Source organism: Pseudomonas sp. LBUM1657, from assembly GCF_059716075.1.
The window spans coordinates 1838217-1952772 of sequence record NZ_CP166799.1 but is presented as its reverse complement, the minus strand read 5'-3'; the positions used below and the strand labels follow the sequence as shown (position 1 = coordinate 1952772).

General features: G+C 58.9%; 107 protein-coding genes and 1 tRNA gene (1 of these 108 running past the window's edge). 57 read left to right on the top strand and 51 right to left on the bottom strand.

The window, feature by feature from the left end:
* The 8 genes from ACA055_RS08955 to cobA all read left to right on the top strand — a co-directional run.
* Positions 1–810 carry the 3' portion of a CmpA/NrtA family ABC transporter substrate-binding protein gene (locus tag ACA055_RS08955; RefSeq protein WP_497683296.1) on the top strand. It extends 402 nt beyond the left edge of the window, so the window shows 810 of its 1212 coding nt (coding positions 403–1212); its start codon lies beyond the left edge, outside the window; its stop codon occupies positions 808–810.
* A 15-nt stretch (positions 811–825) separates the two neighbouring features.
* Positions 826–1401, top strand: coding sequence for an ANTAR domain-containing response regulator (locus ACA055_RS08950; RefSeq protein ID WP_128870630.1), 576 nt, complete (start codon positions 826–828; stop codon positions 1399–1401).
* 340 nt (positions 1402–1741) lie between these two features.
* Positions 1742–2953, top strand: coding sequence for a nitrate/nitrite transporter (locus ACA055_RS08945; protein ID WP_497683295.1), 1212 nt, complete (start codon positions 1742–1744; stop codon positions 2951–2953).
* A 7-nt stretch (positions 2954–2960) separates the two neighbouring features.
* On the top strand, positions 2961–4631 hold the full coding sequence (locus tag ACA055_RS08940) for a bifunctional protein-serine/threonine kinase/phosphatase (RefSeq protein WP_497683294.1): 1671 nt from the start codon (positions 2961–2963) through the stop codon (positions 4629–4631).
* Positions 4632–5061: 430 nt separating this feature from the next.
* Positions 5062–7515: a nitrite reductase large subunit NirB gene (gene nirB, locus ACA055_RS08935; protein ID WP_497683293.1), complete on the top strand. Its 2454-nt coding sequence runs from the start codon at positions 5062–5064 to the stop codon at positions 7513–7515.
* On the top strand, positions 7512–7829 hold the full coding sequence (gene nirD, locus ACA055_RS08930) for a nitrite reductase small subunit NirD (RefSeq protein WP_497683292.1): 318 nt from the start codon (positions 7512–7514) through the stop codon (positions 7827–7829). The genes nirB and nirD overlap by 4 nt, the downstream gene beginning before the upstream one ends.
* Positions 7829–10546: a nitrate reductase gene (locus ACA055_RS08925; protein WP_497683291.1), complete on the top strand. Its 2718-nt coding sequence runs from the start codon at positions 7829–7831 to the stop codon at positions 10544–10546. Before nirD ends, ACA055_RS08925 begins: the two co-directional genes overlap by 1 nt.
* An 11-nt stretch (positions 10547–10557) precedes the next feature.
* The gene (gene cobA / locus ACA055_RS08920) at positions 10558–11322 is read left to right on the top strand and encodes a uroporphyrinogen-III C-methyltransferase (RefSeq protein WP_497683290.1); all 765 of its coding nucleotides are present in this window, start codon (positions 10558–10560) and stop codon (positions 11320–11322) included.
* Between the two features lie 86 nt (positions 11323–11408).
* Here the strand turns inward: cobA and ACA055_RS08915 are convergent, their stop codons facing one another.
* The 8 genes from ACA055_RS08915 to ppsA all read right to left on the bottom strand — a co-directional run bounded on the left by ACA055_RS08915 (position 11409) and on the right by ppsA (position 19483).
* Complete coding sequence (locus ACA055_RS08915) at positions 11409–12443, bottom strand: OmpA family protein (RefSeq protein WP_497683289.1); 1035 nt, start codon at positions 12441–12443, stop codon at positions 11409–11411.
* Between the two features lie 107 nt (positions 12444–12550).
* Complete coding sequence (gene sigX / locus ACA055_RS08910; protein ID WP_064678884.1) at positions 12551–13141, bottom strand: RNA polymerase sigma factor SigX; 591 nt, start codon at positions 13139–13141, stop codon at positions 12551–12553.
* Between the two features lie 87 nt (positions 13142–13228).
* The gene (locus ACA055_RS08905; protein WP_008027407.1) at positions 13229–14053 is read right to left on the bottom strand and encodes a mechanosensitive ion channel family protein; all 825 of its coding nucleotides are present in this window, start codon (positions 14051–14053) and stop codon (positions 13229–13231) included.
* A gap of 2 nt (positions 14054–14055) precedes the next feature.
* Positions 14056–14304 (bottom strand): CrfX protein, encoded by a 249-nt coding sequence (locus tag ACA055_RS08900; RefSeq protein WP_266016042.1) that lies wholly within the window; start codon positions 14302–14304, stop codon positions 14056–14058.
* 63 nt (positions 14305–14367) lie between these two features.
* A complete protein-coding gene (gene cmaX / locus ACA055_RS08895; protein WP_497683288.1) occupies positions 14368–15363 on the bottom strand; it encodes a divalent cation transporter CmaX in 996 nt (331 codons plus the stop codon).
* 29 nt (positions 15364–15392) lie between these two features.
* The gene (gene rraA, locus ACA055_RS08890; RefSeq protein ID WP_497683287.1) at positions 15393–15884 is read right to left on the bottom strand and encodes a ribonuclease E activity regulator RraA; all 492 of its coding nucleotides are present in this window, start codon (positions 15882–15884) and stop codon (positions 15393–15395) included.
* A 137-nt stretch (positions 15885–16021) separates the two neighbouring features.
* Positions 16022–17011 carry an alpha/beta fold hydrolase gene (locus ACA055_RS08885; protein ID WP_497683286.1) on the bottom strand — a complete coding sequence of 330 codons (990 nt, stop codon included), beginning with the start codon at positions 17009–17011 and terminating at the stop codon, positions 16022–16024.
* Between the two features lie 96 nt (positions 17012–17107).
* The gene (gene ppsA / locus ACA055_RS08880) at positions 17108–19483 is read right to left on the bottom strand and encodes a phosphoenolpyruvate synthase (RefSeq protein ID WP_497683285.1); all 2376 of its coding nucleotides are present in this window, start codon (positions 19481–19483) and stop codon (positions 17108–17110) included.
* Positions 19484–19657: 174 nt separating this feature from the next.
* Here ppsA and ppsR point away from each other — a divergent pair, with 174 nt between their 5' ends.
* On the top strand, positions 19658–20476 hold the full coding sequence (ppsR, locus tag ACA055_RS08875) for a posphoenolpyruvate synthetase regulatory kinase/phosphorylase PpsR (RefSeq protein WP_497683284.1): 819 nt from the start codon (positions 19658–19660) through the stop codon (positions 20474–20476).
* 118 nt (positions 20477–20594) lie between these two features.
* Here the strand turns inward: ppsR and prpD are convergent, their stop codons facing one another.
* From prpD to ACA055_RS08845, 6 genes are all read right to left on the bottom strand, one after another.
* Entirely contained in the window at positions 20595–22079 is a 1485-nt protein-coding gene (gene prpD, locus ACA055_RS08870; protein ID WP_497683283.1) for a 2-methylcitrate dehydratase, read from the bottom strand.
* 218 nt (positions 22080–22297) lie between these two features.
* Positions 22298–23488: a 2-methylaconitate cis-trans isomerase PrpF gene (gene prpF, locus ACA055_RS08865; protein ID WP_497683282.1), complete on the bottom strand. Its 1191-nt coding sequence runs from the start codon at positions 23486–23488 to the stop codon at positions 22298–22300.
* Positions 23489–23542: 54 nt separating this feature from the next.
* Positions 23543–26137, bottom strand: a complete 2595-nt coding sequence (acnD, locus tag ACA055_RS08860; RefSeq protein WP_497683281.1) for a Fe/S-dependent 2-methylisocitrate dehydratase AcnD — start codon at positions 26135–26137, stop codon at positions 23543–23545.
* Positions 26138–26341: 204 nt separating this feature from the next.
* The gene (gene prpC / locus ACA055_RS08855) at positions 26342–27469 is read right to left on the bottom strand and encodes a bifunctional 2-methylcitrate synthase/citrate synthase (protein ID WP_497683280.1); all 1128 of its coding nucleotides are present in this window, start codon (positions 27467–27469) and stop codon (positions 26342–26344) included.
* 139 nt (positions 27470–27608) lie between these two features.
* Entirely contained in the window at positions 27609–28499 is an 891-nt protein-coding gene (prpB, locus tag ACA055_RS08850; protein WP_497683279.1) for a methylisocitrate lyase, read from the bottom strand.
* Entirely contained in the window at positions 28496–29218 is a 723-nt protein-coding gene (locus tag ACA055_RS08845; protein ID WP_497683278.1) for a GntR family transcriptional regulator, read from the bottom strand. The genes prpB and ACA055_RS08845 overlap by 4 nt, the downstream gene beginning before the upstream one ends.
* Before the next feature lie 299 nt (positions 29219–29517).
* Between ACA055_RS08845 and rloA the strand changes: the two genes are divergently transcribed.
* From rloA to pabB, 4 genes are all read left to right on the top strand, one after another.
* Positions 29518–30054 carry a retropepsin-like aspartic peptidase RloA gene (gene rloA, locus ACA055_RS08840; RefSeq protein WP_497683277.1) on the top strand — a complete coding sequence of 179 codons (537 nt, stop codon included), beginning with the start codon at positions 29518–29520 and terminating at the stop codon, positions 30052–30054.
* Between the two features lie 5 nt (positions 30055–30059).
* Entirely contained in the window at positions 30060–31595 is a 1536-nt protein-coding gene (rloB, locus tag ACA055_RS08835; protein WP_497683276.1) for an osmotic stress tolerance membrane protein RloB, read from the top strand.
* Positions 31595–32581, top strand: coding sequence for an alpha-L-glutamate ligase-like protein (locus tag ACA055_RS08830; protein ID WP_497683275.1), 987 nt, complete (start codon positions 31595–31597; stop codon positions 32579–32581). The genes rloB and ACA055_RS08830 overlap by 1 nt, the downstream gene beginning before the upstream one ends.
* A gap of 224 nt (positions 32582–32805) precedes the next feature.
* Positions 32806–34143, top strand: a complete 1338-nt coding sequence (gene pabB / locus ACA055_RS08825) for an aminodeoxychorismate synthase component I (protein ID WP_497683274.1) — start codon at positions 32806–32808, stop codon at positions 34141–34143.
* Between the two features lie 85 nt (positions 34144–34228).
* Here pabB and thrH read toward each other — a convergent pair whose 3' ends face one another.
* Positions 34229–34846, bottom strand: coding sequence for a bifunctional phosphoserine phosphatase/homoserine phosphotransferase ThrH (thrH, locus tag ACA055_RS08820; RefSeq protein WP_497683273.1), 618 nt, complete (start codon positions 34844–34846; stop codon positions 34229–34231).
* A 173-nt stretch (positions 34847–35019) separates the two neighbouring features.
* Between thrH and ACA055_RS08815 the strand changes: the two genes are divergently transcribed.
* The 3 genes from ACA055_RS08815 to ACA055_RS08805 all read left to right on the top strand — a co-directional run bounded on the left by ACA055_RS08815 (position 35020) and on the right by ACA055_RS08805 (position 38664).
* Positions 35020–35760: a phosphoadenylyl-sulfate reductase gene (locus ACA055_RS08815; RefSeq protein WP_497683272.1), complete on the top strand. Its 741-nt coding sequence runs from the start codon at positions 35020–35022 to the stop codon at positions 35758–35760.
* 575 nt (positions 35761–36335) lie between these two features.
* A complete protein-coding gene (locus ACA055_RS08810; RefSeq protein WP_497683271.1) occupies positions 36336–37877 on the top strand; it encodes an NCS1 family nucleobase:cation symporter-1 in 1542 nt (513 codons plus the stop codon).
* A gap of 58 nt (positions 37878–37935) precedes the next feature.
* The gene (locus ACA055_RS08805) at positions 37936–38664 is read left to right on the top strand and encodes an aspartate/glutamate racemase family protein (protein WP_497683270.1); all 729 of its coding nucleotides are present in this window, start codon (positions 37936–37938) and stop codon (positions 38662–38664) included.
* A 134-nt stretch (positions 38665–38798) separates the two neighbouring features.
* Here the strand turns inward: ACA055_RS08805 and ACA055_RS08800 are convergent, their stop codons facing one another.
* Positions 38799–39722 carry a LysR family transcriptional regulator gene (locus ACA055_RS08800; protein WP_497683269.1) on the bottom strand — a complete coding sequence of 308 codons (924 nt, stop codon included), beginning with the start codon at positions 39720–39722 and terminating at the stop codon, positions 38799–38801.
* Positions 39723–39847: 125 nt separating this feature from the next.
* Between ACA055_RS08800 and ACA055_RS08795 the strand changes: the two genes are divergently transcribed.
* Entirely contained in the window at positions 39848–40594 is a 747-nt protein-coding gene (locus ACA055_RS08795; RefSeq protein WP_497683268.1) for a 3-oxoacyl-ACP reductase family protein, read from the top strand.
* Between the two features lie 122 nt (positions 40595–40716).
* Here the strand turns inward: ACA055_RS08795 and ACA055_RS08790 are convergent, their stop codons facing one another.
* The gene (locus ACA055_RS08790; RefSeq protein ID WP_497683267.1) at positions 40717–41412 is read right to left on the bottom strand and encodes an HAD-IA family hydrolase; all 696 of its coding nucleotides are present in this window, start codon (positions 41410–41412) and stop codon (positions 40717–40719) included.
* 236 nt (positions 41413–41648) lie between these two features.
* Here ACA055_RS08790 and ACA055_RS08785 point away from each other — a divergent pair, with 236 nt between their 5' ends.
* From ACA055_RS08785 to ACA055_RS08775, 3 genes are all read left to right on the top strand, one after another.
* Positions 41649–46514: an RHS repeat-associated core domain-containing protein gene (locus ACA055_RS08785; protein WP_497683266.1), complete on the top strand. Its 4866-nt coding sequence runs from the start codon at positions 41649–41651 to the stop codon at positions 46512–46514.
* Positions 46515–46516: 2 nt separating this feature from the next.
* Positions 46517–46909 carry a hypothetical protein gene (locus ACA055_RS08780; protein ID WP_497683265.1) on the top strand — a complete coding sequence of 131 codons (393 nt, stop codon included), beginning with the start codon at positions 46517–46519 and terminating at the stop codon, positions 46907–46909.
* A gap of 131 nt (positions 46910–47040) precedes the next feature.
* A complete protein-coding gene (locus tag ACA055_RS08775) occupies positions 47041–47439 on the top strand; it encodes a UCP019853 family protein (RefSeq protein ID WP_497684376.1) in 399 nt (132 codons plus the stop codon).
* Between the two features lie 578 nt (positions 47440–48017).
* Here ACA055_RS08775 and ACA055_RS08770 read toward each other — a convergent pair.
* The 9 genes from ACA055_RS08770 to ACA055_RS08730 all read right to left on the bottom strand — a co-directional run bounded on the left by ACA055_RS08770 (position 48018) and on the right by ACA055_RS08730 (position 53371).
* Positions 48018–48230 carry a hypothetical protein gene (locus ACA055_RS08770; RefSeq protein ID WP_497683264.1) on the bottom strand — a complete coding sequence of 71 codons (213 nt, stop codon included), beginning with the start codon at positions 48228–48230 and terminating at the stop codon, positions 48018–48020.
* A 96-nt stretch (positions 48231–48326) separates the two neighbouring features.
* On the bottom strand, positions 48327–48509 hold the full coding sequence (locus ACA055_RS08765; RefSeq protein WP_497683263.1) for a hypothetical protein: 183 nt from the start codon (positions 48507–48509) through the stop codon (positions 48327–48329).
* A gap of 126 nt (positions 48510–48635) precedes the next feature.
* Complete coding sequence (locus ACA055_RS08760; RefSeq protein ID WP_497683262.1) at positions 48636–49070, bottom strand: glycine zipper domain-containing protein; 435 nt, start codon at positions 49068–49070, stop codon at positions 48636–48638.
* 194 nt (positions 49071–49264) lie between these two features.
* Positions 49265–49636 carry a bacteriocin gene (locus ACA055_RS08755; protein ID WP_497683261.1) on the bottom strand — a complete coding sequence of 124 codons (372 nt, stop codon included), beginning with the start codon at positions 49634–49636 and terminating at the stop codon, positions 49265–49267.
* A gap of 313 nt (positions 49637–49949) precedes the next feature.
* Complete coding sequence (locus tag ACA055_RS08750) at positions 49950–50138, bottom strand: hypothetical protein (RefSeq protein WP_497683260.1); 189 nt, start codon at positions 50136–50138, stop codon at positions 49950–49952.
* A 146-nt stretch (positions 50139–50284) separates the two neighbouring features.
* Entirely contained in the window at positions 50285–50605 is a 321-nt protein-coding gene (locus tag ACA055_RS08745) for a YbjQ family protein (RefSeq protein ID WP_497683259.1), read from the bottom strand.
* Positions 50606–50640: 35 nt separating this feature from the next.
* Positions 50641–51978: a serine hydrolase domain-containing protein gene (locus ACA055_RS08740; protein ID WP_497683258.1), complete on the bottom strand. Its 1338-nt coding sequence runs from the start codon at positions 51976–51978 to the stop codon at positions 50641–50643.
* Between the two features lie 172 nt (positions 51979–52150).
* The gene (locus tag ACA055_RS08735; protein ID WP_497683257.1) at positions 52151–53053 is read right to left on the bottom strand and encodes a universal stress protein; all 903 of its coding nucleotides are present in this window, start codon (positions 53051–53053) and stop codon (positions 52151–52153) included.
* Positions 53054–53281: 228 nt separating this feature from the next.
* A tRNA-Ser gene (locus ACA055_RS08730) sits at positions 53282–53371 on the bottom strand.
* 308 nt (positions 53372–53679) lie between these two features.
* On the opposite strand from ACA055_RS08730, the gene ACA055_RS08725 reads away from it, so the two are divergent.
* The 3 genes from ACA055_RS08725 (at position 53680) to ACA055_RS08715 (ending at position 56424) form a co-directional block, all read left to right on the top strand.
* Positions 53680–54369, top strand: coding sequence for a crotonase/enoyl-CoA hydratase family protein (locus ACA055_RS08725; RefSeq protein WP_497683256.1), 690 nt, complete (start codon positions 53680–53682; stop codon positions 54367–54369).
* Positions 54370–54583: 214 nt separating this feature from the next.
* Positions 54584–55306, top strand: coding sequence for a lysophospholipid acyltransferase family protein (locus tag ACA055_RS08720; RefSeq protein ID WP_497683255.1), 723 nt, complete (start codon positions 54584–54586; stop codon positions 55304–55306).
* Between the two features lie 146 nt (positions 55307–55452).
* On the top strand, positions 55453–56424 hold the full coding sequence (locus tag ACA055_RS08715; protein ID WP_497683254.1) for a magnesium and cobalt transport protein CorA: 972 nt from the start codon (positions 55453–55455) through the stop codon (positions 56422–56424).
* A 146-nt stretch (positions 56425–56570) separates the two neighbouring features.
* Here the strand turns inward: ACA055_RS08715 and ACA055_RS08710 are convergent, their stop codons facing one another.
* From ACA055_RS08710 to ACA055_RS08700, 3 genes are all read right to left on the bottom strand, one after another.
* Positions 56571–57299: an amidotransferase gene (locus ACA055_RS08710; protein ID WP_497683253.1), complete on the bottom strand. Its 729-nt coding sequence runs from the start codon at positions 57297–57299 to the stop codon at positions 56571–56573.
* Positions 57300–57395: 96 nt separating this feature from the next.
* The gene (locus tag ACA055_RS08705) at positions 57396–59540 is read right to left on the bottom strand and encodes a 3-hydroxyacyl-CoA dehydrogenase NAD-binding domain-containing protein (protein WP_497683252.1); all 2145 of its coding nucleotides are present in this window, start codon (positions 59538–59540) and stop codon (positions 57396–57398) included.
* A 24-nt stretch (positions 59541–59564) separates the two neighbouring features.
* Positions 59565–60770 carry an acetyl-CoA C-acetyltransferase gene (locus ACA055_RS08700; RefSeq protein ID WP_497683251.1) on the bottom strand — a complete coding sequence of 402 codons (1206 nt, stop codon included), beginning with the start codon at positions 60768–60770 and terminating at the stop codon, positions 59565–59567.
* A gap of 602 nt (positions 60771–61372) precedes the next feature.
* Between ACA055_RS08700 and ACA055_RS08695 the strand changes: the two genes are divergently transcribed.
* Complete coding sequence (locus ACA055_RS08695) at positions 61373–62194, top strand: c-type cytochrome (RefSeq protein WP_497684375.1); 822 nt, start codon at positions 61373–61375, stop codon at positions 62192–62194.
* 112 nt (positions 62195–62306) lie between these two features.
* Here the strand turns inward: ACA055_RS08695 and ACA055_RS08690 are convergent, their stop codons facing one another.
* The 10 genes from ACA055_RS08690 to ACA055_RS08645 form a co-directional block, all read right to left on the bottom strand.
* On the bottom strand, positions 62307–63116 hold the full coding sequence (locus ACA055_RS08690) for a transglutaminase family protein (protein WP_497683250.1): 810 nt from the start codon (positions 63114–63116) through the stop codon (positions 62307–62309).
* Positions 63113–64063 (bottom strand): alpha-E domain-containing protein, encoded by a 951-nt coding sequence (locus ACA055_RS08685; RefSeq protein ID WP_033055742.1) that lies wholly within the window; start codon positions 64061–64063, stop codon positions 63113–63115. Before ACA055_RS08685 ends, ACA055_RS08690 begins: the two co-directional genes overlap by 4 nt.
* Positions 64064–64075: 12 nt before the next feature.
* Entirely contained in the window at positions 64076–65485 is a 1410-nt protein-coding gene (locus ACA055_RS08680; RefSeq protein ID WP_497683249.1) for a circularly permuted type 2 ATP-grasp protein, read from the bottom strand.
* Positions 65486–65883: 398 nt separating this feature from the next.
* Positions 65884–66225 carry a ribonuclease E inhibitor RraB gene (locus tag ACA055_RS08675; protein WP_497683248.1) on the bottom strand — a complete coding sequence of 114 codons (342 nt, stop codon included), beginning with the start codon at positions 66223–66225 and terminating at the stop codon, positions 65884–65886.
* A 214-nt stretch (positions 66226–66439) separates the two neighbouring features.
* Positions 66440–66673 carry a hypothetical protein gene (locus ACA055_RS08670; protein WP_497683247.1) on the bottom strand — a complete coding sequence of 78 codons (234 nt, stop codon included), beginning with the start codon at positions 66671–66673 and terminating at the stop codon, positions 66440–66442.
* Positions 66674–66880: 207 nt separating this feature from the next.
* Positions 66881–67756, bottom strand: coding sequence for a polyamine aminopropyltransferase (speE, locus tag ACA055_RS08665; RefSeq protein WP_497683246.1), 876 nt, complete (start codon positions 67754–67756; stop codon positions 66881–66883).
* A 260-nt stretch (positions 67757–68016) separates the two neighbouring features.
* A complete protein-coding gene (locus tag ACA055_RS08660; RefSeq protein ID WP_497683245.1) occupies positions 68017–68208 on the bottom strand; it encodes a PLDc N-terminal domain-containing protein in 192 nt (63 codons plus the stop codon).
* Positions 68209–68290: 82 nt separating this feature from the next.
* The gene (locus ACA055_RS08655) at positions 68291–68821 is read right to left on the bottom strand and encodes a hypothetical protein (RefSeq protein ID WP_497683244.1); all 531 of its coding nucleotides are present in this window, start codon (positions 68819–68821) and stop codon (positions 68291–68293) included.
* Between the two features lie 183 nt (positions 68822–69004).
* Positions 69005–69523 carry an ankyrin repeat domain-containing protein gene (locus ACA055_RS08650; RefSeq protein WP_017339632.1) on the bottom strand — a complete coding sequence of 173 codons (519 nt, stop codon included), beginning with the start codon at positions 69521–69523 and terminating at the stop codon, positions 69005–69007.
* A gap of 96 nt (positions 69524–69619) precedes the next feature.
* On the bottom strand, positions 69620–71458 hold the full coding sequence (locus ACA055_RS08645; RefSeq protein WP_497683243.1) for a long-chain-acyl-CoA synthetase: 1839 nt from the start codon (positions 71456–71458) through the stop codon (positions 69620–69622).
* Between the two features lie 341 nt (positions 71459–71799).
* On the opposite strand from ACA055_RS08645, the gene ACA055_RS08640 reads away from it, so the two are divergent.
* Positions 71800–72078, top strand: coding sequence for a DUF3509 domain-containing protein (locus ACA055_RS08640; protein WP_497683242.1), 279 nt, complete (start codon positions 71800–71802; stop codon positions 72076–72078).
* Between the two features lie 166 nt (positions 72079–72244).
* Here the strand turns inward: ACA055_RS08640 and mtnC are convergent, their stop codons facing one another.
* The 5 genes from mtnC to aroC form a co-directional block, all read right to left on the bottom strand.
* Positions 72245–72928 (bottom strand): acireductone synthase, encoded by a 684-nt coding sequence (gene mtnC, locus ACA055_RS08635; protein WP_497683241.1) that lies wholly within the window; start codon positions 72926–72928, stop codon positions 72245–72247.
* Positions 72929–72932: 4 nt separating this feature from the next.
* Complete coding sequence (locus ACA055_RS08630) at positions 72933–73478, bottom strand: 1,2-dihydroxy-3-keto-5-methylthiopentene dioxygenase (RefSeq protein WP_497683240.1); 546 nt, start codon at positions 73476–73478, stop codon at positions 72933–72935.
* A gap of 92 nt (positions 73479–73570) precedes the next feature.
* On the bottom strand, positions 73571–74197 hold the full coding sequence (locus ACA055_RS08625; protein ID WP_497683239.1) for a methylthioribulose 1-phosphate dehydratase: 627 nt from the start codon (positions 74195–74197) through the stop codon (positions 73571–73573).
* Positions 74194–75339 (bottom strand): MFS transporter, encoded by a 1146-nt coding sequence (locus tag ACA055_RS08620; RefSeq protein WP_497683238.1) that lies wholly within the window; start codon positions 75337–75339, stop codon positions 74194–74196. The genes ACA055_RS08625 and ACA055_RS08620 overlap by 4 nt, the downstream gene beginning before the upstream one ends.
* A 34-nt stretch (positions 75340–75373) precedes the next feature.
* Positions 75374–76465, bottom strand: coding sequence for a chorismate synthase (aroC, locus tag ACA055_RS08615; RefSeq protein ID WP_497683237.1), 1092 nt, complete (start codon positions 76463–76465; stop codon positions 75374–75376).
* A gap of 83 nt (positions 76466–76548) precedes the next feature.
* Here aroC and ACA055_RS08610 point away from each other — a divergent pair, with 83 nt between their 5' ends.
* Both ACA055_RS08610 and ACA055_RS08605 read left to right on the top strand, forming a co-directional pair.
* Positions 76549–77547 (top strand): alpha/beta hydrolase, encoded by a 999-nt coding sequence (locus ACA055_RS08610; protein WP_497683236.1) that lies wholly within the window; start codon positions 76549–76551, stop codon positions 77545–77547.
* A gap of 76 nt (positions 77548–77623) precedes the next feature.
* The gene (locus ACA055_RS08605; RefSeq protein WP_497683235.1) at positions 77624–78415 is read left to right on the top strand and encodes a hypothetical protein; all 792 of its coding nucleotides are present in this window, start codon (positions 77624–77626) and stop codon (positions 78413–78415) included.
* Positions 78416–78544: 129 nt separating this feature from the next.
* Here ACA055_RS08605 and prmB read toward each other — a convergent pair whose 3' ends face one another.
* Positions 78545–79453, bottom strand: a complete 909-nt coding sequence (gene prmB, locus ACA055_RS08600; protein WP_497683234.1) for a 50S ribosomal protein L3 N(5)-glutamine methyltransferase — start codon at positions 79451–79453, stop codon at positions 78545–78547.
* A 239-nt stretch (positions 79454–79692) separates the two neighbouring features.
* Here prmB and ACA055_RS08595 point away from each other — a divergent pair, with 239 nt between their 5' ends.
* The 5 genes from ACA055_RS08595 to ACA055_RS08575 all read left to right on the top strand — a co-directional run bounded on the left by ACA055_RS08595 (position 79693) and on the right by ACA055_RS08575 (position 82475).
* Entirely contained in the window at positions 79693–80283 is a 591-nt protein-coding gene (locus ACA055_RS08595) for a cysteine hydrolase family protein (RefSeq protein WP_497683233.1), read from the top strand.
* A 131-nt stretch (positions 80284–80414) separates the two neighbouring features.
* A complete protein-coding gene (locus tag ACA055_RS08590) occupies positions 80415–80735 on the top strand; it encodes a hypothetical protein (protein WP_497683232.1) in 321 nt (106 codons plus the stop codon).
* An 87-nt stretch (positions 80736–80822) separates the two neighbouring features.
* Complete coding sequence (locus tag ACA055_RS08585) at positions 80823–81380, top strand: Smr/MutS family protein (RefSeq protein ID WP_008146127.1); 558 nt, start codon at positions 80823–80825, stop codon at positions 81378–81380.
* A gap of 77 nt (positions 81381–81457) precedes the next feature.
* On the top strand, positions 81458–82003 hold the full coding sequence (gene folE, locus ACA055_RS08580; RefSeq protein ID WP_128871843.1) for a GTP cyclohydrolase I FolE: 546 nt from the start codon (positions 81458–81460) through the stop codon (positions 82001–82003).
* A gap of 100 nt (positions 82004–82103) precedes the next feature.
* Entirely contained in the window at positions 82104–82475 is a 372-nt protein-coding gene (locus ACA055_RS08575) for a glutathione S-transferase N-terminal domain-containing protein (protein ID WP_497683231.1), read from the top strand.
* A 105-nt stretch (positions 82476–82580) separates the two neighbouring features.
* On the opposite strand, the gene ACA055_RS08570 is transcribed toward ACA055_RS08575, so the two are convergent.
* A complete protein-coding gene (locus ACA055_RS08570) occupies positions 82581–83747 on the bottom strand; it encodes an aminotransferase-like domain-containing protein (protein ID WP_497683230.1) in 1167 nt (388 codons plus the stop codon).
* Positions 83748–83828: 81 nt separating this feature from the next.
* Between ACA055_RS08570 and ACA055_RS08565 the strand changes: the two genes are divergently transcribed.
* The 3 genes from ACA055_RS08565 to ACA055_RS08555 all read left to right on the top strand — a co-directional run bounded on the left by ACA055_RS08565 (position 83829) and on the right by ACA055_RS08555 (position 86671).
* Positions 83829–84275: a MarR family winged helix-turn-helix transcriptional regulator gene (locus tag ACA055_RS08565; RefSeq protein WP_497683229.1), complete on the top strand. Its 447-nt coding sequence runs from the start codon at positions 83829–83831 to the stop codon at positions 84273–84275.
* A 347-nt stretch (positions 84276–84622) separates the two neighbouring features.
* Positions 84623–85972, top strand: a complete 1350-nt coding sequence (locus ACA055_RS08560) for an NCS2 family permease (protein ID WP_497683228.1) — start codon at positions 84623–84625, stop codon at positions 85970–85972.
* Between the two features lie 72 nt (positions 85973–86044).
* Positions 86045–86671: a LysE family translocator gene (locus ACA055_RS08555; RefSeq protein ID WP_497683227.1), complete on the top strand. Its 627-nt coding sequence runs from the start codon at positions 86045–86047 to the stop codon at positions 86669–86671.
* Positions 86672–86846: 175 nt separating this feature from the next.
* On the opposite strand, the gene uraH is transcribed toward ACA055_RS08555, so the two are convergent.
* Positions 86847–87200 (bottom strand): hydroxyisourate hydrolase, encoded by a 354-nt coding sequence (gene uraH, locus ACA055_RS08550; RefSeq protein ID WP_497683226.1) that lies wholly within the window; start codon positions 87198–87200, stop codon positions 86847–86849.
* A gap of 422 nt (positions 87201–87622) precedes the next feature.
* Between uraH and puuE the strand changes: the two genes are divergently transcribed.
* The 9 genes from puuE (at position 87623) to ACA055_RS08505 (ending at position 95755) form a co-directional block, all read left to right on the top strand.
* Positions 87623–88549, top strand: coding sequence for an allantoinase PuuE (gene puuE / locus ACA055_RS08545; protein ID WP_059404690.1), 927 nt, complete (start codon positions 87623–87625; stop codon positions 88547–88549).
* The gene (uraD, locus tag ACA055_RS08540; RefSeq protein ID WP_497683225.1) at positions 88546–89061 is read left to right on the top strand and encodes a 2-oxo-4-hydroxy-4-carboxy-5-ureidoimidazoline decarboxylase; all 516 of its coding nucleotides are present in this window, start codon (positions 88546–88548) and stop codon (positions 89059–89061) included. Before puuE ends, uraD begins: the two co-directional genes overlap by 4 nt.
* 97 nt (positions 89062–89158) lie before the next feature.
* Positions 89159–90154, top strand: coding sequence for an allantoicase (gene alc, locus ACA055_RS08535; protein ID WP_497683224.1), 996 nt, complete (start codon positions 89159–89161; stop codon positions 90152–90154).
* A 120-nt stretch (positions 90155–90274) separates the two neighbouring features.
* Positions 90275–90778, top strand: a complete 504-nt coding sequence (locus tag ACA055_RS08530) for an ureidoglycolate lyase (RefSeq protein WP_497684374.1) — start codon at positions 90275–90277, stop codon at positions 90776–90778.
* Between the two features lie 50 nt (positions 90779–90828).
* Positions 90829–92124: a urate hydroxylase PuuD gene (locus ACA055_RS08525; RefSeq protein ID WP_497683223.1), complete on the top strand. Its 1296-nt coding sequence runs from the start codon at positions 90829–90831 to the stop codon at positions 92122–92124.
* 165 nt (positions 92125–92289) lie between these two features.
* Positions 92290–93648: a nucleobase:cation symporter-2 family protein gene (locus tag ACA055_RS08520; RefSeq protein ID WP_497683222.1), complete on the top strand. Its 1359-nt coding sequence runs from the start codon at positions 92290–92292 to the stop codon at positions 93646–93648.
* Between the two features lie 160 nt (positions 93649–93808).
* Entirely contained in the window at positions 93809–94594 is a 786-nt protein-coding gene (locus tag ACA055_RS08515) for an outer membrane protein OmpK (RefSeq protein ID WP_497683221.1), read from the top strand.
* A gap of 1 nt (position 94595) precedes the next feature.
* On the top strand, positions 94596–94973 hold the full coding sequence (locus ACA055_RS08510; RefSeq protein WP_497683220.1) for a hypothetical protein: 378 nt from the start codon (positions 94596–94598) through the stop codon (positions 94971–94973).
* A complete protein-coding gene (locus tag ACA055_RS08505; protein ID WP_497683219.1) occupies positions 94970–95755 on the top strand; it encodes an outer membrane protein OmpK in 786 nt (261 codons plus the stop codon). Before ACA055_RS08510 ends, ACA055_RS08505 begins: the two co-directional genes overlap by 4 nt.
* Positions 95756–95895: 140 nt before the next feature.
* Here ACA055_RS08505 and ACA055_RS08500 read toward each other — a convergent pair whose 3' ends face one another.
* Positions 95896–97068, bottom strand: a complete 1173-nt coding sequence (locus tag ACA055_RS08500; RefSeq protein WP_497683218.1) for a patatin-like phospholipase family protein — start codon at positions 97066–97068, stop codon at positions 95896–95898.
* Between the two features lie 35 nt (positions 97069–97103).
* Positions 97104–98036 carry a lipid A biosynthesis lauroyl acyltransferase gene (locus ACA055_RS08495; protein ID WP_497683217.1) on the bottom strand — a complete coding sequence of 311 codons (933 nt, stop codon included), beginning with the start codon at positions 98034–98036 and terminating at the stop codon, positions 97104–97106.
* A gap of 118 nt (positions 98037–98154) precedes the next feature.
* Between ACA055_RS08495 and minC the strand changes: the two genes are divergently transcribed.
* The 8 genes from minC (at position 98155) to ACA055_RS08455 (ending at position 105873) form a co-directional block, all read left to right on the top strand.
* Positions 98155–98892 carry a septum site-determining protein MinC gene (gene minC, locus ACA055_RS08490; RefSeq protein ID WP_497683216.1) on the top strand — a complete coding sequence of 246 codons (738 nt, stop codon included), beginning with the start codon at positions 98155–98157 and terminating at the stop codon, positions 98890–98892.
* Between the two features lie 201 nt (positions 98893–99093).
* Entirely contained in the window at positions 99094–99906 is an 813-nt protein-coding gene (minD, locus tag ACA055_RS08485) for a septum site-determining protein MinD (RefSeq protein WP_150800258.1), read from the top strand.
* Positions 99906–100160: a cell division topological specificity factor MinE gene (gene minE, locus ACA055_RS08480; RefSeq protein ID WP_007898843.1), complete on the top strand. Its 255-nt coding sequence runs from the start codon at positions 99906–99908 to the stop codon at positions 100158–100160. Before minD ends, minE begins: the two co-directional genes overlap by 1 nt.
* Positions 100161–100249: 89 nt before the next feature.
* Positions 100250–100885, top strand: a complete 636-nt coding sequence (locus ACA055_RS08475) for an RluA family pseudouridine synthase (protein WP_497683215.1) — start codon at positions 100250–100252, stop codon at positions 100883–100885.
* A 120-nt stretch (positions 100886–101005) separates the two neighbouring features.
* Positions 101006–101881: a protein kinase family protein gene (locus ACA055_RS08470; RefSeq protein WP_497683214.1), complete on the top strand. Its 876-nt coding sequence runs from the start codon at positions 101006–101008 to the stop codon at positions 101879–101881.
* A gap of 95 nt (positions 101882–101976) precedes the next feature.
* Complete coding sequence (locus tag ACA055_RS08465; RefSeq protein ID WP_497683213.1) at positions 101977–103266, top strand: M18 family aminopeptidase; 1290 nt, start codon at positions 101977–101979, stop codon at positions 103264–103266.
* 195 nt (positions 103267–103461) lie between these two features.
* Complete coding sequence (locus tag ACA055_RS08460; RefSeq protein WP_178113610.1) at positions 103462–103638, top strand: hypothetical protein; 177 nt, start codon at positions 103462–103464, stop codon at positions 103636–103638.
* A 78-nt stretch (positions 103639–103716) separates the two neighbouring features.
* Entirely contained in the window at positions 103717–105873 is a 2157-nt protein-coding gene (locus ACA055_RS08455; RefSeq protein ID WP_497683212.1) for a mechanosensitive ion channel family protein, read from the top strand.
* 1195 nt (positions 105874–107068) lie between these two features.
* On the opposite strand, the gene ACA055_RS08450 is transcribed toward ACA055_RS08455, so the two are convergent.
* Together ACA055_RS08450 and ACA055_RS08445 are read right to left on the bottom strand one after the other, a co-directional pair.
* Positions 107069–108597 (bottom strand): IS3 family transposase gene (locus tag ACA055_RS08450; RefSeq protein ID WP_497681942.1). Its coding sequence is split into 2 segments (ribosomal slippage): positions 107069–108156 and positions 108156–108597, totalling 1530 coding nucleotides; the frame shifts between segments, so codons are not numbered across the junction.
* A 215-nt stretch (positions 108598–108812) separates the two neighbouring features.
* Complete coding sequence (locus ACA055_RS08445; protein WP_497683211.1) at positions 108813–109526, bottom strand: UTRA domain-containing protein; 714 nt, start codon at positions 109524–109526, stop codon at positions 108813–108815.
* Positions 109527–109875: 349 nt separating this feature from the next.
* Here ACA055_RS08445 and ACA055_RS08440 point away from each other — a divergent pair, with 349 nt between their 5' ends.
* The 5 genes from ACA055_RS08440 to ACA055_RS08420 all read left to right on the top strand — a co-directional run bounded on the left by ACA055_RS08440 (position 109876) and on the right by ACA055_RS08420 (position 114536).
* Positions 109876–110940: an ABC transporter substrate-binding protein gene (locus ACA055_RS08440; RefSeq protein ID WP_497683210.1), complete on the top strand. Its 1065-nt coding sequence runs from the start codon at positions 109876–109878 to the stop codon at positions 110938–110940.
* Positions 110941–111114: 174 nt separating this feature from the next.
* The gene (locus ACA055_RS08435) at positions 111115–111921 is read left to right on the top strand and encodes an alkaline phosphatase family protein (protein ID WP_497683209.1); all 807 of its coding nucleotides are present in this window, start codon (positions 111115–111117) and stop codon (positions 111919–111921) included.
* Between the two features lie 5 nt (positions 111922–111926).
* On the top strand, positions 111927–112763 hold the full coding sequence (locus ACA055_RS08430; RefSeq protein ID WP_497684373.1) for an ABC transporter permease: 837 nt from the start codon (positions 111927–111929) through the stop codon (positions 112761–112763).
* Entirely contained in the window at positions 112750–113550 is an 801-nt protein-coding gene (locus ACA055_RS08425; RefSeq protein WP_497683208.1) for an ABC transporter permease, read from the top strand. Before ACA055_RS08430 ends, ACA055_RS08425 begins: the two co-directional genes overlap by 14 nt.
* Positions 113547–114536 (top strand): ABC transporter ATP-binding protein, encoded by a 990-nt coding sequence (locus tag ACA055_RS08420; protein WP_497683207.1) that lies wholly within the window; start codon positions 113547–113549, stop codon positions 114534–114536. The genes ACA055_RS08425 and ACA055_RS08420 overlap by 4 nt, the downstream gene beginning before the upstream one ends.
* Positions 114537–114556 lie beyond the last annotated feature (20 nt).

Genomic DNA, 114556 nt, shown 5'->3' with positions numbered 1-114556 from the left:
CGCCCAAAACTCACCTTTGCCCAGACATTTCCTACCGGCACCCACGCGATGTGGCTGTATTACTGGCTCGCCAGTCAGGGGATTCATCCGCTGCAGGATGTCACCAGTGTGGTGGTGCCACCGCCGCAAATGGTCGCGCACCTGCAAGCAGGGCGTATCGACGGTTTCTGCGTCGGTGAACCCTGGTCGGCGAGCGCGGTGAAACAGAACCTCGGCTTCACCCTGGCAACCACCCAGACCATCTGGCCCGATCACCCGGAGAAAGTCCTCGGTTGCACCCGTGCCTTCGTCGAGCAATACCCCAACACCGCCCGGGCGTTAGTGATGGCGATTCTGGAGGCCAGCCGCTTCATCGAAGAGAGCACCGAGAATCGCCGCAGTACCGCGCAATTGCTGAGCGCACCGCAATACTTGGATACACCACTCGATTGCATCGAGCCGCGACTGCTCGGCGACTATGCCGACGGCCTCGGCAATCGCTGGCAAGACCCGCACGCGCTGCGCTTCCATAGCGATGGCGAGGTCAATCTGCCCTATCTGTCCGATGGCATGTGGTTCATGACCCAGTTCCGTCGCTGGGGCTTGTTGCGCGACGACCCGGACTACCTCGCGGTGGCCCGTCAGGTCCAGCAACTAGACTTATACCGTGAGGCCGCCACCGCGGTCGGTGTCGGCGTCCGGGATCAGGAAATGCGCAGCAGCCAGTTGATCGACGGCAAGGTCTGGGACGGCTCGGACCCAGCCGGCTATGCCCGCAGTTTCAAGCTGCACGTCATGAGCGACAGCTCGCCCCTTCTCGCCAGCCGCTGACAGGAGAATGCGAATATGTTGCGTATCCTGCTGATCAACGACACCGCGAAGAAAGTCGGACGCCTGAAAGCCGCCCTGACGGAAGCCGGGTTCGAAGTAATTGACGAATCCGGCCTGACCATCGACCTGCCGGCGCGCGTCGAAACGGTGCGTCCGGACGTAATTCTGATCGATACCGAGTCACCGAGCCGCGATGTCATGGAGCAAGTGGTGCTGGTATCCCGCGACCAACCGCGGCCGATCGTGATGTTTACCGACGAACACGACCCCGACGTGATGCGCCAGGCAATCAAGTCCGGGGTCAGTGCCTACATCGTCGAAGGCATTCACGCACAACGCTTGCAACCGATTCTTGACGTGGCCATGGCGCGCTTCGAAAGCGACCAGGCCCTGCGCGCACAACTGCATGCCCGAGACCAGCAACTGGCCGAGCGCAAGCGCATCGAGCTGGCCAAAGGGCTGCTGATGAAAATGAAGGACTGCAATGAGGAACAGGCCTACACCCTCATGCGCCGCCAAGCCATGAGCCGCCAACAGAAGCTGATCCAGGTGGCGGAGCAGATCATTGCCATGAGTGAGTTGCTTGGCTGAGGTCTGCGGTGAATGTTCTATCGTCTTCGCGAGCAAGCCCGCTCCCACTTTTGATCTGTGTACGACGCCTTTCCCTTGTGGAAAGCGGGCTTGCTCGCGAATAGCCGGAACTCGGTATCGACTGTTGGCACAGATCTCGCTAAGTAATCGGTACAGGTAACCAACGGCGGTTGCCCCACCTACGACAAAGACGTCGCTCACCTCATTTGCCCATGGCGAATCGGGTGGCGGCGTTTTTTAGTTTTGGCCCCACAGCCCGGGGCCGGTGGTGCGGCCGTTGCGGCGCCCCACCTGCAAGCTCATGACTCCTTCTCGAGACGACTAACAGCTGAGGTGCGCGATGAATTCAAGCTTCTGGAAATCCGGCCATACCCCGACACTGTTCGCGGCCTTCCTCTATTTCGACCTGAGCTTCATGGTCTGGTACCTGCTCGGCCCCTTGGCGGTGCAGATCGCCACCGACCTGCAACTGACCACCCAACAACGCGGGCTGGTGGTGGCCACGCCGATTCTGGCCGGGGCTATTCTGCGTTTTGTGATGGGCTTGCTGGCCGATCGCCTGTCGCCCAAGACCGCCGGGCTGATCGGCCAGGTGATCGTTATCTGCGCCTTGTTCGTCGCCTGGAAACACGGCATCCACAGCTACGAACAAGCGCTGTTGCTGGGCCTGTTCCTCGGCATGGCCGGCGCCTCCTTCGCCGTTGCCCTGCCGCTGGCGTCGCAATGGTATCCGCCAGAGCACCAAGGCAAGGCCATGGGCATCGCCGGTGCCGGCAACTCGGGCACCGTGCTCGCCGCACTGATCGCTCCGGTGCTGGCTGCGGCGGTTGGTTGGAGCAACGTGTTCGGCTTCGCCCTGATCCCGCTGATCCTGACCATCATCGTCTTCGCCTGGCTGGCCAAGAACGCCCCCGAGCGGCCAAAAGCCAAGTCGGTGTCCGATTACTTCAAAGCCTTGGGCGACCGCGATAGCTGGTGGTTCATGTTTTTCTACAGCGTGACCTTCGGCGGCTTCATCGGCCTGGCCAGCGCCCTGCCCGGCTATTTCAATGACCAATATGGCTTGAGCCCGGTGACCGCCGGCTACTACACCGCGGCCTGCGTGTTCGGTGGCAGCCTGATGCGCCCACTGGGCGGCGCGCTGGCCGACCGTTTCGGCGGTATCCGCACCCTGCTCGCGATGTACACCGTGGCCGCGATCTGTATTGCCGCGGTCGGCTTCAATCTGCCGAGTTCCTACGCGGCATTGGCACTTTTCGTGTGCACCATGCTCGGTTTGGGTGCAGGCAACGGCGCAGTTTTCCAGTTGGTACCGCAGCGTTTTCGCCGGGAGATCGGCGTAATGACCGGCTTGATCGGCATGGCCGGTGGCATCGGTGGTTTCGCCCTCGCGGCAGGCATGGGCGCGATCAAGCAAAGCACTGGCAGCTATCAGTTGGCGCTGTGGTTGTTCGCCAGTCTTGGCGTACTGGCCTGGTTTGGTCTGCACGGGGTGAAACGTCGCTGGAGAACCACTTGGGGCTCGGCCGCTGTCACCGCTGCGCGGGTGTGAGGGCTAAATGAGCCTGCAACTGAGTTTTGCCGAAGCGAGCGCCATCGGCCCTCGCGAGGAGAATCAGGACGCCCTGCGCCTGGTGACTCCGGCTCCGGCGCTGGCGGCGAGCAAGGGTTACCTGTTCGCCATCGCCGACGGCGTCAGCCAGTGCGCCGATGGCGGTCTCGCCGCCCGTTCGACGTTGCAGGCATTGGCGCTGGACTATTACGCCACGCCGGAAACCTGGGGCGTCGCCCAGGCACTGGATCGTCTGCTGCTGGCACAAAATCGCTGGCTGCAGGCCAATGGCGGTGGGCAACCGCTGCTGACCACTGTCAGCGCTTTGGTCCTGCGCGGTAGGCGATTTACCCTGGCCCATGTCGGTGATTGCCGGGTGTATCGCTGGCACGCCGATCAGTTGCAGCGGGTGAGTGAGGATCACGTCTGGGACCAGCCGGGCATGCAGCATGTGCTCAAACGGGCATTGGGGCTCGATCAGCACCTGGTACTGGATTTTCTCGATGGCGAACTGCGCCTCGATGAGAGCTTCGTGCTCCTCAGCGATGGCATCTGGGCCGTGCTGGGCGACACCACCATTGCGGCGATTCTGCGCGATCAAACGGATCTGGACAGCGCTGCGCAGACACTGGTGAATGCCGCGCATCTGGCCGGCAGCCAAGACAACGCCAGCGCTCTGTTGGTGCGGGTCGATGCCCTCGGTGAAACAAGCATCGGCGATGCGCTGATTCATTTACAGCAATGGCCGCTGCCGCCTGCGCTGAAACCGGGGCAGACATTTGAGGGCTGGGAAGTCGAGGGAATACTCGGCCAGAGCCAGCAATCGTTGCTCTATCGAGTCCGCGACGGGCAACAACAACCCTGGTTGCTGAAAACCTTACCCAGTCGTTTGCACGACGATCACCAGGCTGGGCAAGCACTGCTGTCAGAAGAATGGTTTCTCAAGCGTGTGGCCGGGCGGCATTTTCCTGAAGTCCATGCCGCCAGCCAGCGTCAGCATTTGTACTACGTGATGCGCGAATATTCGGGATCGACCCTGGCGGATTTATTTGCCCGGGTCGGCACGCTGCCATTAGCCCAATGGCTCGACCTGGCCGAACGCCTGTTGCGGGCAGTCGGCATATTGCATCGAAGGCAAATTCTCCACCGCGATATCAAACCGGAGAACCTGCTGCTGGGGGACGACGGCGAATTGCGATTGCTGGACTTTGGCCTCGCCTATTGCCCCGGTTTGTCTGAAGACCAGCCCTCGGCGCTGCCGGGAACGCCCAGCTACATCGCCCCGGAGGCCTTTCGCGGCGACACGCCGACACCGCGACAGGATCTGTATGCGGTCGGCGTGACCTTGTATTTCCTGCTTACCGGGCATTATCCCTACGGTGAAATCGAAGCGTTCCAGCGGCCACGGTTTGGCGTGCCGGTCAGTGCCAGTCGCTACCGGCCCGACCTGCCGGAATGGATCGCACAAAGCCTGGAGCGCGCCGTGGCGGTGGACCCGGGTCAGCGGTTTGAAACAGCGGAAGAATGGTTGCTGCTGCTGGAACAGGGAGAACGGCGCAGCTTGAGCGTTCGTCCGCGGCCATTGCTGGAGCGTGAGCCGCTGAAGGTCTGGCGGACCTTGGCACTGGTGTCGTTGGTGGTGAATCTGGTGCTGCTGTTTCTGGTATTCCATGGCTGAAAACCAGTCGCGCCCTTCGCGAGCAAGCCCGCTCCCACCGGGATTTTATGAATGCCACTGATCCAATGTGGGAGCGGGCTTGCTCGCGAAGGCGGACTGCCAGCCACCGCGGTTTCGCTGTCCTGCGCTCCATTACTGGGCAACACGCTTTGATTCGGTGCAATAACTCACACTCCTCGCTTTGACACTTCAACCAAACCCAACAAATCCGGGGCCTTCAAGCACTTGGCACAACCACTGCATTACCCTTTTCACCATACATAAAGCCCAGCCTTCAACGACGAACGCTGCGCTTCCCGAGAGAACGGGACAAGGACAAAGGCGTCCTCGCTAGGTAACTAGCGGGACGCCTTTTTTTGTTTGCGCAAAATTTTGTCGAGCACGACCTGAAAGCCCTGATGAGGCGGGTCCGAGCTCCCCGGAGAACCTGATGAAAAAACTCAAACTGGTGATGATCGGCAACGGCATGGCCGGGGTTCGCACCCTGGAAGAACTGCTCAAGCTGAGCAACGAACTGTACGACATCACGGTCTTCGGCGCCGAACCCCATACCAACTACAACCGCATCCTGCTGTCGCCCGTGCTGGCCGGCGAGCAAACCTTCGAAGAGATCGTGCTCAACGATCTGGACTGGTACCTGGACAACAACATCAAGCTCCTCCTCAATCGCAAAGTGGTGGAGATCGATCGGGTCAAACGTCGGGTCATCGCCGAAGACGGCAGCGAGGCTGAATACGATCGCCTGCTGATCGCCACCGGTTCGACCCCGTTCATTCTGCCAATCCCCGGCAACACCTTGCAGGGCGTGATTGGCTACCGCGACATCGCCGACACCCAGGCCATGATCGACACCGCAAAAACCCACAAGCACGCCGTTGTGATCGGCGGCGGCCTGCTCGGCCTTGAAGCCGCCAACGGTCTGATGTTGCGGGGCATGCACGTCACCGTGGTGCACATCGGCGAATGGCTGCTGGAGCGGCAACTGGACAAGACCAGCGGCGAGCTGTTGCAAACCGCTCTTGAGGCCCGCGGCCTGCACTTTCGCCTCCGCGAGCAGACCCAGGCCCTGCACGATGCCGGCAATGGCCGGGTCGGCTCGGTAGAGTTCAAGAACGGCGACATCATCCCCGCCGATCTGGTGGTAATGGCCGCCGGCATTCGACCTAACACCGAACTGGCGGAAAAGTCCGGCATCCCTTGCAGCCGCGGGATTCTGGTCAACGATACGATGCAAACCTACGATCCTCGGGTCTACGCCATCGGCGAATGCGCCTCCCACCGTGGCATCGCCTACGGTCTGGTAGCCCCGCTGTTCGAACAGGCCAAGGTCTGCGCCAATCATCTCGCGCAGCTGGGCTTCGCTACCTACAAGGGCTCGGTGACGTCGACCAAATTGAAAGTCACCGGCATCGACCTGTTCTCCGCCGGCGACTTCATGGGCGGCGAAGGCACCGAAACCATCACCCTCTCCGACCCGATCGGCGGGGTCTACAAAAAACTGGTGATCAAGGATGACGTGCTGGTCGGGGCGTGTCTGTACGGTGATACGGCAGATGGCGGTTGGTATTTCCGGCAGATCCGTGAGAACCATGCCATTGACGAGATCCGCGATCACCTGATGTTCGGAGAAAATGCTCTTGGCGATGTAGGACACCAAGGCCAGGACAAAGCCATGAACATGGCCGACACCGCCGAAGTCTGCGGCTGCAACGGCGTGTGCAAAGGCACCATCGTCAAGGCAATTCAGGAACACGGTCTGTTCAGCGTCGATGACGTGAAAAAACACACCAAGGCGGCCAGCTCCTGCGGTTCCTGCGCAGGCCTGGTGGAACAGATCCTGATCAACACCGTGGGCGGCGCGGCGGACGTCAAACCGAAAAGCGAAAAAGCCATCTGCGGTTGCAGCGACCTTAATCACGGGCAAATCCGCCAGGCCATCCGCGAACAGCATTTGCTGACCATCGCCGGCACCATGAGCTACCTGAACTGGCGCAGCCCGAACGGCTGCGCCACGTGCCGCCCGGCGCTCAATTACTACCTGATTTCCACCTGGCCCGGTGAAGCAAAGGATGACCCGCAATCACGCCTGATCAACGAGCGAGCCCACGCCAACATTCAGAAAGACGGCACTTACTCTGTAGTCCCCCGGATGTGGGGCGGTGTGACCAATCCCTCGGAACTGCGGCGCATCGCCGATGTGGCCGACAAGTACAACGTGCCAATGGTCAAGGTCACCGGTGGCCAGCGTATCGATTTGCTGGGGATCAAGAAGCAGGATCTTCCTGGAGTCTGGAAGGACCTCGACATGCCGTCAGGCCACGCCTACGGCAAATCCATCCGTACCGTGAAGACCTGCGTCGGCAGCGAGTTCTGCCGCTTCGGCACCCAGAACTCCACACAACTGGGGATCGAGCTGGAACACGACCTGTTCAACATGTGGTCGCCGCACAAAGTGAAACTGGCCGTCTCCGGTTGCCCACGCAACTGTTCGGAAGCGGGCATCAAGGACGTCGGAATTATCGGTGTGGATTCAGGCTGGGAGATGTACATCGGTGGCAACGGCGGGATCAAAACCGAAGTCGCGGAGTTCTTCGTCAAACTGAAAACCGCTGAGGAAGTACGCGAATACAACGGCGCTTTCCTGCAGCTCTATCGCGAAGAAGCCTTCTACCTCGAACGCACCGTGCACTACCTGCAACGGGTCGGCATGGATCACATCAAGAAAGCCGTGCTGGAAGACCCGGAGCGCCGCAAAGCGCTGAACGATCGCCTGCAATTCTCCCTGTCGTTCGAACAGGACCCGTGGAAGGAACGCCTGGCACAGCCCCTGCTGAAGAAAGAATTCGACGTCATTGCTGTGAAAAACCTGGAGGTGCAGGCATGAACTGGCTGGATATCTGCGCACTGGAAGAAATCAATGCTCTCGGCTCCCGGATCATCGCCGGGCCAAAAGGTGACATCGCGATTTTTCGTACAGGCGATGACGAAGTTTTCGCCCTCGACGATCGCTGCCCGCACAAGGGCGGACCGCTGTCCCAAGGCCTGATCTACGGCAAACGGGTTGCCTGCCCGCTGCATAACTGGCAAATCGATCTGGAAACCGGTGAGGCCCAGGCTCCGGACATCGGTTGCGCTCACCACCATTCAGCACGGGTCGAAAATGGCCGGGTGCTGCTGGCCCTGCGGGAAGCAAGCTGATGAACCGCCAGATAACCGCTTCCACCTGCTGCTACTGCGGGGTCGGCTGCGGCGTGCTGATCGAGCATGACGGCGAGCGCATCCTCGGCGTCAGCGGCGATCCGGCGCACCCGGCGAACCTCGGCAAACTGTGCAGCAAGGGCTCAACCCTGCATCTGACCGGCGACCTGACGGCGCGGGCGTTGTACCCCGAGTTGCGCCTCGGTAAAGGCCTGGCTCGCGGCCGCACCGATTGGGACACCGCCCTCGATCACGCCGCCAGCATTTTTGCCGAGACCATCGCCGAACACGGCCCGGACAGCGTGGCGTTCTACATTTCCGGGCAATTGCTGACCGAGGATTACTACGCCTTCAACAAGCTGGCGCGAGCGCTGGTGGGCACCAACAACATCGACAGCAATTCGCGGCTATGCATGTCTTCGGCGGTGGTCGGCTACAAGCGCAGCCTGGGCGCCGATGCGCCACCCTGCAGCTACGAAGACCTCGAGTTGAGTGACTGCGTGATGATCGTCGGCAGCAACATGGCCTACGCCCACCCGGTACTGTTTCGTCGCCTGGAAGAAGCCAAATCCCGCCGTCCGCAGATGAAAGTCATCGTCATTGACCCGCGTCGTACCGACACCTGCGATTTGGCTGACCTGCACCTGGCGATTCTTCCGGGCACCGATGTCGCCTTGTTCCATGGGATTTTGCACCTGCTGCTGTGGGAAGACTGGGTCGACCGCGATTTCATCAAGGCCCATACCCAAGGCTTGGCCGAGCTGAAAGACCTGGTGCGCGATTACACCCCGCAGATGGTTTCGCAACTGTGCGGGATCAGCGTCGAGCAACTGCAGCAATGCGCCGAATGGGTCGGCACGGCACCGAGCTTCCTGTCGCTGTGGTGCATGGGGCTGAATCAGTCCACCGCCGGCAGCGCAAAAAACAGTGCACTGATCAACCTGCACCTGGCCACCGGGCAAATCGGTCGTCCAGGCGCAGGACCTTTCTCGCTGACCGGTCAGCCGAATGCCATGGGCGGGCGGGAAACCGGCAGCCTGTCGAATCTGCTGCCAGGCCACCGCGAAGCCGCCAACGCTGAACACCGTGCTGAAGTAGCGGCCTACTGGGGTGTCGATCATTTGCCGGAGCACACCGGGCTCACCGCTATCGAGTTGTTTGAGCAGGTTCGTAGCGGAAAAATCAAAGCCTTGTGGATCGCCTGCACTAATCCTGCGCAATCAATGCCGGATCAGTCCGCCGTGCGCGAAGCCCTTCAAGCCTGTCCCTTCGTGGTGTTGCAGGAAGCCTTCCGCACCACCGAAACCGCCGCGTTCGCCGACCTGCTGCTGCCCGCCGCCAGTTGGGGCGAAAAGGACGGCATGGTGACCAACTCCGAACGGCGTATTTCCCACGTTCGTCAAGCGGTCATCGCCCCCGGCGAAGCCCGTTCGGACTGGGCAATCACTGTGGATTTCGCACAACGCCTGGAAAAACATCTGCGGCCTGAGCACGCCAGCCTGTTTGCGTTTGAGACCCCGGCGCAGATTTTTGATGAGTACAAACAACTGACTCGCGGGCGTGATCTGGATTTGTCAGGCATCAGCCACGAATTGATCGACCGCCTCGGCCCACAGCAATGGCCCTTCCCGACAGGTGCCAGTAAAGGTACGGCCCGACTCTACCTGGACGGTATTTTCCCAACGACCAGCGGCCGCGCGCAGTTTGTGTCCGACCCGTATCGCGCCGCCAAGGAGCAACGTGATGCGCGCTTCCCGCTGACGCTGATCACCGGGCGCCTGCGCGATCAATGGCACGGCATGAGCCGCACCGGCACCGCCGCGCAACTGTTCGGCCACGTCAGCGAAGCCGTGTTGAGCCTCCACCCGGACGAATTGCGCCGAAATCGGCTGCAGCCGGGTGACCTGGTGAACCTGAAAAGCCGTCGCGGTGCAGTGATTGTCGCCGTCGGCAGCGACGACAGCGTGCGCCCGGGCCAGGCCTTTCTGCCCATGCATTGGGGTGACCGCTTTCTCAAAGGCGGTGTAAATGCCGTCACCCAACCAGCTTTCGACCCGCTGTCAAAACAACCGGAACTCAAGCACAGCGGCGTTCGCCTGGAACCTGTGCAACTGCCGTGGCAACTATTCGCCCTGATCGAGGGCGATGTTCAACAGCATTTTGAGACGCTACGACCACTCTGTGAGGCGTTTTCCTACGTCAGCCTCAGCTTGACCGGTCGCGAACGCCCCGCGCTGCTGATACGCGCTGCCAGCGCCGCCGCGCCCGACCCGCAACTGCTGCGTGACATCGATCAGTGTTTGAACCTCAACAACGGCCCGGTACTGGCCTACGACGACCCTCGGCGTTCCATCGGCAAGCGGGTGCGCATTGAGAACGGGCGGATCACCGCGATTCGACTGGCCGGCGAAACCCTCGCCCAGCACTGGCTGCAAAGTTTGTGGCTTGAAGGCCGCGCCGACGAACAACTGCGGCGCTGGCTGCTCGCGCCGCTCAGTGCGCCACCGGGCAACGTCAACACGCCAGCCGTCGGCAACAAGATTCTGTGCAACTGCAAGAACGTCAGCCAAAGCGCGGTCTGCGCCGGCATCAGCCGAGGTTTGGACTTGCAGGGTTTGAAACAAGAATTGGGCTGCGGTACGCAATGCGGCTCCTGCGTCCCGGAAATCAAGCGTTTGCTGGCCGCCACTGCGCAGCCGATCGCCGTTATCTCGTGAGGAAAAACACTATGAGCGCAAAAGTCTGGCTGGTGGGTGCGGGTCCTGGCGATCCGGAATTGCTGACGCTCAAGGCTGTTCGGGCGTTGAGGGAAGCGGATGTGGTGCTGATCGATGATCTGGTGAACACCGAGGTGCTGGAGCATTGCCCCGACGCAAGGATCATTGCCGTGGGCAAGCGCGGTGGTTGCCGCTCCACGCCTCAAGCGTTCATTCATCGCCTGATGCTGCGTTACGCCCGCCACGGTAAATGCGTTGTGCGCCTCAAGGGTGGCGATCCATGCATTTTTGGCCGAGGTGGTGAAGAGGCACAGTGGCTGCGCGAACGCGGGGTTGAAGTCGAGCTGGTCAACGGCATCACGGCCGGGCTCGCTGGCGCGACGCAATGCGATATTCCGCTGACCCTGCGGGGCGTGGCACGCGGCGTGACGCTGGTGACCGCCCACACACAGGATGGCAGCAGTCTGAACTGGCAGGCCCTGGCTCAAGGTGGCACGACGCTGGTGATCTACATGGGGGTGGCGAAGCTGAGCGAGATTCGCGAGCAACTGTTGGCCGGAGGGATGGCCGCCGATACGCCGGTGGCGATGATTGAAAACGCATCCCTGCCCCACCAACGGGAATGTCGGAGTGATCTGACAGCGATGGAAGAAGCGGCCCACAGCTTCGAGCTGAAAAGCCCGGCGATCCTGGTGATCGGCGCTGTAGCGGCCCGTGCAGCATCTTCGCTTTGGGAGCGTGAAGTGCCCGCGATGACAGCCGATCAATCAGCCTGAATCTATAAGATCCAACTCCTCTTCACCAAATCGCAGACAAAAAAAAGCCCGGCCTAAGCCGGGCTTTTCTCGGAGCTGCGGGCTAATTACTTAGCTTGAGCTTCAACCTGCGCTTCTACGCGACGGTTTACAGCGCGACCAGCGTCAGTTTTGTTGTCAGCAACTGGGCGGGATTCGCCGTAGCCAACAGACTGAACGCGGGAAGATTCAACACCGTACTGGTTGGTCAGAACTTGCTTAACGGCGTTTGCACGACGCTCGGACAGTTTCTGGTTGTAAGCGTCAGGACCGACGGAGTCAGTGTGACCTTCAACAGTAGTGCTGGTGGATGGGTACTGCTTCATGAAGTCAGCGAGGTTCTTGATGTCGCCGTAGCTGTTAGGCTTGACTACCGACTTGTCGAAGTCGAACTTCACGTCCAGCTCAACACGAACAACTTCAGCAACTGCTGGGCAGCCGTCAGCGTCAACAGTTACGTTAGCTGGGGTGTCCGGGCACTTGTCAACGTTGTCGCAAACGCCATCGTTGTCGCTGTCGGAGCAGACTTCAGCTGGTGCTGGAACTGGAGCAGCAGCAGGCTTGGAGCCGCCACCGAAGTTCACACCGATACCGACGCTTGGAGCCCACTCGGTGTCGCCCTGGTCGATGTTGTATTGAGCTTCAACGCCAGCACGGGCGTAGAAGTTCTCGGTGAAGTACAGTTTTGCACCGCCGCCAACGTTGGCGAAGGTGGAACCGTTACGACCGCTTTTGCCGTTCTGACCGATGCTCTGATCGGAGAAACCAGCCGAAACGTACGGACGCAGCATGTCGCCCGGGTTGTTGAAGTGGTACAGAGCGTCCAGAGCGGTGTTGGAGCCCTTGATGTTACGGCCGTCGTCGGCACGTGCGTTGTGCACTTCGTCGTAGGCCAGACGCAGTTCAACGTCGTCGGTCAGGAAGTAACCAATCGAACCACCGAACAGGTTGCCGTTGTTCTTGAAGTTACGAGCGCTGTCGAATTGTTCTTTCTTGGCGAAGCCTTCGATTTCAACTGCGCCTTGGCCTTGTGCCAGAGCGCCGAACGAAGTGGCGGCAATCAAAGAACCAATGGCCAAGCCCAAGGTGTTTTTCAGTTTCATCCGTTAAATCCCCATCTGGTGATTGTGAAGCAGTCCCGCAAACCGGGGGACAACTCGGCGGCAAGTCTAACAGAACTTGCCTACACGTAAGAGATATTTGCGCCGAACTAAGTTTCAGCAACGCCTGCAAATTTCTCACGCAATTTGTCTAGAGCACGTTTGTAACGCATTTTTGTCGCACTCAAACCCATGTGCATGATGTCTGCGATCTCCTGAAACTCCAGTTCTGCGACAAATCGTAGCACCAGAATTTCACGGTCAATCGGGTTCACATACACCAGCCAGCGATCAAGTCCGCCCTTCTCTTCAGGTTTCGGCGCCTTTTCTTCAGACGCTTCCTCAAGAGGGTCCAGACTCAAAGCGTCCATCAAGCGACGCTTTCGCCGTTCTTTCCGATACTGCGTGATGCATTCGTTGTACGTGATGCTATATAGCCATGTCTTGAACTTCGATTTCCCCTCGAAGTTCTTCAAGCCATACAACACCTTCAACATCACTTCCTGACAGACATCGTCTGCGTCTCGATCGTTCCCGAGATATCGTGCACAGACGTTAAATAATGTTCGTTGGTAACGCCGCATCAGTTCTTCATAGGCGCGCGTTACGTGAAACAGCTCGGTATGCGAGCGCGCGACCAACTCCTCATCAGAGAGCTCGCGGGGGTCGTAGCGCGTGGAGAGCGATTGAGCTTTATTCAAAACAAGTCGGGCCGACAGTCAGGTCAATGTCCGCCGCAACCCTCTCAGGGCAATTTGCGGCGGCATACATTAGCAGGGTTTGCCGGGTTAGCGGCTACTCACATGCTGCTCCAGGAGGATCCGATTGGAGAGAGAGACTAGCTCACCCTCATCGGTCAGCAATGTGGTTTTAACCGTGCCGATCTCTTCGATCTGACCTTCGACCTCGCCAACACGCACTTGTTGCCCAACCTGATACAACTCTCTCACATAGATTCCCGCAAGAATCTGACCGGCAATTTCCCGGCTTCCCAACCCCATGGCCAGCGCTACCGCCAGACCAACGGTAATCAAAACGATCACAATCACATGGTTCAGCAGGTCAGTTTTGACCTCCAACTGGCTGATCGCGACCGAAATACTGATGATAATCACCAGGCCCTGGGCAATTCGCCCCAGACCGGCGGCGTAATCCAGCCCTACGCCTTCTGCCGCACCACGCACCAGCCCATTGGCCAATTGCGCCAGTAGCACACCCACCAGCAGCACCAGCGCGGCGCCGAATACTTTCGGCAAATACAGCGCAAGCATGTCCAGCGTAGCTGAAACTCGCTCAAGTCCAAGGGATTCTGCGGCAGAAACCAGAAAAATCAGCAGAACGAACCAATAGACAATCTTGCCGATCAAGGTCGAGATCGGTACTTGAAGGCCGGCCCGGGACAGCAATTTAGTCAGACCGGTGCCGCCCATCAGGCGATCGAGACCTAGCTTGGCGAGCAACTTGGACAGCAAAGTATCCAAAAGTTTCGCAACGACGAAACCCAGCAGCAGCACAACCAGCGCGCCGAACAGGTTCGGGATGAAGTTTGCAACCTTGGTCCATAACGCAGTCATTGCAGTGACGAGGCTCTGAGTCCAGAGATCAAGTTCCATATTCAATCAGCCTTATCAGCAGTGCGAACGTTAGGTTTACGGTGACGGGAGACCGGCGAGACATGGGCCGATCCGTTATTCAGGGCGATCATCAGCGCGGGCAGCCAGCGGCCCAGCAGGCTGAAAAGGTCGCCGGCGCCGACCTGGCGGTTGGCGGTTTTCAGTACACGGCCAAGGCACGCATCGTCGTCCCGGGTGGACGGTGATGCCTTGAGCATGTCACGCAAAGACTGTTCAAACGGATCGTGCATACGCACCTCTCGTGATGTCTGTGAAAGACGCGGTCAAATTTGGTCGGGTCACATGGCTCACCCTCAGACCCAGCGCAAACGTCGGAATAACCACCACTGCCCCAGTGCCACCGAGATCATCATCAGGCAGGCAACCAGGAAGCCATAGGGGCTTTCCGAGAACGGAATTCCACCGACGTTGATACCCAAAAGACCGGTCAGAAAACTCATCGGCAAAAAGATCCCGGTGATGATCCCGAAGCGGTACATCGTGCGGTTCATGCGCACGCTCAAACGCCGGTCTTCGGCCTCGAGGACCAGCCCCACCCGCTCCCGGGTCAATTCCAGCTCCTCGAGATAACGGGTCAGGCTGTTGTTCAATTCGTTCCAGTAATCGCCATCGTCCTCGACGAACCAGGGCAATTTGATCCGCGTCAGCTGACCGAAAATATCCCGCTGCGGAGCGAGAAACCGCTTCAACGCAGCAGCGCGGCGACGGATCTGCAAAACAGCGCCATGCTCGGGCGTATACCGTTCGTCGGCATCCAGCTTTTCTTCTTCCTCATCGACCACTTCCGAGAGGCAGCTGACCAGATCCTGCACCTTGTTGGTGAGGTACTGAGCCAAATAAAGGATGAGTTCGGAGGCGGTTTTCGGCCCCTTGCCTGCCTCCAGTTGCACCAGCAGCTCGTCGGTGGCACGCAACGGACGCAAACGCAGGGAGATGATCCGCTGGGCCGAGGCGAAGATCCGCACCGACACCATGTCTTCCGGCTCTGCACCTGGATTCAGATTGACGCCACGCAAAAATAGCAGCAGTTCGCTGTCAGGAAGCTGTAAAAGACGCGGCCGGGTATTCTCTTCGAGCAGGAGGTCACAGCTGAATTCGCTCAGACCGCTGGATTTACGCAGCCAGGTCCGGGTTTGGGGGTGACTTCGATCCCAGTGCAGCCACAGGCTTTCATGGGCCTGCAGCTGCAAGTCATCGAGTTCAGTCCGGGCTATCGAACGCGCACCGCCTTTACCGTCCAGCACCAGGGCATGCACCAGCCCCCACTGCGCGTTTTCTTCCTCGAACATCCTCACCCCTTTGGTTTTGGCTCAACGCTTTATTCAGGCATTTCCAGCGGGCTTGGCGAGATGATCACGCCGTTGTTATCCGCATATATGTAATGGCCTGGATGGAAGGTCACGCCCGCAAAGGTCACCGCAACGTTGAGATCGCCGATACCGCGCTTGTCGGTTTTCATCGGATGGCTGGCCAGTGCCTGAACCCCCAGGTCGGTTTGCGCGATGACGTCGACGTCGCGGATGCAACCGTAGATCACCAGCCCCTCCCAGCCGTTTTTCGCCGCTTTCTCGGCTAGCAGGTCGCCCAGCAGCGCGCGACGCAGGGAACCGCCACCGTCAACCACCAGCACCTTGCCCTCACCGTTGAGCTCGACTTGTTCCTTGACCAGCGAGTTGTCTTCGAAGCACTTGATGGTCACGATTTCGCCGCCAAAGGAATCATGGCCGCCGAAATTGCTGAACATCGGTTCCAGCACCTGCACCAGCTCCGGATAGGCGTCGCACAGGTCAGGCGTGAGGTAATGTTTCATCGAGTAACTCCTGTAAAGAGGAAGGCAGCACGAACATCACTGATGACTCAGTCATCGAAAATGACCAGAACAGCTCAATGCGTCATATCTTAGCCGCAAGCCGATCAGAGCGAAATGCCCTTGATAGAGCATCGGGCTCAGATCGCCGCGGACAGATCCGGCTTTTCACCCAGCAACGGCGTCTGTTGATCCGTCAGCCAGCGAGCGACCAACGGCCAGACTTCGACCTGGGCCGCTTTGCTGACGAGCATTTCCACGTGACCGAAATTGTCGCCAAAGCCCTGCTCGCGACCCAGGTTAAGGAATTGCTTGTGCTCGGAACCCACCTGATCGAACAGTTTGCGACAGGCCCACGTCGGATCCTGGTGGTCACCTGCGGCGCTCACGGCCAATACCGGTAGCTGAACGTCGGCCAATCCGGCCCACCAATCCTTGTCGGCATCACCAAAGCGTCCGAACAGGCCGTACCAGCGCATGCTTTCCAGTGCCAGGCCGATCGGCTCGTCCTCCGGGCCGCGCTTGAGCCGAGAACCGGACAGCTGGGCAAAACGCTTGAGAATGAAGCGCCCGCTCCACTCCACCGGCGGAATCTTCAACGGCCAATAAGTACGGCTGACTTGCGTGCCGAAAAACGCCGCGGAAGCGACAACCGGCTCGCCGATGTACTCGCCACCCAGCGCTGCCGCCAGCGTAATACCGCCCAGCGAGTGACCGATCCAGTGCGGAATCTGGCCGCTTTGCTCACGCACGAACGCGCCAATGGCCGGGAGATCGTAACGAGCGTAGTCGGAGACGCGGTTCTTGCGATAGTTCTGGTTGCGCTGGGAAAGGCCATGGCCACGCATTTCCGGAATCCACACATCGAATCCGAGGCGAGTCAGATAGGCGCCCAGTCCCAGGCCTTTAGGGGAAAACCAGAACCGTCGATTGGAAAAGCTGCCATGCAACAGGATGACCGGCACGCCACGCACGGACGGCTCGTCCGCCATGCCAAGGCGCGTCACAGCCAGTTCGACGGTGCCGTCAGGGCTGTTGCCGGGTTTCAAACGATAGACGTCTTCGCTCAGATCACCGCGCCGCTCGGCGCTGATCAGGGCGACAGGAAATAGGTTGCTGCTGCTTTGCATAATGCTCTTGCACAAAAAAGGGCGGCTTCCAGAGGAGCCCGCCCTACTTGAATCTCTAAAAGGGTCGATCAGTGATCGACCCTTTCACTCACACCATCAAGCCGGAGCTTGACCTTCAGCCAGGAAGAACCAGGTTTCCAGAACGGAATCGGGGTTCAACGATACGCTTTCGATGCCCTGCTCCATCAGCCACTTGGCCAGGTCCGGGTGGTCCGAAGGGCCCTGACCGCAGATGCCGATGTACTTGCCCGCCTTGTTGCACGCCGCGATAGCGTTGGCCAGCAGCTTCTTGACCGCTGGATTACGCTCGTCGAACAGGTGCGCGATGATCCCGGAGTCACGGTCCAGGCCCAGCGTCAGCTGAGTCAGGTCGTTGGAGCCGATGGAGAAACCGTCGAAGAACTCGAGGAATTCTTCAGCGAGGATCGCGTTGGATGGCAGTTCGCACATCATGATGATGCGCAGGCCGTTTTCGCCGCGCTTCAGACCGTTCTCTGCCAACAGGTCGATAACCTGGCTGGCTTCGCCCAGGGTGCGGACGAACGGCACCATGATTTCGACGTTGGTCAGGCCCATCTCGTTGCGCACGCGCTTGAGGGCACGGCATTCGAGTTCGAAGCAGTCACGGAACGATTCGCTGATGTAACGCGAGGCGCCACGGAAGCCCAGCATCGGGTTTTCTTCTTCCGGCTCGTAGAGCTTGCCGCCGATCAGGTTCGCGTATTCGTTGGACTTGAAGTCCGACAGACGCACGATGACCTTTTTCGGTGTGAACGCAGCGGCCAGGGTACTGATGCCTTCAACCAGCTTCTCAACATAGAAACCGACCGGATCGTCGTAGCCGGCAATGCGCTTGTCGACGCTATCCTTGATGTCCTGTGGCAGCCCGGCGTAGTTCAGCAGCGCCTTGGGGTGAACACCGATCATGCGGTTGATGATGAATTCCAGGCGGGCCAGGCCCACACCGGCGTTCGGCAGTTGCGCGAAGTCGAATGCGCGGTCCGGGTTGCCGACGTTCATCATGATCTTGAACGGCAGATCAGGCATGGCATCCACGGAGTTTTTCTTGATGTCGAAGCCCAGCTCGCCTTCGAAGATGTAGCCGGTGTCGCCTTCAGCGCAGGAAACGGTCACGCCCTGGCCGTCTTTCAACAGCTGGGTGGCGTTGCCGCAACCGACCACAGCCGGAATGCCCAGCTCGCGAGCGATGATCGCCGCGTGGCAGGTACGACCGCCACGGTTGGTGACGATGGCGCTGGCGCGCTTCATGACTGGCTCCCAGTCCGGGTCGGTCATGTCGGAAACCAGCACGTCGCCTGGCTGGACCTTGTCCATCTCGGACACGTCCTTGATGATCCGCACCTTGCCGGCGCCGATGCGCTGGCCGATGGCGCGACCTTCAACCAGCACGGTGCCGGTTTCTTTCAACAGGTAGCGTTCCATGACGTTGGCCTGGGTGCGGCTCTTCACGGTTTCAGGACGGGCCTGAACGATGTAGAGCTTGCCGTCGTCACCGTCTTTGGCCCATTCGATGTCCATCGGGCACTTGTAGTGCTTCTCGATGATCATCGCTTGCTTGGCCAGTTCGCTGACTTCGGCGTCGCTCAGACAGAAACGTGCGCGATCAGCCTTGTCCACGTCGATGGTCTTGACCGACTTGCCGGCCGTGGCCACTTCGCCGTAGATCATCTTGATGGCCTTGCTGCCCAGGTTGCGACGCAGGATGGCCGGACGACCGGCTGCCAGCGTGCCTTTGTGGACGTAGAACTCATCCGGGTTCACCGCGCCTTGTACGACGGTTTCACCCAGGCCGTAGGCGCCGGTGATGAACACCACGTCACGGAAGCCCGATTCGGTATCGAGGGTGAACATCACGCCGGCGGTGCCGGTTTCGGAGCGGACCATGCGCTGCACGCCGGCCGATAGGGCCACCAGCTTGTGGTCAAAGCCCTGGTGGACGCGGTACGAAATGGCACGGTCGTTGAAAAGGGAGGCGAACACCTCTTTGGCGGCGCGAATGACGTTTTCGACACCACGGATGTTCAGGAAGGTTTCCTGCTGACCGGCGAAGGAAGCGTCCGGCAGGTCTTCGGCGGTAGCGGAAGAGCGCACGGCCACGGCCATGTCAGGGTTGCCGGCCGACAGCGTGGCGAACGCGGTGCGGATCTCGGCGTTGAGCTTCTCGGGGAATTCGGCTTCCATGATCCATTGACGGATCTGGGCGCCGGTCCTGGCCAGGGCGTTGACATCGTCGACGTCCAGGGCGTCGAGTGCGGCGTGGATCTGATCGTTCAGGCCGCTCAGTTCCAGAAAATCACGATAAGCCTGAGCTGTCGTGGCGAAGCCACCGGGCACCGATACACCGGCACCTGCAAGGTTACTGATCATCTCGCCCAGGGATGCGTTCTTGCCCCCCACATGCTCCACATCATGAACGCCGAGCTTATCGAGGGAAACTACGTACTCTACCAAGGTGATCTCTCCACTAACTGTGTTGGAAAAGCTCAGAAGCCGGCTGCTCGACAGAGCGTTTGCCAGCTGTATGGCCTGGACCTGGAAAATAAGTGAGAATGCGGGCCACTGGCGGCCGGCAAATCGCGCCTATCATATCCAAGAATGATCATTAGCTTAAGGCCCAAGGTGCAAATGAAACGATCTGCTTTCTTTATTTCCGACGGCACCGGCATTACTGCCGAGACCCTCGGCCAAAGCCTCCTGGCGCAGTTCGAAAACATTACCTTCAGCAAATTCACGCGGCCATACATCGACAACGTGGATAAAGCGCGGGCCATGGTACAACAAATCAACAAAGCCGCCGAAACCGACGGCTTTCGGCCGATTATCTTCGACACCATCGTCAATCAGGACATTCGTGAGATCCTCGCAACGTCCAATGGTTTCATGATCGACATTTTCTCGACCTTCCTGGCGCCCCTTGAACAGGAACTGACCGAGCATTCTTCCTACACCGTCGGCAAATCCCACTCCATCGGTGGCAACTCCAATTATATGGAGCGGATCGAGGCGGTGAACTTCGCCCTCGACAACGACGACGGCGCCCGCACGCACTACTACGACAAGGCCGACCTGATCCTGGTAGGCGTGTCGCGCTGCGGCAAGACCCCGACCTGCCTGTACATGGCCATGCAATTCGGCATCCGCGCGGCCAACTACCCGCTGACCGAAGACGACATGGAGCGCCTGCAACTGCCGACCGCCCTGCGCGCCCACCAACACAAGCTGTTCGGCCTGACCATCGACCCGGACCGCCTCACCGCGATCCGCAACGAACGCAAGCCCAACAGTCGCTATTCGAGTTACGCGCAGTGCGAATTCGAAGTGCGCGAGGTGGAAAACCTGTTTCGCCGCGAGAACATTCCGAATATCAATTCCACGCATTTTTCGGTGGAAGAGATTTCGGCGAAGATTCTGGTGGAGAAAGGGGTGGAGCGGCGGTTCAAGTAGATTTGCGGAGACTTTCTGGCCGCCTTCGCGAGCAAGCCCGCTCCCACATTGGATCTATGTCACGCCGAAGATCCAGTATGGGAGCGGGCTTGCTCGCGAAGAACGATAACGCGGTCTCCTAAATCACAAACAAATCCACAAACCGGTTCACCGGTGTCGCTTCAAGCGCTGCCTGATCGGTGCACAACGCAAAAATCTCAGCGTTTCGCTGCGCCGTGAATCGCGTCGCCAGGTTCGCCTTGAACTTGTCCTCCAGCAACGGAATGCCGTCGGTGCGGCGACGACGATGGCCGATCGGGTACTCGACTTCCACGATTTCGGTGCTGGAACCGTCCTTGAAGAACACCTGAATCGCATTGGCAATGGAACGCTTGTCGGCCTCCAGGTACTCGCGGGTGTAGCGCGGATTTTCCACGATGACCATTTTGTCTCGCAGCACATCGATGATCGGATGTGCCTTGTGGAAATCGTCTTCGTAGTGCTCGGCGACCAAGTTGCCAAAGGCCAGTGGCACAGCGGTCATGTACTGGATGCAGTGATCACGGTCGGCCGCGTTGGCCAACGGGCCGACCTTGGAAATGATGCGGATCGCCGACTCGTGGGTGGTGATGACGATTTTGTCGATCTCGTGCAGGCGATTCCTGACTTGCGGGTGCAGGGTCACCGCCGCTTCGCAGGCGGTTTGTGCGTGGAACTCTGCGGGAAAACTGATCTTGAACAGCACGTTCTCCATCACATAGCTGCCGTACGGCCGGGTGAAGCTGAAGGCACGTTTGTCTTCAGGCTTGAGCGCCAGGTCGTTGTTGGTGTGGCTGAACAGCACGTCGTAGAAACCCCATTGATTGGCGCTCAGTACGCCGGGGATGCCCATTTCGCCGCGCATCGCAATGTCCGCCAGCCGCACGCCACGGCTGGATGCATCGCCTGCCGCCCAGGATTTGCGCGACCCGGCATTCGGCGCATGCCGATACGTGCGCAGCGCCTGGCCGTCGGCAAAGGCGTGGGACAACGCTGACAGCAACTGCTCGCGATTGGCGCCCATCAGCTTGGCGGTAACGGCGGTCGAGGCGACTTTCACCAGGATCACGTGATCGAGGCCTACTCGGTTGAAGGAGTTTTCCAGCGCGATGATGCCCTGAATCTCGTGAGCCATGATCATGGCTTCGAGCACCGCGCGAACGGTCAGCGGCGCATCGCCATTGGCCAGGCGCTTTTGCGACAGGTGATCGGCCACCGCGAGAATGCCGCCCAGGTTATCCGACGGATGCCCCCATTCGGCCGCGAGCCAGGTGTCGTTGTAATCGAGCCAGCGGACTATGCAGCCAATGTCCCAGGCGGCCTTGACCGGGTCGAGCCGGAAACTGGTGCCGGGCACCCGCGCTCCGAACGGGACGACGGTGCCTTCGACGATAGGCCCGAGGTGTTTGGTGCATTCGGGAAAACGCAGGGCCAGGAGGCCGCAACCCAATGTATCCATCAGGCAGTTGCGGGCGGTGTCCAACGCTTCTTTGGACTCGATATTGAAGCTCAAGACGTAGTCAGCGATCTCCTGCAGGACCGCGTCGTAGTCAGGGCGGTTGTTCAGGTCGACGTTGGCGCTCATGTTCGATTCACTCGGTCAGTGGTTCGTTGATGGGACCTCGGTTCAGGGGCAATCTCAGTCAGTTACAACATTCTTATTTTGGTAATGGAGATCAAATGTGGGAGCGGGCTTGCTCGCGAAAGCGGTGTATCAGTCGACATCCATGTTGAATGTCAGTCCGTCTTCGCGAGCAAGTCGAATCGTCACACCGCCGCTCCCACATTGGTTCGGTGTCAGGGTCAGAAAGAATCACCCGGCACACGGACATAACCTTCCATCAACACCCGCGCACTGCGGCTCATGATGGCTTTGTTCACTTTCCATTCACCGTTCACGAGGCTGGCTTCTGCCCCCACGCGCAAGGTGCCGGACGGATGGCCGAAGCGCACGGCGTTGCGTTCGATGCCGCCCGCCGCGAGGTTCACCAACGTGCCGGAAATCGCCGCGGCCGTGCCAATAGCCACCGCAGCGGTGCCCATCATTGCGTGGTGCAACTTGCCCATGGAGAGCGCGCGCACCAGCAGGTCGACGTCGCCAGCCGCAATCGCCTTTCCGCTGGAAGCCACGTAATCCGCAGGTTTTGCAACGAACGCCACCTTCGGCGTGTGCTGACGCTTGGCCGCTTCGTCGAGGTTCGAAATCAGCCCCATGCGCAACGCGCCGTAGGCCCGAATCGTTTCGAACATCAGCAAGGCTTTCGGGTCGCCGTTGATCGCGCCCTGCAATTCGGTGCCGGTGTAACCGATGTCTTCGGCATTAACGAAGATCGTCGGGATGCCCGCGTTGATCATGGTCGCCTTGAAGGTTCCGACGCCGGGTACTTCCAGGTCATCCACCAGGTTGCCGGTAGGGAACATCGAACCGCCACCGCCCTCTTCTTCCGCCGCCGGGTCCATAAATTCGACCTGCACTTCGGCGGCCGGAAAGGTCACGCCGTCGAGTTCGAAGTCGCCGGTTTCCTGCACCTCACCATTGGTGATTGGTACGTGGGCGATGATGGTCTTGCCGATGTTGGCCTGCCACACGCGAACCACGGCCACGCCGTTTTGCGGAATGCGGCTGGCATCCACCAGACCGTTGCTGATGGCGAACGAACCGACCGCTGCCGACAGGTTGCCGCAGTTGCCGCTCCAGTCGACGTAAGGCTTGTCGATGGAGACTTGACCGAACAGGTAATCAACGTCGTGATCGGCCTTGATGCTTTTCGACAGGATCACGGTTTTGCTGGTGCTGGAGGTCGCGCCGCCCATGCCGTCGATTTGCTTGTCGTAGGGATCGGGACTGCCGATCACACGCAGCAATAACGCATCGCGCGCCTGACCTGGAATTTGTGCCGCTTCGGGCAGGTCCTTGAGGCTGAAGAACACGCCTTTGCTGGTGCCGCCACGCATGTAGGTGGCGGCGATCTTGATTTGCGGTACGTGGGCCATGGTGTTCCTTTTAGGATCGAGCGGGACCGCATGGCCCCGCACGAGCTCATCGTGTTAAACGGCAACCGCCGATTCGAGGAAGTCCTGCGCGAAGCGTTGCAACACGCCGCCGGCCTCATAGATCGACACTTCTTCGGCGGTGTCGAGGCGGCAGGTCACCGGCACTTCGACGCGTTCGCCATTCTTGCGGTTAATCACCAGCGTCAGCTCTGCACGCGGGGTGCGTTCACCGATCACGTCGTAGGTTTCGCTGCCGTCGATGCCCAACGTCTTGCGGTCGGTGCCCGGCTTGAACTCCAGCGGCAACACGCCCATGCCCACCAGGTTGGTGCGGTGGATACGTTCGAAGCCCTCGGCCGCAATCGCTTCCACACCGGCCAGACGCACGCCCTTCGCCGCCCAGTCGCGGGACGAGCCCTGACCGTAGTCGGCGCCGGCGATGATGATCAGCGGCTGCTTGCGCTCCATGTAGGTTTCGATGGCTTCCCACATGCGCATGACCTGGCCTTCCGGCTCGACGCGGGCCAAGGAACCCTGCTTGACCTTGCCGTTTTCCTGGACCATTTCGTTGAACAGTTTCGGGTTGGCGAAGGTGGCGCGTTGCGCAGTCAGGTGATCACCACGGTGTGTTGCGTAAGAGTTGAAGTCCTCTTCCGGCAGGCCCATTTTCGCCAGGTATTCGCCGGCGGCGCTGTCGAGCATGATGGCGTTCGAAGGCGACAGGTGATCGGTGGTGATGTTGTCCGGCAGCACCGCCAATGGGCGCATGCCCTTGAGCGGACGCGCGCCGGCCAATGCGCCTTCCCAGTACGGCGGACGGCGGATGTAGGTGCTCATCTCGCGCCAGTCGTACAGCGGCGTGACTTTCGGACCGGTGTCTTCGTGGATGGCGAACATCGGGATGTAGACCTGACGGAACTGCTCAGGTTTAACCGAAGCCTTGACCACCGCGTCGATCTCTTCGTCGCTCGGCCAGATGTCTTTCAGGCGAATTTCCTTGCCCTCTGCGTCCAGGCCCAGCACATCTTTTTCGATGTCGAAACGGATGGTCCCGGCGATGGCGTAAGCGACCACCAGCGGCGGAGACGCGAGGAATGCGTTCTTGGCGTACGGGTGAATCCGCCCGTCGAAGTTGCGGTTGCCGGACAGCACAGCGGTGGCGTACAGATCGCGGTCGATGATCTCTTGCTGGATCACCGGGTCCAGCGCGCCGGACATGCCGTTGCAGGTCGTGCAAGCGAAGGCGACGATGCCGAAGCCCAACTGCTCCAGTTCACTGGTCAGCCCGGCTTCATCCAGGTACAGCGCGACGGTTTTCGAACCCGGCGCCAGGGACGATTTGACCCACGGCTTGCGAGTCAGCCCGAGCTTGTTGGCATTGCGCGCCAGCAGCCCAGCGGCGATGACGTTGCGCGGGTTGCTGGTGTTGGTGCAGCTGGTGATGGCGGCGATGATCACCGCGCCGTCCGGCATCTGGCCGGGCACTTCGGTCCACTGGCCGGAGATGCCTTGGGCAGCGAGGTCCGTGGTGGCGACACGAGCGTGCGGGTTGCTCGGGCCGGCCATGTTGCGCACCACCGAGGACAAGTCGAAGGTCAATCCGCGCTCGTATTGCGCGCCCTTCAGGCTGTCGGCCCACAGGCCTGTGGTCTTGGCGTAGTTCTCGACCAGTTGCACCTGCTCGTCTTCACGGCCGGTCAGTTTCAGGTAGTCGATGGTTTGCTGGTCGATGTAGAACATCGCCGCGGTGGCGCCGTATTCCGGGGCCATGTTGGAAATGGTCGCGCGGTCGCCGAGGGTCAGCGCGGAAGCGCCTTCACCGAAGAACTCCAGCCACGCACCGACGACTTTTTGCTGACGCAGGAACTCGGTCAGCGCCAGCACCATGTCGGTGGCGGTGATGCCCGGTTGCAGCTTGCCGGTCAGTTCGACGCCGACACTTTCCGGCAGACGCATCCACGACGCGCGGCCGAGCATCACGCTTTCCGCTTCCAGACCACCGACACCGATGGCGATCACGCCCAGCGCATCGACGTGTGGGGTGTGGCTGTCGGTGCCGACGCAGGTGTCGGGGAACGCCACGCCGTCACGCACCTGGATCACCGGAGACATTTTCTCCAGGTTGATCTGGTGCATGATCCCGTTGCCCGGCGGGATCACGTCGACGTTCTTGAAGGCTTTTTTGGTCCAGTTGATGAAGTGGAAGCGGTCTTCGTTGCGACGGTCTTCGATGGCGCGGTTCTTTTCGAACGCCTCCGGATCGAAACCACCGCGCTCGACGGCCAGGGAGTGGTCGACGATCAGTTGCGTCGGCACCACCGGGTTCACTTGCGCCGGGTCGCCACCTTGCAGGGCGATGGCGTCACGCAGGCCGGCGAGGTCGACCAGGGCAGTCTGGCCAAGAATGTCGTGGCACACCACGCGGGCCGGGAACCACGGGAAATCGAGGTCGCGTTTGCGCTCGATGAATTGCTTCAGGGATTCGGTGAGCGTGGCCGGGTCGCAGCGACGCACCAGGTTTTCCGCCAGCACGCGTGAGGTGTACGGCAGAGTGTCGTAGGCGCCAGGCTGGATGGCCTCGACCGCCGCACGGACGTCGAAGTAATCCAGATGGCTGCCGGGCAGCGGTTTGCGGAATTCAGTGTTCATCGTCAGGACTCGGTCACGGTAGTTTCAAAGGGTGGGGCAAGACACCGGGCTCGAAGTCAACACAACCCCTGTGGGAGCGGGCTTTCCCGCGATTGCGGTGGGTCAGGCGACATTTATGTCGAATGTGACTCCGTCATCGCGGGCAAGCCCGCTCCCACAGGGATTTGCGATATGTTCAAATCCCTGCGTCGGCGCTCCCACCATTCAGCGTTGTTCGATTGGCACGAACTTGCGCTGTTCGACGCCGACGTACTCGGCGCTCGGGCGGATGATGCGGTTGTTGGCACGTTGTTCGAACACATGCGCCGCCCAGCCGGTCAGGCGCGAGCAGACGAAAATCGGTGTGAACAACTTGGTCGGGATGCCCATGAAGTGGTACGTCGACGCATGGTAGAAGTCGGCGTTCGGGAACAGTTTTTTCTGTTCCCACATGGTCTTGTCGATGGCTTCGGAAACCGGGAACAACACTGTGTCGCCCACTTCGTCGGCGAGTTTTTTCGACCAGCCCTTGATCACCTCGTTACGCGGATCATTGTCCTTATAGATCGCGTGACCGAAGCCCATGATCTTGTCCTTGCGTTCGAGCATGCCGAGGGTGCCTTTGATCGCCTCTTCCGGCGAGCTGAAGCGCTCGATCATTTCCATCGCCGCTTCGTTGGCCCCACCGTGCAACGGACCGCGCAGGGAACCGATGGCCGCCGTCACGCAGGAATACATGTCCGACAGGGTCGAGGCACACACCCGGGCGGTGAAGGTCGATGCGTTGAACTCGTGTTCCGCGTAGAGGATCAGCGAAACGTTCATCACCTTGACGTGCAAGTCGCTCGGCTTCTTGTCATGCAGCAGGTGCAGGAAGTGGCCGCCGATGGAAGGCTCGTCACTTACGCAGCTGATGCGCTTGCCGTCGTGGCTGAAGCGATACCAGTAGCACATGATCGCCGGGAACGCGGCCAGCAGACGGTCGGTTTTGTCGTGCTGCTCGGAGAAGTCTTTCTCTGGTTCGATGTTGCCCAGGAACGAGCAACCGGTGCGCATCACATCCATCGGATGGGCGTCGGCGGGGATGCGTTCCAGCACTTCCTTGAGCGCTTGCGGCAGGTCGCGCAGCTTGCCCAGTTTGCTGATGTAGTCATCCAGTTGAGCCTTGGTCGGCAGTTCGCCGTAAAGCAGCAGGTACGCCACTTCTTCGAATTGCGCGTCAGCCGCCAGTTCGCGAACGTCGTAGCCGCGATAGGTCAGGCCTGCACCCGACTGGCCCACGGTGGACAGTGCGGTTTGCCCGGCAACCTGGCCACGGAGCCCGGCGCCACTGAGTACTTTTGCTTCGGCCATTGCTGTCTCCAGTTTTTCTTGAATTTGTTAGGGAAACTTGTACGAGCGAAGGTTGCTCGCGAAAGCGGTGTCTCAGACGACATTGATTTTGAATGTCAGTGCGTCTTCGCGAGCAAGCTTCGCTCTTACAGGGCTTTCATTATTTCTTCGCAGCAAACAGCGCATCGAGCTTCTGCTCGAAGGTGTGGTAGTCGATGCGATCGTAAAGCTCCATGCGGGTCTGCATGGTGTCGATGACGTTCTGTTGCGTGCCATCGCGGCGGATTGCGGTGTAGACGTTTTCCGCGGCTTTGTTCATCGCGCGGAAGGCCGACAGCGGGTACAGCACCAGCGACACGTCGGCGCCGGCGAGCTGTTCGGTGGTGTACAGCGGCGTCGCGCCAAATTCGGTGATGTTGGCCAGGATCGGCGCTTTCACGCGGCTGGCGAACAGCTTGTACATGTCCAGCTCGGTGATGGCTTCCGGGAAGATCATGTCGGCACCGGCTTCGATGCACGCCTCGGCACGTTCCAGCGCCGACTCCAAACCTTCCACCGCCAGCGCGTCGGTACGGGCCATGATCACGAAGCTGTCATCGGTGCGGGCATCGACGGCAGCCTTGATGCGGTCGACCATTTCCTGCAGGGACACGATCTCTTTATTAGGACGGTGACCGCAGCGCTTGGCGCCGACCTGGTCTTCGATGTGAATCGCCGCCGCGCCGAACTTGATCATCGACTTGACGGTGCGCGCGACGTTGAACGCCGAGGAACCGAAGCCGGTGTCCACGTCCACCAGCAGCGGCAGGTCGCAGACGTCGGTGATGCGGCGCACGTCGGTTAGCACATCATCCAGGCCGGTGATGCCCAGGTCCGGCACGCCGAGGGAGCCGGCAGCCACCCCGCCACCGGACAGGTAAATAGCCTTGAAACCGGCGCGCTTGGCCAGCAGCGCGTGGTTGGCGTTGATCGCGCCGACCACTTGCAGCGGATGTTCGCTGGCGACCGCATCGCGGAAACGCTGGCCTGGAGTGCTCTTGTTCAAACTCATGACTCACCTCGTTCAGTGGCTGTCGGGTTAGCGCCGTCCTGGTAGTGACGGGCGATATTGCGTTTGGAGGCGCCGATGTGACGGCGCATCAACAACTCGGCCAGCTCACCGTCACGGTCGGCGATGGCATCGAGAATTCGGTGGTGCTCGGCAAAGGCCTGGCGTGGGCGATTGGGGGTGGTGGAAAACTGGATGCGGTACATGCGCACCAGTTGATAGAGCTCGCCGCAGAGCATCTGGGTCAGGGTGCGGTTACCGCTGCCCTGGATAATCCGGTAGTGGAAGTCGAAATCGCCTTCCTGCTGGTAGTAGCCGACGCCGGCCTGAAACGCCGCATCGCGCTCGTGGGTTTCGAGGACCCGGCGCAGCTCGTCGATTTCTTCGACGGTCATGCGCTCAGCCGCCAGACGGCAGGCCATGCCTTCGAGGGACTCGCGAATCTCGTACAGTTCCAGCAGCTCGGCGTGGCTCAGCGACACCACCCGCGCGCCGACGTGCGGCACGCGAACCAGCAGGCGCTGGCCTTCCAGACGGTGGATCGCCTCACGCAGCGGCCCGCGGCTGATGCCGTAGGTTCGTGCCAGTTCAGGCTCGGAGATCTTGCTGCCCGGGGCGATTTCGCCCTTGACGATGGCCGCCTGAATGCGCCGGAAGACATTCTCGGAAAGCGTCTCCGAATCGTCTTGCACCATGACTGGGGGATCGAGTTGATCCAGCATATTGTCGACACCTTGAAAGCTAATGCCGCAAAAACTAACGAAAACAGGCCTAACAGTCAAAGGATAAATAGGTATTGTCGACAATCGTCTAATAACCGACTGCACCATAACGAAGCAGCCCTTCTGTTTATAGCTGCCTGCCAGCGCTGGCGCCATAAAACCACCGTGCTAGAATGCCGGCCGCATTTGTTTGTGACATCTGCATGGCTTGTCATAAATAGTTGATAGGCATACGAGGGAGCTTGCGCAGCAATGCCAGGGTCTTGAATCGAAGTACGGACCGCTGCACACCAGGATTTATGAGACTCAAGCCCTTCCCGACATTCCTTTATCTTCTTTGCCTGCCAGGTGTAGCCGCGGCGGGGGGAAAGACCGTGTACGGTCTCAATGAGTACGCGTCCCTGGATGGCATTGACCTTGAAGTCGCCGCCAAACTCGACACCGGGGCAAAAACCGCTTCCCTGAGTGCCCGCGACATCAAACGTTTCAAACGCAATGGCGAGTCCTGGGTACGTTTCTACCTGGCCATCGACGCCGCGCATTCGCACCCGATCGAACGGCCTCTGGCCCGGGTCAGCAAGATCAAGCGCCGGGCCGGCGACTACGATCCGGAAGAAGGCAAGAAGTACACCGCCCGTCCGGTGATCGAGCTGGATATCTGCATGGGTTCGGCTTTACGCACCATCGAAGTGAACCTAACCGACCGAAGTGCCTTCCAATACCCGCTCCTGATTGGCTCCGAAGCGCTCAAACGCTTCGATGCGCTGGTCGACCCCAGTCTTAAATACGCTGCTGGCAAACCCGCCTGCGCCACCGACGCACATACCGCAGAGTAATTCCAATGCGCTCTCTTACCCTCCATCTGAAACTGCTGATCGCCATCCTGGTGGTCCTGGGCATTTCAGTTACGGCCTATCAGATCTTCGTGCTCGGCATTCCCGTGACCGAAGACGCCACCGACGACTTGTGGAACATCGACGCCAAGGTCGAGTTCGTCGCCAGCGCCAAGGACCCGGTGAAGATCCAGATGTTCGTGCCGCCGCTGAGCCGCGACTACGTCAGCCTCAACGAGAGTTTCATCTCCAATAACTACGGCGTGGCCGTGAACCGGGTCGACGGCAACCGCAAGGTCACCTGGTCGGCGCGTCGGGCCAAGGGCAACCAGACCCTTTATTACCGCCTGGTGCTGACCAAGCGCTACACCGGTGAAAAATCCAAGATCAAAGGCCCGACCTTCCGCGACAGCATTGCCGTCGAAGGTCCGGAAAAGGTCGCCGCCGAAGCCCTGCTCGCGCCAATCCGCCAGCATTCGGCCGACGTCGAAACCTTCATCGGCGAAGCCATCAAGCGTGTCAACAATCTCAACGACGACAACGTGAAACTGCTGCTGGGTGGCGATCCGTCCACCGGGCAAAAAGCCCGGATCGTCGAACTGGTGCTGTCCATCGCCCACGTACCCGTGGAAAAGGTCCACACCATTCGTCTGGTGGCCGACCAACCACAAGTGCCGGAACTGTGGCTGCGCAGCTTCAATGGCACCGACTGGCTGTACTTCAACCCGGAAACCGGTGAACAGGGCCTGCCGACCGACCGCCTGCTGTGGTGGACCGGCGATGAAAACCTGATCACCGTCGATGGCGGCAAGAAAGCTACCGTTACCTTCAGCATGAACAACAGCGAAATGAACGCCATTCGCCTGGCCAAGCTGACCGACGAAAACACCGACGCCAACTTCCTCGAATACTCGTTGTACGGTTTGCCGCTACAAACCCAACAGACCTTCATGATCATGGTGATGATCCCGATCGGCGTGCTGGTGATCCTGATCCTGCGCAACCTGGTCGGCTTGCAGACCCTCGGCACCTTTACCCCGGTGCTGATCGCCCTGGCCTTCCGGGAGACGCAGCTGGGCTTCGGCATCATTCTGTTTACCGTGATCACGGCGCTGGGGCTGTCGCTACGTTCCTACCTTGAACACCTGAAGCTGCAAATGCTGCCGAGGCTGTCGGTGGTACTGACTTTCGTGGTGGTGTTGATCGCAGCCATCAGCCTGTTCAGCCATAAGCTCGGCCTGGAACGCGGGTTGTCGGTCGCGCTGTTCCCGATGGTGATCCTGACCATGACCATCGAACGCCTGTCGATCACCTGGGAAGAACGCGGTTCCGGCCATGCCATGAAAGTGGCGATCGGGACGCTGTTCGCCGCCGCGCTGGCGCACTTGATCATGAGCGTGCCGGAGCTGGTCTACTTCGTGTTCACCTTCCCGGCGATCCTGTTGATCCTGGTGGGCTTCATGCTGGCAATGGGTCGTTATCGCGGCTACCGCCTGACCGAACTGGTGCGTTTCAAGGCTTTCCTCAAGAAGGCTGACGCCTGATGTTCGGTTTCTGGAAGACCTGGAAGGCCCTGGAAGCCCGGGGCATCATGGGGATCAATCGGCGTAACGCGGACTACGTACTCAAGTACAACAAGCGCAGTCTGTACCCGATCGTCGATGACAAGATCATCACCAAGGAACGCGCCATCGCCGCCGGCATTCATGTGCCGGAACTGTATGGCGTGATCTCCACCGAGAAGGAAATCGACAACCTCGACGACATCATCGGCGGGCGCAATGACTTCGTGATTAAACCGGCCCAGGGCGCCGGTGGTGACGGCATCCTGGTGATCGCCGACCGCTTCGAGGGACGCTATCGCACGGTGTCCGGCAAGATCATCAGCCATGAGGAAATCGAACATCAGATTTCCAGCATCCTGACCGGTCTGTATTCGTTGGGCGGCCACCGTGATCGGGCGCTGATCGAATACCGCGTGACCCCGGACCAGATCTTCAAGAGCATCAGCTACGAAGGCGTGCCGGACATTCGCATCATCGTGCTGATGGGCTATCCGGTCATGGCCATGCTGCGCTTGCCAACCCGTCAGTCTGGCGGCAAGGCCAACCTGCACCAAGGCGCCATCGGCGTCGGCGTGGACCTGGCGACCGGCCTGACCCTGCGCGGTACCTGGCTGAACAACATCATCACCAAGCACCCGGACACCACCAACGCAGTGGATGGAGTGCAACTGCCCTACTGGGACGGTTTCATGAAACTCGCCGCCGGCTGCTACGAGCTGTGCGGGTTGGGTTACATCGGTGTCGACATGGTGCTGGACCAGGAGAAAGGGCCGCTGATTCTCGAACTCAATGCCCGGCCTGGCCTGAACATTCAGATTGCCAACGATTGCGGCCTGACGCTGCGTACCCATGCGGTCGAGGCGCGGCTGGAATCGTTGAAGGCTCGCGGGATTACCGAAACGGTTGAAGAGCGGGTGGAATTTGTTCAGGAGATGTTTGGGCATATTCCGGCGGTTGAGGGCTGATCCTGAACCGAGGCGCGGCCTTCGCGAGCAAGCCCGCTCCCACACTGGACCTGTGTCGCACCGAAGATCCAATGTGGGAGCGGGCTTGCTCGCGAAGACTGACTCCCAGTCACTACAGCGCTCAACCCAGCCGCCAACCTGCCAATCCCCGACATCCCTCTAGGAGCAATTCCCCGAGGGGACTACAATCGCTCCCCCGCCTCGATGGCTGATCTGCCCCGCCCATGTTGACCTGTTCCGTACACCCACTCCCCTATCGCGCCAACCCCGCCGAGTACTTCGCGGCGATTCGTCATGCTCCCGGTGCCGTGCTGCTCGACAGTGGCCGGCCAACCGCCGATCGCGGACGTTATGACTTGCTCAGTGCCTGGCCGCTGGAGCAACTGGCGGTACTGCCTGACGAAAGTGGCAGCGATTTCCTGCAACGCCTGCGCGATAACCTGGCCCGACTGGGTGAAGCCGCGCTGCCCCATGACCTGCCCTTCGCGGGCGGCCTGATCGGCTACCTGAGCTACGATTTCGGCCGGCACCTGGAAAACCTGCCGAGTCAGGCGCGAGACGACCTGCAATTGCCCGACGCACGCTTCGGCCTGTACGACTGGGCGCTGATCAGCGACCACCAACTGTCCACCACACAATTGGTGTTCCATCCGACGCTGATCGACAGCGAGCGTCAGCGCCTGATCCAGCTGTTCAGCCAGCCTGCGCCTGAACCGGTCGAGCCTTTCAAACTGAAGGCGCCGATGAGCGCCGACCTGAACGCTGATGAATATCGCCAGGCGCTAGAGCGCATTCAGCAGTACATCCAGGCCGGCGACTGCTATCAAGTCAACTTCGCCCAGCGTTTCCGTGCCCAATGTCAGGGTGATCCATGGGCGGCGTACTGCGCACTGCGGGCAGCATGCCCGACGCCGTTTTCCGGTTTCCAGAGCCTGCCCGAGGGCGGCGCGGTGCTGAGCCTGTCGCCTGAGCGTTTCGTCAAAGTCAGCGAGCGCCACGTGGAAACCCGCCCGATCAAAGGCACCCGTCCTCGGGGGCTGACCGCAGCGGAAGATGCGGCAAACGCCGCCGAACTGCTGGCCAGTCCCAAGGACCGCGCGGAAAACCTGATGATCGTCGACCTGCTGCGCAACGACCTCGGCCGCACCTGCCGCATCGGTTCGGTGCGGGTGCCGGAGTTGTTCAGCCTGGAAAGCTATCCGAACGTGCATCACCTGGTGAGCAGCGTCACCGGGGAATTGGCGGACGACCGAGACGCGCTGGACCTGATCGCCGGCAGCTTCCCCGGTGGTTCGATTACCGGAGCGCCGAAGATTCGCGCGATGCAGATCATCGACGAGCTGGAACCGACCCGGCGCGGATTGTATTGCGGTTCGTTGCTGTATCTGGACGTGCGCGGCGAGATGGACAGCTCCATCGCGATTCGCAGTTTGCTGGTCAAGGATGGGCAGGTGTGTTGCTGGGGCGGCGGCGGAATCGTCGCGGACTCCGAGTGGCAGGCCGAGTATCAGGAGTCGATCACCAAAGTGAAGGTGTTGCTCGATACCTTGCAAAACCTCTAAAAACTTCGCGAGCAAGCCCGCTCCCACAGGTATCGCGATGAACCTGTGGGAGCGGGCTTGCCCGCGAAGGCGTCCAACCAGACGACTACAAACTTAACGCCCGATTCGAAGCCTTGATGAACTCTTGCTTCAGCTCTTCAAAGCTGTGCACCGCCGGGAACTGTGGAAACTCACGAATCACGTTGTCCGGCGCATGGAACAGAATCCCGGCATCCGCCTCGCCCAACATCGTGGTGTCGTTGTAGGAGTCACCCGCCGCAATCACGCGATAGTAGAGGCTCTTGAAGGCCAATACCGACTGACGCTTGGGATCTTTCTGACGCAACTGATAGCTCGTCACCCGACCGGCATCGTCGGTCACCAGACGATGGCAGAGCAAGGTCGGAAAGCCCAGCTGACGCATCAGCGGCTGGGAGAACTCGTAGAAGGTGTCCGACAGAATCACCACTTGGAAGCGCTCGCGCAGCCAGTTGACGAACTCGACGGCACCGTCCAGCGGCTTGAGGGTCGCGATGACTTCCTGGATGTCGGCGAGCTTCAGGCCGTGCTCGTCGAGGATCCGAAGGCGCTGCTTCATCAGCACGTCGTAGTCGGGAATATCCCGAGTGGTGGCCTTGAGGGAGTCGATCCCGGTTTTTTCGGCGAAGGCGATCCAGATTTCCGGGACCAATACACCTTCAAGATCCAGACAGGCAATTTCCACAAGACACTCCCATTTGTATTGTTTATTGAGTCGAGCGAATAAAAGGACTGCCGAACTCTAGCGACTCGGCCCCGGCTGCGCAACGCAGAGCGCGCGCCAGTCGCCGCAGGATTTTGTTACCATCAGCCCCATATAGAGCGCCCAGCGCCACCGACCTGTAGGAAGCCGCCCTGATGAGCCCATCGTTCGATGTCGTGGAACTCGCCACGACCTATGCCAACAAATCCGCCCAGGACATCCTGAAACTCGCGTTCGCCGAGTTCGGCGATGAGCTGTGGATATCTTTTAGCGGCGCCGAAGACGTGGTGCTGGTGGACATGGCCTGGAAGCTGAACAAGAACGTCAAAGTGTTCAGCCTCGACACCGGCCGCTTGCACCCCGAGACCTACCGCTTCATCGATCAAGTGCGCGAGCACTACAAGATCGACATCGAACTGGTGTCGCCGGACTACACCAAGCTCGAACCTTTCGTGAAGGAAAAAGGCTTGTTCAGTTTCTACAAGGACGGCCATGGCGAATGCTGCGGCATCCGCAAGATCGAGCCATTGCGTCGCAAGCTCTCGGGAGTCAAAGCCTGGGCTACCGGCCAGCGCCGGGACCAGAGCCCAGGCACCCGCAGCGCCGTGGCGGTGCTGGAAATCGATACGGCGTTTTCCACCCCGGAACGCACCCTGTACAAATTCAACCCGCTGGCGCAGATGACCAGCGAAGAAATCTGGGGCTACATCCGCATGCTCGAGCTGCCCTACAACAGCCTGCATGAGCGTGGCTTCATCAGCATCGGCTGCGAACCCTGCACCCGCCCGGTGCTGCCGAACCAGCACGAGCGTGAAGGTCGCTGGTGGTGGGAAGAAGCGACGCAGAAAGAATGCGGGTTGCATGCGGGGAATATCATCAGCAAATCCAAGGCATAACCCTAAGCCTTGTGACACTCCTTGTGGGAGCGGGCTTGCTCGCGAAAGCGGCGTGCCAGTCGCCATCAATGTTGAATGTCAGTGCGCCTTCGCGAGCAAGCCCGCTCCCACAGGTCCTATGTTCTAGCTGAAAAAATGTGTACACACGAATGTCACCATCGGTGCCATTTGTGTGTGCACTTCTCGTTTCTGCGCCCCAAAAAGTTACATCTTCCTTTGCTGACGCCTTCAGTCGTCTTTTCCCACAACCTCCGCCGAAAAATAAATACCTGTTCAATCGGTCAATTTATATTGCCTTTTTTTCAGTCACTTATTAGCAATCGATAACAAAACGAAATTAGCGTCGAAATTTATAGACCGCTGGGTGGCATGGATCTGGCTTAAGTGCATACATGTTTTGTATACAATCACAAACAGAACATACACACACTTTAGATCCGCAAGCCTGAAGCGCCCTATCCCGTACAGGCTGCAGATGCCCCGTAACCAATGATGGTTGATGCCCGCGACGAAGATTTGTCGAGCCAACGCTCATGCACAGTCATCGCGATGCCAAGCTTCAGGAGCCTGCCGGAATGCGTACTAGTCTCTCCAATAACAACATCGCGCTGGATCTGCCCTCCTTACACCCCACCTCCACCACCCACGATCAAACGTTTCAGGAATCCGTGGTGCTCAGCCCCCGCCTGCACAACAAGGACCTGGCGCCAACCAAGGCTGAAGGTCGACGCTGGGGTCGCTACAGCATTTTTGCCCTGTGGACCAATGACGTTCACAACATCGCCAACTACTCCTTCGCCATCGGCCTCTATGCACTGGGTCTGGGCGGTTGGCAGATTCTGCTGTCGCTGGGGATCGGCGCGGCGCTGGTCTATGGCTTCATGAACCTCTCCGGCTACATGGGCCAGAAGACCGGGGTGCCGTTTCCGGTTATCAGCCGGATCAGTTTCGGGATTCACGGGGCGCAGATTCCTGCATTGATCCGCGCCGTTATCGCCATCGCCTGGTTCGGAATCCAGACGTACCTGGCGTCGGTGGTCTTACGCGTGTTGTTGACGGCGGTGCATCCCGGATTCGCCGACTACGACCACGACTCGATCCTCGGTTTGTCGAGCCTTGGCTGGGTGTGTTTCGTGGCGATCTGGTTCGTGCAGCTGGCGATCCTCGCCTATGGCATGGAGATGGTACGGCGCTACGAGGCGTTTGCCGGGCCGGTGATTCTGCTGACCGTCGCCGCCCTCGCCGCGTGGATGTACACCCAGGCCAACGCGACCATCGCCTGGTCGATCCGTGAACCACTGACCGGCGCTGAGATGTGGCGCAACATCTTTGCCGGTGGCGCATTGTGGCTGTCGATCTACGGCACACTGATTCTGAATTTCTGCGACTTCGCTCGCTCATCGCCGTGCCGCAAGACCATCAAGGTCGGAAATTTCTGGGGTCTGCCGGTCAACATTCTGGTGTTCGCCAGCATCACCGTCCTGCTCTGCGGCGCGCAATTTCAGATCAATGGCCGGATCATTGAAAGCCCGACAGAAATCATCGCCTCCATTCCCAATACCTTCTTCCTGGTGCTCGGCTGCCTTGCCTTCCTGATCGTCACCGTGGCGGTCAACATCATGGCCAACTTCGTCGCCCCGGCCTTCGTGCTCAGCAACCTGGCGCCGAAATACCTGACGTTCCGCAGTGCCGGGCTGATCAGCGCGACCATCGCCGTGTTGATCCTGCCGTGGAACCTCTACAACAGCCCGTTGGTGATCGTGTATTTCCTGTCCGGCCTCGGCGCCCTGCTCGGGCCGTTGTACGGCGTGATCATGGTCGACTATTGGCTGGTACGAAAAGCCCAGATCAACGTGCCGCAGTTGTACAGCGAAGATCCCAACGGCGCTTATTACTACAGCAGAGGGGTCAATTTACGCGCCGTGGCGGCGTTTATTCCTGCAGCCTTGATCGCCATCGTCCTGGCACTGGTACCGGGTTTCGACAGCGTATCGCCGTTCTCCTGGCTGATCGGTGCCGGGATTGCCGGGATGCTCTACCTGATCATCGCCAAACGGCAGCCCCATTACGCCGATGTCAGCGGTGAATCCATCGCGGTCGACAACGTCAGTCATTAACTCCCTGGCGGCCCCGCACAGTCGGGCCGCAGAACCACCCCGCTATTAAGGACTTTCCATGCGAATTCTCGTGGTCAACGTCAACACCACCGAATCCATCACCCAGGCCATCGCCTGCCAGGCTCAGGCTGTGGCCGCGCCCGGGACCGAAATCGTCGGCCTGACGCCCTATTTCGGTGCCGACTCGATTGAGGGCAATTTCGAAAGCTATCTGGCCGCCATTGCGGTGATGGACCGGGTAATGGCCTACGACCAACCCTTCGATGCCGTGATCCAGGCCGGTTACGGTGAGCACGGTCGTGAAGGTTTGCAGGAGTTGCTCAACGTGCCGGTGGTGGACATCACCGATGCCGGCGCCAGCACCGCGATGTTCCTGGGTCACGCCTACTCGGTGGTCACCACCCTGGACCGCACCGTGCCGCTGATCGAGGATCGCCTCAAACTGTCCGGGCTCTGGGACCGTTGCGCATCGGTGCGGGCCAGTGGCCTGGCCGTGCTGGAACTGGAATCCGATCCCGAGCGCGCCCTTGAGGCCATCGTGCGACAGGCGGAACTGGCGGTATTCGAAGACAAGGCCGAAGTGATTTGCCTGGGCTGCGGCGGCATGGCCGGGCTGGATGAGCAGATTCGCCAGCGTACCGGCGTGCCGGTGGTGGATGGCGTGACGGCGGCAGTGACCATTGCCGAGTCGTTGGTGCGGTTGGGGTTGTCGACGTCGAAGGTGCGCACCTATGCGACGCCGCGGCCGAAGAAAATTATCGGCTGGCCCGGGCGTTTCGGGCAGTAGACCGCGTTATCGTTCTTCGCGAGCAAGCCCGCTCCCACATTGGATCTCCATTGAATACAAATTTTGTATTCACAACAGATCTAGTGTGGGAGCGGGCTTGCTCGCGAATAGGTCAACCCGGTTTCGAACCTGGCTCAAAGAGCACTGAACCGCTGCCCCAACCCCTGCTCCGCAAACTGCTCAATGATGAAATCAACAAACGCCCGGGTCTTGCCCGGTAGCAGTTTGTGTTCGGCGTAATAGATAGAAATATTGCCATCATCGACATACCAGTCCGGTAGCACCCGCTGCAAAGTCCCGGCCTCCAGATAACCCACAGCGAACGGCATGCTCACCAGTGCAATGCCCAGCCCCTGGACTGCGGTGGCACAAGCAGCCTCGGAGTCGCTCATGGTCATCCGCACCTTGAGCATCAACGGGCTGTGTTGCTGAGAACGGCCGGTCAACTGCCAGGAACGCACGCGCCCCGTCTGCGGCGACCGAATCAGGATGCCATCGTGATGCTTGAGATCATCGGGCTCGACAATCGCCTGATGCGCCGCCAGGTAGTCGGCTGACGCCACCAATACCCGATGCGCCGATGTCAGCTTGCGTGCCACCACGCCCTGGGGCAGCTCGAATCCTCCACCGATCGCTGCATCGAAACCCTGAGCGATCAGATCGACTTGGCGGTTATCGAAATGCCAGTCCGGATTGATGGCCGGGAAGCGTCGCAAAAACTCGCCGAGCAACGGTACAACGTATAAACGTCCGAACACCGTGCCCATGCTGACTTTCAGCGTGCCCGCCGGGCGCCCTTCCGAGCTGGCGAGATTGGCCACGGCATTCTGGATCGTGAGCAAACTGGCACTGACTTCGCCGAGAAACACCTGGCCAGCCTCGGTCAATGTGAGGCTGCGAGTGCTGCGCTGAAACAGCCGCACACCCAGCCGCGCCTCAAGTTTGGCGACACTCTTGCCGACTGCCGCCGGGGTCAGGCTCAAGCGCCGCGCGGCTTCGGCGAAACTGCCAACCTCGGCACTACGCACGAAGCATTCGATACTGCTGAAGGTTTCCATAAACGCCACTATAAACTTTTGGTTTACTCAGACTATCGCAATTACCGTCTACACAACGTGTAATCCGGAATCGATACTAGGCTCCATCAACCGGGACATCTCGCCTCGGGACTTTGGAGATCGACATGACTACTCAGAACCTCAGCGGCAAAGTGGCGCTGATCCAGGGCGGCTCCCGCGGTATCGGCGCGGCCATCGTCAAACGCCTGGCCGCTGAAGGCGCGGCAGTCGCCTTCACCTACGTCAGCTCCACGGCCAAGGCCGAAGAATTGCAAAACAGCATCACCGGTAACGGCGGCAAAGCCCTGGCCATCAAGGCCGACAGCGCCGACGCCGAGGCCATTCGCAATGCCGTGAGCGCGACCGTTAAAGCTTTCGGCCGCCTGGATATCCTGGTCAACAACGCCGGCGTATTGGCTGTTGCACCGCTGGAAGAATTCAAACTCGAAGACTTCGACCAGACCCTCGCGATCAACGTGCGCAGCGTGTTCATTGCTACCCAGGCAGCCGCTAAACACATGACCGAAGGCGGTCGCATCATCAACATCGGCAGCACCAACGCCGATCGCATGCCCTTCGCCGGTGGCGGCCCGTACGCGATGAGCAAATCGGCGCTGGTCGGCCTGACTAAAGGCCTGGCCCGTGATTTGGGCCCACGGGGCATCACCATCAACAACGTGCAACCGGGCCCGGTCGACACCGACATGAACCCGGCCAGCGGTGACTTCGCCGAAAGCCTGATCCCGCTGATGGCCGTTGGCCGTTACGGCGAAGCGGAAGAAATCGCCAGCTTCGTCGCCTACCTTGTCGGCCCGGAAGCCGGTTACATCACAGGGGCCAGCCTGACTATCGATGGTGGTTTTGGCGCCTGATACGCGTTAGTTAAACGCAATCCCATGTGTGCGGGCTTGCTCGCGAAAGCGGTGTGTCAGGCAATACTAATGTCGACTGACACACCGCCTTCGCGAGCAAGCCCGCTCCCACATTTTTTGTGTCAGGCCCAATCGAGCGCTGGCAAGCCGCAGGCGCTGGGCTTGAACGCCTTCAGCGTACGAAGAATGCCATCGGCGTGTGCGTACTTTTCGTCAGCCATCGCCGCATCCGGGATCGCAATCGCCGTCATCCCCGCCGCTTTCGCCGCCGTGACACCGAATGGCGAATCCTCGAACACCAGGCAATCCTCGGGCGCCACACCCAGGCGTCGTGCCGCCGTGAGAAAGATATCCGGCGCGGGTTTGGCCGCACCCACTTCCGGGTCATCGGCGGTGACGATGAAGTCGAACAGCGCAAACCAGTCACGGTGCAAGGTGGTTTTCTGGCCGAACGACTGCCGCGAGGAACTGGTGCCAACGGCGATCGGAATGTTGTGGGCTTTCAGATGCCGAACCAGTTCTTGTGCGCCAGGCATCGCCAACGCTGTCGGAAAACGCTCGCGCATCAGCGGTTCGCGGATCACCAGAAACTCTTCAGCGGTAATCGGCAGGTCCAGCGCCTCGACCACATATCGCGCCAGATCACCCGCGCCACGGCCGATGATGTTTTGTTTGACGCTCCAGTCGAAGGTCCGACCATAACGTTGGGCGATAATGGACGTGACTTCGGTGTAAATACCTTCGGTATCCAGCAGCAAGCCGTCCATATCAAAAATGACGGCCTTGATTGGGCCAAATTCGTTCAGCGGTGCATTCATCGCATCTGATCCGTTTTTAATGACATCCCAGGCGGCTGGGGAACGGCCGGATCTGCGATCGATTAAAGGTTTCAGCAGCATAACGAGCGCGGCTGGCATAGAGCAACGTCCGATGCCCGGCGCCGACCATGAATTAGCGATTCGCCCTACACCAAACACCACCTTTCCCGACTTCTTTCCTCGCTGATCCCCCGCAAAGTCTTGCGCTCAAAATTGATCCGCGCGAGGGACTGTGAATGTTCGACCCTGACAAGGTCCTGGCCTTGAACAATGCCATCGGCCTGCTGGTGGTTGCCGCCATGAACCCCGAGCAGCCGAACATTGAAGCGCTGCTCGGTGATTTCCGTTTGTGCCTCAACGACTACGAGGCCTGGGCCGAAAACTTCTGGACCGGCCCGGCGCTGGATGTCGAGCAGGTATTCAAGGTCGGCAATGACGTCCGCCTCAGCGCACCGAAGGGTTCCACCGCCCCCGTCAGTTCGACACTTGGCATGTGCCCCGCCAGCGGGCCGCTGACCCTTGTGCATATGTTCGAAGCCGCGCGCTTCGTCCCGATTGGCGACACGCCCGTGATGCTTGAGCCGGTTATCTCCGAGCTCAATGGTGAGTTGACGTTTGGCGAGCCGGTCCACGAAACCATCGGCCCCAGCGGCATTCTCGAAATCCCCGACTGCTGGCGCGGCCATCGTTACCGCATCACCTTCTTTCCTGATGTTTCCGCGAATCACGTCAAAGCACTTTACGCCTCCTATCAGGACATCATCGGCGAGCTGGAAGGCTGGTTGCGCAACGAATGGACGAGCGAATTCCAACCGCTGTGGGCGGAGTTTTCCGAGGCACCTTTCACGGAACGCTACGGCATGCTGCAACGGGCGGACTGGCGTGGTTTCGAGCATTCCCTGCATGGCTTGTGGGATGACGTGAAGCAGGTCTATGAGTTGCTCGCCGACTTGCAGGCCAACAGTGAAAAGCTCCTTGAGTACCTGAGCGAGGGTGAGCTGGCGACATTGCTGAACGCCTCGACCGAGGCCATCGCCAATGTGTTGCTGATGTTGAGCGATGAGCCACTGATGTTCATTCACCTGGCGGCGTTCACCAGTTGGCTGAGGATGTTGCCGCCGCAACACATCGCCGAAGTCGTGGCGCAGGTTCGTACAGAAATACTGATCGGTTTCCTGCTGGCCTGCCTCACCGGTCCTACAGGACTGACGCTCGGCATGAGCACCAAGGTGCTGGGCAAGATCAAGTCTGAGCGCGCCCGCCGATGGCTGGAGACTGCGAGTCTGCGACTGGCCGAGCTGCCAACCCGGTCTGACCTGTCGGCCCACGCGGGCGTTCTCAAACCCTTGATGGTCAATGCCCGCAATACACCGCTCAAGCCTGCGCCTGCGGTTCCGATGCAGATAACCGCTGCGGACTCATCGATTGTGTCGGTGGCAAATCCGGTCGCCATCGTTCGTAACAAGTCCGACGCCAGGACCCGCCTGAGCAGGCAGGAGCATCGGGATGATGTGCCGGATCAGGCGAAAAACCCCAATGGCGACAGCGCCGATTGCGGGCCGCTGACCTGTACCAATGGCTGCCCGGTATCGATGGTTACCGGCGAAGAGTTGCTGACCCTGACCGACGGTTCACTGGACGGGATTTTACCGTTCGAGTTCACCCGACTCTATCGCACCAGCGCCGCCGAGATCGATTGCGGACTGGGGTTCGGCTGGAGTCATTCCCTCGCTCATCGGCTGGATATCGATGGAATGCAGGTCGTCTGGACTGACCACGAAAACCGTCGTACGACCTTCCCCCTACCGAGTATTGAGCGTCCGACGATTCACAACAGTCTGTCGCGAGCGGCGATTTATCTGGGGGACGAGCCAGAGGAGTTGATCCTCGCACTGGCGGGTGAAACAACACGTTTCTACCACTTTCGCACCGGACGACTGACGGCGATCAGCGATGCCCACGGCAATCGGCTGACGGTGCAGCGGGACATTTCCGAAAGGATCAAGCGACTCGACAACGGCGCCGGGCGCTCCTTGCTATTGCGTTACGAGCGCCGACACATGGTTGCCGTCGAGTACCAGATTTTTCATCCGGCTGACACGCTGGAAGACGCCTGGCGTACCGAGCAAACACTGGTCACCTACCGCTACGACGCCTGCCACCGCTTGATCGAGGCGACCAATGCCGCCGGCGAAAGCGAACGTTACGACTACGACAACCAGCACGTGATCCTGCAGCGGCAACTGGCCGGCGGGGCCAGTTTCTTTTGGGAGTGGGAAAGGTCCGGCAAGGCGGCCCGATGCATCCGTCATTGGGCGTCGTTTGCGCAGATGGATACGCGTTATGTCTGGGACGACAACGGCGGTGTACTGGTTAAAAACGCTGACGGAAGTGAAGAGGTCTACGAACACGACGATCAAGCGCGAATGGTGCGCCGGGTCGAGCCCAATGGGGCCGAACACCTTAAGGCATACGACGACAAGGGTCGGTTGATTGCCGAGCAGGGTCCGCTAGGAGCAATCACACAGTACAGCTATGACGAGGTCGGACGGCTGATCGCCCTGATTCCACCTGAAGGCGAGTCCACGTCCTACGAGTACCGCAACGGTTTCCTGCATGCGCGCTATCGCGGCAAAGCGGTGTGGAAGTATCAACGAAACGCTCAGGGTGAAGTGACCGAGGCTACGGACCCGGAGGGGCACGTCACCCATTATTACTACGACGCCAAAGGACGGTTGTTGTCGATCCGTTACCCGGATACCAGTCGACATGTCTTCATCTGGAATGACTTGGGTCAATTGGTCGAAGAGGCCTTGCCGGACGGTGGTCAACGGCGGTTTTCCTACGATGTGCTAGGGCGGCAAATTACCCGTCAGGACGAACATGGTGCGGTCACTCATTACCAATGGGACGCCGTTGGACGACTGCTTCAGACAACATTTCCTACTGGCGTCAGGAGGACCTTCAGCTACAACGCCTACGGCAAAATCACCGCCGAACGCGATGAACTGGGCCGCGTCACGCACTACGAGTACGCCGACGACCTGCACCTGGTCAGCCGCCGCATCAATCCCGACGGCACCCAACTACGTTATCGCTACGACAACGCGCAACTGTTACTCACGGAAATCGAAAATGAGTCCGGCGAAAAATATCGACTGGACTACACGCCCAATGGATTGATCCGACAGGAAACCGGTTTCGACGGTCGACGAACGGCGTATGCCTACGATCTCAACGGACACTTGGCGGAGAAAACCGAGTTCGGCGATGACGGTTCGCAATGGGTGACCGGTTATCAACGGGATTCGGTTGGACGGTTGCTGGTCAAGACATTGCCCGATGGCATCAAGGTCGAATACCGCAACGACAGCCTTGGTCGTCTGATCAGCGTCGATGATGGTCATGATCACCCGCTGGAGTTCGAGTACGACCAGCAGGATCGCCTGATCACCGAGCATCAGGGCTGGGGCACCTTGCGTTATGGCTACGACGCCTGCGGCCAGCTCAACCACCTGCGTCTTCCGGACGGCAGCAAACTTGATTACCACCACGCCAAGGGCGGTGCGCTGACGGCCATCGACCTCAACGGCGCGCGGCTTACGACTCATCAGTTCGCCTTCAGTCGCGAACAACACCGCCAACAAGGCTTACTACTCAGCGAATATGCCTACGACGATCAGGGCCGTCTGAGGGCCCATGCTGTCAGCCAACTCCGACAATCGCTGTATCGCCGCGACTATGCCTACAGCGCCAATGGCAACCTCGACTACATTGCCGACACGCGGCACGGCCAACGCAGCTACCAATACGATCCGCTCGGCCGCCTGATTCGCGTCCGCCACGCTCGCGATCACCAACCGGAAAGCTTTGCCCATGATCCGGCGGGCAACCTGCTGATGCAGGATCGTCCAGGCCCGGCCAACGTCAAAGGCAATCGCCTGCTGATGCAAGGCGACCGCCACTACGATTACGACGCCTTCGGCAACCTGATCCGTGAACGCCGAGGCACCGGGCAAAAACTCGTCACCGAATACCGTTACGACTGTCAGCATCGGCTGATTGGCGTCACCCTGCCCAACGGCAGCCAGACGACCTACCGCTACGACGCCTTCGGCCGCCGGATCAGCAAAACCGTCGATGGCAAAAACACCGAGTTCTTCTGGCAGGGCGATCAACTTGTCGCCGAAAGCGGCATCGCCCACTACCGCAGCTACGTCTACGAACCCGGCAGCTTTCGCCCATTGGCGATGCTCGACGGCAAAGGCCCAAAAAAAGCCTGCCCGTTCTACTACCAACTCGACCACCTCGGCACGCCGCAGGAGCTGACCGATTACAGTGGCGACATCGTCTGGGCCGCGCAATACACCGCCTACGGCCGCCTCACCCGCCTCAACCGCGACACCGACCAAATCCTCGACCAGCCATTGCGCTTTCAGGGACAGTACTTCGACGCCGAAACCGGCCTGCACTACAACCGGCATCGCTACTACAATCCGGAAACCGGACGGTATCTGACGCAGGACCCGATCAAGCTGGCAGGTGGGTTGAACGGGTATCGGTATGCGCTGAATCCGACGGGGTGGGTTGATCCGTTGGGGTTGAGTGAGTGTCCGGGGGCCGATGGGTGCAGGCCGGCAGGTGGGGCTAAAGATCCGTCGGGTCAGGTGAAGGTTGATTTGGAGGAGCCTGGCGCTCCATCTCCAACACCAAAGAATCGTTACTTGTATCGCGGAGACTCACGGGAATCCTGGGAAATTTTTGAGACAGGATTTGAGCCGCTGGGAGACAGCATGGACCTCTACTTACATGCACATGACAACCGAAGTCCTCCCAGTTTTTTCGTCAGTACTTCGACTTCAGAAAAAGAGGCTATAAATTTTGCAACTGGTTATGGGTATGAAGATGGCTTCGTGTACGTAATGAAAAATATTCGCGGGATAGATGTGAATAAAAAACTCGGCCTGCTTTCGCCTCATAGGGGTGAGGCTGAAATTGCTTTTCCTGGAGGAATAGATAGCCGAGACATTCTCGGGGTCACTCCCGTTTACGCTGATGGTAGCTACGAAGGCTACTCAATCCCTAACCCGCACAGGAAGTAATCATGAAAGTAATAGAAATACCCATAGACACCCACGGCGTCACTCAGAAGGCCGTAATCGAATGTGACCGGCAAAACTTGACGTTAACTTTAATATCGGAAAATGGTTTGAGAAAAACATACGCAGCGCATGATCTTTACGTTTGCCTTGGATTGTTGCGAGCCGATTTTCCAGAAACAAAATTTTTATGTAAGGGGGCAAAGCTTAATGTTTATCCATCGCGTATGGCATCGCAAATGGCTGGGGGTGTAGTAGCGTATGAATTACATTTGGGAAAACCAGCCGAGCTTAGTGATGTGGTTAATATCTTCGACTATGAAGAGACCGACATCACAAATGACATTCAACAACAACGGGATTTCTACAAACGCTGGATTGATTCTTTAGCAGAATAAATGGCGTGAGAAACTGCTGCTCTCTATGGCTAATTGGTTAGCACACTAGCATGGGGCACTGGGGAGTCATAAAAAATTGCAAAGCAACGCGAAAATAGCATTTTCGACGGCCATCTAGAAAGGAGCCCAAAATCAAAACTATCAGACCATACGGTGAGCAATATAAAAAAGTAAAAGTTCTTCATACCAATGCCATAAACGAAGAACAGACAACCTTGTCAATTGAAGGGCACACCATTGACTGCCTTGCAAACTCGTGCCCATACGCGATAGAAATCGGAAAATCATACGAAGTGGAGCTAACAATTTATCTGCTTGACTCATATCAAATAGAGAGATCACCTCACACTGACGTACTGATCGAAAAAGCAGGAGAAGGTTATGGCTATAACCTATACGGCATGCTGAAAAACGATATCTTTGTATCGTTTACCGATCTTCATGATGAGGACATACACTACGATCACCCGGAGTTGAACGACCACTTTATAAAGCTAGGCATACATCGAATTGACGTAAACTTCTTATAATCGGAATAGAGAGGACGCACCTACGAAAGCCTCGCAGCAGTCACATAAATACAAAGCCCAGCAAATAGCCGGGCTTCAGTAACTAATTATTTTGACCAAACTAACCACCAGTTCCCCCTCCGGCACTCCCAGTCCCACCACCCGCACTCCCCGTACCCCCACCACTACCACTCCCAAAACTCCCCGAACTACCTGATCCTCCAGACCCACTCCCAGAACCACTCCCCGTCGAACTTCCACCGCTCATGGACCCGCTTCCCGCCCCCGGGCTTGTGCTGCTCCCGCTTGCATCGCCGCCATTCCCACCATCAATAGTGCCAGGGGAAGGCGTTTTTCCGTCCGCGGAACCTGCGTTCATCTCCGTACCCGGCGGCATACCGCCTTTATCAACTGGCGCACCGGACCCGGCGATCGCGGCCAATGAACTGACCGACAACACGCCGGCTAACGTCAGCGCCGTCATTTTTGATCTGGTCATGATGCATCTCCTTTAAAGGGTGATCACCTGACTTCTGGCAATGCTCATTTTTCAAAGTTGCCGCTCAATCGACGAGCGGCGCCACGCCACGGGGCACGCGTCAACTCAGTTCGCCAGGCTCTTTTCCGGCAATGTCCGGGTCTTTGGGGTCCGCTTCAATGTCCGTGCGCTTCACATCTTCGTTCGGCACCTGCTCTATGCCGGCGTCATCATCGTCCGGCGGACGCTGGTCGCGGGGAAGAGGATCGGTCGGTGAAGGTAGCGGGTATTCAGGGGTTTCATCGATGTCGGAGACTCTTGGATCAGCGTTCATAAAGCACCTCTCGAAGGGCCTGAAAAAGCAGGCCCTGAAGTTTCGAGGGTTGGTGCAGACGGACGTTCGATCAAAGGGACAATCGGTCGGTCCGAATCAATCTTCGTCCTCTTCCTCTTCTTCAAAATCGGTCTGGCCTACATCACCCGCATCATCGGCATCATTGAGCGGCACTGTTGCGTCATCCATCAGTGAGCCTGGGTCTTCGTTACCTGGATCGTTAATGAACGGCAGTCCGCTCGGGCCTTTTTCTTCCTTGCCTTCGGTTTCAGGAGTCATGGCATGCCTCACAACATTCAGGGGTGTATGAAGTTCGAGGCGACCTGCGACCAAACGTTCCGAGTCCTGGTGACAGAAACGAAAAACCCGGCACTAGGCCGGGTTCTGCAGTCGCTCAATATCGAACTAGTGACGCTTGTTCTTGTGCTTATTCTTGTACTTATTGTTGTGTTTATGGCCACCACCGGAGTGGGACTTGCCACTGTCGCTGCCGAGATTGTTGCCGACAGCACCACCCGCTGCGCCGCCGAGGCCTGCGCCAATCGTCGAACCGGTCGAACCGCCCAGGCTGTTGCCGATCACGGAGCCACCCGCCGAGCCCAAACCACCGCCAATGGCTGCTTCAGTGCGACTGCCTTTCTGTGCGCCGACAGCGCTACCGGCTGCGCCGCCCACACCCGCGCCAATTGCGGCCCCCGTGCTGCCACCCATCTGTTGGCCGACCACGTTACCCAGCGCACCGCCAATACCACCGCCAACTGCTGCGGTACCGTCGCCGGCAGCCATTGCACCTTGAGCGACCAAAAGTCCCAGAACCACTGTGGACAATGTCAAACGCATGATATGAACCTCTAAGTTCCGCATCGGGGGAAAGAGAACGCGCTGCGGATAGGCCGTGAGTCTAGCATCTGCGCCCAGTGAAGCCCGCAAGCGTTAAGGGTTGGACAACAGAAGTTTCAAAGCGGACGTTGAGGAAATATGCAGATACGAAAAGCCCGGCATGATAGCCGGGCTTTTCGGTTGATCCATCAAGATCAGTGACGCTTGTGACCTTTGGACAGGTTGCTGCCCACGCCGCCACCCAATGCGCCGCCCAAACCTGCGCCGATGGTGGAACCGGTCTTGCCGCCCAGGCTGTTGCCGATCATCGAACCGCCGGCCGCGCCGACACCGCCACCAATCGCTGCCTTGGTGCGGCTGCCTTTGCGTGCGGCGACAGCACTGCCAGCTGCGCCTGCTACGCCTGCACCAATCGCTGCGCCGGTGCTGCCGCCCATGCTCTGGCCGACCACGTTGCCCAGCGCGCCACCCAGACCACCACCGATCGCGGCCGTGCCATCACCAGCAGCCATCGCACCTTGAGCAACCAGAAGCCCAAGAACCAGAGCAGGCAGTGTTAAACGCATGACGAAAACCTCAAAAATAGGGGGAAACCGAAAGCCGGGGATTTAATGCTTTAGCGGAGGCAGCGTCCACACAAAAACTTTCCGCATCTCGCCATCAGCGACGGTTGGACAGCATTTATCGAAAAGGTTTTATGACAGGCAAAAAAAAGCCCGCTGGGGAAACGGGCCAGGTGTTGCTTTCTAACGGATGAGCTGAGAATACGGACGGCGGTGTGAAAACTTTGTGAAAGACACCTCATTAAACATTCGCGATCACAATAATCTTTCAGACATAAAAAACCCCGCTCAATGACGGGGTCTGTCCGATGGTTCGTTACTTCCTGGCAGGTGCCGCTACCTTGGGTAAAAATTTCGACTTCGGCCCGCGACTCACCGTGGATTTGATTTTGCCGACTTCAGTCTGGTCTTCACCGAAACCCGCCACGTACTCCGTCTGGCCACACTGCACGCAATTGTTGATCGGAAACTCTGCCCCGTCGTCCTCGATATACGGATCAGTCATATTTTCGCCCCTCTCAAAAACGGGATCGATACCGGCAAGCCCTATTTGCCTGAAAAATATCGACCACCAAGGATTCTGAGACTAGTCGGTCATTACTGGACTTGTAATTCAGATTGCCCAGCGCCCGACGAATGGCCGCTCCCGGCTCACCTCAATTTGACCGCCGTCCCGGTCACAAACACCACCACCATCCCGCCCTTCCCGGCCGGCATGCTGATCTCATAGTCGATCCCGACCACTGCATCTGCCTGAAGCGCCCGCGCCCGTTCCTTGAGCTCATCAGTGGCCTGAATCCGCGCTTCCTTCAACGCCCGTTCCAAGGTCTGTGAGCGCCCACCGAAAAAATCCCGCATCCCTGCGAACAGATCGCGAATGACGTTAACGCCCTGTACCGACTCGGCGCTGACGATGTCCAGGTAGGCGGTAATGTGTCGGCCTTCGATGGTGTGGGTTGTGGTGGTGATCATGAGATTTCCTTTTTCATAGCCTTGGAGATATTGACTCAAGGCAGCCTGGACAAATGCTGAGCCAACGCATCAAACGCCGGCAACGTCACGGGATCGTTGGCTGAGTTGCTGGCAACGGGATGAGAAGCGTACCGGACAATCACCATCTCGGCCTTCGGATCGACATAGATACGCTGCCCATGGACGCCACGAGCCATGAATGCGCCGTCCTCCTTGTCCGTCACCCACCACATCGACCGATAACTCCAGCCTTTAAGCAAGTCATAACCGGCCTTGGCAAATGCCTGTTTGTCGCCGCCACGGCGAATGTCATCCACCACCGCCTTGGGCACGATCTGCTGACCATTGAATTGGCCGTCATTACGCAGCATCTCGGCAAACCGCGCGAGGTCGCGCAAACCCGTATTCAAACCGCCGCCGGCAAACGGGGTGCCGATGGAGTCCACCGTGAAATAGGCGTCCTGCTCCATCCCCAGCCGACTCCAGATGCGCTCCGACAACAACTGCGCGACGTTCCGACCGGTGACGCGGGCGATCACCCAACCCAGTACGTCGGTGTTGACGGTCTTATAGCCGAACGCCTTCCCGTGTTCGCCTTGCAGCTGAACCGTCTGCAAAAACTCGAAGTAACTTCGCGGACCGGTGTAGTCCTTAGGCTTCGGCAAAGGACTACCCGCTTTTGCATGGGCCCAGACTTCGGCGTTCGGGTCCGCATAATCCTCGCTGTATTTGAGGCCGGTGGTCATATCGAGGACCTGACGCACCGTGGCGCTGCCGAAAGCAGAAGCCGCGAGTTCGGGCACGTACTCGGCGACGCGCTTGTTCGCATCGATTTGCCCTTGTGCCACCAACATCGCCCCCAACGTGCCGATCATGGATTTGGTCACCGACATCGCCGCGTGCAGCCCTTCAGGTTTCAGCACGCCGAAGTAACGTTCGTAAACAACTTGCCCGCGATGCATCACCACGATCCCGTCGGTGTAGGTAGCCGCGAGGGATTGATCCCAGGTCATCGAAGCCTTCGCACCCAGTGGCGTGAAGCTGATGGCGTCGATGTCTTTGCGCAGCGCGGTTTCCAATGGCACCGGTGCGCCAAGCCCGCGTGAAACATTGATAGTTGGCATGAGTTGGCGGAAGTTCGAGACGCTCCAGCGCATCGCCGGGAACTGGAAATAGCTGCCATCTTCAAACCGCACGGTGCGATCGGCGGGCGGTGGAGAGCCAACCATCCAGCCGAGTTTTTCGGGGTCACTGGCTGCGGCATCGGGGAAAGTTGTGGCGGTGGATGCGGTGACCAGCGATGACAGGAAGCACATCAATAGAGCGGTCGCGGGTTTGGCAATTCGCAGGGAGACAGCGCGAGTGCGGGACATGGTGTCGATTCCTTTCGAGGGGCCTGGCAGTCTAACAGGCTGAAGGAAGCAGCTTGGAGACGGGACTTTTGGCGGCAAACAGTAAAGTCCTACAGTTTTTAAGGAACAAAAAATGGGCGCCCAGAAAAGTCGCCCATTTTGATTTCAGGGAAAGGGGTTTCCCGCGCGCCATCTATCGATCCACTTGCCCTCTGATGGCGAGAACGTTGCAGGGCACTTTGTACAGGATGTGCTCTGTGGTACTGCCGACCCACTGATGCAGCCCTTTACGGTGCGCACTTCCCATCACGATCACATCGGCGCGGTTGTGGGCAGCAAAGTCAGCGATCGCCCTGGTGGGAGGGCCGTCAATACAGTGTTGTCGCTCAGGTGGTACACCGTAGTGATCGGCCAATGCCCTGAATGACTTGTTCAGTGACCGACGCACGTCGCTGTTGAAGCCTGGCATCGTCACGGCGCCGGCACCTGCGTCAGAGATATGTGTTTGTGAGAGATCGCAGGCATACAGCAGGTGCAATTCAGCATTGCACTGCATTGCCATTGAGTTTGCAGCCTGAATGATGCGGTCGTTAATTCCGGTGATCTGGGTTTCTGGCTGCGACGGATCAACTGCCGCCACGACCACTCGCGGAAGCGGACACCTGACTTCGCTGACCAGATGTACAGCCACCGGGCATTCGCGCAACAGGTGCCAATCCAACGGCGTAATGAAAACGCGCTTGAGCGCTGACTCGTGTTGCACGTCCTTGATAACCAGGTCTGGCTGCATTTCTTCTACATGCTGAAGGATTTCTTGCAGAGCATGGCGAGTTATCTGTACTTCGGTGCTCACCTTTACACCGCTGCTGCGTATGAGATCGGCCTCATCCTGCAGCCACTTCTGGCTCTCTTGCCGACAGGTCTCACGAAACTTCTCACTTCCGCCGATCAAGTTCATGAGGGTGAAGTCATCGAAAAACACCGTGATATGCAGCGAGGCGCGTGTGGCCTGGGCAATGGCGACTGCCCGCTGCAGCGCCGGCGTGTGGCGCAGGGTTGGACCGGCTATCAGAAAGAGTCGTTGATACTCGCTCATGTCGCACCTCCAAGCGTTCAGGGAAATCCGCTAGCTCCCCCCAGCTCTTCACGCGTCACAATCACTGTGATCGGCTATTGCCTCACTACTTCAATATACGCCTGCATTCATTTAACGAGCAGTCTGCTAATGCCGACCTGCGAAACTCAACGACTTTAATTTTCAGACGCCAGAAACCACAAAACCCCTGACTTCTTTCGAAATCAGGGGTTTTGGTTACATCGAATTTGGCGGTGAAGGAGAGATTCGAACTCTCGATACAATTTCTTGTATACACACTTTCCAGGCGTGCTCCTTAAGCCACTCGGACACTTCACCGTATCTCGTCAAACATATTCAGTCTGTCGAGGCGCGCTAATGTAGTCGAAAGCTTTTCTGATGGCAAACTTTTTTTTCAGAATTTTCATGCGGTTAGCGTTTTAGTCGTTCCGGCAGATTCCGGACCATGGCAAACCTGCCAATCTCCGGCTTCGCGACCGCTTCTATATAGAGGGGAATGCGCGGCAGGCATGGCGGGCTACGCTTGCCGGGCGGGTAAAGGGTGACTGGTGGGTCAGTCACGGCGCTTTACCTGGCCTACGGCGGTGGGTAACGTCTGCCTCAACTTTCATACAAGGAATAGCGTCATGAGTGAGTTGATTTCCTACCATCTCGAAGACGGTATCGCGACCCTGACCTTGAGCAATGGCAAGGTCAATGCCATCTCTCCGGACGTGATTGCTGCGTTTAACGCTGCGCTGGATCAGGCGGTGACCGATCGTGCGGTGGTGATCATTACCGGTACGCCAGGGATTCTGTCGGGCGGCTACGATTTGAAGGTGATGACCTCCGGCCCTAAAGAGGCCGTTGCGCTGGTAACTGCGGGCTCGACCCTGGCGCGTCGCCTGCTGTCGCATCCGTTCCCGGTGATCGTGGCGTGTCCTGGGCATGCGGTCGCCAAAGGCGCGTTCCTGCTGCTGTCGGTGGATTACCGGATTGGTGTCGACGGCCCGTTCAGCATTGGTCTGAACGAAGTGCAGATCGGCATGACCATGCACCACGCCGGTATCGAGATCGCGCGTGATCGTCTGCGCAAGTCGGCGTTCCACCGTTCGGTGATCAATGGCGAGATGTTCAACCCGCAGAGCGCCGTGGATGCCGGCTTCCTCGATGTGGTGGTGTCGGCCGAGGAGCTGCAAGGCGCAGCGCTGGCGGCGGCACGTCAGCTGAAAAAGATCAACATGACCGCCCACAAGAACACCAAGCTCAAAGTGCGCAAGGCATTGCTGGAGACCCTGGACAACGCGATCATCCAGGATCAGGAACATTTGGGTTAAGCCCGAACCTGCAATACCGAAAAGCCCGACCGTCGTGTCGGGCTTTTTCGTACGCGCTTCGCTGAAAAGCCTACAACCGCTCTAGACCGCATCTGACCCACAAGTCGGAAACATGCGCTCAAACATCGGCTATCTCCTACCTCTATAGTGGCAATTGCCGAAAACAGTGCACATCCGTACACTGCGCCACCTTTTGTCCCGGTGGGGCCTGTAAATGCTGTTTGCGTTCCGTATGTTATTGATGGGCCTACACTTTATTGTGGCGGGTGTGCTCGGGGTGATTCTCGGTCTGTGCCGACCGTTCAATCCGGACAACAGTCGTTTGTGCGCACGCCTGTACGCCTGGCCGGCGATGTGTATTTTGCGTCTGCGGGTCAAGACCGATGTCGGACCGTTGATGGATAAACCCGACAGCTGCGTGATCATCGCCAACCACCAATCCAACTATGATCTGTTCGTGTTCGGCAATGTGGTGCCCCGCCGCACCGTGTGCATTGGCAAGAAGAGCCTGAAGTGGGTGCCATTGTTCGGACAGCTGTTCTGGCTGGCGGGCAATGTATTGATCGACCGCGGCAACGCGCAGAAGGCGCGCCAGTCGATGTTGACCACGACCCATACTCTGCAAAATGAAGACACTTCGATCTGGGTCTTCCCGGAAGGCACCCGCAACCTCGGCGAAGAGTTACTGCCGTTCAAGAAAGGCGCCTTCCAGATGGCCATCGCCGCTGGCGTTCCGATCGTTCCGGTGTGTGTCAGCAGTTACGTCAAGCACATGCGATTAAACCGCTGGCGCGGTGGGAAAATTCTGATCCGTTCGTTGCCGGCCATTCCTACCGCCGGGTTGAGCCTGGATGACATGCCGCTACTGATTGCCCAGTGTCGCGAGCAGATGCGCGAGTGCATCGCCTCGATGGACCGGCAACTGCAAGCCGCTTGAAAGAAACCCGCCTTGAGCGGGTTTTCTTTTGCCTGCGAGCTTTTGCCTACGAACTCAGTAGATTTCACTGACTCTCAAGCAATAGACAAGGCTAAGCTGAACACTGCCTGCCACTGCCATCTGCGAATAAGAAGTGAACCACCATCATGGGTAGAGTTGTTGCTGCTGCGGTATACAGCGCCGGTAAGAAAGTCACCAATATCACCCTCGACGAAGGCGCTGCCTGGGCTGCAAAACCCGGTCACTTTGTGTGGATCGGCCTTGAAGAGCCGAATGCGCAGGAGCTGTTCAATCTGCAACGCCAGTTCGGCCTGCACGAACTGGCCATTGAAGACGCCCTGGAAAAGCACAGTCGACCGAAACTCGAAACCTTCGGCGACGCACTGTTTATCGTCACGTATTCGCCTATCCGCAATGAAGGCAAACTGGAGTTCATCGAGACTCACATCTTTGCCGGCAACGGTTACATCATCACCGCCCGCAACGGTCATTCGGCTTCCTACGCCTATGTCCGGCAGCGTTGTGAGGCGCGTCCGCTGTTGCTCGAGCACGGGGAAGATTTCGTGCTCTATGCCATCCTCGATTTTGTGATTGAAAACTACCAGCCAATGGGCGAAGCGATCCATGCGGAGATCGATGAGCTGGAACGCAACGTCATGTGCAGCTCCCTGAACGAGCGTGACATCCAAAAACTCCACAGTCTGCGCCGTGATGTATTGCGCTTGCGTCGGTATGCGGCGCCGATGGTGGAGATTGGTGAGGAACTGCAAAAGCTGAGCTTTCCGTTTATCGACAAGAACATGCGCCCGTATTTTCGCGACGTGCAGATTCACGTGACGCGGCAGATGGAAGACCTGACGACCCTGGCGGACATTGCCAGTCAGACGATTGAAGTCGGGGTATTGCTGGAGGCCTCACGCCAGAGCGTGGTGCAGCGCAAGTTTGCCGCATGGGCGGCGATACTGGCGTTTCCGACGGCGGTGGCGGGGATTTACGGGATGAATTTCCAGAACATGCCGGAGTTGACCTGGCATTACGGGTACTTCGGGGTGCTGGGGTTTATTGCCGTGGGTTGCGTGGGTTTGTGGGCGAGCTTCAAGAGGTCGGGTTGGTTGTAGGGGCGTGTGCTTTCAGTGAGAACCGGTTGCCCCCATTCGCGAGCAAGCCCGCTCCCACATTAAATCTCGGTCGGACATAAATTTTGTGACCACCAAAGATCAAATGTCGGAGCGGCGGTGCGACGATTCGACTTGTCACGAAGCTTTCAGCTTTTGACCGCCTCAGGCTTGTGCGCCACAAACCGCATCATCCACTCCGCTACGGTAGCGCCATGATGTTCATGCTCCAGGCTCGCCATGCCTTTCTGGTAAACCTGCTCGCCCAGCGCTTGCTGACGAAGGTCCAGTAACGCCCGGGAATAATCGTGGATGAACTCCGGATGCCCCTGGAAGCACAGCACCTGATCGTTGATGTGGTACGCAGCAAACGGGCAGAAATCACTCGATGCAATGACCGTGGCGTTTTCCGGTAGCGACGTCACCTGATCCTGGTGGCTGATCAACAGCGTCAGCTCTTCCCGCACCGGGCTCATCCAGGGGGCCTTGGCCGCGAGCTTGTAGCTGTGGGTGCCGACGCCCCAGCCTTGAGTCGCACGTTCGCTTTTACCGCCCAGCAGCAACGCCAGCAATTGATGGCCGAAGCACACGCCCAGCAGTTTGTCGCCGCGCTCGTAGCGGGTCAGCAGGTAAGTCCTGAGGGTTTCGATCCACGGGTCGGTGCCGAAGGAATCGGCCTTGCTGCCGGTGACCAGGTAGGCATCGAAGGTCAGATCATCACTCGGGTACTCGCCCTGCACCACGTTGTAGACGGTGAACTCGGCAGCGATGGGTTGCTGCGAAAACAGGCGCTGGAACATCTGCCCGTATCCCTGATATTGATCGACCAGTTCTGGACGCAGGATGTCGGTTTCCAGAATGCAGATGCGTAGCGACATAAAAAATACCTGACACGTGATGGGAATAATGCACACCCCCAGAGCCTGCCTTGAAACACAGTGGCAAGGCAAGCCCCGGAATGTGTCATCGGTCCCTTAGAATGCCTCCCCTTTGGCCGCTTTCTCCAGCAGTAACGCGGGCGGGGCAAAACGTTCGCCGTACTGCTCGGCCAGGTACTGGGCGCGGGCGACAAAGTCTTTCACGCCGTACTGGTTGATGAACTGCAGTGCACCGCCGGTCCAGGCGGCAAAACCAATACCAAAAATCGAGCCGATGTTGGCATCCGCCGTGGAGGTCAGCACGCCCTCCTCCACGCAGCGTACGGTTTCGATGGCTTGCACGAACAGCAGGCGATCACGCACATCCTTCGGCGAAATCTGCCCATCGGCTTTCTCAAAGCGGATTTTCAGTTCTGGCCACAAATGCTTCTGGCCACCGACCGGATAATCGTAGAAACCACCTCCAGCGGCCTTGCCCGGACGCTTGTATTCGTTGAGTAGTAAGTCAATCACGGCGAATGCCGGGTGCTCAATCAGCGGTTTCCCTTCTGCTTGCAGGTCTTTGGCAGTTTGCTGGCGGATATGGCTCATGAGGCTGAGGGAAACTTCGTCGGAGATCGCCAGAGGCCCGATCGGCATGCCGGCCTTGCGAGCCTCGGTCTCAATCATCGGCGCGCTCACGCCCTCACCGAGCATCGCAATGCCTTCGTTGGTGAACGTACCGAACACCCGCGAGGTGAAGAATCCACGACTGTCGTTGACCACAATCGGGGTTTTCTTGATTTGCAGTACGAAATCGAACCCGCGGGCCAGGGTTTCGTCGCTGGTATTAACGCCTTTTATGATTTCCACCAGCGGCATTTTCTCCACGGGACTGAAGAAATGCAGGCCGATAAATTTAGTCTGATCCGGCACGGCGGTGGCCAGGCCGCTGATCGGCAAGGTCGAGGTGTTGGAGGCGATGACCGCATCGGGGCCAACGATTTTCTGAGCCGCTGACGAGACTTTGGCTTTCAGTTCACGATCTTCAAACACCGCTTCAATGATCAGGTCGCAACCTGCCAGGTCGTCATCATTTTCCGTGGTTTTAATCCGCGCCAGCACCGCGTCTCGCTGCTCGACGCTCAACTGGCCGCGGGCAACTTTTTTGTCCAGCAACGCCGCTGAATGCGCCTTGCCCTTCTCCGCGGCTGCAATACTGATGTCCTTGAGCACCACGTCGATGCCGGCCGAGGCACTGACGAAGGCAATACCGGCGCCCATCATCCCCGCGCCCAGCACACCGACTTTATGCGTCACACACGGTGCAAACCCCTGGGGCCGCGAACCGCCCGCATTAATCTCATTAAGCTGAAACCAGAACGTACCAATGAGGTTTTTCGACACTTGCCCGGTGGTCAACTCGGTGAAGTAGCGGGTTTCGATCAGATGTGCCGTGTCGAAATCCACCTGAGCGCCTTCCACGGCGGCGCAGAGGATTTTCTCCGGCGCGGGCATGCAGCCTTGGGTTTTGCTGCGCAGGATCGACGGCGCAATGGCCAGCATTTGTGCGACTTTCGGGTTCGACGGCGTACCACCCGGTATCTGATAACCCTTCACGTCCCAACGCTGTACCGCGTTCGGATGGGCGACAATCCACGCCCGTGCCTTGGCCAGCAACTCATCACGATCCGCCGCCAGTTCATCGATCAACCCCGCCTGCAACGCTTGCTGCGGCCGGACCTTCTTGCCTTCGAGCAAGTACGGCAAGGCTTTTTCAAGGCCCAACATGCGCACCATGCGCACCACCCCGCCACCCCCCGGCAACAGGCCCAAGGTCACTTCCGGCAGGCCGAGTTGCACCGACGAATTGTCCAGCGCCACGCGGTAATGGCACGCCAGGCAAATTTCCCAACCACCGCCCAACGCCGCGCCGCTGATCGCGGCGACCACCGGTTTGCCGAGGGTTTCCAGGGTACGGAGTTGGCCCTTGAGGGTCAGCACCATGTCGTAGAACGCTTTGGCTTCGGGCTTGCCGACCTTGATCAACTCATTGAGGTCGCCACCGGCAAAGAAGGTTTTCTTCGCCGAGGTGATGACGACGCCGGCAATGGTGTCCTTCTCCGCAACCAGGCGGGCGACGCAGGCGGCCATGGCCTCGCGGTAGACCGCGTTCATGGTGTTGGCGCTCTGGCCCGGCATGTCGATGGTCAGGACGACGATCTGGTCCTGACCTTTTTCGTAACGAATGGCTTCGCTCATGTCACTTTTCCTTGAAGTCGGGGCTCAGAGGCGTTCGATGATGGTGGCAATGCCCATGCCGCCGCCGACACACAGCGTCGCGAGGCCGTAGCGCAGGCGTCGGGTTTCCAGTTCATCGAGCAACGTGCCAAGAATCGCGCAGCCCGTGGCGCCCAGCGGGTGGCCCATGGCGATGGAACCGCCGTTGACGTTGATCTTGTCCGGGTCGATGGCCATGTCCTTGATGAACTTCAGCACCACCGAAGCAAAGGCTTCGTTGACCTCGAACAGGTCAATGTCTTCGACCCGCAACCCGGCCTTGGCCAGTGCCTTGCGGGTGGCCGGCGCGGGACCGGTGAGCATGATGGTCGGGTCAGTGCTGGTGACCGCCGTGGCGACAATCCGCGCCCGTGGCTGCAAGCCCAGCGCCCGGCCTTTGGCTTCGGAACCGATCAGCATCAGCGCCGCACCATCGACGATCCCGGAGCTGTTGCCCGGCGTGTGAACATGGTTGATCCGCTCCACATGGCTGTAGACCCGCAGCGCCGTGGCGTCGAAACCCATTTGCCCGATCATTTCAAAACTCGGCTTGAGCTTGCCCAGGCCTTCCAGGGTTGATTCGGCGCGGATGAATTCATCGTGATCGAGCAAAATGATGCCGTTCTGATCTTGCACCGGCACCAGGGATTTGTTGAACGAACCGTCTGCCCGCGCTCGCGCAGCCTTTTGCTGGGAGTGCAACGCGTAGGCATCGACGTCCTGACGACTGAAGCCTTCAATCGTGGCGATCAGGTCAGCGCCCACGCCTTGCGGCGTGAAATGACTGTGAAGATTGGTTTCCGGGTCCAGCGCCCAGGCCCCCCCATCGCTGCCCATCGGCACCCGAGACATGGACTCAACACCACCGACCACCACCAGGTCTTCGAAGCCGGAGCGCACTTTCATCGCCCCAATGTTCACCGCCTCCAGCCCTGACGCGCAGAAGCGATTGATCTGCAGCCCCGCCACACTGACGTCCCAATCGGCCACCTGCGTCGCGCTTTTGGCAATGTCGGAGCCTTGGTCGCCGATGGGTGTCACGCAGCCCAGCACCACATCGTCGACCTGACTGGTATCGAGGGAGGTGCGCTGCTGCAGCGCCGTGAGCAACCCGGCCACCAGGTTCACCGGTTTGACGCTGTGCAAGGCGCCATCGGCCTTGCCTTTGCCGCGGGGCGTGCGTAACGCGTCGAAAATAAAAGCTTGGGTCATGACGTCCTCGAACCTGGGCGGGGAGTAAATACAGAGTTCCCACCTTAGGCCGAGCGGGCGTGGATTCAATGACCGCAGTGCTCACGGATGTTGACGGACACGCTCAGACGGACGGTAGTCGGCTATCGGATTTACCAGTTCTGGACACGAAGCTGTCTAGCAGACGGGCGTCGAAGAAGCTGGCAATAGGCCTCATATCGTTTTAAGAGCTATTTCTGACAGCTCCATACGAAATGGATCTAAAGCAAGCGTGACGCGGGCTCTAAGGTGAAGTTGTACGAAGTTGTCGTCGGGTTTTGCCGAGGCGCTCGTGCTACAGGAAGTGCAACGCTTTGCCGTCATGGAGAAATGCAGGCAAGCATCAGGAAATAACAAAAAAAGGCGGTCAGCCATGTTCAAGCAATCGAAAGTACGTCAAGCCGGGCTCATTCTTTTCGCCACTACGCTGTTGTTGATTTTGCCGAACCTGACGAAGGTGATCGGCTGACTGGAGCGCTAGGCCAAGCTGTTATTCATAAAGAATTATATCGCCTCATAAAAATGTGACTGGCTCGCTACCCGGGCCAGCGTGGGTGTGCCAACCTTTGCGGCACTTCCACGACATGGACGGCGATCACTTGAAAATGCTCATTCTGTTCGGGGCCTTGCTACTCGGCACGCCCCTCTATGCCGCACAGCTGAACCTGGAGCTGGGCGCGAAAAGTCGCACCTGGCAGACCGAGGAGTTGCTCAAGCATCCTCAGGCCCAGACCATCACCATCAGCAACGACGTTTCCTACAAACGGGACATGAGCTATCGCGCCGTTCCGTTGGCCGCTTTGTTGACCGATATCAAGCCTGAAGACCATCTGCAAGCCGTGGCCCTGGATGGTTTTGCCGCCGAACTGGCTGCAGCTCCACTGCTCGAGACCCAGGGTGCGCGAGCCTGGCTGGCGATTGAGGACCCAGCCAAACCGTGGCCGCCGCTGTCCGAAGGCAAGCCAAGTGCCGGGCCGTTTTATCTGGTGTGGGTCGATCCGCAGGCCGGCAATATCAGCCCTGAACAATGGCCGTTTCAGGTCGCCAGCATCAAGCGCATGGCGCCGGTGGCGGAGCGTTTCCCTGCTCTGCTGCCTGATCCTGCGCTGACGGCGAACGATCCGGTCAATAAGGGTTTTGCGCTGTTCCAGAAAAATTGCCTGGCCTGCCATCGACTCAACGGCGCGGGGGATGCGCAGTTCGGGCCGGATCTGAATATTCCGTTTAACCCCACCGAATACTTCGGCGCGGATTTTCTCAAGCGCTACATTCGTGATCCGCAGAGTTTGCGCCAGTGGCCGCAGGCGAAGATGCCGGGGTTTTCGGCGCAGGTCTTGCCGGATGGGGATCTGGAGATGGTGGTGGGGTATTTGAAGCATATGGCTGGGCGCAAGGTTAAACCATAGCCTTGTATTGCCTGGGCTGGCCTCTTCGCGAGCAAGCCCGCTCCCACAATAGATCTCCTGTGCAATGAAGATCCCTGTGGGCGCGGGCTTGCTCGCGAAGCGGTATCTCCAATTACTGTTGTTGCACAGAAATAACCGGCAAAGGCGTCGGCGAAACAAACACCTTCGCATGCATCTGCTCGCATCCACCGCCCCGGCGCATGCCGCGCACCGGGCAGGCATCCAGGTAATCCAGGCCCACCGCCAGTTTCAAATGACGCTCGGGCCGCGCCAGTTCATTGGTCACATCAAAGCTGTACCACGCGTCATCGAGCCAGGCTTCGGCCCAAGCGTGGCTGGCCAGGTGTTCGCAGTCCTCGCTGTACAAATAGCCCGACACATAACGCGATGGAATGCCCAGGCTGCGGGCGCAGGCGAGAAATGCATGGGTATGGTCCTGGCAGACGCCCGATCGACCGGCGAAAGCCTGGGCGGCGCTGGTGTCCACTTCGGTGGAACCTGGCGTGTAAGTCATGTGCGAGTTCAGGCCATGCATCAAATCGATCAGCGCCGTGCGATCCCGGCGCTGCTTGCATTCCTTCTCGGCAAACGCGCGCAGGGCTTCGTCAGCTTCGGTCAGGCGCGTGAATCGCAGGAACGGCAGCGCCGACTGGCTCTCATGCTCGGCTTCACGCAGTTCGTCGATGTCCACCTGGCCACGGGCGCCGATGATGATTGCCTCGTGAGGTTCGTCCATGGTCAGCACGTGCAGGATGTTGCCGAACGGGTCGAGTTGCGCACGCACTGGGCGCGGCAGGTCGAGCTGCCAGCTGAGCACGTGCTGGCGCTCGCTGTCGTGGGGTGTCAGTCGCAAATACTGGATGCTCGCCCGCACCTGATCTTCGTAGTGATAGGTGGTCTCGTGGCTAATGGAAAGTCTCATGCAGCCTCCAGGTAGGAACTGTGTATGGCATTGCCCAACTGGCGCACCAGCGGGATGAACTCGGTCAGCCAGGCGTGCAGGCCTTCGTCGAGAATTTCGGTGATGCCGGTGTAGCGCAGGCGCGCGTCCATTTCCGCCGCCAGGCGTTGCGCAGGTCGGCCGTTGGCCCCCGGCAACTGGGCGAGGATCTGGTCGATTTCTTCGGTACAAGCCCGCAGCGAACGCGGGACGTCAGCGCGCAGCAACAGCAATTCGGCCACATGCCGGGCACCGGGCGCATCGCGGTAGATCTCGGTGTAAGCCTCGAACGATGACAACGCCCGTAACAAAGCACTCCACTGGTAATAGGCGTGGGCCGTGCCGTCGCTGACTGCTTCCGCCTGATCGCCGGCCATTTCGTATCGGGCATCGAGCAGGCGCAAGGTGTTGTCAGCCCTTTCGATAAACGTCCCCAGACGAATGAAGCGGAACGCATCGTTGCGCATGATCGTGCCGTAGGATGCGCCGCGGAACAGATGGGAACGCTCCTTGATCCACTCGCAAAAACGGCTCATGCCGTAGCGACTCAAGCCTTGGTCGGCGATGCCGCGGATTTCCAGCCAGGTGGCGTTGATGTTTTCCCACATATCAGCGGTGATTCGCCCACGCACCGCATGGGCACTGGCCCGCGCGGCGCCGAGGCAGCTGTAGATGCTCGCCGGGTTGGCCGCGTCCAGGGCAAAAAAATGCAGCAGCCGTTCGGCATGCAGATCGCCGTGACGCTCCAGGTAATCGTCCAGGGTGCCGGTAATCAGCAACGGCATGGCCAGTTCGTGCAGGCCGTCACCGCGACCATCCTGAGGCATCAGCGACAGCGAATAACTGATGTCGAGCATCCGCGCGAGGTTTTCCGCCCGCTCCAGGTAACGCGACATCCAATACAAATCCGAGGCAGTTCTACTTAACATGGCAGGCTTCCTTCAATCCTCGACCACCCAGGTGTCCTTGGTTCCGCCACCCTGGGAGGAGTTCACCACCAGGGAGCCTTCGCGCAGGGCGACACGGGTCAAACCGCCGGGCACAACCCGGGTTTCGCGGCCAGACAATACAAACGGACGCAGGTCGATATGGCGTGGAGCGATGCCGTTTTCGACAAAGGTCGGACAGGTCGACAGCGACAGCGTCGGTTGTGCGATATACGCGTGGGGCTTGGCTTTGATCCGCGCGCGGAACGATTCGATTTCCGCCGCCGAAGCCGCCGGCCCCACCAGCATTCCGTAACCGCCGGAGCCCTGGGTTTCCTTGACCACCAGGTCCGGAAGATTGGCCAGCACGTGGGACAGTTCAGTGGGATTACGACACTGCCACGTCGGCACGTTCTTCAGGATCGGCTCTTCATCCAGGTAGAAACGGATCATGTCCGTGACGAATGGATACACCGACTTGTCGTCCGCAACCCCGGTGCCGATGGCATTCGCCAACACGACATTGCCAGAGCGGTAGGATGACAACAGCCCCGGTACGCCGAGCATCGAATCCGGATTGAACGCCAGCGGATCGAGGAAGGCATCGTCGAGGCGACGGTAGATCACGTCGACCGCTTTCGGCCCGTCGGTGGTGCGCATGAACACCTTGTCGTCCCGTACGAACAGATCCGCGCCCTCCACCAGTTCAACGCCCATTTCCCGAGCCAGGAACGCATGCTCGAAGAACGCGCTGTTGAAACGCCCTGGGGTCAGCACCACCACGCTCGGATTATCGATCGGGCTGGAGCTTTTCAGGGTGTCGAGCAGCAAGTTCGGGTAATGATCGATAGGTGCAATACGCTGTGCCGAGAACAATTCGGGGAACAGCCGCATCATCATCTTGCGGTCTTCAAGCATGTAGCTCACGCCGCTCGGTGTACGAAGATTGTCTTCGAGCACGTAGTACGTGCCGTCGCCATCGCGCACCAGATCGACGCCAGAGATGTGGGAATAGATATCCCGGTGCAAATCGAGCCCTTGCATCGCCAACTGGTATTGCTCGTTGGCCAGCACTTGCTCGGCCGGAATAATGCCGGCCTTGATGATGCGCTGCTCGTGATAAAGGTCAGCGAGAAACATGTTCAACGCCTTGACCCGCTGAATACAACCGCGCTCGACGACTCGCCATTCGCTGGCGGGGATGCTGCGGGGAATGGTGTCGAAGGGAATCAGGCGCTCTGTCCCTTGCTCGTCACCGTAGAGCGTGAAGGTAATCCCGGCGCGATGAAACAGCAGATCGGCCTCGCGTCGCCGTTGTGCCAAAAGCTCGTCAGGCGTTTCGGCCAGCCAACGGGCAAACTCCCGGTAATGCGGGCGGACCTGGCCGCCGGCATCGTACATTTCATCAAAATAGGTGCGGATCATGCCGTACTCCTTGTCACCCGGACATCCAGGCCTTCGCAAGGCCCGTGCCATCGGCATAAACGCTTTTATATCAATCAGTTGGATATCCGCCCCGCACGCACCGCACCAATCCTGTGCGGCAAATGCCCCCACCTGATCGCCCCCGCTTCATTGCGAAGCAATGTTGTCGCCTATCACCAGCATAGCCAGAGTTGATTTCACTGCCCGGACGGCGATGCCGATAATCCAAGCATTCGCTGAAATAGCTGACCCGACTTCCCTTTTAGCCGCCTGCTCAGGCGGTTTTTTTTGCGCCGCATTCTTGTTTCAGGGTTTTGCCAGATACTTTTCCAGTGCCCACAAACGAAAACGGCCAACCCTAAGGTCAGCCGTTACTGAGTGTTGTCACTGTTCATAAGTTATGCGAGTCGCCCTCGTACCTCCTGTTTGACGCCCCATCCTTCCATGATGCCGCCCAAAGGCTCGACCACCGCCTCGAAGCCCTGCTCAAAGTCGCCGATGCCGTCATAGGTGGCGTACATCACTTTGCTCAGTTCCAGATACCACGCGCCGTCATCGCGCACACTGATCTGTGCATTCAAGGATTCACCACAGTAATGCCCTGCCGCCCTGCGCGCCCGCTCCTCGTCCGGGAAAATGGCGTAGAACTCGATGGGATGGAACCGTGAAAAGTCGAAACCGCCTTCTTTCATGCGGCGCAGCACGCTGCTGCTGATGTCTTCTTGATAGGCTGTGCTCATGAAACGTCCCCCTCATACTGATGGATAGACTTTCCGTATTCCCGGCGCTCGCAACCGAATGGTGCGAGCGATGCGGCAACAACGTTACCGGTGGGAAGCAAGCATGTAGCTGACAAGACCAGACCTTAGCGATCCATTCGCTGATCTCGGTTGCAGAGTAGCCCCAAGTCAGAGCCGCTGCCAAGGCCTGGATGCAAATGTGACAAGAGGAGTATCAGACGGGAGTAATGCCGAGGATTTGTATGCTGTTCTGGGTTTTAAGACTTTTGACGCTCGCGTCATCGGTTCGCCCTTCCAGATCGTTCAGATCCAGTTCGGCAGCGACAGGAAGGAGCCGGGCCTTGATGAGTTTGGCGGCTTGCTCGTTGTTCGGGCACTCCTCGCACTCAAAGACTTCATCGACTGTTTCACCGTGATCATCCACGAAAGTGATTTTCCACTTTTGCATCAGTGCCTCCTCGATAAAACCCGCAAATGGGCTTACAACTATCTGGACTTTTGCCCTGACTGATCGTTCAAACGGATTACAGCGCTTAGCCTTGAAAAACCTGTGGGAGCGGGCTTGCTCGCGAAGGCGGTGACTCAGGCAACAATAATATTGACTGACACTCCCTCTTCGCGAGCAAGCCCGCTCCCACAGGCAATGCGTAAATTTTCAGTCGTTGCTTGGCTTGTTCACCGCTTGCAGCACGTATTGCGGCAAGGCGAAGGCGCCGATGTGGATTTCCGGGTTGTAGTAGCGGGTAATGATGCCGCTGCCGGCGAAGCGTTGCTGCAGGGTTTCGCGGGACAATTTGCGATAGGCGGTATTGGTCGCGCCCCAGGCAAAAGTCATGGCGCCGCCGATGTAGGTCGGCACGGCTGCCTGATAGAAGTGCCAGTCCGGGAACAGGCTACGCAGACGACCCGCGGTGGTTTTGACTTCGCCGATTTGCATGAACGGCGTGCCGTTCTGGGTCACCAGGATGCCGCCTTCGTTCAGGCAGCGACGGCAGGCCTGGTAGAAGTTTTCCGAGAACAGCACTTCACCCGGACCGATCGGGTCGGTGGAGTCAGAAATGATCACGTCGAACTTGTCGGTGGTGGTGGCGACGAAGCGCATGCCGTCGTCGATCACCAGATTCAGGCGTGGATCATCGAACGACCCCTTGGAGTGGTTCGGCAGGAACTGCTTGCACATCTCGACCACGGTGCCGTCGATCTCGACCATGGTGATGTGCTCGATGCTGCGGTGCTTGGCCACCTCACGCAGCATGCCACCGTCGCCGCCACCGATGATCAACACGCGCTTGGCGGAACCATGGGCGATGATCGGTACGTGGGTGAGCATCTCGTGGTAGATGAATTCGTCGGCTTCGGTGGTCTGGATCACGCCGTCCAGCGCCATCACCCGGCCCATGCGCGGGTTTTCGAAGATCACCAGGTGCTGGTGTTCGGTACGCACTTCGTGCAGCAGTTTTTCCATGCGAAAACGCTGGCCGTAGCCTTCGTAGAGGGTTTCCAGGTAATCGCTGGTCGGGGTGTTGCTCATGGGAAGTGCTCCGATGAATGCGGTGGCAACGGACGGTTACCCGCCCATGATGGCCAATCGATCGCCTCGATTGCCTGGGAAAGGCGCGAATTCTACGTTGCGGTAGATGACAGGTCGAAGGTCACTTGATGGCTCGACACTTCTTGTGGGAGCGTGGCTTGCCCGCGATAGGATCGCTGCGGTGTCATTGACAGACCGCGGCGTCTGCATCGCGGGCAAGCCACGCTCCCACAGGTTTGGTGTTGTTTGCGGGAAATCAGTCAGATCCGCACATTGCCCCGTGGCCCGGCGATGGCCCAGATGATCAGGCCGAGGACCGGCAGCAGCAGGATCAGCAGCACCCAGACGATTTTCATCCCGGTTGATACGCCACTTTTCAGCACGTTGATGATTGCCCAGATATCGAGGGCAAGAATGATCAAGCCAACCAGGCTGTTAAACGTGGAACCCATGGTGACGCTCCCTAAGAGTGGTTTGCACTCTTAGGATAGCCGGCCCTTGCGAGGGTTCCGTTTTATTAGCCGCGTTGGCGCTTCAAACGTGGATGGCCACTTTCAAGGCTTCCAGGGAGGGCGCGGCGGCGATGCCGACTTCGGCGCACAACTCGAGCACGCGCGGCACGTCGTTGCCAAAGACCAACACCACTTGTAGCTCATCGTCGAGCAACTGACTGAAGTTCACCAGTACGTAGCCGCCGTTTTCCTTGTTCATGCTGCTCATCTGCACCTGGATGCGATTGAGCGCGGTCAGGGCTTCGGTCTTGGCCAGTTGCTTGGGTTTGATATTGAAATCAACGCCGGGGCCGAACGAGGCGACGATCTGGGCGAACAAATCCGTGTAGGTGTCAGCCTGGAACAGCACGGTTTCCGGCAGACTGCCCACCACGACCCATTCACCCAATGGGATCGGGAAGGTGTCGTCGTAGTTGATATCCGGATTGGCCGTCAGAAAAGCCGCTGGATCAGCGTAGGCCTGGGCTGCTTCGTCAGCGACTTTCAGGATTTCGTCATCGCTCATGCACCCGGAGCTGATTTTGCTGATGAGTTCGACGAGTGCGGCTTTCATGGGGCGGAATCCTGTAGCGAGGGAAATTTGAGGGCGCGAAGGATAGCGCATTGATCGCGTTTGGCCCATTCGCGAGCAAGCCCGCTCCCACATCTGTGTCGTACACAAGAGATGCGTGTCAACACAATCCACTGTGGGAGCGGGCTTGCTCGCGAACGCTGACTGACCGACAACCTATCACTCTCAGCCCAGCAACTTCTCGAGCTGGGCAGTGGTATCCACAGCCCCCAGGGTCTTGGCGGCATCCAGTGCGGAAACACCATTGGCGTCCTTCGCCTTCGGGTCGGCGCCTTTGCTGATCAGGTAATCAACGATTTCGACGCGATTGAACATCGCCGCCATCATCAGCGCGGTTCGGCCGTCGAAAGACGAACCTTCCACTTGCGCGCCGCCTTCGACCAACGCCTTGACCACCGCAAGATCACCCTTGAACGCCGCGCCGGCAATCGGGCTCTGGCCGTTGTCGTTGCGGATTTCCGGGTCGGCCTTGTGCTCGAGCAGGACTTTTACGGTTTCCACGTGGCCATGGTAAGCGGCCAGCATCAGCAGGGTGTCGCCCTTGTGATTGCGCAGGTTCGGCGGCAGGCCTTTGGTCAGCAGCGCAGCCATCATGGCCGCATCGCCCTCGCGCGCTTTGTTGAATACCTGTTCGGCAAATTCAGCGGCTTCTTCGGGGGTCATCTGGCGGCTTTGGTCTGACATTGGGCACTCCACAGTCTGTTGTTCGCAAAGCCGACAGTTTCCCGAGCGGCCTTGAAGCTGTCACTCCTTTTTTCTCATGGACGGCCATAGCCACATTCAATAACGGTATTTGCCGCTGTGAATTTCTGCCAGCAACTGTTCGGTGACCTGCACATAAGTCTGGGTCCCCGGCAGCCAGGCATAGATCGGGTCATCGCCGGTTTTGTTCGGGTCGAAGGCTTCGTCCTTGAGTCGGGTCTTCTGGTATTTGAAGGTCCCGGTGGTCTCCATTTTCACTTTCACCCGCAGGAACAAGGGCACCGCGTAGGCCGGCATTTGCTGCCGGGCGAAGGCCAGCAACTCGCTGAAATCCAGGGTCGCCAGGGATTCGGCAGGCGTAATCGCCGCCATCCCGGCACGCCCGTTGGTGTTCTGGATTTCCACGCCGTAGGCCACGGCCTCGGAGATATTCGGGTGTTGCAGGAGGATGTTCTCGACTTCGGTGGTCGAGACGTTTTCGCCTTTCCAACGGAAGGTATCGCCCAAACGATCGACGAACTGCGCGTGACCGAACCCGATGTTACGCAACAAGTCACCGGTATTGAAATAACGATCACCCTTCTCGAACACGTCATGGAGCACGACTTTTTCGGTCTTTTGCGGATCGGTATAGCCGTCCAGAGGCGCCTTGTCGTCGATTCTCGCCAGCAACAAGCCCTGCTCGCCTTTGGTGACTTTGCGCATGAAGCCGCTGGCATCACGAATAGGCGCACCGCTGTCGTGGTCGTAGGCCGCCAACTCCCAAGACATCAAGGAAAAACCCACGGTGTTGTCGAAGTTGAGAATGTTGGTGAAGCCGATATTGCCGTCGCTGGCGGCGTACAGCTCACAGATGTGGTTCACCCCGAACCGCGTCTTGAATTCGCTCCACGCACCCGGGCGCAATCCATTGCCGATCATCTTGGTCACCCTGTGTTTACTATCGTCGGCGCTGGCTGGCTGATCCACCAGATAGCGACACAATTCACCGACGTAACCCAGGGTCGTCGCGCCGTACTTGCGCACGTCATGCCAGAACTGACTGGCGCTGAACTTGCGGCGAATGGCAAACCCCGAAGCACCGCTGATGGCCGCCCCCCAGCACACGCAGAGCCCGGTGGCGTGATAGAGCGGCAAGGTGCAATAGACGACATCTTCAGGACGCATATCCAGCGCGATCATCCCGAAGCTCGCGGAACTGCGCATCCAGCGACCGTGCTTGAAAACGCCGGCCTTGGGCAACCCGGTGGTGCCCGAGGTGTAGATGTAGAAACAAGGATCGTCGAAAAAAACCTGCCGGCTGCTGGCGGGGTTGTCGCTGGAGCTGTCGACACTGGCGGTCATCAGGTTGACGAAACCATCGGGGGCGATGCCTGGTTGTCGATAGGTGTTTTGATCGGCGACAAACCAGGTGCGTGACGTCTCGATCGACACGCGCTCACGGACCGCACCAAACGCCGGGACCAGTTCTTCCCCGACAATGATCGCCGCGGGTGCCACCAGGTTCAGGCTGTGGGCCAGGGTATCGCGAGTTTGCGACGTATTGAGCAAGGCACTGATCGCGCCGACCTTGGCCACCGCCAGTATCGTCACCAGCAGTTCCGGACGGTTCTCGATGAAGACCGCCACCACATCGCCCTTGACGATGCCTTGGGCGATCAAATGATGGGCGATGCGATTGGCCCACTGATTGACCTGTGTATACGTCAGCGTCAGCTCACCCTGCAGCAGCGCCGGGCCATCGGGATTGCGCAACGCGGCCTGCTCGAAGCTCCAGCCCAGGCCACACGGTTGGGTCGGGTCCTTGACGTTGGCGACTTTCATGCCTTTCACCACTCGGGGAATGGCTTTGGCAATGGAAGGCAACTTGCGGAGCATCATGCCCCAGGTAATCGTGTCGTTCGGCGTGCGGCTCATGTTGCTCCCGTTCGATCTTTTTATTGTCGGGCGGCGTTGATTGAACCCGAAAATACGTCAGGGGTTCTTGAGCTGTACACGCGGTTTTTGAAATGTTTTGTATCCACGGACGCTGCATTGGATTTCGAGAGCATCGCCCAGTGAATTGGTTCCATTCAATCGGAACAGATCTCGCAAAATGCAGGATGCACGATGGCTATTCATGCAGATTGCACGAAGGTCAAAAATCACCTAAAAATTAAGTAATTGATTTATAAGGATATTTATAAATACAAATACTGGCACAAAGGCTGCAACTACCTCTCCATGCTTGCCAACAAATGCTAACGGAGCTGATAGACATGAGCCTCATCCAAGAAAAATTTTCGTCTTTGTTCTCCAATTTCGACGTCACCACCCAGGATCGACCTGACGGCGGCATCCTGCTGACTTTGCGCAGCACCGAAGGCAAAGTGTTCAAGCGTTCGATTTCCTACCAGCAATTGCATGCTGGCGATCAACTGTCGTGGGTGATCAGCGCCATTCGTCGTGACCTGGCCGAACAAGCCAGTGAATTGCCGCAGATTTCCATGCTGCAAAGCCAGCAACGGTTTGCTCTGCCGACCTATCATTCGGTGTAAATCGCTGCAGCTGTAAAAACGATCAGGCCGTGAGAGCTTTCGCTCCACGGCCTGAGTTGTTTCTGGCGTAAACCCTGTGGGAGCGAGCTTGCTCGCGATGGCAGTCTTTCTGCCACATTGGTATTGAATGTGCTGCCGCTATCGCGAGCAAGCTCACTCCCACAGGTTAAAACGTTGAAAGATCGATTCGCGCAAAGCTGTCGACTGTCACATGCCCTGCCAGCTCCCCGCCTTCACGAGCCAACCCGCAAGTTGCCATGCCTGCCTCGCGCGCCGCGTCGAGTTCCTCGACGATGTCCGACAGAAACAGAATTTGCGAAGCCTCGACATTGATCGCCTGCGTGATATTGGCGTAGGACTGCTCGTCACGCTTGGGCCCTGAAGTGGTGTCGAAGTAGCCGCTGAACAACGACGTCAAATCCCCCGCCTCCGAGCAACCGAAGATCAGCCGCTGGGCCTGTATCGAGCCCGAGGAATAAACGAACAGGTTGAAACCTTCCTGGTGCCAGCGCTTGAGCGCTTCAACGGCGTCCGGGTACACGTGGCCTTTCAACTGCCCGGCCTGATAACCCTGCTCCCAGACCATCCCCTGCAACGCCTTGAGCGGCGTGGCCTTGCGGTCTTCGGAAATCCAGCCCAGAAGAATTTCGACCACCCGCTCGACATCCGCTTGCGGCTCATTGCTCTCCCGGCGCACGGCGTCCAGTTGCTCGGCAACATCCTCCCGCCCGGCGTTCTGGCGAACAAAATCCGGCAGGTGTCTGGCGGCGTAGGGAAATAGCACGTCGTACACAAAACTCACCGCGCTGGTGGTGCCTTCGATGTCGGTGAGAATCGCTTTGATCGGCATCGACTCAGTCCTCAAGACGCGGGAAGCGGCTAGCGATGTCTTCGCCGGTGAAGTTGGCCACCCAACCTTCCGGGTTATTGAACAGACGGATCGCGACGAAATGCGGATGCTCGCCCATGTCGAACCAGTGTGGGGTGCCGGCCGGCACCGAAATCAGGTCGTTTTTCTCGCAGAGCACGGCGTAGACGTAATCGTCGATGTGCAGGGTGAACAAGCCACGACCGGCGACGAAAAATCGTACTTCGTCTTCGCCGTGGCGGTGTTCGTCGAGGAACTTGGCGCGCAGCTCGGCTTTTTGCGGGTGATCGCTGTTCAGGCTGATCACGTCGACGGTGACGTAACCGCGCTCGGTCATCAGCTTGTCGATTTGCTCCTGGTACGCGGCGATCACTTCTTCCTGACTGGCGCCGGGCTGAATTTTTGCCGCGGCTTGCCAACGGTCAAAACGCACGCCCTGCTCGGCCAAGGTCGAGGCGATGTCTTCGAAATGGGTCAATACCTTGTTCGGTATTTCGGGGCTGGAGATGTGATAAACGGACAGGCTGCTCATGGGGCGATTCCTCGGTATCGGCCTCGCCTTCCGGTTCTTTCAGACCGGTCAGGCCAGGCGCTTCATCAGGCAATGGGCGACTTCTTGTGAAGTCAGCCTTGACGGTTCATGACGCTGCGGGTCTTCAACTCGCACTCGAACAAAAATTCAAAAGCCTCGATCTGCCGCAGCGCATCGCTCATGCGCGCGCCCCAGGTATAGAGGCCGTGGCCGCGAATCAGATAGCCGACGCAATCGGGATGGGCGTCGAGCCAAGGCTGCACCTTGGCGGCGAGGCGCGCAATGTCCTGATCGTTATCGAAAATGGGCACGCGTACCCGGGATTCATGGGTCGACACGCCGCTGAAGGCTTTTTGCAGTTCGTAGTCTTCGAACTCGATGAAGTCTTGCGGCGCCAGGCGTGACAGCACGGTGGCATTCACCGAATGGGTGTGCAGCACCGCACCGATCTCCGGGCGCCAGCGGTAGAGCTGGGTGTGCAGCAGGGTTTCGGCGGACGGTTTTTTGCCCGGTTCCAGGCTATTGCCCGAGAGGTCGGTGGCCAACACATCGTCGATGCCCAACTGACCTTTGTGCTTGCCAGACACCGTCAACAAGGCTTCGGTCGGCGACAGGCGTGTCGAATAATTACTGCTGGTGGCCGGGGACCAGCCGCGGCCATACAGAAAACGCCCGGCATCGATGATTTCCTGGGCCAGGTGTTCACGGGTAACGCTCATGGCCTGTCCTCTTGCATACGTGTGGCAATGATAACGGCAGCGGCGAAGGCGGCGAGACTGGCAATACTAAAAGTGAAGGTGGCGCCGAGCGCATTCCAACTGTAACCGGAATACAACGCGCCCAGTGCGCCGCCGGTGCCAGCCAGTGCGGCGTACAACGCCTGGCCCTGCCCTTGTTGACGCGCGCCGAAGCTACGTTGCACGAACTGGATGGCAGCGGCATGAAAGCTGCCGAACGTTGCGGCGTGCAGCACCTGCGCGAACAACAGCACCCAGAGAAATTCGGCGAACGAACCCAGCAACAACCAACGCAACGCCGCCAGCAGAAAACTCGCCAGCAGCACCCGGCGCACGGAGAAGCGCGCGAGGATCTTGCTCATGGCCAAAAACATCAAGACTTCGGCGACCACCCCGACGGCCCAGAGCATGCCGATCAATCCACGGCTATAACCGAGTCGCTCAAGGTGCAACGTCAGAAAGGTGTAATACGGCCCATGGCTCATCTGCATCAGCGCCACGCAACCGTAAAACGCCAACACCCCGGGATTGCGCAGTTGCTGGAGGAAACCGTCCCCCGCCAACCGCTCGCCCTGGGCCGGTTGGGCGTTCGGCACCCACAGGCTGCTGACCACGATCCCGGCCATGATCAGCACCAGCGCCACCGGGTAAATATCGAGGCTGAGCCATTCGAACAAGCGGCCGAGTGCAACCACGGTGATGATGAAACCGATCGAGCCCCACAAGCGAATCTGACTGTAGCGGGACGTCTGGCCCTTCAAATGCGCCAGGGTGATGACTTCGAACTGTGGCAACACCGCGTGCCAGAAGAACGCGTGCAACGCCATGACCATCGCCAGCCAGGCGTAGGTCTTGCTGACGAAAATCAGCGAGAAGGTCAGCAGCGTGCAGACCGCACCGAAGCGCACGATGGCCAGGCGTCGGCCCGTGTAGTCACCGAGCCAGCCCCAGATGTTCGGCGCCACGCAGCGCATCAGCATCGGGATCGCCACCAGCTCGCCGATGCGCGCGGCGGAAAAGCCCAGGTGATCGAAGTACAGCGCCAGAAACGGCGCTGTCGAACCGAGCAAGGCGAAATAGAACAGATAGAAACTGGAGAGCCGCCAGTACGGGAGCGCCGCCAACGTCGTCAGACCCTGGCGGCTGTGAGGTCAGCCATTAAAGCTGACCCAGCACCGGCGTGCTCACGCGCACATCGGCATTCTGCCCGCGGTGACGCAACAGGTGATCCATCAGCACGATGGCCATCATCGCTTCGGCAATCGGCGTGGCGCGGATGCCGACACACGGGTCGTGGCGGCCCTTGGTAACCACTTCCACCGGGTTGCCATGGATGTCGATGGAACGGCCCGGCGTGGTGATGCTCGACGTCGGTTTGAGTGCCAAGTGCGCAACGATCGGCTGGCCGGACGAGATGCCACCCAGAATGCCGCCAGCGTTGTTGCTGAGGAAACCTTCCGGCGTCATTTCATCGCGGTGTTCGGTGCCGCGCTGGGCGACGCTGGCGAAACCGGCGCCGATTTCCACGCCTTTGACCGCGTTGATGCTCATCAGCGCATGGGCCAGCTCGGCGTCGAGACGGTCGAAGATCGGCTCGCCGAGGCCTGGCATCACGCCTTCCGCCACGACAGTGATCTTCGCGCCGACCGAATCCTGGTCGCGACGCAGCTGGTCCATATAGGCTTCCAGCTCCGGCACTTTGTCCGGGTCAGGGCTGAAGAAGGCGTTCTCTTCCACCGAATCCCAGGTCTTGAACGGGATTTCGATCGGGCCGAGCTGGCTCATGTAGCCGCGAATGACGATGCCCTGGCTAGCCAGGTATTTTTTCGCAATCGCCCCGGCCGCCACGCGCATGGCGGTTTCCCGCGCAGAGCTGCGACCGCCGCCGCGGTAATCGCGCTCACCGTATTTGTGGTGATAGGTGTAGTCGGCGTGGGCCGGGCGGAACAGGTCCTTGATCGCCGAGTAGTCCTTGGACTTCTGGTCGGTGTTGCGAATCAACAGGCCGATGGCACAACCGGTGGTGCGCCCTTCGAATACGCCCGAAAGGATTTCGACTTCGTCGGCTTCCTGGCGCTGGGTGGTGTGGCGGCTGGTGCCGGGCTTGCGCCGATCGAGGTCGCGCTGCAAATCCTCAAGGGAAATCTCCAGGCCCGGCGGGCAGCCGTCGACAATGGCGACCAACGCCGGACCATGGCTTTCGCCTGCGGTGGTGACAGTGAACAGCTTGCCGTAGGTATTGCCGGACATGCAGGACGCTCCGTGAAATGAACCTGAATACGTAATGCGCGCCAGTATACGCAGGCTACCCAACTAGTTCATCCTCGAACCTTATGGGTGCCCGCGAGTCCAACCGGCATCTTGTTGATGATGGCGTGATGATGCTGCGAGTTCTAGCCTTGAGCCTTACCTTGTTTACCGGCTTTGTACAGGCCACTGTCCTGCAACGCCCGATCACTTTGGACACCGGCACCGGCGAGCTTTTCGGCTCGTTGTTGCTGCCCAAGTCCGACACACCTGTACCGGTTGTCCTGATCATTTCTGGCTCCGGTCCTACGGATCGTGACGGAAATAACCCCGACGGCGGGCGCAACGACAGCCTCAAGCGTCTGGCCTGGGTGCTGGCCAAACACAACATCGCCAGTGTGCGTTACGACAAGCGTGGCGTGGCAGCGAGTCTTGCGGCGACCCCGGACGAACGCAATCTGTCGGTGGAGGCTTATGTGGCCGATGCCGAAGCCTGGGGCCGAAAACTCAAAGCCGATCCGCGCTTTGGCAAGCTGATCCTGCTGGGGCACAGCGAAGGCGCCTTGATCGCCAGCCTGGCGGCACCGAGCCTCGATGCGTCGGCGGTGATTTCCATGTCCGGCAGCGCCCGGCCTATCGATCAGGTGCTACGCCAGCAACTGAGCAATCGCCTGCCACCACCCTTGATGCTGCGCAGCAACGAGCTGCTCGACAGCCTCAAGGCCGGAAAAACCGACGACAACGTGCCGCCGCAATTGCAGGTGATTTTTCGCCCAAGCGTGCAGCCGTATCTGATTTCGCTGTTCCGCCAGGACCCGGCGGCCGCCTTCGCCAAATTGAAGATGCCGGCGCTGATCATCCAGGGTAGCAACGACATCCAGGTCGGTGTCGGTGACGCCAGGCTGCTCAAGGCAGCCAAACCCGACGCCGAACTGGCGCTGATCGAAGGCATGAACCACGTCATGCGCATCGTGCCCAACGACGTCAAACGGCAAATGGCTTCTTACAAGGACCCTCAATTGCCGCTGGCAGCCGAACTTGGCGCGCGAATCCTCGGGTTTATTGACGGACTTCGCTCCAGTTAAGCGGTGTTTGGCCGATAAGCCTTTGTCACCAGCGTATGACTGGCGACAAGCTGAGCTTGGACAGGATCTCGCCGTTATGACTGATACCCAGACTTCACCCGACACCACCGCTGAAAAAGAGGCACCGCCAGCGGTGGAGCTGCCGTGGGCGGACGTCCATGTCGAGCACCACAAGATGCTCCGTCTGGCGCCGTTGCAGACCGACCGCAATACCGGTGGACGGCCGTTGCGCTTTGTCGAATTCGGTTACGCCGAACGCAACGACAAGAAACACAGCCTGATGCGCATGAGTATCTCGCTCCCCGGTCAGCGCGTGCGCAAGGAACAGAATCATCTGGACGTGTGGGTCGATCACACCACCAAACGCGTGCATTTCGGGCCGGACAGCGGTTTGCAGATCGAACCGATGAACCGTGGGATCGGGCGCTACATGGCGGCTCAAGGCATAAACTGGGCAAAGAAGAGATGGCCCGGCTACACCGTCGACGGCACCGACCTGAACAACAAGGACGCGTTGAACGAAGACACGCGCCTGCGCCGCGATCACTTTCTCAAGGCCCATGGTTTTGAGGTGGCGTATGCCGACGCCCAACATCTGAAGGGCAGCGTCAAAGAGGTGCAGGTCGGCGACCTGCTGGCCGACTGGAACACCGAAAAGCTGCAACAGGTGGAAATCCTCGAGGCGGCGCAGATGCTCCAGCAAGCCGAGCAGAATCTGGCCGAGCAGGAAGTGAAGCTCAAGAAACACGAAGAAAAGGTCAGCAAGTACAAGCGCGAAGACGCCGGGTTGCGTTTTACCATCACCTGCCTGGTGGCGTTTGCGGTGTTTCAGGCAGGGTTGTTGATCTGGATTGCTACGCAGCGTTGAAGGCTTGAGGCCGCGGTGCCGCTATTCGCGAGCAAGCCCGCTCCCCCACTGGATCGATGTCTGACGACACATTTGTGATCGACAACCATCGAGTGTGGGAGCGGGCTTGCTCGCGAAAGCTTTCGAGGGTTAAACGCGGGAAGCGAACAACGGCTGATGATCGCGGCACTGCTCGGCCGACAACATGAACACCCCATGCCCACCGCGCTCGAAATCGAGCCAGGCGAAATCGACTTCCGGGTACAGCGCCTCGACGTGAACCTGGCTGTTGCCCACCTCGACGATCAGCAAGCCTTTCTCGGTCAGATGATCCGCTGCTTCGGCGAGCATGCGCCGCACCAGGTTCAAGCCATCATCGCCGCAGGCCAGGCCCAGCTCCGGTTCGTGCTGGTATTCGTCCGGCATGTCGGCGAAATCTTCCGCATCGACGTAGGGCGGGTTCGACACGATCAGGTCGAAACGTTGACCCGGCAAACCATCGAAACCATCACCCTGCACCGTGTACACCCGCTCATCGACGCCATGACGCTCGATGTTCTGGTTGGCCACTTCCAGCGCCTCGAACGATAGATCGGCCAACACCACTTCGGTATTCTGGAACTCGTAGGCACAGGCGATACCAATGCAGCCGGAACCGGTGCAGAGGTCGAGAATCCGCGCGGGCTCGGCGCCCAGCCACGGTTCAAAACGTTTTTCGATCAGCTCGCCGATTGGCGAACGCGGGATCAACACCCGTTCGTCGACGATAAAGGACATGCCGCAGAACCACGCTTCACCCAACAGGTAAGCGGTGGGAATGCGTTCCTCGATGCGGCGCTTGAGCAGGCGCTGCAGGTTGACCAACTCGTCTTCTTCCAGATTGCAGTCGAGGTAGCTGTCGGCAATTTCCCACGGCAAGTTCAAGGCACCCAACACCAGTTGACGGGCTTCGTCCCAGGCGTTGTCGGTCCCATGGCCGAAAAACAGATCCTCCCCATGGAAGCGGCTGACGGCCCAACGGATATGGTCGCGCAGGGTACGAAGGCGGGAAGTGATCACAGCGGCAAACTCCAGAAAAAACGACTGCCGATTCTAACAGCCAAAACGCGCCACGACGACGCGGGAAAAACACCGGAGCAGATGTAGGACTATTCTATTTTTCAGGCTGCCCCTTAAACAAAACAGGCATCTTGACAACGCTGCGGGCCAGCAACGACGGCGCCTACGATGGTAGCGATTCACAGAAGCGCTCAGCCAGAGGACAATGTCGCAAAAGCCCCACCCGAAGGAGCCCCAGAATGTCCGTTCCACACACGATGTTTCAACTCAGCGGCCGCGGTTACGCAGCAGCCAAACTGGGCCAAGCGACCCTTGTCATCATCGATGCCCAGAAAGAATACCTCAGCGGCCCGCTGGCCCTGAGCGGCATGGATGCTGCCGTCGCGAACATCAAGCAACTGGTGGCCGCTGCCCGTGCAGCCGGTCGGCCGATCGTGCATGTGCGTCACCTGGGCACTGTCGGCGGCCTGTTCGATCCACAGGGCGAGCGCGGTGAGTTCATCACGGGCCTGGAACCACAGGGCGATGAAACCATCATCGGCAAATTGCTGCCGAGTGCGTTTCACGGCACCGAACTGCTGGAGCGGCTGCAGACTCTCGGCTCGCTGGATTTGATTGTCTGCGGCTTCATGAGCCACTCCAGCGTCAGCACCACCGTGCGCGCCGCGAAGAACCTGGGCTTTCGTTGCACACTGGTAGAAGACGCCTGCGCCACTCGGGATTTACCTTACAAGGGCGGCGTCCTGACTGCAGAGCACGTTCAACAGACCGAAATGGCGATTATGGCGGACAACTTCGCCACCCTTGCCCAGACCAACGGGCTGATCTGATCGACTCTCGATGGGCGGTGTATGCCGCCGCTCATCCGTAAAAAGCTATCATTTGCTGGAATTGTCTTAGCCTCAGGAACATCCCGGTCAACTCCCGGTCGAAGGGCCGATACCCATTGAGGAAGGTCGGAATGAAGTTATCCGATGGTTTTGACGCACGCCGCTTGCGGCCCAAAGGCCAACGCAACTGGCGTTTCCGGTTCGGCGCAGCGTTTGCTGCCCTGCTGGCGATGGCCGGTGTGTTATTGGCGATGGCCGGTACCGCCAGCCTGCTTGGCCACGCGCCCGCGTTGGGCGAGATGAATGCTAGCCGGACCGGCTCGGCAGTCATTTTGGCGATCGGCCTGTTCGTGCTGTACCTCGGGGTATGGCTGTGGCGTCGTTGCCGGCGCCGTGCACGCCAGTCGCGGGAGCTGAACATGTCCCCGCACCTGATGAAAAAACACGACTGAATTGAAGGCCTGGCATTTAGCCGGGTCCCAATTGTTATGGATAGCGCCTCGACTTGGGTAAACTGGCCGCCCTTCGCGGAGGCTGACATGCAAGACGACGATTTTTCCCTGTTCAAAAGCGCGATCCAAGGCGTCAAGCCGATCAAGCACGATCGCGCCGAAACCGGCAAACCCAAGGCTGACCGCGCGCAAATCGCCAAGCTGCGTCAGGCCGCCACCGTGCGCACCGATGCCACCACCGTTGACGGTCTGTCCGATCAGTTCGTAATCGACGTCGGCCCGGAAGACGAGCTGATGTGGGCGCGCGACGGTGTTCAGGAAAGCCAGATGCGCAAGCTCAAGATCGGACAGATTCCGTTCGAAGGCAGCCTCGACTTGCATGGCATGAGCGTGGAAAAGGCCCGGGAAACCCTTTGGGCGTTTCTGGCCGAAGCGACCAAATTCGAAATCCGCTGCGTGCGCGTCACTCATGGCAAGGCTGTGCGCCTTGATGGCAAGCGCCCAATGATCAAAAGCCACGTCAACACTTGGCTACGTCAGCATTCACAGGTGCTCGGCTTCACCTCGTGCCAAGCGAAACACGGCGGTGCCGGAGCGGTTTATGTGATGCTCAAACGGACCATGATGGAAGGTCGCGACGAGTAAACCCGTCGCTTCACGCTTGCAGCGCCGTGTCCGCCACCGTACCCTTGCCCTTTGCGTAAAATCCCACAGGTAGTTTCATGTCCCTGGAACAGAATTACACCGCGATTCTCGGCCAATTGGGCGAGGACGTCTCCCGCGAGGGCCTGCTCGACACGCCAAAACGTGCCGCCAAAGCCATGCAGTACCTCTGCCGCGGTTATGAACAGACGCTGGAAGAGGTCACCAACGGTGCCTTGTTCAGCTCCGATAACAGTGAAATGGTGCTGGTGAAGGACATCGAGCTGTATTCGCTGTGCGAACACCATTTGCTGCCATTCATCGGCAAGGCCCACGTCGCTTACATTCCGAGCGGCAAGGTGTTGGGGCTGTCGAAAGTCGCGCGGATCGTCGATATGTACGCCCGTCGCCTGCAGATCCAGGAAAACCTCAGCCGCCAGATCGCTGATGCGGTCCAGGAAGTCACCGGCGCTTTGGGCGTTGCGGTGGTGATCGAGGCCAAGCACATGTGCATGATGATGCGCGGTGTGGAGAAACAGAATTCGTCGATGATCACGTCGGTGATGCTCGGTGAGTTCCGCGAAAATGCGGCTACCCGCAGCGAGTTTCTCAGCCTGATCAAGTAAGTCGCAGCACGAAGAAAACCGGCGCTCATCGCCGGTTTTTTTTCGTCTGCGAAAAATCAGGTAAGCTGCGCGCCTTCTTTCGCCCCGTGAGGCTTATACCGTGTTCGTAAAAGCGCTTCGTGTCGGCCTTGGCCAACTGATCATCTTCATCGATTTCATCACTCGCCCAGGCAAGAAGCAGCGCCCTGCCGCCGCTCAGGCTCAGGTCGAAGCAGCCGCCAAGGACTTGACCCTGTATCAGTTCCACGCCTGCCCGTTCTGCGTGAAAACCCGCCGTACCCTGCGCCGCCTGAATGTGCCGGTGGCGTTGCGCGATGCGAAGAACAACGAGCAGGATCGCCAGACCCTGCTGGATCAAGGCGGCAAGATCAAAGTGCCATGCCTGCGCATCGAAGAGAATGGGCAGACCACCTGGATGTATGAATCCAAGGTGATCATTGATTATCTGGATAAGCGTTTCGCTGCGGTCTGATGTTTTTGTGGAGTGCTGACTGACGCTTTCGCGAGCAAAAGCACCGCAAATCTCGGACAAAAACAAACCGGCCCATTGGCCGGTTTGTTTGTTTATGCCCTCCCCTCAGGCCGCTTGCGCTGCGTGCGCCTGACGCACCACCGCTGCCAGCCGCTTGAGCCCTTCGTCCAGCCGCGCCGGATCGATATGGCTGAAGTTCAGCCGCAAATGCCCCGGATTGTTGTCCGGCTCGGGAAAGAACGGCTCACCCGGCATAAACGCCACATCGGCGGCCAGCGCGGCCTTGAGCAGCGTGCGGGTATCCAGCGGCTGCTTGAGCGTCAGCCAGAAAAACAGCCCACCCTGCGGCACGTTCCAATCCGCCAGATCGCCAAAGTGCGTTTCCAGGGCTGACTGAAACGCATCCCGACGAACCCGATAAAAGTCCCGCAGCTCGCTCAGGTGATGCTGGAATTTCTCGGTGCCGATCCATTGCAGCGCTTGCCACTGCCCTACCCGATTGGTGTGCAGGTCCGCCGATTGCTTGAGACGCAGCAAATGCGGGAACAGGTCTGGACTGGCGATCAGGTAACCGACGCGCAGGCCCGGCAACAGGGTTTTCGATACGGTGCCGGTGTAGATCCAGCTGGTTTTTTTCAAGCGGCTGACAATCGGTGTGGCGCTGCCGCCGTCGAAGGTCAATTCGCGGTAGGGCTCGTCTTCAATCAGGGTCACACCGAATTCGTCGAGCAGGGCAGCCACGGCATCGCGCTTGGCTTCGCTGTAGCGCACGGCCGAGGGGTTCTGGAAGGTCGGGATCAGGTAAATGAATGCCGGGCGGTGCTTTTCCAGACGAGCTTGCAGTTCCACCAGGTTCGGTCCGTCGGCTTCCAGCGGGACGGTGATGCAGTTGGCGCCGAACAATTGGAAAATCTGCAACGCCGCCAGGTACGTCGGCGCTTCCAGCAGAATTTCAGTGCCTTTATCGATGTAGAGCTTGGCTGCCAGATCGAGGGTTTGCTGGGAACCGCTGACCACTAGAACCTGACTCGCCTCGCATGGCACACCCAGCGCCCGTGCTTCCGCGGCCAACGCCTCGCGCAGCGCCGGCTCGCCTTCGCTCATGCCGTATTGGCCCATGGACAGCGGCATGTCGGCCCACTCGACTTTCGGCAGCATGGCTTCGGCCGGCAAGCCGCCGGCGAACGACATGACTTCCGGGCGCTGAGCGGCAGCGAGGATTTCACGGATCAAAGAACTTTTAAGGCGCGAGACACGTTCGGAAAAAGCCATGGGGTCACCGGTAGCGAGGCCTGAGAAAAATGAGTCAAACTGGTTGACCGAAATTACGACAACCCGAACGGATACGTCAACATGCTTGACCTTAAAAACACCCCTACCCAGCAACAGGCCATGGAGGCGTTTTTCTTTGGTTACCAGGCCTTCACCGCCAAGGCCGACGAAATGCTCGAGCGCCGAGGCTTGAGCCGGGTGCATCAACGCATCGTGTTTTTCATCGCCCGTTACCCGAACCTGAGTGTCAAGGAGCTGCTGGCGTTGCTCGGCGTAAGCAAGCAGGCGCTGAACATTCCGCTGCGCCAATTGGTGGAAATGCATCTGGTGAACAGCGTTGCGTCCGAGACTGACAAGCGCAAGCGGCTGCTGGAGCTGACCGACGATGGTGCGCGTTTCGAACAGTCGCTGCGGCGCGAACAGGTGAAATTGCTGGAGCGGGTGTTTGCGGAGGCTGGGGAGACGGCGGTGAATGGGTGGTTGGCGGTGAATCTGGCGTTGGGAAAAAGTCAGGTAATAGCTGACTAGAGCACTCTGTCTGCTGGATGTGGACTCGCCGATCTGGCGCCTTCGCGAGCAAGCCCGCTCCCACATGGAATCATCGTCGAACACAAAATACAGTGCTCGCCGAAGATTAGATGTGGGAGCGGGCTTGCTCGCGAAGGCGCCAGAACAGGCGATATATCCCGATTGCCAAACTTTTCGTCTACAAAACCAAAAACATTATTTGCTTTATTTGTATACAAAAGCATAATCCACATCGTGCGAGTTCCTGACCAACCGGTCAACAAATTCGCAAGTGCCTCAAAGGGTCGCTGCCACCCTCATGGGTCCGGCCCTGGAAATAAAAATAAAACTCTTGAGGAGTACTCGCTGTGGAAAGCCGCAAATCCGAAGCCCCGACGCTGGAACTCTCGCCGCCAATACGCAAAGGCTGGCTGGAGCGCATCTTCAAACTCAGCTTGCATGGCACCACGGTGAAGACCGAGTTGATTGCCGGTCTGACAACCTTTATTACCATGGCCTACATCATCTTCGTCAACCCGAACATCATGGCCGATGCCGGGATCGATCATGGCGCGGCGTTCGTCGCCACCTGCATCGCTGCTGCGTTGGGTTGCCTGTTGATGGGGCTGTATGCCAACTGGCCAGTCGGGCTGGCGCCAGGCATGGGGCTGAATGCTTTCTTCACCTACACCGTGGTCGGCACCATGGGCTACAACTGGGAAACCGCCCTCGGTGCGGTATTTGTCTCGGGCGTGTTGTTCATGTTCCTGACCTTTTCCCGAATCCGCGAATGGCTGCTCAATAGCATCCCGGTGAGTCTGCGCTACGCCATGGGCGCCGGCGTGGGCTTGTTCCTGGGGCTGATCGGCTTGAAAACAGCAGGCATCGTCGTCGATAGCCCGGCCACCCTGATCAAGCTCGGTTCCCTGCGCGAGCCTGGCCCGCTGCTGGCTGCCATCTGCTTCCTGATGATCGCCGTGCTCAGCTACCACAAAGTGTTTGGCGCAATCCTCATCAGCATCATCACCGTGACGCTGGCGGGTTGGGGTCTGGGCTTGGTGCACTACGAGGGCATCATGTCTGCCCCACCGAGCCTGGCGCCGACCTGGATGGCCATGGACATCGCCGGCGTGTTCAACGTCAGCATGATCAGCGTGGTATTGGCGTTCCTCTTCGTGCACATGTTCGACACGGCCGGCACCTTGATGGGCGTCGCTCAACGCGCCGGTCTGGTGAAGCCTGACGGCAAAATCGAAAACCTCTCCAAAGCCTTGAAAGCTGACAGCGCCTCCAGTGTTTTCGGGGCGATGGTCGGTGTTCCGCCGGTCACCAGCTACGTGGAAAGTGCCGCAGGTGTAGCGGCGGGTGGTCGGACTGGTCTTACCGCAGTGACCGTAGGTGTGCTATTTATTGCCGCGATGTTCTTCGCGCCGCTGGCAGGCATGATTCCCGCTTACGCCACTGCCGGCGCGCTGATTTATGTGGCAATGCTGATGATGGGCGGCATGGCGCACATCGAATGGGACGAGGCGACCGACAGCATTCCGGCGATCGTCACCGCGATCATGATGCCGCTGACCTTTTCGGTCGCCGACGGTATCGCGCTTGGCTTTATCACTTATGTCGTGCTGAAGGCCTGTACGGGCAAGCACAAGGAAGTGTCCATCAGTCTGTGGGTGCTCTGCGCGATCTTCATCGCCAAGTTCGTTTTCTTGTAAGCGTTAAAGCAGTACGCGTTTCAAACAGCCTCACCCCGTCGGGTGGGGCTTTTGCACAAATGGAGGAAAGTGATGAGTCTGGAAACCTGGCTGCTGTTCAGCGGCGCTGCGCTGGTGGTGATCCTGATCCCGGGGCCACTGTCTTTGCTGATGATCAGCAACAGTCTGAACTACGGTTTGCGCCGTTCTTACCCGGCATTTCTAGGGGGTGTATTTGCCTCGATCTGCCTGCTGAGTGCATCGGCGCTGGGGTTGGGTGCCTTGTTGCTGGCGTCGGAGCAGTTGTTCAGCGCGCTGAAGATCGTCGGCGCGCTGTACCTGTTCTATCTCGCCTGGCAGAGCTGGCAGCAATCGCGCCTGCCCTCCCACGGCGCCGAAGTCCCCGAGGCTGCACCGACGCCACGCTTTCGTGCCCTGTTCGGGCGCGCATTCATGTTGGGCGCCAGCAATCCGAAAGACATTCTGTTCTTCGCCGCGTTCCTGCCGCAGTTTTTGAGCGCCGAGCAGCCTTTCCTGCCGCAGTTGCTGGTGATGATCGCCACCTGGACGGTGCTGGATCTGCTATGCAAGTTGGCGTACGGCCTCGGGGCACATGGCGCGGCGCGGTATCTGCGCAGCGGCAAGGGTCAGAGTTGGTTTAACCGGGTGAGTGCGGGGTTGTTCAGCGGGGCCGGGGCAGCGTCTCTGTTAAGCCGCTAAAAGCTTCGCGAGCAAGCCCGCTCCCACATTTGAAATGCATTCCCCTGTGGGAGCGGGCTTGCTTGCGAAGAAGCCCTTCCAGACACCACATTTCTGACAGGCAAAAAAAAGCCCGCAGTGTGAGCGGGCAAAAGACCAAAGAAGCTATATGCGCAGGATTCTTGGGGGGAAAGTCCTAGCTTCCTCTGTAGGTCGAATAGCTATACGGCGAAATCAGCAACGGCACGTGGTAATGATCCTGCTCCGCAGAGATGCCAAACCGCAGAACCACCACATCCAGGAATGCCGGCTCCGGCAACTGAACGCCACGGGCGCGGTAGTAATCGCCTGCATGAAACTGAACCTGATAGACCCCGGAACGGTAGTCCTCGCCTTGCAGCAGCGGTGCATCGACACGGCCGTCGCTGTTGGTCATCGCAGTGGCGACCAATTCCAGCTGCGAGCCTTCAACGCGGTACAACTCGACCTTGATCGAGCTGCCCGGGCAACCGTGTGCAGCGTCTAAAACGTGTGTAGTCAAACGTCCCATTGATTCTGCGCGCCTGCCTGCGTGTAGCAGTCAGACCTCGCGCCTCCCGAAGTCAGTTGAAAGGAGCCCGCACCGATTCGGAGCACGAAAAGCTGCGGCGAGCGACTGATTAAGACACTTTTCAGAAAAATTGTACACAATAAAAACGACATTTTTACTGCGATCCTTGTCACTCAAGGATTCCGCGCGAATCTGACGCCAAACCATAGAATCAAAGGACCTTTCATCCATTAGCTGACCATTCAGGCAGGTTTCTTGCAATAACATGTGAAGATGACACTTGATGAAAAATGCGAAAAATCAGGCTTACAAAGTGGATATAAAGTTGTATACAATCAGCCCATCGCTGTGACGCCAGCCTGTCATCAAACCTCCAGGCCTCGCCACACAACTTGTTACCACGAATAAGAAGGAAGACTGCAGTGAGCGCTGACTACCCACGCGACCTGATCGGTTACGGCAGTAACCCTCCTCACCCACACTGGCCGGGCAATGCCCGCATCGCCTTGTCCTTCGTGCTCAATTACGAGGAAGGTGGCGAGCGCAACATTCTGCACGGCGATAAAGAATCCGAAGCCTTCCTCTCGGAGATGGTCTCGGCGCAGCCGCTGCAAGGCGCGCGCAACATGAGCATGGAATCCCTTTACGAGTATGGCAGCCGTGCCGGCGTCTGGCGGATTCTGAAACTGTTCAAGGAATTCGACATTCCGCTGACCATCTTCGCCGTGGCCATGGCCGCCCAGCGCCACCCGGACGTGATCCGCGCGATGGTCGATGCGGGCCACGAGATCTGCAGCCACGGCTATCGCTGGATCGACTATCAGTACATGGACGAAGCGCAGGAACGCGAGCACATGCTCGAAGCGATCCGCGTGCTCACCGAAATCACCGGTGAACGCCCATTGGGCTGGTACACCGGCCGCACCGGCCCGAACACCCGTCGGCTGGTGATGGAAGAAGGCGGTTTCCTCTACGACTGCGACACCTACGACGACGACCTGCCCTACTGGGAACCGAACAATCCGACCGGCAAGCCACACCTGGTGATCCCGTACACCCTCGACACCAATGACATGCGCTTCACCCAGGTCCAGGGTTTCAACAAGGGCGACGATTTCTTCGAATACCTCAAAGACGCGTTCGACGTGCTGTATGCAGAAGGCGCCGAGGCACCGAAGATGTTGTCGATCGGCCTGCACTGCCGCCTGATCGGCCGTCCGGCGCGTCTGGCCTCGCTCAAACGCTTTATCGAATACGCTAAAAGTCATGAACAGGTGTGGTTCAGCCGTCGCGTCGACATCGCTCGCCACTGGCATGAAACCCACCCGTACCAAGGGGCCGCCAAATGAGCCACTTTCAAACCCTGAAGCCATCGACCCTGAGCCGCGACGCGTTTGTCGCCGCTTTCGCCGACATCTACGAACATTCGCCATGGGTGGCCGAGAAGGCCTTCGACCTGGGCCAGGACGTTTCGATCGACGAGATCGAAACCTTGCACCAGCGCATGAGCGACATCCTGTTGAGCGCCGATCACGCCAGTCAACTGGCACTGATCAACGCTCACCCGGACCTGGCAGGCCGTGCGGCCGTCCAGGGCCAACTGACCGAAGCCAGCACCAATGAACAGGCTGGCGCCGGTATTCACCAATGCACGGCCGAAGAGTTCCAGCGCTTCACCGAGCTGAACGACGCCTACAAAGCCAAGTTCAAGTTTCCCTTCATCATGGCGGTAAAAGGCAGCAACCGGCATCAGATCCTCGCGGCGTTCGAAACGCGCATTCACAACCCGGAAGACACCGAGTTCAAATGTGCGCTGGCAGAGATCAACAAGATTGCGTTGTTCCGATTACTGACCCTATAGCGAGCTGCCCTTGTAAAAAGTACCCGGGTGTTGAAAACGCGAAGACACCCAGGGCAGCAAGCATCCCAAGCCAACTTATTAAAGGCAGACAAGAAGAATGAAAGCTTACGCCGTACCTTTCGAGAAGTTCGTCAACCTGGCCGACGCCCGCCTGGGCACCAAAATCATCTCGGTCACCGATGACTGGTTCGCTGATGCCAACCGCCTGTTCCAGCCGACCCCGGCTGTGTGGAAGGAAGGCGTGTTCGATGACAACGGCAAGTGGATGGACGGCTGGGAGTCGCGCCGCAAGCGCTTCGAAGGCTACGACAGCGCCGTGATCCGCCTGGGCGTACCGGGCTCGATCAAAGGCGTGGACATCGACACTTCATTCTTCACCGGCAACTTCCCGCCGTCGGCCTCCCTGGAAGCCTGCTTCCTGGCTGAAGGCGAGCCGAACGAAAACACTCAGTGGGTTGAAGTGCTGTCGGCCGTCGAGCTGCAAGGCAACAGCCACCACTACCACGAGATCAACAACGACCAGGCGTTCAGCCACCTGCGTTTCAACATCTATCCGGATGGTGGCGTGGCTCGTCTGCGTGTTTACGGTATTCCGTTCCGCGACTGGTCCGCTGTGGGCGACAACGAACAGATCGACCTGGCTGCAGCCCTGAACGGTGGCCGCGCCCTCGCCTGCTCCGACGAACACTTCGGTCGCATGAGCAACATCCTCAACCCGGGCCGCGGCATCAACATGGGCGACGGCTGGGAAACCGCACGTCGTCGCACGCCTGGCAATGACTGGGTGATCGTCGCGCTGGGTCATGCGGGCGAGATCGAGAAAGTCATCGTCGACACCCTGCACTTCAAGGGCAACTACCCGGACACTTGCTCGATCCAGGGCGCGTTCGTGAAGGGCGGCACCGACAGCCAGATCGAAACCCAGTCGCTGTTCTGGCGCGAATTGCTGCCGGCGCAGAAACTGGAAATGCACGCCGAACACACCTTCGCCGAACAGATCAAGGCGCTGGGCCCGATCACCCACATCCGCCTGAACGTGTTCCCGGATGGTGGTGTGAGCCGCCTGCGGGTATTGGGCAAGGTCGCGAAGTAAGCGGTGAAGCCATTCGCGAGCACGCCCGCTCCCACATTTGAAATGCATTCCCCTGTGGGAGCGGGCTTGCTCGCGAAGGCGTCAGAACAAACAACACAGAATTTGGAAAAGAAGACCAGCATGCGCACATTGACGATTGAACCGCTGACCAAAGAAGCCTTCGCCCCTTTCGGTGACGTCATCGAAACCGACGGCAGCGATCACTTCATGATCAACAACGGTTCGACTATGCGCTTTCACAAACTGGCAATGGTTGAAACCGCCAAGCCAGAAGATAACGCGATCATCAGCATCTTCCGCGCCGACGCGCAGGACATGCCGCTGACCGTCAGCATGCTGGAGCGTCACCCGCTGGGCAGCCAGGCTTTCATTCCGCTGCTCGGCAACCCCTTTCTGATCGTGGTCGCGCCACTTGGCGATGAACCTGTATCAGGCTTGGTCCGCGCCTTCGTCACCAACGGCAGGCAGGGCATTAATTACCATCGCGGCGTTTGGCACCATCCGGTGCTGACGATCGAAAAGCGGGATGACTTCCTGGTGGTTGATCGCAGTGGCACAGGCAATAACTGCGATGAGCATTTTTTCAAAGAGGATGAGCGTTTGATCCTTGCCCCCCACCAATAAGAGAAGGTCTGATCACTCGACAACAGAGTGACAGGCGAGAGGTAAAGACTGTGGAAGCACATCTGTTGGAATGGCTGAACCTGAGCGTGCGCTGGGTTCACATGATTACTGGCGTGGCCTGGATCGGTGCGTCGTTCTATTTCGTCTGGCTGGAAAACAACCTCAATCGGGTCAACCCGAAAAGCGGTCTGGCTGGCGATTTGTGGGCGATCCATGGCGGCGGTATCTACCACCTGGAAAAATACAAACTGGCTCCACCGACCATGCCGGACAACCTGCACTGGTTCAAATGGGAAGCCTATTTCACCTGGTTGTCGGGGATCGCGCTGCTGTGCGTGGTGTTCTACTCCAACCCGACGCTGTACTTGCTGGCACCGGGCAGCACCCTGAGCGGACCGGAAGGCGTGGCCATCGGTCTGGGCTCGCTGTTCATCGGCTGGTTCATCTACTCCTTCCTCTGCGACTCGGCCTTGGGCAAACGCCCTGCCCTGCTCGGCTTCATCCTGTTCGTGCTGATCATCGGCGCGGCTTACGGCTTCAGCAAAGTGTTCAGCGGTCGTGGTGCGTACCTGCACGTCGGCGCGATCATCGGCACCATCATGGTCGGCAACGTGTTCCGCATCATCATGCCGGCCCAGCGCGCACTGGTTGCAGCGATTGCCGAGAACCGCACGCCGGACCCGGCACTGCCCGCCAAAGGCCTGCTGCGTTCGCGTCACAACAACTACTTCACCTTGCCGGTGCTGTTCATCATGATCAGCAACCACTTCCCGAGCACTTACGGCAGCCAATACAACTGGCTGATCCTGGCCGGGATCGCGGTGCTGGCGGTGTTGGTGCGTCACTACTTCAACACCCGTCACGACAGCCACAAGTATGCCTGGACCCTGCCCGTGGCAGCGGTGGGCATGATTTGCCTGGCGTACGTGTCCGGTCCGAAGCCGATGTCCAGCGCACCAGAAGTGGCCAAGGCGCCTGGCGTCATCGAGTACCAGCCCCTGCCGGAAACCGCCTTGGGTGGTGATAAAAAACCGGCACCTGCTGCCGCTCCTGCAACGGCACCCGTCCAGGCGTCCAACGCCGGCCCGGGTTTCGACAAGGTGCACAACGTGATCCAGGAACGCTGCACGGTCTGCCATTCGGCCAAACCGACCAGCCCGTTGTTCAGCGCTGCACCGGGTGGCGTGATGTTCGACACCCCGGAACAGATCCGCCAGAACGCGGCGCGCATCCAGGCTCAAGCCGTCACCAGCCAGATCATGCCACTGGGCAACATCACCCAGATGACCCAGCAGGAACGTGACCTGATCGGTGCGTGGATTGTGCAGGGAGCCCCGACCAATTAAGTAGCAAACGCTTCGCGAGCAGGCTCGCTCCCACAGGTTTTGCATTGCCTGTGTGGGAGCGGGCTTGCCCGCGAATGGCCGCAACGCGGTCGACCTGATGCAAAAACAGCTGCCAGCCGCACTGCAGCTGTAAATCACAAGAATAAAAAAGATCCGAGGTGTTGCATGTCCGAGCTATCCGAAGCGCGCATCCCCGACGCACCCGCTATTCAACGTTTGCCCCTTTTGCAACTGATCCTGGTCGGTCTGCAACACGTTCTGCTGATGTACGGCGGAGCCATTGCGGTGCCGTTGATCATCGGACAGGCCGCTGGCCTGAGTCGTGAAGAAATCGCCTTCTTGATCAACGCCGACTTGCTGGTGGCCGGGATCGCCACCATCGTGCAATCGCTGGGCATCGGCCCCATGGGCATTCGCATGCCGGTGATGATGGGCGCCAGTTTCGCCGCCGTCGGCAGCATGGTCGCCATGGCGGGCATGCCCGGTATCGGCCTGCAAGGGATCTTCGGTGCAACCATCGCCGCCGGTTTCTTCGGCATGATCATCGCGCCGTTCATGTCCAAAGTCGTACGCTTCTTCCCGCCTCTGGTGACCGGCACGGTCATCACCTCGATCGGTTTGTCGCTGTTCCCCGTGGCCGTGAACTGGGCCGGTGGTGGTGCGAGCGCCGAACAATTCGGTTCCCCGATTTACCTGGCCATCGCCGCACTGGTGCTGGCAACCATTCTGCTGGTCCATCGCTTCATGCGCGGTTTCTGGGTCAACATTTCCGTGCTGATCGGCATGTGCCTGGGTTATGTGATTTGCGGCCTGATCGGCATGGTCGACCTCAGCGCCATGGCCCAGGCGCCATGGCTGCAATTCGTCACCCCGCTGCATTTCGGCATGCCCAAGTTTGAACTCGCGCCGATCCTGTCCATGTGTCTGGTGGTGGTGATCATCTTCGTCGAGTCCACCGGGATGTTCCTGGCGCTGGGCAAGATCACCGGCCAGGAAGTCTGCCCACGGATGCTCCGTCGCGGCTTGCTGTGTGATGCCGGAGCATCGTTCTTCGCCGGTTTTTTCAACACCTTCACTCACTCCTCTTTCGCCCAGAACATCGGCCTGGTGCAGATGACCGGCGTGCGCTGCCGTTCGGTGACGATCGTCGCCGGTGGCTTGCTGATCGTGCTGAGTCTGCTGCCGAAAGCGGCGTTCCTGGTGGCGTCGATTCCACCAGCCGTGCTCGGCGGTGCAGCCATCGCGATGTTCGGCATGGTCGCCGCCACCGGGATCAAGATTCTCCAGGAAGCTGACATCGGTGACCGTCGCAACCAGTTGCTGGTGGCGGTGAGCATCGGCATGGGATTGATCCCGGTGGTGCGGCCGGAGTTTTTCGCGCACCTGCCGATGTGGATGAGCCCGATCACCCACAGCGGCATCGCCATGGCCACCCTCAGCGCCCTGTCGCTGAACCTGCTGTTCAACATTCTCGGTGGCGCCGAACGCGCCGCCATCAACGACTGCCACGCCCACCCGCACTGACCCACCAGCGCCGCAAATCCTGTGGGAGCGGGCTTGCTCGCGAAGGGGCCATCAGCCTCAACATCATCGATGACTGAAACACCGCTTTCGCGAGCAAGCCCGCTCCCACAGGTCAGCGGCTGCCTGCGCCTCAAACAATAAAAACAAGAGGGAGCAACAGATGATTCGGACACAAACAAGTGTGCTGCTCAGTGGCGGCATGTTGGCCGCGAGCCAGGCATTGGCCGGCGATTTACTGCTGTGGCAGACCAACAGCCTGAGTTACCTGTACGGCAAGAACTTCGCCATCAATCCGTCGATCCAGCAGACGGTGACGTTCGAGCATGCGGACAAATGGAAATACGGCGACAACTTCCTGTTCGTCGACAAGATTTTCTACAACGGTGAAGAAGACCGGAACAAAGGCCCCCGCGCCTTTTATGGCGAATTCAGCCCGCGCCTGTCCTTCGGCAAGATCCTTGATCAGAAGATCGAGTTCGGACCGATCAAGGACGTGCTGCTGGCCATGACTTACGAGTATGGCGAAGGCGACAGCGAGGCATTCCTCATTGGTCCCGGCTTCGATCTCGCGGTGCCGGGCTTCAACTATTTCACCCTGAACTTCTATCGCCGCCAAACCGAGGGCCCGCGCCCCGGCGATGGTGTCTGGCAGATCACACCGGCCTGGTCCTACAGCATTCCGTTGGGCAACTCCGACCTGTTGATCGACGGCTACATCGACTGGGTCGTGGACAACGACCAGAACTCGCGCGGCACCTATCACGCCAACCTGCACTTCAATCCGCAGATCAAATACGACTTGGGCAAAGCCCTGGGCTGGGGTCAGAAACAGGTCTACGTCGGCACCGAATACAGCTACTGGAAGAACAAGTACGGCGTCGAAAACAGCCCGAACCTGGACACCCATCAAAACACCGCCAGCCTGCTGGTGAAGGTGCACTTTTAAGATGGCCCGCAACCGTGCCCCAAACCTGTCGTCGGTGCGCTGTTGCGGGGCACTTGAGACCTGGCCAAGGAGTCAGTATTCTCCGCGGCCGCCCGAATCTGGTCTAAAAAAAAGCCCGGATTTAATTCCTGACCAGAAAGCCAACTTATCCCGGCACTGGTCAGTACCAAGGCATCCCAAAACACCTCTCAATCGACTGCTTTCGAGTAGCCGAGCGGGAGTTTTTTTGCTTTTTGAAAGCCTTGGCGCAGCTCTTGCTAACAGCATTAAAGCTGACCGACTGGATGATTTTTTACAGCTAAAGAAAAAGGCGCCACACCAGAGCGTCGACCTTAGAAAAATAACGTGGAACACCTACTTTTTGGGAGCAACCGAATGAAACGTACGTGCACTAGCCTGATGCTGGCGGGATCCTTGCTGGCCGGGGGCCAGGCCATGGCCGGCGACTTTCTGCAATGGCAGAACAACAGCCTGACTTACTTGTATGGCAAAGACTTCCAGGTCAACCCGCGCATTCAGCAGACCGTCACTTTCGAACATGCCGATGCCTGGAAATACGGGGATAACTTCTTCTTCGTCGACAAGATCTTCTACAACGGCGAAAAGGACTTCAACGCTGGCCCGAACACCTATTACGGTGAATTCCAGCCACGTATTTCCCTGGGCAAGGTCCTTGACCAGAAGATCGAGTTCGGCCCGATCAAGGACGTCTTGCTGGCGATGACGTACGAGTTTGGTGAAGGCGATACCGAGTCTTACCTGATCGGCCCGGGTTTCGACCTGGCGATTCCCGGTTTCGACTACTTCCAGCTGAACTTCTACCAGCGTCACACCGAAGGCTCACGTGCGGGCGACAATGTCTGGCAGATCACACCGGTCTGGTCCTACACCATCCCGGTTGGCGATTCGAATATCCTGATCGATGGTTTCATGGACTGGGTGGTCGACAACGACTCGAACTCCAAAGGCGACTACCACGCCAACTTGCACTTCAACCCACAGGTTAAATATGACTTGGGCAAGGCGTTGAATTTCGGTGAGAAGCAGTTGTATGTGGGTGTTGAGTACGACTATTGGTCGGACAAATACGGGATCAAGGACAGTCAGGTCTTCAAGACCGATCAGAGCACTACGAGCTTCCTGGTGAAGTTCCACTTCTGATTTTCAGCATATGCGGCGTCTGCAAGGACGCCTTCGCGAGCAAGCCCGCTCCCACAGTGATCTTCAGCGTACGCAGTATTTGTGTCCGACGAAGATTCCCTGTGGGAGCGGGCTTGCTCGCGAAAGCCGCGCCGCAAATCTCAAGCCGGAACCACAGTCTCCGCCAACCCAAGAAACCGGCACAATTCTCCCCGTTTGGCCAACGCATCCCGCCGCCCCAGATCAATCAGCTCGCTGCAATACCCCGCCTCGAACAGCAGATAACTCAACACCCCCGCCCCACTCGTCTTGGTCGCCCCCGGCCCGCGCAGAAACAGGCGCAACGCCGCCGGCAATTCCTGGCGATGCCGCGCGGCAATCTCGTCGATCGGCTGACTCGGTGAAATCACCAGCACGTCCACCGGCGCCACGCCCAGTGCACGGGTCGGCGTACCGTTGGGCAGCAGATGACTGAACTGATTCAGACGCTGCAGCAACTCGATGTCGCTTTCCAGGCTGTCGATGAACGTACTGTTGAGCATGTGCCCACCAATCTGCGCCAGGGTTGGCTGTTGACCGGTGTAGGCGCGTTGCAGCGGTTGTTCCGGGTCGACACCGCGAGGGTTGCCGCTGACACCCACCACCAGCACTCGACTGGCACCCAGGTGCAGGGCCGGACTGATCGGTGCCGACTGGCGAACCGCGCCATCGCCAAAATATTCCGCGCCGATTTTCACCGGCGCGAACAATAGAGGAATGGCAGAACTGGCGAGCAAGTGCTCGACGCTCAACTGAGTCGGCACGCCTATGCGTCGATGACGCAACCAGGCATCGATGGTGCCGCCGCCCTGATAGAACGTCACGGCCTGACCGGACTCGTAGCCGAACGCCGTCACCGCCACCGCCTGCAATTGCTTCTGCGCGATGGCTTCGGCGATGCCGCTCATGTGCAGTTTGTCATTGAGCAACCCGCGCAGCGGCGAGCTGTTGAGCAACGCCACCGGCACCTGTGCACCGATGCCGAGCAAGCTGTGGCTGACAAAGCGGCTGGCCTGATGGATCACGCCAGGCCAATCGCTGCGCAACACCAGATGACTACGGAAGCCTTGCCAGAAGGCAGTCAGACGCTGAATCGCGCCACGAAAATCCATCGCGCCACTGGCGAGGCTGACCGCGTTGATCGCCCCGGCCGACGTGCCGACGATCACCGGAAACGGATTGCTTGCGCCCACCGGCAACAGTTCGGCAATGGCCGCCAGCACCCCCACCTGATAAGCCGCCCGAGCCCCGCCGCCGGAAAGAATCAAGCCTGTAACCGGTTCAGCAGGACTCATCGCAACACTCCGTGGTGCTTAAAGGGATCGGTGACTCAACCGCGTTTTTCGTACAACTTGGGTTCGCCCGGCGGACGGCTCTTGAAGCGGCGATGGGCCCAGAGGTATTGCTGCGGACATTCACGCAAGACACCTTCGATCCACTGGTTGATCCGCAGGCAATCTTCCTCTTCGGTTTCACCGGGGAAACCCTCGAGCGGCGCGTGGATCACCAGACGATAACCACTGCCGTCAGCCAGGCGCTCCTGGGTGAACGGCACCACTAGCGCCTTGCCCAGTCGCGCAAACTTGCTGGTGGCGGTAACGGTGGCGGCCTGAATGCCGAACAACGGCACGAAGATACTTTGCTTGGCGCCGTAGTCCTGATCCGGTGCGTACCAGATTGCCCGACCGGCACGCAGCAGTTTGAGCATGCCACGCACGTCTTCGCGCTCGATTGCCAGCGAGTCGAGGTTGTGCCGCTCGCGGCCACTGCGCTGGATGTAATCGAACAGCGGATTCTTGTGCTCGCGGTACATCCCGTCGATGGTGTGCTGCTGACCGAGCAACGCCGCGCCGATTTCCAGCGTGGTGAAATGCACCGCCATCAGGATCACGCCCTTGCCTTCGCGCTGGGCTTTTTTCAAATGCTCCAACCCTTCGACATGGGCCAGCGTCGCCAGACGCTCGCGCGACCACCACCAACTCATCGCCATTTCAAAGAATGCGATGCCGGTGGAAGCGAAGTTTTCCTTGAGCAGGTGCTTGCGCTCGGCAGCGGACTTTTCAGGGAAACACAGTTCCAGATTGCGCTTGGCGATGCGCCGTCGGTCGCCGGCCACACGATACATCAATGCACCCAGGGCACGACCAACCACCAGCAACGCCGGATACGGCAACTGAACAATCAGCCACAACAGCCCCAGACCACACCACAGCGGCCAGAAACGTGGCATCAGAAATGTTTTTTGAAAACGCGGGCGATCCATTAAGGGTTCCGTAAAGACAATGGCCGCGCATTCTACATCGTTCGACCCGGCTTGCGGCTTGCGGGCGTTCTCGTTATAAGTCTCGGCACTTTTAGTGACAAGCCGTTGTATGCCGACCATGAGCAAAACCGAATCGCTAGACCAAGATCCCGTGTTCCAGTTGAAGGGCAGCATGCTCGCCATCACGGTGCTGGAACTGGCCCGTAACGACCTCGAGAACCTCGATCGGCAGCTGGCCGCCAAGGTCGCACAAGCGCCTAACTTTTTCAGCAATGCGCCGCTGGTACTGGCCCTGGACAAGCTTCCGGCCAGCGAAGGCGCCGTCGATCTGCCAGGCCTGATGCGCGTCTGTCGCCAGCATGGCCTGCGCACCCTGGCGATTCGTGCCAGCCGCATCGAAGACATCGCCGCGGCCATCGCGGTCGACTTGCCGGTGCTGCCGCCGTCCGGCGCCCGGGAGCGTGCGCTGGATCCACTTGAAGGCATCGTGAAGAAAAAACCGGAAAAACCACCGGAGCCGACTATCAAGCCGACCAAAATCATCACGTCGCCCGTGCGTGGAGGCCAGCAGATTTATGCCCAGGGATGCGATCTGGTGGTGATTTCTTCGGTCAGCCCGGGGGCGGAACTTCTCGCCGACGGGAACATCCATGTATACGGGCCGATGCGCGGTCGTGTGTTGGCCGGAGTCAAAGGCGACACGAAAGCCAGGATCTTCTGTCAGCAAATGAGCGCTGAACTGGTCTCTATCGCAGGGCATTACAAGGTCTCCGAAGATCTGCGTCGCGACCCTTTGTGGGGTGCCGGCGTTCAGGTCAGCCTGTCGGGCGATGTGTTGAACATCATTCGGCTTTAACGGATACTGCCGCATTTTCCAAGCATCTCTAAAACGTAGCGAAAACGGCTCAAACGAAGTAGGAAAAAGGTCAAAAGCAGTGTTTACCGGGGGTAAGCGCCGTTATGGACCGGATTCCAGCCAAGGCTGTCCGACTGCAGTAGTTTTTCAAGAGATGTTTTTCAGGGGCTAAATGTCCTTTTTCCTTAGGGGTGAAACACCTTGGCCAAGATTCTCGTGGTTACATCCGGCAAGGGTGGTGTGGGTAAGACCACCACCAGCGCCGCTATCGGTACCGGCCTCGCTCTGCGCGGTCACAAAACAGTTATCGTCGACTTCGACGTCGGTTTGCGTAACCTCGACCTGATCATGGGTTGCGAACGTCGCGTGGTATATGACTTCGTCAACGTGGTGAACGGCGAAGCCAACCTGCAGCAAGCCCTGATCAAAGACAAGCGCCTGGAAAACCTCTACGTACTGGCCGCCAGTCAGACCCGCGACAAAGACGCGCTGACTGTCGAAGGCGTGGAAAAAGTCCTGATGGCGCTCAAAGAAGACTTCGAATTCGTGGTCTGCGATTCGCCGGCGGGCATCGAGAAAGGCGCCCACCTGGCCATGTACTTCGCCGACGAAGCGATTATCGTGACCAACCCGGAAGTGTCTTCGGTTCGTGACTCGGACCGCATGTTGGGCCTGCTGGCCAGCAAATCCCGTCGCGCTGAAAAAGGCGAAGACCCGATCAAGGAACACTTGCTGCTGACCCGCTACAACCCGCAACGCGTCAGTGACGGCGAAATGCTCGGCGTCGAAGACGTCAAAGAGATTCTGGCGGTCGCCCTGCTGGGTGTCATTCCGGAATCCCAAGCGGTACTTAAAGCTTCCAACTCGGGCGTACCCGTGATTCTCGACGACCAAAGCGACGCCGGTCAGGCGTACAGCGATGCGGTCGATCGTCTGCTGGGCAAAACCGTGGAGCATCGTTTTCTCGATGTAACGAAGAAGGGATTCTTCGAGCGCCTGTTTGGAGGTAGATAATGAATCTTTTTGACTTCTTTCGTGCCAGTAAAAAGGTCAGCACCGCGTCGGTAGCGAAAGAGCGTCTACAGATTATCGTGGCGCATGAACGCGGCCAGCGCAGTACACCGGACTACCTGCCAGCCTTGCAGAAGGAACTGGTCGAGGTGATCCGCAAGTACGTCAATATCGGGTCCGATGACGTGCACGTCGCACTGGAAAACCAGGGCAGCTGCTCGATTCTGGAACTCAATATCACCCTGCCAGATCGCTGAGTCGATCCGAAAGGAGCCACGGCGGCTCAGGGCCCTTCTGACTGGAAGGGCCCTGAGCCGCCGTTGGCGTTTGTTACGAGGCTGTTTTAATGCCGTTGTCCAACATCCACATCATCCATCAGGACGACGCCGTACTGGTGGTGAACAAACCGACCCTGTTGCTCTCCGTCCCTGGCCGGGCCGATGACAACAAGGACTGCCTGATTACCCGCCTTCAAGAAAACGGCTACCCGGAAGCGCGAATCGTCCATCGACTGGACTGGGAAACCTCCGGCATCATTCTGTTGGCCCGTGACCCGGACACTCATCGTGAGCTGTCCCGGCAATTTCACGACCGCGAAACCGAAAAGGCCTACACCGCCCTGTGCTGGGGACAACCGGAACTGGACAGTGGCAGCATCGATCTGCCCTTGCGCTACGACCCGCCGACCAAGCCACGCCATGTGGTGGACCATGAATTCGGTAAAAACGCCCTGACCTTCTGGCGCGTGCTGGAACGTTACGGCGACTGGTGTCGCGTTGAGCTGACGCCGATCACCGGACGCTCCCATCAGTTGCGCGTGCACATGCTTTCCATCGGCCACCCGCTGTTGGGTGACGGGCTCTATGCCCACGAGCAAGCGCTGGCGGCCTGGCCACGTCTTTGCCTGCACGCGAGCATGCTCAGCTTCACCCATCCACAGACCGGTGAGCGCTTGCGCTTCGAGTGCCCAGCCCCGTTTTGAGCCTCATTGCCCTCCCCCATGAAAACGCCCTTCGATCAAAGGGCGCCTTCATTTTTTGTTACAAACGCCGTTAAAATGGCGTAAAGTTCTTGTCACAATTTTGTAAAAAAAAGTAATAAAATGCTGGCATATAGATATCAGGCAGGAAGCCCCGTGTTCAGCAGCAAGACACTTCACCGCGATTATCCCTTCACGTTCAGCCTGTTCAACACCACACTGCATCTGAGCGAACAGCCTTGCGCCGAAGCCCTGCACGCGCTTGAACAACTCATCAACAAACGCCGCGCCCGCAAACTCACCCGGGCCAGTGCGCCATTGGCCTCCGGTGCCACACCGCTGTTTGCCAAGGTCCAGCCACTGGACACGCTCAAGGCCAAAGTGCGGGTCACCCTGGGCAGAGCACAACGCAACGGCCGATTCGACTGGCCGCTTGAAGAGTTGATCAATACCCGCGAAGCACAACGCCGCGGGGTTCAAATGCCGTCGCTGCAAGGCTTCGGTTATACCCGGAACCGACTGGGATTGACCCAGGAGTATTTCATTCTCACGCGCCTGCTCGACGACCATATCAACGGCGTGCAATGGCTCGACCGCAACCCGGAACATGCCGAAGCCTTCATTCTCGACGCCTTCGAATTGCTGCGTTCCTTATCTCTGAAGAACATCACGCACATGGATTTCTGGGCCGGCAACATCATGGTCCCGGAAACGTCGGGAACGCCGCTCAAAGCCATCGATTTTGAGAACTGCTTCGCCGGCAAGACTGCCCACTCCAGTGAGACCCTGGGCTTCCAGCTGGGTTTTTTCTATCGAAGGGATATCTACAAGTTCATCACCGAAGCCGACTATGACTGTCTTGTGGATGAATACGTCGGCCAGCAACCCGGCTTCTTGCGGGAAAAATTCAATCCGGTGTACCTCGCAAGCAAACATGAATACGTAGGCCGCAAGCAGCGTCGCGAAGTGTTCCTCAGCGGTGAACTGATCACCGGTTAATGCCTCCCGGCAGCTGTCGCACAACAGACGGCATTGCGTCTGCAATGCCGTCGGCCAATACGCTAAACTGGCGCCATTGCTGTCTGGAGCTATTTATGCGCGAAGAGTTGAACCAAGGCCTGATCGACTTTCTCAAGGCCTCCCCTACCCCATTCCATGCCACCGCCAGCCTGGTTCAGCGTCTGGAAGCGGCGGGCTATCAACGCCTCGACGAGCGCGAGCCGTGGATGACCGAAGCTAACGGTCGTTACTACGTCACCCGTAATGACTCTTCGATTGTCGCGATCAAGATGGGCCGTCATTCGCCACTGCACGGCGGTATCCGCCTGGTCGGTGCCCACACCGACAGTCCGTGCCTGCGGGTCAAGCCACAACCGGAACTGCAACGCCAGGGCTTCTGGCAGTTGGGCGTTGAAGTCTATGGCGGCGCGCTGCTCGCGCCGTGGTTCGACCGCGACCTGTCCCTGGCCGGGCGCGTGACCTTCCGCCGCGACGGCAAGGTCGAGAGCCAACTGATCGACTTCAAGGCACCGATCGCGATCATTCCGAACCTGGCCATTCACCTCAACCGTGAGGCCAACATGGGCTGGGCAATCAACGCCCAGACCGAATTGCCGCCGGTCCTGGCGCAATTTGCCGGTGACGAGCGCGTCGACTTCCGCGCCGTGCTCACCGACCAACTCGCCCGCGAACACGGGTTGAACGCCGACGTGGTGCTGGATTACGAACTGAGTTTCTACGACACCCAAAGCGCTGCAGTCATTGGCCTGCATGGCGATTTCATTGCCGGCGCGCGCCTGGATAACCTGCTGTCGTGCTACGCCGGCCTGCAAGCGCTACTGACTGCCGAAACCGACGAAACCTGCGTGCTGGTGTGCAACGATCACGAAGAAGTCGGTTCCTGCTCGGCCTGCGGTGCCGATGGCCCGATGCTCGAGCAGACGCTACGTCGTCTGATACCCGAAGGTGATGAATTCGTACGGACCATTCAGAAATCCCTGCTGGTCTCGGCCGACAACGCCCACGGCGTACACCCGAACTACGCCGACAAGCACGACGCCAACCACGGCCCGAAACTCAACGCCGGGCCGGTGATCAAGGTCAACAGCAACCAGCGCTACGCCACCAACAGCGAAACCGCCGGGTTCTTCCGTCATCTGTGCATGGCTGAAGAAGTGCCGGTGCAGAGCTTCGTGGTACGCAGCGACATGGGCTGCGGTTCGACCATCGGCCCGATTACCGCCAGCCACCTGGGCGTGCGCACCGTGGACATCGGCCTGCCGACCTTCGCCATGCACTCGATCCGCGAACTGTGCGGCAGCCATGACCTGGCACACCTGGTCAAGGTGCTGAACGCGTTTTACGCCTGCCGCGAGTTGCCGTAACCGCTGAAAAGCTTCGCGAGCAGGCTCGCTCCCACATTTGAAATGCAGTCCAAAGTGGGAGCGGGCTTGCCCGCGAAGGCGTCGGCGCAGGCAATACTGAATTCACTCTGAGTGATTCATTTCTGATCCACCTCACCACCGGTCGCCCAAAAGCCACCTAGACTTTAAATACCCCTTACGACAAGGCCGTCGCTCATGATCTCAATGTCTTCCTTCCACGCCATGCTGATCCCGATTCTTGCCGGGATGATCATGCTGGCTATCGGCTTCAATTTTCGCGACAAGAACGCCGGTGTGTTCGCAATGTGGGTCGGCATGCTGATGATCCTCGCCACCGTGGTGTTCAAGATCCTCGCCAAACTCAACGAATAAATCCTCGCCCTTGGCTCGCATTGATTTTGACCGGCTCGTACACTCGGCCGATCCGCTCATCCCGAGGTTGACCGCCTAGTGTTCGCTCGTCTTTTTGCCCTGCCGTGTTTCTTTCTTGTCTGCCTCATGACGCTGCTGCCGATGATGCCTGCCCAGGCGGTCGGCTTGCCGGGCCTGCTCAACAGCTCAGCAAAAACCCAGTCTGAGGCGCAAGAACCCCTGGGGCAATCCCTGGACGAAGTGATCAAGTCACTGGAGAACGATCAGCAACGCACGCAGTTGCTGACGGATCTGAAGAAGCTGCGCGACGTCACCAAACAAGCCCAGCCGATCACCGAAGAGGGCGTGCTGGGGCTGATTGGCGGAACACTGGCCAGTTTCGAGAAGCAGTTCTCCGGCGTCGATAGCCCCATCACTCGCTGGTCCGAAGAATTCGATCTGGCCAAGGGCGAACTGGCGGCGCTGGTGCTGCCGGCCAATGAATGGCTGCCGATCATCTTTGCCTTTGCCATGATTTTGATGGTCTGGAGCTTGCTGGCGGCTGCGCTGATCTGGCTCGGCCATCGGGTGCGGATGCGTTTCGGCCTGACCGAAGAATTGCCGCAACACCCCAAGGCCCTGGACATGCTGCGCTTCGCCCTGCGCAAACTCGGGCCGTGGCTGATTGCCTTGGTCATCACGGTCTACATGAGCTACGCCCTGCCCTCGTCATTGGGCAAAAGCCTGGCCATGGTGCTGGCCTATGCCCTGGTGGTCGGCACCTGTTTTTCGGCGATCTGTGTGATTGCCTTTTCCGTGCTCGACGGCCCGCACCGCCACCGCGCCTTGTACATCCTGCGGCATCAGGCCTTTCGGCCGTTGTGGCTGATCGGCAGTTTCGCCGCCTTCGGTGAGGCCCTGAGCGATCCGCGACTGGTCGCCAGCCTCGGCAGTCACCTGGCGCACTCCGCCGCGACCGTGGCCAACGTGCTGGCGGCATTGTCCACGGGGTTGTTTATCCTGCGGTTCCGGCGCCCCATCGCGCACTTGATCCGCAATCAACCGCTGTCCCGGCGCCTGACCCGCCGAGCCCTCAGCGACACGATCGAAATTCTCGGGACCTTCTGGTACATACCGGCGCTGGTGCTGGTGGCCATCTCGCTGTTCGCGACGTTCATCTCGGCCGGCGACACCAGCACCGCGTTGCGCCAATCGCTGATCTGCACCGTGCTGCTGGTGTTGTGCATGGTCATCAACGGGTTGGTGCGCCGCCACGCCCTTAAACCGCAACGCAGCGTGAAGCGCCATGCGCTGTATTCGGATCGCCTGAAAAGCTTCTTCTACACCCTCGCGCATTTGCTGGTGTGGCTGGCGTTCATCGAACTCGGCCTGCGAGTCTGGGGCCTGTCGCTGATCCGCTTCACCGAAGGTGAAGGACATGAAGTCAGCGTCAAATTGTTCAGCCTTGGCGGCACACTGATTTTTGCCTGGCTGATCTGGATTCTCAGCGACACAGCCGTGCACCACGCCCTCACCCGCTCACGCAAAGGCCTGGCCAACGCCCGCGCCCAGACGATGATGCCGTTGATCCGCAACGTGCTGTTCGTGGCGATTTTCATCATTGCGCTGATCGTCGCCCTGGCGAACATGGGCATGAACGTCACGCCACTGTTGGCCGGTGCCGGTGTGATCGGCCTGGCGATCGGTTTCGGTGCGCAATCGCTGGTGGCGGACCTGATCACCGGGCTGTTCATCATCATCGAAGACTCACTGGCCATCGACGATTACGTCGACGTCGGCGGCCACCTGGGCACCGTCGAAGGGTTGACCATTCGTACTGTGCGCCTGCGGGACATCGACGGCATCGTCCATACCATTCCGTTCAGCGAAATCAAAAGCATCAAGAACTACTCCCGGGAATTCGGCTACGCAATCTTCCGGGTGGCGGTGCCCTACAACATGGAAATCGACGACGCGATCAAGTTGATGCGTGAAGTCGGTCAGAAAATGCGCACCGACCCGCTGCAACGGCGAAATATCTGGTCGCCTCTGGAGATTCAAGGTGTAGAGAGTTTCGAATCCGGCAGTGCGATTCTTCGCGCCCGCTTCAAGACGGCTCCGATCAAGCAGTGGGAAGTTTCCCGAGCGTTCAACCTGTCGCTGAAACGGCATCTGGATGAAGCCGGGCTGGATCTGGCGACGCCGCGCATGAGTGTGCAGGTGATCACGGCTGGGGGTGGGGTGCAGAAGGAATAGCATGGCTGTGGAACGAAGGAAAAAATCCCGAAGTTGAGCACGACTTGAAAAAGATAAGTTGGAAGTCAGGCTGTCTTCGCGAGCGGGCTCGCTCCAACCGTTGAATCGGGTACATCTGTAAAAACAGGTCGGCTGTCAGGCCTCCTTCGCGAGCAAGCCCGCTCCCACAGTTAGATTGGGTACATCTGCAAAATCCCGGTCGGCTCGAAGGCCGCCTTCGCAGGCAAGCCAGCTCCCACAGTAAATCGACTACACATGCCTAAATCAGGTCGGCTGTCAGGCCGCCTTTGCGAGCAAGCTCGCTCCCACAGTTAGATTGGGTACATCTGCAAAATCCCGGTCGGCTCGAAGGCCGCCTTCGCAGGCAAGCCAGCTCCCACAGTAAATCGACTACACATGCCTAAATCAGGTCGGCTGTCAGGCCGCCTTCGCGAGCAAGCCCGCTCCCACAGTTAGATTGGGTACATCTGCAAAATCCCGGTCGGCTCGAAGGCCGCCTTCGCAGGCAAGCCAGCTCCCACAGTAAATCGACTACACATGCCTAAATCAGGTCGGCTGTCAGGCCGCCTTTGCGAGCAAGCTCGCTCCCACAGTTAGATTGGGTACATCTGCAAAATCCCGGTCGGCTCGAAGGCCGCCTTCGCAGGCAAGCCAGCTCCCACAGTAAATCGACTACACATGCCTAAATCAGGTCGGCTGTCAGGCCGCCTTCGCGAGCAAGCCCGCTCCCACAGTTAGATTGGGTACATCTGCAAAATCCCGGTCGGCTCGAAGGCCGCCTTCGCAGGCAAGCCAGCTCCCACAGTAAATCGACTACACATGCCTAAATCAGGTCGGCTGTCAGGCCGCCTTTGCGAGCAAGCTCGCTCCCACAAAAAAGCAGACCTGCGAACACCCAACCAAACCACGAGGCCGAGCGTTAGCTCGCCTCGCCAGCGTTTGATCTGCCCGCCCCTTCGGGAGGCTGAGTGGAGGTGTTCATCCGGGGAGTGGCGCGCAGCGCCGTTCGACGCAGTCGAACACGCTGCAAGTAGGTCGTCGCGAAGCAGACCGGAGGGCAGTGTCCCCGGATGAATGCCGGAGCGAAGGAACGCCGAGCTTTAGCGAGGGGCCGGACGCTCGGGGCGAGACCTTTTGGTTCCTTTTGGGGCGTTCGGTACGTGTCAAGGTACCTGTCGCCTTAGTACAGCTGCGACTAGCCCATTGCGCCCTTAACTTCAGGGCGCTCTGGGTTTAAATACACCGCATCTGCCAGCTTCCAGTTCCGTGTCCGAGTACTCCAGCGATTCGGATTAGCTTCCCTGGCATCTTCATAAAGTGCTGCTCTAGCTTGTAATAAAACCGTCGCTTTGCCTTCGTGACGTTCGTTCGGCGTCACATATTTCAAGGCGCTGTGGCGGTGATCTTCGTTGTACCACTCTATGAATTTCTGCACCCAAAGCCTTGCATCAGTGACCGTATCAAAAGGTTGATCCGGCCAGAGTGGGCAGTACTTGGCGGTGCGGAAAAGTGCCTCGGCATAGGCGTTATCGTTGCTCACCCTTGGCCGGCTAAAGGATGGCTCGACGCCCAGCGCAACCATACTTTCACGCAACAAAGAACCTCTCATCACGTGCCCGTTATCCGAGTGCAGCACCAGCGAACGACCCGCTGTGTGTTCACGTAAGCACCCCTTCCTGAGCAGTTCGCACGCGTGTTCGGCGCACTCCACCTCATGTACTTCATTGGCGACCAGCTTGCGGCTGTAAACATCCTTGACCATGTACCAGTAGAAAAACCGACCTCTGACGGTACTAGGCAACCAGGTGATATCCCAGCACCACACCTGATTGGGGCTGTCAGCGCGATGCGTCGTCAGCACCCTGCGTTTCGGGGCTTTGGTTCTGCCGCGACGCACGTTTTGATTGGCTGCTTTTAACACACGATAAAACGTCGACTCCGAGGCCAGGTAGATGCCTGCATCGGCCAGCTTAGGAACGATTTGGTGCGGGGTGAGGCTGGCGTAGCCAGCCTGATTGGCAGCATCAAGCACCGCTTGGCGTTCTGTCTCACTGAGCTTATTAGCCGGAGCTGCCCGTTGAGCCAGTCGTCGTCGATCACAGCCAGCGTGTCGCCAGCGTTGGACTGTGCGCAGGCTCAACCCCAACTCATTGCACGCTCGATATCGACGAGCGCCATTCAGCACCGCGTCTGCAATCAACTTCATGGCTTGCGTACGATCAGAGGCGTCGATCAGTCTTCCTTGTCCTTGCCCCAGATCGCATTGGCTTTTTTTCTGAGTTCCAGCAAAGCCTCCGCCTCAGCACGTCCAGCATCTGACCGGATCAACTGACGTTCCAACTCTTTAATCCGCCGTTGCTCGGCAGTTTTCTCTACGCTGGGTTTCAGATCAGCAAGAATATTGGCGTTTTGGCAGGTCTCGCGCCATTGACGGATTTGCTCCGGGTAGATGCCCTTGATCCGGCAGTATTGAGAGGTTTCCACCTCACTCAACGGTGCGGTTTCCATCACAGCGTTGAATTTATCGGCGCTGGACCATTGATCACTGGTCTTGCCGTTTCCCGGCACGATTAAACCTTTATCTCTAGCCATTTGTCTCCAGTTTCGCAGTGACTGAGGCGTGAGATTAAGCGCAACGGCGAGTTCCGCCACTGAGCGATTGAGGGGCGGCATCATTTGCAGAACGACCCAATCTTTGAAGTCTTCGTCATAGCGCTTGGACATTGCAAAACACCTTCGCCCTCTTGAATGAATGAGTCAATCAACAAGGGCGACAGGTAGCCTGACACGGAGGGCGTTTGCCAAAAGGGACTCGCTGTAAGAGCGAAACCATAAGTGGCCGTTACCGCAGAAATGGATATGTACTCGCTCAACAAGAACCTGGTCGGCCCAGAGGCCGCCAAGGTCAAAGGGGTAAAAGGGCTAAGGTTTGAGGAACCTCAGACCACATCCACCCCGACATGAATCGCATCATGCCGCCAAAACTCCAGATCACAATCGATCAACCGCTCATGCTGATCGTAATTGACCCGAGCGATGCGCAACCCCGGGCTCCCCACCGACACCCTTAAAGCCGCTGCGGCATCCACCGACAACGCCGTCGGCACAATCTCGAAACGCACCCGCCCGTAGTGCAAATCGTAATGCCGGGCATACAGCTCGGTAATCGACTGATTCAAATCAAAGTCGAGAATCCCCGGAAAATACTGCGGATTCAGATAATGCTCCACATACAACACTAGTCGTTCATCAATCCGCCGCGCGCGGCAAATCTGAATCACGCTCGACAACGCCGGTAACTGCAACCAGGCACAGACTGCCGCCGACGCCGGCTGCAGCCGCGCTGAAATCACCTCGGTGGACGGCACCCGCCCCTGGGCGCTGACCATCGCGTGAAAGTGACTGCGCTGCATCAGGTTGTAAGCCAGGCGCGGCGGCGAGACGAACCAGCCACGACGTTCCTCCCGATAAATCTGCCCTTGGGCTTCCAACTGCAACAACGCCTCACGCACGGTGATCCGCGTGGTACCGAACAACTCACTGAGTTTGCGCTCGGCCGGCAACTTGCTCCCAGGGGCCAACAACCCGTGGTCGAGCTGTTCTTGAAGAACCTGCCCGATCCCTGTCACCGCCTTGGTTGTCTCGATGCGCATCAACGTTACCTATCTGGACTAGACCAGCACTGTTTCGGGGCAGAAGCGCGATTCATTTCGGCTTCAAGAACTCCCTGCAAGCCTAGGCACTGCTTATGACTGGCAGATGACAAAGGCGCCGAACGGTTGAACCTGGCACCTGCAATTTCACGGCCAAGTCCTTTCATATCAGCCCTTTAGCCATGGTCTACGCTTATCTCGCACCCTGAGTATTCCAGCACAGGAAATATGGGCACGCCGGTCGTCGACATCAAAATGTCATCCAGGGCGCCTAAATTGGCTCAGGTATTGCTGACCTAGACCAACACAACCGCAATCGCAGCGTTGAAAACGCCCAAAGGAGCTTCGGATGAAAAAGCTTTTCCTGGCATCACTGTTAGGCTCGACCATTGCCATGTGCACCGCCGCCATGGCGGCTGATGATTTGAAAACCCTGGAAGCCGCGGCGAAAGCGGAAGGTGCGGTCAACAGCGTCGGCATGCCCGATGACTGGGCAAACTGGAAAGGCACCTGGGAAGACCTGGCCAAGACCTACGGCCTGAAACACATCGACACCGACATGAGTTCGGCCCAGGAAATCGCCAAGTTCGCCGCTGAAAAAGACAACGCCAGTGCCGACATCGGCGACGTCGGTGCAGCGTTCGGTCCGATCGCCGTCAAGCAAGGCGTGGTGCAACCTTACAAGCCAACGACCTGGGATCAGGTGCCGGACTGGGCGAAGGACAAGGACGGTAATTGGGCGCTGGCCTACACCGGCACCATCGCGTTCATCATCAACAAGAAGCTGCTGCACGGCTCCGAAGCGCCGACCAAATGGGCCGACCTCAAGACCGGCAAATACAAGGTCTCCATCGGTGACGTGAGTACCGCGGCACAAGCCGCCAACGGTGTACTGGCTGCAGCCCTTGCCAACGGCGGCGATGAGAAAAACATCCAGCCCGCCCTGTTGCTGTTCGCCGACATCGCCAAGCAGGGTCGCCTGTCCATGGCCAACCCGACCATCGCCACCATGGAAAAGGGTGAAATCGAAGTCGGTGTGGTCTGGGACTTCAACGGCCTGAGCTACAAGGCGAAGATGGCGAACCCGGATGACTACATCGTGCTGATTCCATCCGACGGCTCGGTGATATCCGGCTACACCACCATCATCAACAAGTACGCCAAGAACCCCAACGCCGCCAAGCTAACCCGCGAGTACATCTTCAGCGACGCCGGCCAGATCAACCTGGCAAAAGGCAACGCCCGTCCGATCCGCGCCGAGCACATCAAACTGCCGGATGACGTCAAGGCCAAATTGCTGCCGAACGAGCAGTACAAAGGCGTGACCCCGATCAAGGACGCGGACGCATGGGAGAAGACCTCCAAGGCCCTGCCGCAGAAGTGGAACGAAGAAGTCATTGTCGAAATGAAGTGACGCGGTAGCACAAACACTGGGGATCTAATGTGGGAGCGGGCTTGCTCGCGAAAGCGGTGTGTCAGTCAACAGATGTGTTGAATGTAAAACCGCATTCGCGAGCAAGCCCGCTCTCACAATGGATCGTGGTGAATCCGAGTTTTCTGAATACCTGTTTTGCGGAGTTCCGCCCCTATGAAGCACAACGTCATCCTTGTCGTGCTCGACGGCCTCAACTTTGAGGTCGCGCGCCACGCCATGGGGCACCTGCAGGCTTACGTTGGCGCAGGACGCGCGGCACTCTACAAACTGGAGTGCGAACTGCCGGCCCTGTCCCGACCGCTTTACGAATGCATCCTCACCGGAGTCACGCCGATCGACAGCGGCATTGTCCACAACAACGTCTCGCGCCTGTCCAACCAGCGCAGCATCTATCACTACGCCACTGACGCCGGGTTGAAAACCGCCGCGGCGGCTTATCACTGGGTCAGCGAGCTGTACAACCGTTCGCCATTCGTGGCGGCCCGGGATCGTCACACCGACGACCCCGACCTGCCTATCCAGCACGGGCATTTCTACTGGAACGATCACTACCCGGACTCGCACCTGTTCGCCGACGCGGAAAACCTGCGCCTGCGACACGCACCGAATTTTCTGCTGGTGCACCCCATGAACATCGACGACGCCGGGCACAAGCACGGTCTCGACACATCGCAATACCGCAACAGCGCCCGTTCCGCTGACATCATCCTCGCCGACTACCTGCAAGGCTGGCTCGACGCCGGTTACCAGGTGCTGGTGACCGCCGACCACGGCATGAACAACGACCGTTCCCACAACGGCTTGCTACCCGAAGAGCGCGAAGTACCGCTGTTCGTTCTCGGCGATGCCTTCAGTTTCAATGCCGATGCCGCACCGAAACAGACTGAAATCTGCGGCACCGTCTGCGAACTACTGGGTGTGGCCCACGACAAACCTGTGTGCCGGGAGCTGCTCAAGTGAACGCCATGACTCGCGGCAAATGGCTGGCGGCGCTGTGCCTGGTGCCCTTCGCGCTGTTCTTCATCGTGTTCCAAATCGCCCCGCTGTTCTGGGTAATGATCAACAGCCTGGAATCGGAAGAGTTCGGCTGGGGCCTGGCCAACTTCACCAAGATCTTCAACTCGAAGTTCTATCTGCAGGCGATCCAGTACAGCCTCGAAATCAGCTTCTGGTCCAGTGTGTTCGGGATCATCATTGCGGTGCTCGGTGCCTATTCCCTGCGCCGCGTCGATTCGAAACTGCGCAACTTCGTCAACGCCTTCGCCAACATGACCAGCAACTTCTCCGGCGTGCCCCTGGCCTTCGCGTTCATCATCCTGCTGGGTTTCAACGGCAGCTTCACCATCCTACTCAAGCAGGCCGGGATCATTCAGGACTTCAACCTGTACTCGAAAACCGGGCTGATCATTCTCTACACCTACTTCCAGATTCCGCTGGGTGTGTTGCTGCTCTACCCGGCCTTCGACGCCCTGCGCGAAGACTGGCGTGAGTCCGCCGCGCTGCTCGGCGCCAACGGCTGGCAGTTCTGGCGTCACATCGGCTTGCCGGTGCTGACCCCTGCGCTGCTCGGCACCTTCGTGATCCTGCTGGCCAACGCCCTCGGCGCCTACGCCACGGTGTACGCCCTGACTACCGGCAACTTCAACGTGCTGCCGATCCGCATCGCGGCGATGGTTTCCGGTGACATTTCCCTTGATCCGAACCTGGCCAGCGCCCTGGCCGTGGTGCTCGTGGCGTTGATGACCCTGGTGACCATCGTGCATCAGCTGCTGTTGAAGAGGAGCTACCATGTCTCGCGCTGAACTGGGCCCCGTCGGTATCTATCACCGGGTGGTGGTGTACCTGCTATTGGCCATTCTGTTGTTGCCGCTGGTCGGGACGTTGATCTACTCGATCGCCAGCAGTTGGTCGGCGACCATTTTGCCCAGCGGTTTTACTTTCAAGTGGTACATCCAGCTGTGGAGCGATCCGCGCTTTCTGCATGCCTTCGGGCAGTCGTTGCTGGTGTGCGTCGGCGCGCTGATTCTGTCGGTGGTACTGATTCTGCCGCTGCTGTTCGTGGTGCATTACCACTTCCCCAAACTTGATGCGCTGATGAACATCCTGATCCTGCTGCCCTTCGCGGTGCCGCCGGTGGTGTCCTCGGTTGGGCTGTTGCAACTCTACGGTTCCGGACCGATTGCGATGGTCGGTACGCCGTGGATTCTGATCGGCTGCTACTTCACCATCGCGCTGCCATTCATGTACCGGGCGATCACCAACAACCTGCAAGCGATCAACCTGCGCGACCTGATGGACGCCGCCCAACTGCTCGGCGCCAACACCTGGCAGGCCGCGTTCCTGGTGGTACTGCCGAACCTGCGCAAGGGCTTGATGGTGGCGTTGCTGCTGTCGTTCTCGTTCCTGTTCGGTGAGTTCGTGTTCGCCAACATCCTCGTCGGTACCCGTTACGAAACCCTGCAGGTCTACCTCAACAACATGCGTAACAGCAGCGGCCATTTCACCAGTGCGCTGGTGATTTCCTACTTTCTCTTTGTGCTGGTTCTGACCTGGGCGGCCAATATCTTGAACAAGGACAAAAGCGAATGAGCTATGTCAGCGTCCAACACTTGCAGAAAAACTACGCTGGCACGACGGTGTTCAGCGACATCAATTGCGAAATTCAGAAGGGCGAATTCGTCACCCTCCTCGGCCCGTCGGGTTGCGGCAAGTCCACGCTGTTGCGCTGCATCGCCGGGCTGACGTCGGTGGACGGCGGCAAGATCTTGCTCGATGGTCAGGACCTTGTTCCGCTGAGCCCGCAGAAACGCGGGATCGGCATGGTGTTCCAGAGCTATGCGCTGTTCCCCAACATGACCGTGGAACAGAACGTCGCCTTCGGTCTGCGCATGCAAAAGGTCAACGCTGACGACAGCCACAAGCGTGTCGCCGAGGTGTTGAAACTGGTGGAGCTCAATGATTTCGCCGCCCGTTATCCCCATCAACTGTCCGGCGGTCAATGCCAGCGGGTCGCTCTGGCCCGATCCTTGGTGACCCGGCCGCGCCTGTTGCTGCTGGATGAGCCTTTGTCGGCGCTTGATGCGCGGATCCGCAAGCACTTGCGCGAACAGATCCGTCAGATCCAGCGCGAACTTGGCTTGACCACAATCTTCGTCACACACGATCAGGAAGAAGCACTGACCATGTCTGACCGGATTTTCCTGATGAATCAGGGAAAGATCGTACAGAGCGGCGACGCCGAAACCCTGTACACCGCGCCGGTCGATGTATTCGCCGCCGGTTTCATCGGCAACTACAACCTGCTGGACGCCGACAGCGCAACGAAGCTGCTGCAGCGACCGATCACCGGGCGCATCGCCATTCGTCCGGAAGCCATCGAACTGAGCCTGAATGGCGAACTCGATGCGCAAGTCCGCAGCCACAGCCTGTTGGGCAACGTGATTCGCTACCGGGTCGAAGCCCGCGGTGTGGAATTGGTGGTGGATGTGCTCAACCGCTCGGCGGCCGATCTGCATCCCGATGGTCAGCGCCTGGCGCTTTCCATCGATCCGACGGCCCTGTGTGAGGTAGCCTGATGCCTTTGCTGATGTTGAAG

Excerpts from the sequence above, each read along its gene's own strand:
- ACA055_RS08950 (WP_128870630.1), top strand. The coding sequence starts at position 826 with ATGTTGCGTATCCTGCTGATCAACGACACCGCGAAGAAAGTCGGACGC.
- ACA055_RS08945 (WP_497683295.1), top strand. The coding sequence starts at position 1,742 with ATGAATTCAAGCTTCTGGAAATCCGGCCATACCCCGACACTGTTCGCG.
- ACA055_RS08940 (WP_497683294.1), top strand. The coding sequence starts at position 2,961 with ATGAGCCTGCAACTGAGTTTTGCCGAAGCGAGCGCCATCGGCCCTCGC.
- nirB (WP_497683293.1), top strand. The coding sequence starts at position 5,062 with ATGAAAAAACTCAAACTGGTGATGATCGGCAACGGCATGGCCGGGGTT.
- nirD (WP_497683292.1), top strand. The coding sequence starts at position 7,512 with ATGAACTGGCTGGATATCTGCGCACTGGAAGAAATCAATGCTCTCGGC.
- ACA055_RS08925 (WP_497683291.1), top strand. The coding sequence starts at position 7,829 with ATGAACCGCCAGATAACCGCTTCCACCTGCTGCTACTGCGGGGTCGGC.
- cobA (WP_497683290.1), top strand. The coding sequence starts at position 10,558 with ATGAGCGCAAAAGTCTGGCTGGTGGGTGCGGGTCCTGGCGATCCGGAA.
- ACA055_RS08915 (WP_497683289.1), bottom strand. The coding sequence starts at position 12,443 with ATGAAACTGAAAAACACCTTGGGCTTGGCCATTGGTTCTTTGATTGCC.
- ACA055_RS08905 (WP_008027407.1), bottom strand. The coding sequence starts at position 14,053 with ATGGAACTTGATCTCTGGACTCAGAGCCTCGTCACTGCAATGACTGCG.
- ACA055_RS08900 (WP_266016042.1), bottom strand. The coding sequence starts at position 14,304 with ATGCACGATCCGTTTGAACAGTCTTTGCGTGACATGCTCAAGGCATCA.
- cmaX (WP_497683288.1), bottom strand. The coding sequence starts at position 15,363 with ATGTTCGAGGAAGAAAACGCGCAGTGGGGGCTGGTGCATGCCCTGGTG.
- rraA (WP_497683287.1), bottom strand. The coding sequence starts at position 15,884 with ATGAAACATTACCTCACGCCTGACCTGTGCGACGCCTATCCGGAGCTG.
- ACA055_RS08885 (WP_497683286.1), bottom strand. The coding sequence starts at position 17,011 with ATGCAAAGCAGCAGCAACCTATTTCCTGTCGCCCTGATCAGCGCCGAG.
- ppsR (WP_497683284.1), top strand. The coding sequence starts at position 19,658 with ATGAAACGATCTGCTTTCTTTATTTCCGACGGCACCGGCATTACTGCC.
- prpD (WP_497683283.1), bottom strand. The coding sequence starts at position 22,079 with ATGAGCGCCAACGTCGACCTGAACAACCGCCCTGACTACGACGCGGTC.
- prpF (WP_497683282.1), bottom strand. The coding sequence starts at position 23,488 with ATGGCCCACGTACCGCAAATCAAGATCGCCGCCACCTACATGCGTGGC.
- acnD (WP_497683281.1), bottom strand. The coding sequence starts at position 26,137 with ATGAACACTGAATTCCGCAAACCGCTGCCCGGCAGCCATCTGGATTAC.
- prpC (WP_497683280.1), bottom strand. The coding sequence starts at position 27,469 with ATGGCCGAAGCAAAAGTACTCAGTGGCGCCGGGCTCCGTGGCCAGGTT.
- prpB (WP_497683279.1), bottom strand. The coding sequence starts at position 28,499 with ATGAGTTTGAACAAGAGCACTCCAGGCCAGCGTTTCCGCGATGCGGTC.
- ACA055_RS08845 (WP_497683278.1), bottom strand. The coding sequence starts at position 29,218 with ATGCTGGATCAACTCGATCCCCCAGTCATGGTGCAAGACGATTCGGAG.
- rloA (WP_497683277.1), top strand. The coding sequence starts at position 29,518 with ATGAGACTCAAGCCCTTCCCGACATTCCTTTATCTTCTTTGCCTGCCA.
- rloB (WP_497683276.1), top strand. The coding sequence starts at position 30,060 with ATGCGCTCTCTTACCCTCCATCTGAAACTGCTGATCGCCATCCTGGTG.
- ACA055_RS08830 (WP_497683275.1), top strand. The coding sequence starts at position 31,595 with ATGTTCGGTTTCTGGAAGACCTGGAAGGCCCTGGAAGCCCGGGGCATC.
- pabB (WP_497683274.1), top strand. The coding sequence starts at position 32,806 with ATGTTGACCTGTTCCGTACACCCACTCCCCTATCGCGCCAACCCCGCC.
- ACA055_RS08815 (WP_497683272.1), top strand. The coding sequence starts at position 35,020 with ATGAGCCCATCGTTCGATGTCGTGGAACTCGCCACGACCTATGCCAAC.
- ACA055_RS08810 (WP_497683271.1), top strand. The coding sequence starts at position 36,336 with ATGCGTACTAGTCTCTCCAATAACAACATCGCGCTGGATCTGCCCTCC.
- ACA055_RS08805 (WP_497683270.1), top strand. The coding sequence starts at position 37,936 with ATGCGAATTCTCGTGGTCAACGTCAACACCACCGAATCCATCACCCAG.
- ACA055_RS08800 (WP_497683269.1), bottom strand. The coding sequence starts at position 39,722 with ATGGAAACCTTCAGCAGTATCGAATGCTTCGTGCGTAGTGCCGAGGTT.
- ACA055_RS08795 (WP_497683268.1), top strand. The coding sequence starts at position 39,848 with ATGACTACTCAGAACCTCAGCGGCAAAGTGGCGCTGATCCAGGGCGGC.
- ACA055_RS08790 (WP_497683267.1), bottom strand. The coding sequence starts at position 41,412 with ATGAATGCACCGCTGAACGAATTTGGCCCAATCAAGGCCGTCATTTTT.
- ACA055_RS08785 (WP_497683266.1), top strand. The coding sequence starts at position 41,649 with ATGTTCGACCCTGACAAGGTCCTGGCCTTGAACAATGCCATCGGCCTG.
- ACA055_RS08780 (WP_497683265.1), top strand. The coding sequence starts at position 46,517 with ATGAAAGTAATAGAAATACCCATAGACACCCACGGCGTCACTCAGAAG.
- ACA055_RS08770 (WP_497683264.1), bottom strand. The coding sequence starts at position 48,230 with ATGAACGCTGATCCAAGAGTCTCCGACATCGATGAAACCCCTGAATAC.
- ACA055_RS08765 (WP_497683263.1), bottom strand. The coding sequence starts at position 48,509 with ATGACTCCTGAAACCGAAGGCAAGGAAGAAAAAGGCCCGAGCGGACTG.
- ACA055_RS08760 (WP_497683262.1), bottom strand. The coding sequence starts at position 49,070 with ATGCGTTTGACATTGTCCACAGTGGTTCTGGGACTTTTGGTCGCTCAA.
- ACA055_RS08755 (WP_497683261.1), bottom strand. The coding sequence starts at position 49,636 with ATGCGTTTAACACTGCCTGCTCTGGTTCTTGGGCTTCTGGTTGCTCAA.
- ACA055_RS08750 (WP_497683260.1), bottom strand. The coding sequence starts at position 50,138 with ATGACTGATCCGTATATCGAGGACGACGGGGCAGAGTTTCCGATCAAC.
- ACA055_RS08745 (WP_497683259.1), bottom strand. The coding sequence starts at position 50,605 with ATGATCACCACCACAACCCACACCATCGAAGGCCGACACATTACCGCC.
- ACA055_RS08740 (WP_497683258.1), bottom strand. The coding sequence starts at position 51,978 with ATGTCCCGCACTCGCGCTGTCTCCCTGCGAATTGCCAAACCCGCGACC.
- ACA055_RS08735 (WP_497683257.1), bottom strand. The coding sequence starts at position 53,053 with ATGAGCGAGTATCAACGACTCTTTCTGATAGCCGGTCCAACCCTGCGC.
- ACA055_RS08725 (WP_497683256.1), top strand. The coding sequence starts at position 53,680 with ATGAGTGAGTTGATTTCCTACCATCTCGAAGACGGTATCGCGACCCTG.
- ACA055_RS08720 (WP_497683255.1), top strand. The coding sequence starts at position 54,584 with ATGCTGTTTGCGTTCCGTATGTTATTGATGGGCCTACACTTTATTGTG.
- ACA055_RS08715 (WP_497683254.1), top strand. The coding sequence starts at position 55,453 with ATGGGTAGAGTTGTTGCTGCTGCGGTATACAGCGCCGGTAAGAAAGTC.
- ACA055_RS08710 (WP_497683253.1), bottom strand. The coding sequence starts at position 57,299 with ATGTCGCTACGCATCTGCATTCTGGAAACCGACATCCTGCGTCCAGAA.
- ACA055_RS08705 (WP_497683252.1), bottom strand. The coding sequence starts at position 59,540 with ATGAGCGAAGCCATTCGTTACGAAAAAGGTCAGGACCAGATCGTCGTC.
- ACA055_RS08700 (WP_497683251.1), bottom strand. The coding sequence starts at position 60,770 with ATGACCCAAGCTTTTATTTTCGACGCGTTACGCACGCCCCGCGGCAAA.
- ACA055_RS08695 (WP_497684375.1), top strand. The coding sequence starts at position 61,373 with ATGGACGGCGATCACTTGAAAATGCTCATTCTGTTCGGGGCCTTGCTA.
- ACA055_RS08690 (WP_497683250.1), bottom strand. The coding sequence starts at position 63,116 with ATGAGACTTTCCATTAGCCACGAGACCACCTATCACTACGAAGATCAG.
- ACA055_RS08685 (WP_033055742.1), bottom strand. The coding sequence starts at position 64,063 with ATGTTAAGTAGAACTGCCTCGGATTTGTATTGGATGTCGCGTTACCTG.
- ACA055_RS08680 (WP_497683249.1), bottom strand. The coding sequence starts at position 65,485 with ATGATCCGCACCTATTTTGATGAAATGTACGATGCCGGCGGCCAGGTC.
- ACA055_RS08675 (WP_497683248.1), bottom strand. The coding sequence starts at position 66,225 with ATGAGCACAGCCTATCAAGAAGACATCAGCAGCAGCGTGCTGCGCCGC.
- ACA055_RS08670 (WP_497683247.1), bottom strand. The coding sequence starts at position 66,673 with ATGCAAAAGTGGAAAATCACTTTCGTGGATGATCACGGTGAAACAGTC.
- speE (WP_497683246.1), bottom strand. The coding sequence starts at position 67,756 with ATGAGCAACACCCCGACCAGCGATTACCTGGAAACCCTCTACGAAGGC.
- ACA055_RS08660 (WP_497683245.1), bottom strand. The coding sequence starts at position 68,208 with ATGGGTTCCACGTTTAACAGCCTGGTTGGCTTGATCATTCTTGCCCTC.
- ACA055_RS08655 (WP_497683244.1), bottom strand. The coding sequence starts at position 68,821 with ATGAAAGCCGCACTCGTCGAACTCATCAGCAAAATCAGCTCCGGGTGC.
- ACA055_RS08650 (WP_017339632.1), bottom strand. The coding sequence starts at position 69,523 with ATGTCAGACCAAAGCCGCCAGATGACCCCCGAAGAAGCCGCTGAATTT.
- ACA055_RS08645 (WP_497683243.1), bottom strand. The coding sequence starts at position 71,458 with ATGAGCCGCACGCCGAACGACACGATTACCTGGGGCATGATGCTCCGC.
- ACA055_RS08640 (WP_497683242.1), top strand. The coding sequence starts at position 71,800 with ATGAGCCTCATCCAAGAAAAATTTTCGTCTTTGTTCTCCAATTTCGAC.
- mtnC (WP_497683241.1), bottom strand. The coding sequence starts at position 72,928 with ATGCCGATCAAAGCGATTCTCACCGACATCGAAGGCACCACCAGCGCG.
- ACA055_RS08630 (WP_497683240.1), bottom strand. The coding sequence starts at position 73,478 with ATGAGCAGCCTGTCCGTTTATCACATCTCCAGCCCCGAAATACCGAAC.
- ACA055_RS08625 (WP_497683239.1), bottom strand. The coding sequence starts at position 74,197 with ATGAGCGTTACCCGTGAACACCTGGCCCAGGAAATCATCGATGCCGGG.
- aroC (WP_497683237.1), bottom strand. The coding sequence starts at position 76,465 with ATGTCCGGCAATACCTACGGCAAGCTGTTCACTGTCACCACCGCAGGC.
- ACA055_RS08610 (WP_497683236.1), top strand. The coding sequence starts at position 76,549 with ATGGGTGCCCGCGAGTCCAACCGGCATCTTGTTGATGATGGCGTGATG.
- ACA055_RS08605 (WP_497683235.1), top strand. The coding sequence starts at position 77,624 with ATGACTGATACCCAGACTTCACCCGACACCACCGCTGAAAAAGAGGCA.
- ACA055_RS08595 (WP_497683233.1), top strand. The coding sequence starts at position 79,693 with ATGTCCGTTCCACACACGATGTTTCAACTCAGCGGCCGCGGTTACGCA.
- ACA055_RS08590 (WP_497683232.1), top strand. The coding sequence starts at position 80,415 with ATGAAGTTATCCGATGGTTTTGACGCACGCCGCTTGCGGCCCAAAGGC.
- ACA055_RS08585 (WP_008146127.1), top strand. The coding sequence starts at position 80,823 with ATGCAAGACGACGATTTTTCCCTGTTCAAAAGCGCGATCCAAGGCGTC.
- folE (WP_128871843.1), top strand. The coding sequence starts at position 81,458 with ATGTCCCTGGAACAGAATTACACCGCGATTCTCGGCCAATTGGGCGAG.
- ACA055_RS08570 (WP_497683230.1), bottom strand. The coding sequence starts at position 83,747 with ATGGCTTTTTCCGAACGTGTCTCGCGCCTTAAAAGTTCTTTGATCCGT.
- ACA055_RS08565 (WP_497683229.1), top strand. The coding sequence starts at position 83,829 with ATGCTTGACCTTAAAAACACCCCTACCCAGCAACAGGCCATGGAGGCG.
- ACA055_RS08555 (WP_497683227.1), top strand. The coding sequence starts at position 86,045 with ATGAGTCTGGAAACCTGGCTGCTGTTCAGCGGCGCTGCGCTGGTGGTG.
- uraH (WP_497683226.1), bottom strand. The coding sequence starts at position 87,200 with ATGGGACGTTTGACTACACACGTTTTAGACGCTGCACACGGTTGCCCG.
- uraD (WP_497683225.1), top strand. The coding sequence starts at position 88,546 with ATGAGCCACTTTCAAACCCTGAAGCCATCGACCCTGAGCCGCGACGCG.
- alc (WP_497683224.1), top strand. The coding sequence starts at position 89,159 with ATGAAAGCTTACGCCGTACCTTTCGAGAAGTTCGTCAACCTGGCCGAC.
- ACA055_RS08530 (WP_497684374.1), top strand. The coding sequence starts at position 90,275 with ATGCGCACATTGACGATTGAACCGCTGACCAAAGAAGCCTTCGCCCCT.
- ACA055_RS08520 (WP_497683222.1), top strand. The coding sequence starts at position 92,290 with ATGTCCGAGCTATCCGAAGCGCGCATCCCCGACGCACCCGCTATTCAA.
- ACA055_RS08515 (WP_497683221.1), top strand. The coding sequence starts at position 93,809 with ATGATTCGGACACAAACAAGTGTGCTGCTCAGTGGCGGCATGTTGGCC.
- ACA055_RS08510 (WP_497683220.1), top strand. The coding sequence starts at position 94,596 with ATGGCCCGCAACCGTGCCCCAAACCTGTCGTCGGTGCGCTGTTGCGGG.
- ACA055_RS08505 (WP_497683219.1), top strand. The coding sequence starts at position 94,970 with ATGAAACGTACGTGCACTAGCCTGATGCTGGCGGGATCCTTGCTGGCC.
- ACA055_RS08500 (WP_497683218.1), bottom strand. The coding sequence starts at position 97,068 with ATGAGTCCTGCTGAACCGGTTACAGGCTTGATTCTTTCCGGCGGCGGG.
- ACA055_RS08495 (WP_497683217.1), bottom strand. The coding sequence starts at position 98,036 with ATGGATCGCCCGCGTTTTCAAAAAACATTTCTGATGCCACGTTTCTGG.
- minC (WP_497683216.1), top strand. The coding sequence starts at position 98,155 with ATGAGCAAAACCGAATCGCTAGACCAAGATCCCGTGTTCCAGTTGAAG.
- minE (WP_007898843.1), top strand. The coding sequence starts at position 99,906 with ATGAATCTTTTTGACTTCTTTCGTGCCAGTAAAAAGGTCAGCACCGCG.
- ACA055_RS08475 (WP_497683215.1), top strand. The coding sequence starts at position 100,250 with ATGCCGTTGTCCAACATCCACATCATCCATCAGGACGACGCCGTACTG.
- ACA055_RS08470 (WP_497683214.1), top strand. The coding sequence starts at position 101,006 with ATGCTGGCATATAGATATCAGGCAGGAAGCCCCGTGTTCAGCAGCAAG.
- ACA055_RS08465 (WP_497683213.1), top strand. The coding sequence starts at position 101,977 with ATGCGCGAAGAGTTGAACCAAGGCCTGATCGACTTTCTCAAGGCCTCC.
- ACA055_RS08460 (WP_178113610.1), top strand. The coding sequence starts at position 103,462 with ATGATCTCAATGTCTTCCTTCCACGCCATGCTGATCCCGATTCTTGCC.
- ACA055_RS08445 (WP_497683211.1), bottom strand. The coding sequence starts at position 109,526 with ATGCGCATCGAGACAACCAAGGCGGTGACAGGGATCGGGCAGGTTCTT.
- ACA055_RS08440 (WP_497683210.1), top strand. The coding sequence starts at position 109,876 with ATGAAAAAGCTTTTCCTGGCATCACTGTTAGGCTCGACCATTGCCATG.
- ACA055_RS08435 (WP_497683209.1), top strand. The coding sequence starts at position 111,115 with ATGAAGCACAACGTCATCCTTGTCGTGCTCGACGGCCTCAACTTTGAG.
- ACA055_RS08430 (WP_497684373.1), top strand. The coding sequence starts at position 111,927 with ATGACTCGCGGCAAATGGCTGGCGGCGCTGTGCCTGGTGCCCTTCGCG.
- ACA055_RS08425 (WP_497683208.1), top strand. The coding sequence starts at position 112,750 with ATGTCTCGCGCTGAACTGGGCCCCGTCGGTATCTATCACCGGGTGGTG.
- ACA055_RS08420 (WP_497683207.1), top strand. The coding sequence starts at position 113,547 with ATGAGCTATGTCAGCGTCCAACACTTGCAGAAAAACTACGCTGGCACG.